The 115343-nt window shown below is 40.3% G+C and carries 107 protein-coding genes, 1 tRNA gene and 2 riboswitches; of the genes, 22 read left to right on the top strand and 86 right to left on the bottom strand.

Annotated features, from left to right (window positions below; genetic code table 11):
• Positions 1-173 precede the first annotated feature (173 nt).
• The 13 genes from argF to HMPREF3108_RS01195 all read right to left on the bottom strand — a co-directional run bounded on the left by argF (position 174) and on the right by HMPREF3108_RS01195 (position 12513).
• The gene (argF, locus tag HMPREF3108_RS01255) at positions 174-1190 is read right to left on the bottom strand and encodes an ornithine carbamoyltransferase (protein ID WP_012130656.1); all 1017 of its coding nucleotides are present in this window, start codon (positions 1188-1190) and stop codon (positions 174-176) included.
• A 50-nt stretch (positions 1191-1240) separates the two neighbouring features.
• Complete coding sequence (arcA, locus tag HMPREF3108_RS01250) at positions 1241-2470, bottom strand: arginine deiminase (protein WP_070492933.1); 1230 nt, start codon at positions 2468-2470, stop codon at positions 1241-1243.
• Between the two features lie 258 nt (positions 2471-2728).
• On the bottom strand, positions 2729-3415 hold the full coding sequence (locus HMPREF3108_RS01245) for a Crp/Fnr family transcriptional regulator (RefSeq protein WP_008809520.1): 687 nt from the start codon (positions 3413-3415) through the stop codon (positions 2729-2731).
• A gap of 76 nt (positions 3416-3491) precedes the next feature.
• Complete coding sequence (locus HMPREF3108_RS01240; RefSeq protein WP_045635087.1) at positions 3492-3989, bottom strand: DUF1648 domain-containing protein; 498 nt, start codon at positions 3987-3989, stop codon at positions 3492-3494.
• Entirely contained in the window at positions 3976-4257 is a 282-nt protein-coding gene (locus HMPREF3108_RS01235) for an autorepressor SdpR family transcription factor (protein WP_012130660.1), read from the bottom strand. Before HMPREF3108_RS01235 ends, HMPREF3108_RS01240 begins: the two co-directional genes overlap by 14 nt.
• The gene (locus tag HMPREF3108_RS01230; RefSeq protein ID WP_045635086.1) at positions 4235-5023 is read right to left on the bottom strand and encodes a YhfC family intramembrane metalloprotease; all 789 of its coding nucleotides are present in this window, start codon (positions 5021-5023) and stop codon (positions 4235-4237) included. The genes HMPREF3108_RS01235 and HMPREF3108_RS01230 overlap by 23 nt, the downstream gene beginning before the upstream one ends.
• A gap of 205 nt (positions 5024-5228) precedes the next feature.
• Positions 5229-6302: a serine hydrolase gene (locus HMPREF3108_RS01225; protein ID WP_138115456.1), complete on the bottom strand. Its 1074-nt coding sequence runs from the start codon at positions 6300-6302 to the stop codon at positions 5229-5231.
• A 111-nt stretch (positions 6303-6413) separates the two neighbouring features.
• Entirely contained in the window at positions 6414-7019 is a 606-nt protein-coding gene (sodA, locus tag HMPREF3108_RS01220; RefSeq protein ID WP_045635085.1) for a superoxide dismutase SodA, read from the bottom strand.
• 73 nt (positions 7020-7092) lie between these two features.
• Entirely contained in the window at positions 7093-8130 is a 1038-nt protein-coding gene (gene holA, locus HMPREF3108_RS01215) for a DNA polymerase III subunit delta (RefSeq protein WP_070492931.1), read from the bottom strand.
• A gap of 90 nt (positions 8131-8220) precedes the next feature.
• A complete protein-coding gene (locus HMPREF3108_RS01210; RefSeq protein ID WP_070492929.1) occupies positions 8221-10461 on the bottom strand; it encodes a DNA internalization-related competence protein ComEC/Rec2 in 2241 nt (746 codons plus the stop codon).
• Entirely contained in the window at positions 10445-11110 is a 666-nt protein-coding gene (locus HMPREF3108_RS01205) for a helix-hairpin-helix domain-containing protein (RefSeq protein WP_060554135.1), read from the bottom strand. The genes HMPREF3108_RS01210 and HMPREF3108_RS01205 overlap by 17 nt, the downstream gene beginning before the upstream one ends.
• Positions 11111-11206: 96 nt before the next feature.
• Positions 11207-11734: an HXXEE domain-containing protein gene (locus HMPREF3108_RS01200; protein WP_060554134.1), complete on the bottom strand. Its 528-nt coding sequence runs from the start codon at positions 11732-11734 to the stop codon at positions 11207-11209.
• A 38-nt stretch (positions 11735-11772) separates the two neighbouring features.
• A complete protein-coding gene (locus HMPREF3108_RS01195) occupies positions 11773-12513 on the bottom strand; it encodes a lysophospholipid acyltransferase family protein (protein WP_060554133.1) in 741 nt (246 codons plus the stop codon).
• 129 nt (positions 12514-12642) lie between these two features.
• Between HMPREF3108_RS01195 and HMPREF3108_RS01190 the strand changes: the two genes are divergently transcribed.
• The 3 genes from HMPREF3108_RS01190 (at position 12643) to HMPREF3108_RS01180 (ending at position 16119) form a co-directional block, all read left to right on the top strand.
• Positions 12643-15012, top strand: a complete 2370-nt coding sequence (locus HMPREF3108_RS01190; protein ID WP_060554132.1) for a cation-translocating P-type ATPase — start codon at positions 12643-12645, stop codon at positions 15010-15012.
• A gap of 104 nt (positions 15013-15116) precedes the next feature.
• A complete protein-coding gene (locus tag HMPREF3108_RS01185; RefSeq protein ID WP_041789750.1) occupies positions 15117-15863 on the top strand; it encodes a tRNA1(Val) (adenine(37)-N6)-methyltransferase in 747 nt (248 codons plus the stop codon).
• On the top strand, positions 15853-16119 hold the full coding sequence (locus tag HMPREF3108_RS01180) for a GIY-YIG nuclease family protein (protein ID WP_012130671.1): 267 nt from the start codon (positions 15853-15855) through the stop codon (positions 16117-16119). Before HMPREF3108_RS01185 ends, HMPREF3108_RS01180 begins: the two co-directional genes overlap by 11 nt.
• Positions 16120-16136: 17 nt before the next feature.
• Here HMPREF3108_RS01180 and HMPREF3108_RS01175 read toward each other — a convergent pair whose 3' ends face one another.
• Positions 16137-16883 carry a DeoR/GlpR family DNA-binding transcription regulator gene (locus HMPREF3108_RS01175; RefSeq protein ID WP_061410449.1) on the bottom strand — a complete coding sequence of 249 codons (747 nt, stop codon included), beginning with the start codon at positions 16881-16883 and terminating at the stop codon, positions 16137-16139.
• 306 nt (positions 16884-17189) lie between these two features.
• Positions 17190-18761: a degradosome RNA helicase CshA gene (locus HMPREF3108_RS01170; protein ID WP_070492927.1), complete on the bottom strand. Its 1572-nt coding sequence runs from the start codon at positions 18759-18761 to the stop codon at positions 17190-17192.
• A gap of 357 nt (positions 18762-19118) precedes the next feature.
• On the opposite strand from HMPREF3108_RS01170, the gene HMPREF3108_RS01165 reads away from it, so the two are divergent.
• Entirely contained in the window at positions 19119-19517 is a 399-nt protein-coding gene (locus tag HMPREF3108_RS01165; protein WP_008809536.1) for an Asp23/Gls24 family envelope stress response protein, read from the top strand.
• Positions 19518-19545: 28 nt separating this feature from the next.
• Here HMPREF3108_RS01165 and icd read toward each other — a convergent pair whose 3' ends face one another.
• The 9 genes from icd to HMPREF3108_RS01115 form a co-directional block, all read right to left on the bottom strand.
• On the bottom strand, positions 19546-20757 hold the full coding sequence (gene icd, locus HMPREF3108_RS01160; RefSeq protein WP_037622204.1) for an NADP-dependent isocitrate dehydrogenase: 1212 nt from the start codon (positions 20755-20757) through the stop codon (positions 19546-19548).
• Entirely contained in the window at positions 20744-21862 is a 1119-nt protein-coding gene (locus HMPREF3108_RS01155; protein ID WP_008809538.1) for a citrate synthase, read from the bottom strand. Before HMPREF3108_RS01155 ends, icd begins: the two co-directional genes overlap by 14 nt.
• 2 nt (positions 21863-21864) lie before the next feature.
• Positions 21865-24528: an aconitate hydratase AcnA gene (gene acnA, locus HMPREF3108_RS01150; RefSeq protein WP_061598437.1), complete on the bottom strand. Its 2664-nt coding sequence runs from the start codon at positions 24526-24528 to the stop codon at positions 21865-21867.
• A gap of 215 nt (positions 24529-24743) precedes the next feature.
• Positions 24744-25652, bottom strand: a complete 909-nt coding sequence (locus HMPREF3108_RS01145; protein ID WP_008809540.1) for a magnesium transporter CorA family protein — start codon at positions 25650-25652, stop codon at positions 24744-24746.
• Between the two features lie 228 nt (positions 25653-25880).
• Positions 25881-26627 (bottom strand): CPBP family intramembrane glutamic endopeptidase, encoded by a 747-nt coding sequence (locus tag HMPREF3108_RS01140; RefSeq protein ID WP_008809541.1) that lies wholly within the window; start codon positions 26625-26627, stop codon positions 25881-25883.
• Positions 26628-26658: 31 nt separating this feature from the next.
• The gene (locus HMPREF3108_RS01135; protein WP_083277163.1) at positions 26659-26907 is read right to left on the bottom strand and encodes a methyltransferase; all 249 of its coding nucleotides are present in this window, start codon (positions 26905-26907) and stop codon (positions 26659-26661) included.
• A 314-nt stretch (positions 26908-27221) separates the two neighbouring features.
• Positions 27222-28766, bottom strand: coding sequence for a peptide chain release factor 3 (locus HMPREF3108_RS01130; RefSeq protein WP_061603122.1), 1545 nt, complete (start codon positions 28764-28766; stop codon positions 27222-27224).
• A 536-nt stretch (positions 28767-29302) separates the two neighbouring features.
• Complete coding sequence (locus tag HMPREF3108_RS01120; RefSeq protein WP_070492925.1) at positions 29303-31999, bottom strand: cation-translocating P-type ATPase; 2697 nt, start codon at positions 31997-31999, stop codon at positions 29303-29305.
• Positions 32000-32219: 220 nt separating this feature from the next.
• Positions 32220-32606: a YwiB family protein gene (locus HMPREF3108_RS01115; protein ID WP_048777528.1), complete on the bottom strand. Its 387-nt coding sequence runs from the start codon at positions 32604-32606 to the stop codon at positions 32220-32222.
• Positions 32607-32710: 104 nt separating this feature from the next.
• Between HMPREF3108_RS01115 and HMPREF3108_RS01110 the strand changes: the two genes are divergently transcribed.
• From HMPREF3108_RS01110 to HMPREF3108_RS01095, 4 genes are read left to right on the top strand one after another with little or no spacing between them, the layout of a single operon-like run.
• Positions 32711-34012 carry an HD domain-containing protein gene (locus tag HMPREF3108_RS01110; RefSeq protein WP_045503982.1) on the top strand — a complete coding sequence of 434 codons (1302 nt, stop codon included), beginning with the start codon at positions 32711-32713 and terminating at the stop codon, positions 34010-34012.
• Position 34013: 1 nt separating this feature from the next.
• Positions 34014-34823 (top strand): sugar-phosphatase, encoded by an 810-nt coding sequence (gene yidA, locus HMPREF3108_RS01105; RefSeq protein ID WP_070492922.1) that lies wholly within the window; start codon positions 34014-34016, stop codon positions 34821-34823.
• Positions 34823-36037, top strand: a complete 1215-nt coding sequence (locus tag HMPREF3108_RS01100; RefSeq protein WP_070492920.1) for an aminoacyltransferase — start codon at positions 34823-34825, stop codon at positions 36035-36037. Before yidA ends, HMPREF3108_RS01100 begins: the two co-directional genes overlap by 1 nt.
• Positions 36038-36051: 14 nt before the next feature.
• Positions 36052-37287 carry an aminoacyltransferase gene (locus HMPREF3108_RS01095; protein WP_048777532.1) on the top strand — a complete coding sequence of 412 codons (1236 nt, stop codon included), beginning with the start codon at positions 36052-36054 and terminating at the stop codon, positions 37285-37287.
• Positions 37288-37349: 62 nt separating this feature from the next.
• On the opposite strand, the gene HMPREF3108_RS01090 is transcribed toward HMPREF3108_RS01095, so the two are convergent.
• The 13 genes from HMPREF3108_RS01090 to HMPREF3108_RS01030 form a co-directional block, all read right to left on the bottom strand.
• Positions 37350-38006, bottom strand: coding sequence for a CBS domain-containing protein (locus HMPREF3108_RS01090; protein ID WP_008809552.1), 657 nt, complete (start codon positions 38004-38006; stop codon positions 37350-37352).
• Positions 38007-38580: 574 nt separating this feature from the next.
• Positions 38581-39291 (bottom strand): ABC transporter ATP-binding protein, encoded by a 711-nt coding sequence (locus tag HMPREF3108_RS01085; RefSeq protein ID WP_008809553.1) that lies wholly within the window; start codon positions 39289-39291, stop codon positions 38581-38583.
• The gene (locus HMPREF3108_RS01080; protein ID WP_008809554.1) at positions 39291-40055 is read right to left on the bottom strand and encodes an ABC transporter ATP-binding protein; all 765 of its coding nucleotides are present in this window, start codon (positions 40053-40055) and stop codon (positions 39291-39293) included. The genes HMPREF3108_RS01085 and HMPREF3108_RS01080 overlap by 1 nt, the downstream gene beginning before the upstream one ends.
• Positions 40055-41008 (bottom strand): branched-chain amino acid ABC transporter permease, encoded by a 954-nt coding sequence (locus HMPREF3108_RS01075; RefSeq protein ID WP_045503996.1) that lies wholly within the window; start codon positions 41006-41008, stop codon positions 40055-40057. Before HMPREF3108_RS01075 ends, HMPREF3108_RS01080 begins: the two co-directional genes overlap by 1 nt.
• Before the next feature lie 3 nt (positions 41009-41011).
• Complete coding sequence (locus tag HMPREF3108_RS01070) at positions 41012-41881, bottom strand: branched-chain amino acid ABC transporter permease (protein ID WP_008809556.1); 870 nt, start codon at positions 41879-41881, stop codon at positions 41012-41014.
• A 158-nt stretch (positions 41882-42039) separates the two neighbouring features.
• Positions 42040-43206, bottom strand: a complete 1167-nt coding sequence (locus HMPREF3108_RS01065; protein ID WP_060554125.1) for an ABC transporter substrate-binding protein — start codon at positions 43204-43206, stop codon at positions 42040-42042.
• 89 nt (positions 43207-43295) lie between these two features.
• Complete coding sequence (locus HMPREF3108_RS01060) at positions 43296-43565, bottom strand: YlbG family protein (RefSeq protein ID WP_070492918.1); 270 nt, start codon at positions 43563-43565, stop codon at positions 43296-43298.
• A gap of 77 nt (positions 43566-43642) precedes the next feature.
• Entirely contained in the window at positions 43643-44260 is a 618-nt protein-coding gene (locus tag HMPREF3108_RS01055) for an ATP-dependent Clp protease proteolytic subunit (protein WP_256262209.1), read from the bottom strand.
• A 172-nt stretch (positions 44261-44432) separates the two neighbouring features.
• Positions 44433-45062, bottom strand: coding sequence for a uracil phosphoribosyltransferase (gene upp, locus HMPREF3108_RS01050; protein ID WP_002903228.1), 630 nt, complete (start codon positions 45060-45062; stop codon positions 44433-44435).
• Positions 45063-45159: 97 nt separating this feature from the next.
• Positions 45160-47820, bottom strand: a complete 2661-nt coding sequence (gene mgtA / locus HMPREF3108_RS01045; protein ID WP_070492916.1) for a magnesium-translocating P-type ATPase — start codon at positions 47818-47820, stop codon at positions 45160-45162.
• Between the two features lie 269 nt (positions 47821-48089).
• Positions 48090-48246: riboswitch (M-box (ykoK) riboswitch) on the bottom strand.
• 83 nt (positions 48247-48329) lie between these two features.
• Positions 48330-49496 (bottom strand): MalY/PatB family protein, encoded by a 1167-nt coding sequence (locus HMPREF3108_RS01040; protein ID WP_070492914.1) that lies wholly within the window; start codon positions 49494-49496, stop codon positions 48330-48332.
• Between the two features lies 1 nt (position 49497).
• A complete protein-coding gene (locus HMPREF3108_RS01035) occupies positions 49498-50592 on the bottom strand; it encodes a cystathionine gamma-synthase (protein WP_070492912.1) in 1095 nt (364 codons plus the stop codon).
• A 151-nt stretch (positions 50593-50743) separates the two neighbouring features.
• Positions 50744-52375, bottom strand: a complete 1632-nt coding sequence (locus tag HMPREF3108_RS01030) for a putative polysaccharide biosynthesis protein (protein ID WP_048777541.1) — start codon at positions 52373-52375, stop codon at positions 50744-50746.
• A 97-nt stretch (positions 52376-52472) separates the two neighbouring features.
• On the opposite strand from HMPREF3108_RS01030, the gene HMPREF3108_RS01025 reads away from it, so the two are divergent.
• Positions 52473-53918, top strand: a complete 1446-nt coding sequence (locus HMPREF3108_RS01025) for a UDP-N-acetylmuramoyl-L-alanyl-D-glutamate--L-lysine ligase (RefSeq protein WP_070492909.1) — start codon at positions 52473-52475, stop codon at positions 53916-53918.
• A 250-nt stretch (positions 53919-54168) separates the two neighbouring features.
• Here the strand turns inward: HMPREF3108_RS01025 and HMPREF3108_RS01020 are convergent, their stop codons facing one another.
• From HMPREF3108_RS01020 to treP, 8 genes are all read right to left on the bottom strand, one after another.
• Positions 54169-54822 (bottom strand): DUF1803 domain-containing protein, encoded by a 654-nt coding sequence (locus HMPREF3108_RS01020; RefSeq protein ID WP_070492907.1) that lies wholly within the window; start codon positions 54820-54822, stop codon positions 54169-54171.
• Complete coding sequence (locus tag HMPREF3108_RS01015; protein ID WP_060554118.1) at positions 54815-55327, bottom strand: YiiX/YebB-like N1pC/P60 family cysteine hydrolase; 513 nt, start codon at positions 55325-55327, stop codon at positions 54815-54817. The genes HMPREF3108_RS01020 and HMPREF3108_RS01015 overlap by 8 nt, the downstream gene beginning before the upstream one ends.
• A 91-nt stretch (positions 55328-55418) precedes the next feature.
• Complete coding sequence (locus tag HMPREF3108_RS01010) at positions 55419-56354, bottom strand: manganese-dependent inorganic pyrophosphatase (protein ID WP_002899779.1); 936 nt, start codon at positions 56352-56354, stop codon at positions 55419-55421.
• 135 nt (positions 56355-56489) lie between these two features.
• Positions 56490-57299, bottom strand: a complete 810-nt coding sequence (pflA, locus tag HMPREF3108_RS01005; protein WP_045504030.1) for a pyruvate formate-lyase-activating protein — start codon at positions 57297-57299, stop codon at positions 56490-56492.
• Positions 57300-57594: 295 nt separating this feature from the next.
• A complete protein-coding gene (locus tag HMPREF3108_RS01000; protein WP_060554117.1) occupies positions 57595-59679 on the bottom strand; it encodes a Spy0128 family protein in 2085 nt (694 codons plus the stop codon).
• A gap of 371 nt (positions 59680-60050) precedes the next feature.
• Entirely contained in the window at positions 60051-62390 is a 2340-nt protein-coding gene (locus tag HMPREF3108_RS00995) for an endonuclease/exonuclease/phosphatase family protein (protein WP_070492905.1), read from the bottom strand.
• Between the two features lie 201 nt (positions 62391-62591).
• Positions 62592-64217, bottom strand: a complete 1626-nt coding sequence (treC, locus tag HMPREF3108_RS00990; RefSeq protein ID WP_070492903.1) for an alpha,alpha-phosphotrehalase — start codon at positions 64215-64217, stop codon at positions 62592-62594.
• A 135-nt stretch (positions 64218-64352) separates the two neighbouring features.
• Positions 64353-66362, bottom strand: a complete 2010-nt coding sequence (gene treP, locus HMPREF3108_RS00985) for a PTS system trehalose-specific EIIBC component (protein WP_070492901.1) — start codon at positions 66360-66362, stop codon at positions 64353-64355.
• 179 nt (positions 66363-66541) lie between these two features.
• On the opposite strand from treP, the gene treR reads away from it, so the two are divergent.
• Positions 66542-67252, top strand: a complete 711-nt coding sequence (treR, locus tag HMPREF3108_RS00980) for a trehalose operon repressor (protein WP_061602195.1) — start codon at positions 66542-66544, stop codon at positions 67250-67252.
• Between the two features lie 289 nt (positions 67253-67541).
• On the opposite strand, the gene HMPREF3108_RS00975 is transcribed toward treR, so the two are convergent.
• From HMPREF3108_RS00975 to HMPREF3108_RS00960, 4 genes are all read right to left on the bottom strand, one after another.
• Positions 67542-68072: a hypothetical protein gene (locus tag HMPREF3108_RS00975; protein ID WP_256262207.1), complete on the bottom strand. Its 531-nt coding sequence runs from the start codon at positions 68070-68072 to the stop codon at positions 67542-67544.
• A gap of 231 nt (positions 68073-68303) precedes the next feature.
• Positions 68304-69644 (bottom strand): hemolysin family protein, encoded by a 1341-nt coding sequence (locus HMPREF3108_RS00970; RefSeq protein ID WP_061596336.1) that lies wholly within the window; start codon positions 69642-69644, stop codon positions 68304-68306.
• A gap of 91 nt (positions 69645-69735) precedes the next feature.
• Positions 69736-71382: a phosphoenolpyruvate carboxykinase (ATP) gene (locus tag HMPREF3108_RS00965; RefSeq protein WP_045635051.1), complete on the bottom strand. Its 1647-nt coding sequence runs from the start codon at positions 71380-71382 to the stop codon at positions 69736-69738.
• A 99-nt stretch (positions 71383-71481) separates the two neighbouring features.
• Complete coding sequence (locus HMPREF3108_RS00960) at positions 71482-72606, bottom strand: AI-2E family transporter (protein ID WP_045504054.1); 1125 nt, start codon at positions 72604-72606, stop codon at positions 71482-71484.
• 74 nt (positions 72607-72680) lie between these two features.
• On the opposite strand from HMPREF3108_RS00960, the gene HMPREF3108_RS00955 reads away from it, so the two are divergent.
• The 4 genes from HMPREF3108_RS00955 to HMPREF3108_RS00940 all read left to right on the top strand — a co-directional run bounded on the left by HMPREF3108_RS00955 (position 72681) and on the right by HMPREF3108_RS00940 (position 76404).
• Entirely contained in the window at positions 72681-73475 is a 795-nt protein-coding gene (locus HMPREF3108_RS00955) for an ABC transporter ATP-binding protein (protein ID WP_070493003.1), read from the top strand.
• A complete protein-coding gene (locus tag HMPREF3108_RS00950) occupies positions 73472-75034 on the top strand; it encodes a beta-carotene 15,15'-monooxygenase (protein ID WP_070492899.1) in 1563 nt (520 codons plus the stop codon). The genes HMPREF3108_RS00955 and HMPREF3108_RS00950 overlap by 4 nt, the downstream gene beginning before the upstream one ends.
• 111 nt (positions 75035-75145) lie before the next feature.
• Positions 75146-75520, top strand: coding sequence for a hypothetical protein (locus tag HMPREF3108_RS00945; protein WP_048777579.1), 375 nt, complete (start codon positions 75146-75148; stop codon positions 75518-75520).
• A gap of 119 nt (positions 75521-75639) precedes the next feature.
• Positions 75640-76404, top strand: a complete 765-nt coding sequence (locus HMPREF3108_RS00940) for a class I SAM-dependent methyltransferase (RefSeq protein WP_046165233.1) — start codon at positions 75640-75642, stop codon at positions 76402-76404.
• A 539-nt stretch (positions 76405-76943) separates the two neighbouring features.
• Here HMPREF3108_RS00940 and HMPREF3108_RS00935 read toward each other — a convergent pair.
• The 9 genes from HMPREF3108_RS00935 to HMPREF3108_RS00895 all read right to left on the bottom strand — a co-directional run bounded on the left by HMPREF3108_RS00935 (position 76944) and on the right by HMPREF3108_RS00895 (position 83490).
• Complete coding sequence (locus HMPREF3108_RS00935) at positions 76944-77720, bottom strand: ABC transporter permease (RefSeq protein ID WP_070492897.1); 777 nt, start codon at positions 77718-77720, stop codon at positions 76944-76946.
• Positions 77707-78660 carry an ABC transporter ATP-binding protein gene (locus HMPREF3108_RS00930; RefSeq protein WP_070492895.1) on the bottom strand — a complete coding sequence of 318 codons (954 nt, stop codon included), beginning with the start codon at positions 78658-78660 and terminating at the stop codon, positions 77707-77709. Before HMPREF3108_RS00930 ends, HMPREF3108_RS00935 begins: the two co-directional genes overlap by 14 nt.
• Positions 78660-79256 (bottom strand): TetR/AcrR family transcriptional regulator, encoded by a 597-nt coding sequence (locus HMPREF3108_RS00925; protein ID WP_070492893.1) that lies wholly within the window; start codon positions 79254-79256, stop codon positions 78660-78662. Before HMPREF3108_RS00925 ends, HMPREF3108_RS00930 begins: the two co-directional genes overlap by 1 nt.
• A gap of 237 nt (positions 79257-79493) precedes the next feature.
• Positions 79494-80045 (bottom strand): tRNA 5-(aminomethyl)-2-thiouridylate-methyltransferase MnmM, encoded by a 552-nt coding sequence (locus HMPREF3108_RS00920; RefSeq protein WP_070492891.1) that lies wholly within the window; start codon positions 80043-80045, stop codon positions 79494-79496.
• Positions 80039-80986, bottom strand: coding sequence for a tRNA modification radical SAM protein MnmL/YtqA (locus tag HMPREF3108_RS00915; protein WP_048777585.1), 948 nt, complete (start codon positions 80984-80986; stop codon positions 80039-80041). Before HMPREF3108_RS00915 ends, HMPREF3108_RS00920 begins: the two co-directional genes overlap by 7 nt.
• A 59-nt stretch (positions 80987-81045) precedes the next feature.
• On the bottom strand, positions 81046-81354 hold the full coding sequence (locus HMPREF3108_RS00910; protein ID WP_048777587.1) for an MGMT family protein: 309 nt from the start codon (positions 81352-81354) through the stop codon (positions 81046-81048).
• A 95-nt stretch (positions 81355-81449) separates the two neighbouring features.
• The gene (locus HMPREF3108_RS00905) at positions 81450-82100 is read right to left on the bottom strand and encodes a phosphatase PAP2 family protein (RefSeq protein WP_048777589.1); all 651 of its coding nucleotides are present in this window, start codon (positions 82098-82100) and stop codon (positions 81450-81452) included.
• Entirely contained in the window at positions 82090-82647 is a 558-nt protein-coding gene (locus tag HMPREF3108_RS00900) for an ECF transporter S component (protein WP_048777591.1), read from the bottom strand. The genes HMPREF3108_RS00905 and HMPREF3108_RS00900 overlap by 11 nt, the downstream gene beginning before the upstream one ends.
• A gap of 131 nt (positions 82648-82778) precedes the next feature.
• Positions 82779-82928: riboswitch (FMN riboswitch) on the bottom strand.
• A gap of 55 nt (positions 82929-82983) precedes the next feature.
• The gene (locus HMPREF3108_RS00895) at positions 82984-83490 is read right to left on the bottom strand and encodes a tRNA (cytidine(34)-2'-O)-methyltransferase (protein ID WP_008809586.1); all 507 of its coding nucleotides are present in this window, start codon (positions 83488-83490) and stop codon (positions 82984-82986) included.
• 360 nt (positions 83491-83850) lie between these two features.
• Between HMPREF3108_RS00895 and trkA the strand changes: the two genes are divergently transcribed.
• Positions 83851-85200: a Trk system potassium transporter TrkA gene (gene trkA / locus HMPREF3108_RS00890; protein WP_045504082.1), complete on the top strand. Its 1350-nt coding sequence runs from the start codon at positions 83851-83853 to the stop codon at positions 85198-85200.
• 4 nt (positions 85201-85204) lie between these two features.
• Positions 85205-86647 (top strand): TrkH family potassium uptake protein, encoded by a 1443-nt coding sequence (locus tag HMPREF3108_RS00885; protein ID WP_060554105.1) that lies wholly within the window; start codon positions 85205-85207, stop codon positions 86645-86647.
• 368 nt (positions 86648-87015) lie between these two features.
• Here the strand turns inward: HMPREF3108_RS00885 and yidD are convergent, their stop codons facing one another.
• The 11 genes from yidD to HMPREF3108_RS00830 all read right to left on the bottom strand — a co-directional run bounded on the left by yidD (position 87016) and on the right by HMPREF3108_RS00830 (position 94375).
• Entirely contained in the window at positions 87016-87270 is a 255-nt protein-coding gene (gene yidD / locus HMPREF3108_RS00880) for a membrane protein insertion efficiency factor YidD (RefSeq protein ID WP_008809589.1), read from the bottom strand.
• Complete coding sequence (locus HMPREF3108_RS00875) at positions 87267-87995, bottom strand: pseudouridine synthase (protein ID WP_045504091.1); 729 nt, start codon at positions 87993-87995, stop codon at positions 87267-87269. The genes yidD and HMPREF3108_RS00875 overlap by 4 nt, the downstream gene beginning before the upstream one ends.
• 36 nt (positions 87996-88031) lie before the next feature.
• Positions 88032-88598, bottom strand: coding sequence for an SMC-Scp complex subunit ScpB (gene scpB, locus HMPREF3108_RS00870; protein ID WP_070492890.1), 567 nt, complete (start codon positions 88596-88598; stop codon positions 88032-88034).
• 2 nt (positions 88599-88600) lie between these two features.
• Positions 88601-89302: a segregation/condensation protein A gene (locus HMPREF3108_RS00865; RefSeq protein WP_045504097.1), complete on the bottom strand. Its 702-nt coding sequence runs from the start codon at positions 89300-89302 to the stop codon at positions 88601-88603.
• Positions 89302-90030, bottom strand: coding sequence for a site-specific tyrosine recombinase XerD (gene xerD / locus HMPREF3108_RS00860; RefSeq protein ID WP_070492888.1), 729 nt, complete (start codon positions 90028-90030; stop codon positions 89302-89304). The genes HMPREF3108_RS00865 and xerD overlap by 1 nt, the downstream gene beginning before the upstream one ends.
• Complete coding sequence (cbpB, locus tag HMPREF3108_RS00855) at positions 90027-90488, bottom strand: cyclic-di-AMP-binding protein CbpB (RefSeq protein ID WP_070492886.1); 462 nt, start codon at positions 90486-90488, stop codon at positions 90027-90029. Before cbpB ends, xerD begins: the two co-directional genes overlap by 4 nt.
• Positions 90485-91006, bottom strand: coding sequence for a metallophosphoesterase (locus HMPREF3108_RS00850; protein ID WP_070492884.1), 522 nt, complete (start codon positions 91004-91006; stop codon positions 90485-90487). Before HMPREF3108_RS00850 ends, cbpB begins: the two co-directional genes overlap by 4 nt.
• Positions 90982-91959 (bottom strand): nucleoside-triphosphate diphosphatase, encoded by a 978-nt coding sequence (locus HMPREF3108_RS00845; RefSeq protein ID WP_070492882.1) that lies wholly within the window; start codon positions 91957-91959, stop codon positions 90982-90984. The genes HMPREF3108_RS00850 and HMPREF3108_RS00845 overlap by 25 nt, the downstream gene beginning before the upstream one ends.
• Complete coding sequence (racE, locus tag HMPREF3108_RS00840) at positions 91956-92750, bottom strand: glutamate racemase (RefSeq protein WP_061593589.1); 795 nt, start codon at positions 92748-92750, stop codon at positions 91956-91958. The genes HMPREF3108_RS00845 and racE overlap by 4 nt, the downstream gene beginning before the upstream one ends.
• A gap of 71 nt (positions 92751-92821) precedes the next feature.
• Positions 92822-93070, bottom strand: a complete 249-nt coding sequence (locus HMPREF3108_RS00835) for a YneF family protein (RefSeq protein WP_008809598.1) — start codon at positions 93068-93070, stop codon at positions 92822-92824.
• A gap of 54 nt (positions 93071-93124) precedes the next feature.
• Entirely contained in the window at positions 93125-94375 is a 1251-nt protein-coding gene (locus HMPREF3108_RS00830; protein WP_048777609.1) for a diaminopimelate decarboxylase, read from the bottom strand.
• Between the two features lie 340 nt (positions 94376-94715).
• Here HMPREF3108_RS00830 and HMPREF3108_RS00825 point away from each other — a divergent pair, with 340 nt between their 5' ends.
• The 5 genes from HMPREF3108_RS00825 to serS all read left to right on the top strand — a co-directional run bounded on the left by HMPREF3108_RS00825 (position 94716) and on the right by serS (position 99491).
• Complete coding sequence (locus HMPREF3108_RS00825) at positions 94716-95705, top strand: PTS sugar transporter subunit IIB (protein ID WP_012130735.1); 990 nt, start codon at positions 94716-94718, stop codon at positions 95703-95705.
• 118 nt (positions 95706-95823) lie between these two features.
• Positions 95824-96627 (top strand): PTS mannose/fructose/sorbose transporter subunit IIC, encoded by an 804-nt coding sequence (locus HMPREF3108_RS00820; protein WP_045504115.1) that lies wholly within the window; start codon positions 95824-95826, stop codon positions 96625-96627.
• Between the two features lie 17 nt (positions 96628-96644).
• Positions 96645-97556, top strand: a complete 912-nt coding sequence (locus HMPREF3108_RS00815; RefSeq protein WP_012130737.1) for a PTS system mannose/fructose/sorbose family transporter subunit IID — start codon at positions 96645-96647, stop codon at positions 97554-97556.
• Between the two features lie 70 nt (positions 97557-97626).
• Positions 97627-98001 (top strand): DUF956 family protein, encoded by a 375-nt coding sequence (locus tag HMPREF3108_RS00810; RefSeq protein WP_048777611.1) that lies wholly within the window; start codon positions 97627-97629, stop codon positions 97999-98001.
• A gap of 212 nt (positions 98002-98213) precedes the next feature.
• Positions 98214-99491: a serine--tRNA ligase gene (serS, locus tag HMPREF3108_RS00805; protein ID WP_048777613.1), complete on the top strand. Its 1278-nt coding sequence runs from the start codon at positions 98214-98216 to the stop codon at positions 99489-99491.
• A gap of 497 nt (positions 99492-99988) precedes the next feature.
• Here serS and HMPREF3108_RS00800 read toward each other — a convergent pair whose 3' ends face one another.
• From HMPREF3108_RS00800 to HMPREF3108_RS00725, 16 genes are all read right to left on the bottom strand, one after another.
• A complete protein-coding gene (locus HMPREF3108_RS00800; RefSeq protein WP_045635037.1) occupies positions 99989-101053 on the bottom strand; it encodes an acyl-CoA dehydrogenase family protein in 1065 nt (354 codons plus the stop codon).
• An 18-nt stretch (positions 101054-101071) separates the two neighbouring features.
• The gene (locus HMPREF3108_RS00795; RefSeq protein ID WP_009659051.1) at positions 101072-101620 is read right to left on the bottom strand and encodes a carboxymuconolactone decarboxylase family protein; all 549 of its coding nucleotides are present in this window, start codon (positions 101618-101620) and stop codon (positions 101072-101074) included.
• A gap of 246 nt (positions 101621-101866) precedes the next feature.
• A complete protein-coding gene (locus HMPREF3108_RS00790) occupies positions 101867-102583 on the bottom strand; it encodes a hypothetical protein (RefSeq protein WP_256262206.1) in 717 nt (238 codons plus the stop codon).
• 118 nt (positions 102584-102701) lie between these two features.
• Complete coding sequence (locus HMPREF3108_RS00785; RefSeq protein WP_045504127.1) at positions 102702-103472, bottom strand: acetyl-CoA carboxylase carboxyl transferase subunit alpha; 771 nt, start codon at positions 103470-103472, stop codon at positions 102702-102704.
• Entirely contained in the window at positions 103469-104332 is an 864-nt protein-coding gene (gene accD, locus HMPREF3108_RS00780) for an acetyl-CoA carboxylase, carboxyltransferase subunit beta (RefSeq protein ID WP_037622195.1), read from the bottom strand. The genes HMPREF3108_RS00785 and accD overlap by 4 nt, the downstream gene beginning before the upstream one ends.
• A gap of 67 nt (positions 104333-104399) precedes the next feature.
• Positions 104400-105779, bottom strand: a complete 1380-nt coding sequence (locus HMPREF3108_RS00775; protein ID WP_008809610.1) for an acetyl-CoA carboxylase biotin carboxylase subunit — start codon at positions 105777-105779, stop codon at positions 104400-104402.
• A 17-nt stretch (positions 105780-105796) separates the two neighbouring features.
• On the bottom strand, positions 105797-106219 hold the full coding sequence (gene fabZ, locus HMPREF3108_RS00770; RefSeq protein WP_008809611.1) for a 3-hydroxyacyl-ACP dehydratase FabZ: 423 nt from the start codon (positions 106217-106219) through the stop codon (positions 105797-105799).
• The gene (gene accB, locus HMPREF3108_RS00765) at positions 106216-106704 is read right to left on the bottom strand and encodes an acetyl-CoA carboxylase biotin carboxyl carrier protein (protein ID WP_045504132.1); all 489 of its coding nucleotides are present in this window, start codon (positions 106702-106704) and stop codon (positions 106216-106218) included. Before accB ends, fabZ begins: the two co-directional genes overlap by 4 nt.
• Positions 106705-106710: 6 nt before the next feature.
• Positions 106711-107943 carry a beta-ketoacyl-ACP synthase II gene (fabF, locus tag HMPREF3108_RS00760; protein WP_045504135.1) on the bottom strand — a complete coding sequence of 411 codons (1233 nt, stop codon included), beginning with the start codon at positions 107941-107943 and terminating at the stop codon, positions 106711-106713.
• An 89-nt stretch (positions 107944-108032) separates the two neighbouring features.
• Positions 108033-108767, bottom strand: coding sequence for a 3-oxoacyl-[acyl-carrier-protein] reductase (gene fabG, locus HMPREF3108_RS00755; protein ID WP_012130746.1), 735 nt, complete (start codon positions 108765-108767; stop codon positions 108033-108035).
• 9 nt (positions 108768-108776) lie between these two features.
• A complete protein-coding gene (fabD, locus tag HMPREF3108_RS00750) occupies positions 108777-109697 on the bottom strand; it encodes an ACP S-malonyltransferase (protein ID WP_045635034.1) in 921 nt (306 codons plus the stop codon).
• Positions 109690-110664 (bottom strand): enoyl-[acyl-carrier-protein] reductase FabK, encoded by a 975-nt coding sequence (fabK, locus tag HMPREF3108_RS00745; protein ID WP_008809616.1) that lies wholly within the window; start codon positions 110662-110664, stop codon positions 109690-109692. Before fabK ends, fabD begins: the two co-directional genes overlap by 8 nt.
• Positions 110665-110952: 288 nt before the next feature.
• Positions 110953-111177 (bottom strand): acyl carrier protein, encoded by a 225-nt coding sequence (locus tag HMPREF3108_RS00740; RefSeq protein ID WP_012130750.1) that lies wholly within the window; start codon positions 111175-111177, stop codon positions 110953-110955.
• 54 nt (positions 111178-111231) lie between these two features.
• On the bottom strand, positions 111232-112206 hold the full coding sequence (locus HMPREF3108_RS00735) for a beta-ketoacyl-ACP synthase III (RefSeq protein WP_070492880.1): 975 nt from the start codon (positions 112204-112206) through the stop codon (positions 111232-111234).
• Positions 112206-112640: a fatty acid biosynthesis transcriptional regulator FabT gene (locus HMPREF3108_RS00730; RefSeq protein ID WP_008809618.1), complete on the bottom strand. Its 435-nt coding sequence runs from the start codon at positions 112638-112640 to the stop codon at positions 112206-112208. The genes HMPREF3108_RS00735 and HMPREF3108_RS00730 overlap by 1 nt, the downstream gene beginning before the upstream one ends.
• Before the next feature lie 138 nt (positions 112641-112778).
• Positions 112779-113570 (bottom strand): enoyl-CoA hydratase, encoded by a 792-nt coding sequence (locus tag HMPREF3108_RS00725; RefSeq protein WP_061596381.1) that lies wholly within the window; start codon positions 113568-113570, stop codon positions 112779-112781.
• Between the two features lie 251 nt (positions 113571-113821).
• Here HMPREF3108_RS00725 and HMPREF3108_RS00720 point away from each other — a divergent pair, with 251 nt between their 5' ends.
• Positions 113822-115192: an aspartate kinase gene (locus tag HMPREF3108_RS00720; RefSeq protein ID WP_045635031.1), complete on the top strand. Its 1371-nt coding sequence runs from the start codon at positions 113822-113824 to the stop codon at positions 115190-115192.
• 73 nt (positions 115193-115265) lie between these two features.
• On the opposite strand, the gene HMPREF3108_RS00715 is transcribed toward HMPREF3108_RS00720, so the two are convergent.
• Positions 115266-115339: transfer RNA gene (locus HMPREF3108_RS00715), tRNA-Asn, on the bottom strand.
• Positions 115340-115343 lie beyond the last annotated feature (4 nt).

Here is a 115343-nt window from a genome sequence, read left to right as displayed (position 1 = left end):
AATTCTCCTTCAACGCAAGGTAAATGCGTTTTAATTTTGATTACAATAATGTCCTCCAGTTTATTTTTCAATTTAGAAAGACAAACTGTTTGACTATTAAAAATGAGGGCGGACTAAAGCTATTAGTCGCAGCCCTCATAGCTGTTGGTATTACAGTTTAATTGTTTCTAAGGTTATACTTTTGGAATGTAAAGATTACCTAAGGTTGCAGCCATAACTGCTTTAATTGTATGCATACGGTTTTCTGCTTGGTCGAAATGACGAGCATATTTACTGCGGAATACTTCGTCAGTCACTTCCATTTCTTCTACGCCAAATTTTTCAGCAACATCCTTACCATAAACAGTATTTGTGTCGTGGAAAGCAGGCAAGCAGTGCAAGAAGATCAAGTCTTCGTTATCGGCTTTCTTAACCAAATCCATGTTTACTTGGTATGGTTTCAAAAGAGCAACACGTTCTGCAAATTTGTCTTCTTCACCCATTGATACCCAAACGTCAGTGTAAAGTACATCAGCACCTTTCACAGCTTCGTCTGCATCTTCAGTGATTAAGATGTGAGCGCCACTTTCTTTCGCAAATCCTTCTGCCAATTCAACAATTTCTTGTTCTGGGAAGAGTTCTTTTGGAGAGAAGATATGAACATTAACACCAAGAATGGCACCAGTCACTAGTAAGCTATTAGCAACGTTGTTACGTCCGTCACCACAGTATACCAATGTCAAGCCTTCTAGGCGACCAAAGTTTTCTTGAACTGTCAAGTAGTCAGCCAACATTTGAGTTGGGTGCCATTCGTCAGTCAGACCATTCCAAACTGGAACACCTGAGAATTCTGCCAATTCTTCTACCATACGTTGGCTGAAACCGCGGAATTCAATACCATCAAACATCCGGCCCAAAACTTTAGCTGTATCTTCAGTTGATTCTTTTTTACCAAGCTGAATATCATTAGCACCAAGATATTCTGGGTGTGCGCCAAGGTCGATAGCTGCTGTAGTAAAGGCTGCACGCGTACGAGTAGATGTTTTTTCAAACAAGAGAGCAATATTTTTACCAGCAAGGTAACGGTGCTCAATGTTACGTTTTTTCAAATCTTTCAAGTGAGCTGAAAGACCAATAAGGTATTCTAACTCTGCACGGGTAAAGTCTTTTTCTGCAAGGAAGCTACGTCCTTGGAATACTGAATTTGTCATTCTTTTATTTCCTCTTTCTATCTATTAGAATTTCTTAAGATATTGAACGTTTAGATTTCTTCACGTTCGAATGGCATTGACATACAACGAGGTCCACCACGACCGCGAACCAATTCACTTCCGCGGATCTTAATCAAACGTAAGCCGTATTCTTCTAATTTCTTATTAGTAACTGTATTGCGGTCATACACAACAACAACACCTGGAGCGATTGTAAGAGTGTTTGAACCATCGTTCCATTGTTCGCGTGCTGCAGCAACAGCGTTGCCATCTCCACATGGAATCAATGTTACTTTTTCAACACCAAGGTTTTCAGCAAGAAGTTCTGCCAAATCTCCTTTTTCTTCAACGATCTTCAATTGTTCGTTTTCATAAGTTACTGTGAAGACGCGAAGATTGCCTTGGATTTCTGGGTGAATAGTAAATTTATCGTAGTCTACCATTGTGAAGACTGTATCCAAGTGCATGAATTTACGGTTGTTAGCAAATTCGAAAGCCAATACTTTCTTGAAGCCAACGTTTTTCTTGAAGATGTTTACCAACAATTTTTCAATTGATGCAGCATCAGTACGTTGTGAGATACCAACTGCCAATACATCTTTAGAAAGAACCAACTCATCTCCACCTTCGATACGAGTATCTTCTTCACGATTGTATACAAGCTCAACATTTCCACCATAAACTGGGTGGTATTTGAAGATATATTTACCATACAAAGTTTCGCGGTTACGTGTATCTGCGTACATGTGGTTGAGTGATACTGCATTACCGATTGTAGCAAATGGGTCACGTGTGAAGTAAAGGTTTGGCATTGGATCGATAGCGAATGGATAATCTGATTCCACCAAGTCAGTCAAGCCTTTTGCTTCTTCTGGAATTTCTGGCAATTCAGCTTTTTGAACACCAGCCATTGTTTTTTCAACCAATTCTTGGTTATCTTTAATGCCTTGAAGCAACTCACGAATAGCCACTTTAGTTTGGCGTCCGCGGATATTTGCTTCATCAAGATATTCTTCGATGAATTGGTCGCGAATTTCTGGTGAAGTCAAAGACTCAGCAGCTAGTTTTTCTAGATATAGCACTTCAATACCTTCATTGCGAAGTGCTTGAGCAAAGTTGTCGTGTTCTTTTTGTGCATCTTCCAAAAATGGAATATCATCAAAGAGAAGACGTTCGAGATAGTCTGGCATCAAGTTTTCCAACTCTTTACCAGGTCTATGTAACATAACTTTTTTCAGTTTTCCGATTTCTGAGAAAACATGAATTGGATGTGTAGACATCTACTTTCCTCCTTATTCTTTGCGGTTTAGGTTTTCCTAAGCCCGTTTACATATATTATTCTAGCATTTTTTGAAAACACTTACACAAAAAAACTGACACTCTAAATGCCAAATTTTTATCACTTTTAGGATTTTTTTAAATATTTTTATGTTTTGAAGCGTTTTCTTTGCATATTTTGTATCTTTTATGATTTTTGCGAATATTTATTTTTTTATAAAATCTTTGTTTATACAAAAAAAGAAAGTCGGTCCAGTAGACTAACTTTCTTTGAAATATTTCATAAAATATTCTCTATCAGTAAAAACCAACTGTTTGTGCTCATAGCTGATACGTCCTTCTTCTCTCAACCTTTTGAGAACCTGGTTAACTGTTTCACGGGTTGTAGCTCCTAGTTTAGCCAACTCCTTCATACTAATTGGAAATGGCAAAACATCCCCTGTTTTGCATAAATCCATACATAAGATCGAAAGAGACTGAACAACTCTGTCTGTTGCACTGACCGCAACAACATTTCGCAAGCGTAATTCTTGAAACTCCAAGATTCTGGATAGTTTTTGCGTGATAAACAACAGCTGATTCACATTTTTCTTAGAGAAATCTTCAAACAATTTCATAGGAATACTAAAGTATTCCACCTGAGTCACAGCACTTGCAGTATAATGATAGCGCTCATCAAAGAAGATGCCACCATAAGGGAAAACATTTCCCTTTTTTATATAATCAGTATAAGAAAAAGTATCGGTAGCATCATACTGTTCTATTCGAGCATATCCTTGATAGAGAAGGAAAAGGCGATCTCGCCGATCTCCAGAAAAAAAGATAATTTGACCTTTAGAAACCTTATGAAATTGAATTTCAATGGCTAATTTATCAAAAGACTCTACTGGAAAATTCTCAAAAGCAGGATGCTGGCGGATAAACTGATAATGTTCCTTATTAATCATAATAACCCTTTTATATTTGATAATGACAGTATATCATAAATACGCTTACAAATAAAGATATATCTATGTATTCAGCTTACAAACAGAAAATAGCAATTACAAACAATAAAAATCCGATTCCTACAAAAAGATAAGCCAGTTTTCTATTCAGGGGTTGTCTGTTTTCTTGTACTTTTTTGGGCAAGTAATTACCTACAATTATGAATACCAAAGCAACCACCATGGCTGCTATTTTACGGATGTCAAATTCCTCATTTAACCCCCGATAAATGGTAGCTAGATATAGCGAAACAAAGGAAAAAGGGATTATCCAGCGAATAAGGTGCTTAAAGGTTCTATTCAAGATATCTTTGGCAATGGTTGTCCAGTAAATCATAACTTCTAGCAGCATCATGACAATTGGAAAAGCCGAAACTACTAAAAACTTAGGTAAAAAAGCATTTCCTTTTCCAGATAAGTCAAAATGAATAGCCAGGTTTTCTGGTAATGTTTGATAGATCCATACGGCATATAAAACTGGCAAGAGCATGACGCCAAGTGCCCAACCTAATTCTTGTAAACTATTTTTTTTCATTTCCATTTCCTCCTCCGAGAGATTGGAACCAAACTAAAATTTCCTCAAAAACTGTGATATCTAAACTATAATAAATAAAGTTTTTCTTTTTTTCTTCTAATAATAAGCCTGCCTTTTTCAGCTGCGATAAATGGTAGGACACTGTGGCGGGAGTTAGCTCAAAAGCTTGAGCTATTTCTCCCGCCGACTTAGGGCCCTGTTTTAGCATTTCTAAAATATTTCTCCGAACTGGATCTGCTAAAGCTTTAAGTGTTTGATTGATTCCCATGATAAGAACCTTCTTTCAGATAACTCTTCATTATTTTCTTGGTCAGATAAGCTAGACCAACTACTTCAATAAAGAATATGGCCTCAACAACCAGGGGTGAAAGCAACTGAATCTGTCCCAGTGCAGGAGCTAGATCAATCAAAGCATGGAATCCTAGAGCAGCTAGAAAATAAATCGGGGCCTTTTCTTTGACTGACTTCCAAGCCCAAAAGCTTAGTAAGACTTGACAGATCACTGCCACGATGCGTTCAAAAACCAAAAGATAGATGCTTCCAGCACTCAGAGACTTAATATAGTCAATCGTTGCTTGAGGAACTTTAGTCACTAACTGCGCATTTCCCTGAGTCACTGCTTGAGTTATAATCCAAAAGTTTAAGAGACTCACAATTCCAACAAACAGAGCCTCAATACCGCCATGCCCCAAGCCATAAGCCAAACCATCGCTAACTGTCATTGGGCGCTTCTTTTGTAACAAGTAAAAGACGATCCATCGGGCTGTTTCTTCAAAAATAGCTGCCACAGCAACACCATAAAGGACATATAGCCAAGGATTTTCCGTCTGCAAAGCTATGCTTCCATCAGCCTGAGGCTGTAAAACAATCCAGTGCAAGATTTTTTCAAGAATTTGGCTTGATAAATAAAAACCAACTCCTCCTAAAAAAAAGACTACTAGAGAAATGTGCTTGCTCTTTTTGAAATAAATAACAGGAACTAAGACTGCCGCTAAAATAAGCAACATGGAAATGATAATATGTGTTGTAATCATAGTCATCCTCCCAAAGTATTTCGATTATTTTCTAAATAGAATTATACTCCTCTATCTTTTAAGCGTCAAGGATATTTCGATATTTTTCTAAATAGGTTCCTTTATCAGTTTTACTTATACTATTTAAAGTATCATTCATTATAAGAAAAAATATGCTCAGATCTGTATCTAAGCATACTTTTAAAATTTTATAATTCATTGTCAATCAATTCTTATTAACCCGATGCCATTCATTGATAACATAGGCTAGTTGTCCCACCTGCTCAATTCCAAGTCCGCTGATTTCATCACTAGATTCAGTACTGCCCCCTAAGTAAGCCGTATAGAGAGCTACAATATAGGGCTTCTCCTCCATAACTAGAGCATCAACATTTAGCGCTTCACGAACATATCCTGGCTTTTGATAAATAGTAATATCGCGTAGATAGCGCTTATAATATTCACCAGGGAAAGATTCGCCAATATAGTAAAGAATATCCTTATATTTCTCTTGATTTTTAGAAAGATATTCTAGTACTTGGATATAATAATCCGTTGTGGTCTTATTATTTTCACGACTAATGGTTTTTAGATCACCCTTGGACTGACCATAACGACTGAACATCTCATAAGCCTTGTCCATCCCACCTAGACGCTCGGCTAAAGCGTAGGCTGGTGTATTTTCAGAATAAACCAAGGAATACTCTTGCATATCGGGAATCGACATGGCACCATTAAAAGCTGCAACATAATTATCATGTTCTCCTTGATACTCAAAGTGAGTTTGGGTAATATCAAAGCGCTCTTCCATTGATAATTTCCCCTCTGCCACCTCATCTACTACCAACATATTGAGTGGTAGTTTGTAAGTTGAGCCGGCTGTCATAGGCTGAGTATCATTCATGGCAAATGTTTGACCTGTCGTCAGGTCCTTATAAGAAAAGGCAATCTGCGATTGTTCAATTCCCGCTTCAGCTAAATAAGCCTGAACTACCTGAGTCAAATCCAAATTGGCATAGTCATAACGTAAACCTAAAGCATCCATAGTCGGCCCATCCGCCTCCATGACTTTTTGCTTTTCTTCAGGACTTTTTTGAACAGGCTTGGTTTCTTCTGGTTTTTCTATAGCCGCTTCTTTTTCTTTTTGACCCTGATGACTAGCAGAGCTTGTAGATTCAGCATTAATCCGACTTTGTTTCTCATAGGCCATCTTCCACTCAATAGCAAAGAAGATAAATAAACCGATCAGGCAGAGGCTGGAAATGACAGCAACAGCAATTGTTATATATTTTTTAGTCAAATTTTTTCTCCTAATTTTTAGTATTATAAAAAAATATGAGAAAAATAACAAGTCTAAAGGGCAAAATAGTAACTAAAAAAGCGAATCTACACGATTCGCTCCTAATTTATATTATTTAGCTGCTGCATAAAGTTCGTTAACTTTATTCCAGTTGATCACTGAGAAGAATGCCTTGATGTAATCAGGACGAACATTACGGTATTTTACATAATAAGCATGTTCCCAAACATCCAAGCCCAAGATTGGAGTTTTACCTTCTGAGATTGGAGTATCTTGGTTTGCAGTTGAAACCACTTCTAATTTGCCTTCTTTATTGACAACCAACCAAGCCCAGCCTGATCCAAAACGAGTTGTTGCTGCAGTTGTGAAAGCTGCTTTGAAATCTTCAAAGGAACCAAAAGTAGCATCAATGTCAGCCGCTAATTCTGCAGAAGGTGCTGTCTCTTCTGCTGTCATCAATTCCCAGAAAAGAGCGTGGTTAAGGTGTCCACCACCATTGTTGATAACTGCTTGACGGATATCAGCTGGAATAGACTCGACATCAGCCAATAATTTTTCTAAATCTTCGCCAATTTCAGGGTGTTTTGCAAGTGCTGCATTGACATTTGTTACATAAGTATTATGGTGTTTGTCATGGTGCAAGTGCATAGTTTCTTCATCAATATATGGCTCCAATGCATCATAAGCGTAAGGAAGATCAGGTAAAATAATTGCCATTTGCAAAACCTCTTTTTCTTTATTTATTATGAAAATGATAACACAATCATGTTTTTTTTTTCAACTATTTTGCTTACAGATTTCCAGTTGCAATCCTAAGCAATGCAAGATCAAATAGATAATCCTTTTCGTAAAGTCCAGATTTAATCTGATAATCTGTTTCAATTAAACAAGCCATAGTCTTTTTTAAAAAAGACAAACTCAAAGAACGTGCATCCTTAAAAGCAAACTTAACTTGATAAGGGTTAACCTTTCGTCCCAGATAATCAGATAAGTCCGATACAATCTGGCTTTCTACCCTGCCATTTCCCGACAAAATCTTGACCTGAGTAAAAATACGGAACTGCCCCAACATGATAGCAATCAGTTTGATTTCATCCTCTCCTTGTAGCCTTAGATCACTAACAAGACTTCGAGCTTCATCAACCCTTTGCTTTAGGATTAACTGAGTCAAGTCAAAAATATTGTCCTGCAGGGTCTTTGGAATAGCTTCTGTAACATCTTCAAGCTCAATCTGACCATCTGGCTTATATCCCTTTAAAAAAGATAAATTCTTACTAATTTCGCTAAATTGAAATCCCGATTTAATCAAAAGTTGATCAAACACAGTCGGAGTAAACTGAAGATTCTCTGCTTGAGCTACTTTACTAAAATAAGACCTTAAATCCTGTTCTTTCGGCTCTGATGCCTCAAAAATCTCTGCATCTCGTTTTAAAAGCTTAACAATTCTACGTTTGCTGTCTAACTTTCCTTCTGCAAAGATAATTAGCTTGGTTGTCTCCACTGGATGTTCCAAATACGTCTCAAAAGACTTCAATTCATCATCTGATAAATTTCGCTTTTTGGCAGTTGTGATATCTATAAAATGATCTAGAATAATAATTTTTTCATCTGAGAAAAAGGGAAGACTCACCAAGTCTAATTCCACTTGCTGATAATCTACTTCCTTCATATCAAATAGCGCATAATTCAAGTCAGCTGCATTAAATTCAATTTGCTTCAACAACTGTTCTTTCAGCAATTCGAACTGTCCCAAATCATCTCCTGTTAACACAGTAAGGGGAGGTAGATTGGATAGATTTATTTTTTTGATGGCTTCAATTGCTAACAAGAAATCCTTCTCCTTGTTTGTCTTATTTTGGTTCTCTATATTATACCACACAGCTTAAGATAATGCCTGTCCAATCTCATTCCTAAGTGGCTAGCGAACTGTTTCTATCTTCCAAGAACTCCATCCTTTAAATCGAATAGCACCCTGCTCATCTGTCCGTAAAATCTTGGTCTGGATTTTTTCAAATCTTTCTAAAGTTTCCTGATGCGGATGCTGGTAGCGATTGTTTTTACCAGCTGAAATCAAGGCCAACTTAGGCTTAATATGCTCTAGAAATTCTGGACTAGAAGATCCTTTAGAACCATGATGCCCAGCTTTGAGCACATCTACTCTTAAATCTGGATAGGCTGTCACCATCTGACCTTCACCTGGAGCTTCTAAATCTCCTGTGAAAAGAAACTTGGTCCGGAAAAATTCACCATACAAGACAATTGAATCATCATTACCTCCATCTCCTTGAGTAAGCGGGTAGAGCACTTCAAGAGCCGAATCAAAAATAGGAAGCCGATCTCCCACCTCGACTACATGAACTTTAGCTTTCATCTTCTTTAACTTGCCTACAAAATCAGACTGAGTCATACTTCCTTTGGAAACATAAATTTCTCGGATAGAAAAATGCTTGGCTAAGTCCAACATATCTCCCATATGGTCTGTATCTGTGTGAGTCAGGACTAATTGATCCAAGTGATCCACTCCTCGACTTTTTAAATAAGGGATTAAGGTCGTTTCCGCATTGCTTTTTCTCACGCGCTCTTGCCAAGCCTCTTTTTTACCAATCTCCACCCGTCCTCCTGTATCAATTACAATGGTTCGGCCTCTGATATCTCTCAGAAATATACTATCTCCTTGTCCAATATCAACCACTGTGATTTCATTTTGCAAGGGATATTTACTTAGGAAAAATAGCAAGATTGCTAACAGACTCAGACCAGCCTTAATCTTTTTTTGTTTTCTAAAATCATAGAGTAAGGCTAAAGCTAGTAGAAGAAGAATAAGCAAAGTCAGATTGGGCTGACCTAAAACTATTGGCCTTGTTGACAGACCAGCTACCCAACGTATAACTATTTCCAGCCATTGGAAAAAGATATTAACTTGAGTGATGGCAAACAAAGGCGAAAGGACAAAAATTAGACTCAAGAGAGGCAACATAAATACATCAAAAACGATTGAAAAAAGGAAGGTCAAGAGGATAGACCAAGGCTGGAATTCTGCAAAATAATAGATAAGAATTGGTAAAATACCTAGCGAGATGCTTAAACTCTCTAGCACTGCTTTGTGAAAACCACTAGAATCTTTAAAGTCCAACATCGTGATGATAAAGGCATAAGCGCAAGATAGGACTCCGCCTGTTGTCAGGAGAAAGCTTGGCATAAGAAGCATTAAGACCAGCATGGTCATCGCAAAATTATCCAAGCGCCTCACTCCAAATTGAGACAACAATTTTTGCACTAAACTCCTCACTACTGACACAGAAAATCCGGTCAAACCAGCATAAATAAAGGACAAAGGGAATTGCAACCAATCTACTGTTTCCATTCTTAAGCCAATGCGTAGAAGAATTTTTCGAAAGACATCCATAAAAAAGCCAACTTGCATTCCTGATAAAGCAAAAAGATGGATAATTCCTAAACTTGAGTACAAGTCATTCATCTCTGCAAAATCAATATCTAAATCACCAAACAAGAGTCCTGTCATGTAGTGACTCATCGGGCTTGGAAAAGTAGACTTAATGAAAACCAAGGCCTTCCTACGCCAAACAGACAGCCAATCAAATGGATTAGCAGACTGACTAGAACGACTAGAGATAATCCCACTGACCTTAACCGTCCGATAGATTCCCTGACTTTTTAAATAAGCCTGATAGTCAAAGCCAGAGAAATTGCGCTGTCCTTCTGCTAGATTGAACTCCGCTTCTATCTCTAAAGTGACCAAGTCAGTTAGTTTTTGAAAAGTTTTTTTCTCTCTTGGACTTGCTAATTTGTAGTAGAGCTGATAGAGTCTGCCAGCTATTCTACCACGGAATGACAGGGAATCTCCATTTACTTTAATTGTATCTGGTAAAACTAAGACTTGTCTTGCTGGAGCTGGTTGAGACTGAAAGGTTCGCTCCGTCAACTCGCGTCTAGCATAAAAAAAGATAGCAAAACAGGCTAGGATAGCCAAAGTTGGCAACCATTTCTTTCTTGGATAATGCCAGATTAGGCGAGCTATAAGCAGAAAAACTCCCAGATAAGCGAGCTTTTCCCCACTATAAATAGCGAAGTAAAGCCAAACCAAAAGAAAGCACAAATAGATTGGTGAAAGGGGAAGTTTTTTAATCCACTGTGACATATTCTTTTAATTTTTCCAGAGTTTTGGCCCCAATACCTGATACATTTTTTAGATCATCTACAGACTTAAATCTACCATTGGCTTCTCGGTAAGCAATAATATCCTGAGCTCGTTTTTGTCCGATGCCTGAAATAGTTTGAAAGTCTGCTTCTGTTGCTGTATTTAGATTGACCAGCGCGGATTTCGCCTGGCCCGTTCCTGATGTTGCACTTGCAGGGGCACTCGTCGTAACATCTACAGCATTTTCTCCGACCTTGGCTACATATACTACCGCCTCGTCGCTCAGTTTCTGAGCCTGATTGACGGATTTTAAGTCAGCTTCGTCAGTTAAACCACCTGCCTTTTCTAAAGCATCATGAACCCGACTATTAGACTGCAACTGATAGACACCAGGCTTTTTTACCGCACCCTTGACATCAACTGTAACCAACTGATCTTCTGTCTCGGCTTGACTGATCTCATTACTCTTGTTACTTTTTTCATTCATATATGAACTAGAGGAAGAAGTTTGCTCTGTCAATTGCTGAACATCTGTCCCCCCTTGGTCTCTTCCCTGTAGTAAAATAAAGCCTGCTGCAATCACCCCCAATAGACCAAGACCTAGAGCAATTTTATATTGCTTTGCTTTTTCTATCAAATCTTCTATCATCATTTCTCCTTTAGTAAAATTAAGTATTACCTATTTATTCGTAAAAGAAGAAAAAAAGCCAAGTAAACTTGACTTTTGATAATTTTAGGATATTTCTTAATTTCTTTTACTGATTCTATAAATCCAAGCATGAATGGTTGGAGCCTGTTTATGTAGAAAAAGCAGATTACCTAAGAGAGCTAGCATGACTAGAATGCTGAGCAGAATCAGTAAAACCCAAGAAACTGAATTCTGAGATAAATAGACCGCTAAAATCACTAACAAGATTGGAAAGGTTAGAACTGCAGTCAGTCCACCTGGAAGCAAAGAGCGAAATTTTATAACCTGACTAATGTGGCCCAATAAATGCAAGGTATGACAGATAGTAATTGCTAAGGCTAACTCAGAAAATCGGCAGAGAATTGCTACTAAGAGCAGGAGGAAAGCTAAAATAAATTCCTCAGCAATCATCAAGGCTAAGCTCTCGGCCGAAGGATAACTTGACTTTCCTGCAATGAACATTTCCTTCTGATAAGCAGGGTGGTCTTGATTCTGTTTGATCCAAGGTTTGACAAGTATAATTTCATCAAACTCATGAATCATAAAAAGCGATAGGACGATAAAAGACAATAAGGCTAGTGACATAGCTTCTCCTTTCTCCTAAAAGAAAATGACAACTAATCCTATTTTTTATGTTTATCCGGATCCCAGACGAAGCTAGCTAGGAAGCTAAAAAGAATAGTTAAGAGACCAATGATAGCTGCTGGAACAAAGGCCAACAAGCGCAATACACGCCATAAGATGTTTGGCGCTTTAGCTTTTTGATAAGGAGCAACCTCTGCATCTAGTCGATCAAACTCTGCTTGAATCCGTCTTGCCACTTCTTCAATCCCTGCGTCATCCATCCGCTTAATATCAGAAATATCAATTGGATTACCAAAATTCATATCCACCCGTTGACCAGAAGCTAATCCCTTAAGAGACATAGGACCAGCGTAAATGGCTGGCATAATCCGAACCTTGGCCATCTTGGCAATAACAGCAACACCACCCTTAACATCCGTTGAATGACGACTGCCACTTGGAAACATGATCAAGGAACGATTGCTCTTTTTCAGCATGTTGACAGGGTATTTGATAGCTGAAGGTCCTGGATTTTCACGATCAATAGGGAAGGCACCACACATCCGAATCCACCAGCCGAAAATACGATTTTTAAACAACTCTTTTTTAGCCATAAAGATAAATTGCTTAGGCTTGGTAGCAAAAGCCATATAAACAGGATCCCACCAGGTCCTGTGTGGTGCGACTAAAATATAATTTTCATCCTTAGAAGGAATTTTATCCAAATTGTGATAATGGGCATTTCCATTTAAAGCCCATAGAATAAACATTACTAATCCTCTTAAATAGGTATAAAACATAATCACAAACCTTTCTATGCATTCACTTTTCCATTATACCTCAACCTTCTATCAACTGCAATGTTTTTCATTTTTGCTTGGAGGCAGATTCCATTAGAAATTTTCCCTAAAAAATGATATGATAGCGACATGGAAAATATGAAAAACGTTACTGGTTTAACATCTGACCAGGTGTCTGAAAAAATCCAACAAGGCCTAACTAACGATTTTACGGCTAAGACCAGCTCCAGCACTTGGGATATTATTAAACGCAATGTGTTTACACTATTTAACGCTCTAAACTTTGTTATTGCTCTTGCGCTGGCTTTTGTTCAAGCCTGGAGCAATATGGTATTCTTTGCAGTCATATCATTCAATGCCTTAACTGGTATTATGACTGAACTTCGGGCAAAACGAATGATTGACAAGCTGAATCTTATGACTAGAGAAAAGATTAGCGTGATTCGAAATGGCCAGCAAGAAAAGATAGATCCTGAAGAAATCGTTTTAGAGGACGTGATTCAGTTGTCAGCTGGAGAACAGGTTCCCAGTGATGCTATTGTACTAGATGGCTTTGCAGAAGCTAATGAAGCCATGCTTACTGGTGAAAGTGATCTCGTACTCAAAGAAATTGGCGATCAATTGCTGTCTGGTAGTTTTTTAGCCAGCGGACAGGTCTTAGCCCAAGTATCTCAAGTAGGGGCTAATAACTACGCTGCTAAACTGATGCTAGAAGCCAAAACTCTTAAGCCACTTAACTCTCGCATCTTGGATTCATTGAATAAAATCGCTGCTTTTACTGGAAAAATCATCATTCCCTGTGGTTTAGCGCTCTTCTTTGAAGCCTTACTTATCAAACAGCTTCCTGTCAAAGACTCTGTTATCAATTCATCAACAGCCCTGTTGGGTATGCTTCCAAAAGGAATTGCCCTGTTGACTATCACTTCGCTCTTAACAGCTGTTATTAAACTGGGGATGCGCAAGGTCCTGGTCCAAGAAATGTACTCTGTCGAAACTCTAGCGCACGTAGATACTTTATGCTTGGATAAAACAGGAACTATTACTGAAGGTAAGATGAAGGTTGAGCAAGTTTATCCCTTGTCAGAATCTATTTCAGCAGAGACCATCTCAGATATTTTAGCAAGCTATATGGCCAACAGCGAGGATAAAAATCCTACTGCGCAAGCTATTCGTAAACGATTCCCTTCAGCCCTAACAAAATACCAAACATCAAATATCATCCCCTTCTCCAGTGATCGAAAATGGGGAGCCATGGAAATGGAACCCTTTGGGACTATCTTCCTGGGGGCGCCAGAAATCTTGCTTCATCAGCAAAACCTAAAACCAGTTCAAGAAGCCCAAGAACGTGGTTCTCGTGTTCTGGCTCTGGCTTCTAGTACTGATAAACTTAACCACCAGCACATGACGCTTCCCCAACAGATTGAAGTTCTGGCTGTCTTAGAAATTACAGATCCTATCCGGCAAGGGGCTGCTGATACACTCGAATACTTGCGATCCCAAGACGTTAATCTGAAAATCATCTCTGGTGATAATCCAATTACTGTTTCAAATATTGCCGCCAAGGCAGGCTTTGAGAACTATCAAAACTATCTTGACTGTTCGACTGTCTCAGATACTGACTTGATTGCTACAGCTGAAGAAACGGCTATCTTTGGCCGTGTGTCTCCTCACCAGAAAAAACTCATTATTCAGACTTTGAAAAAAGCAGGCCATACAACAGCCATGACTGGTGACGGGGTAAACGACATTCTAGCCCTGCGCGAAGCAGACTGCTCAATTGTTATGGCTGAAGGAGATCCTGCGACACGGCAGATTGCTAATCTCGTTCTTCTCAACTCAGACTTTAATGATGTCCCCGAAATTCTCTTTGAAGGTCGGCGCGTGGTAAATAACATTGCCCGTATCGCTCCTATTTTCTTGGTGAAGACCATCTACTCCTTTATCTTGACCATGATTTGTATCGCCAGCATTTTGTTAGGAAATAAAGAATGGCTTCTAGTCTTTCCTTTCATTCCAGTGCAAATCACCCTCTTTGACCAATTTGTTGAAGGATTTCCTCCTTTCGTACTTACCTTTGAGCGCAATATCCGTCCGGTAGAGCCTAAGTTTCTAAAAAAGGCAATTTTCAAAGCCCTACCAAGCGGACTCATGGTTGTCTTCAGTGTACTCTTTGTCCGAATTTTTGGTACTTATAATGGCTGGAGTTCTCTTGATATGTCTACAGTATCTTACTACTTACTAGGAACCATTGGTTTTCTTTCTGTTGCTCGTGCCTGCATTCCACTCAATCTTTGGAGAATTCTTCTCATCATCTGGTCTATTGGAGGATTTTTCGGAACAGCCTACCTCCTTCGTTCCTTTATCGAAATTGGAACCTTGACCAGTCAAACTACCCCTATCTTCCTTATCCTGGCCTTGGTCTTCAGCCTTATTTTTATCTTGGTCAATTACCTCCAAGAAAAAAATGAACGGCCTTCTAATGGCCAATTCAGCAATTGAAGATAGAATTACAAAATATTCATTAAAGTTCTAACATTTTTCTAGTTAGAACTTTTTTCTATTCAAGATTGAATTCGTCCTTTGACTCGTGCTATAATAACACTATGGAAAAAGCAGTATTAAAAGAAGGAGAACGGCTGGATCAGCTCTTTTCTACTGACGTTAAAATCATTCAAAACCGAGAGGTCTTCAGCTATTCTGTTGATAGTGTTCTGCTCTCTCGCTTTCCAAAATTACCCAAGAGTGGCTTGATTGTAGACCTCTGTGCCGGCAATGGTGCTGTCGGCTTATTTGCCAGTGCCCACACTCAGGCTAAGATTATTGCAGTTGAGATTCAGGAACGGCTGGCAGATATGGCGCAACGCTCCATCCAGCTCAATCAACTTGACCAGCAAATGCAAGTCATTCACGATGATTTAAAAAATCTCCCTCACTATATTCCTTGTAGTAAGGTGGATATGATCTTTTGTAACCCCCCCTATTTCAAGGTTGACAAACATTCCAATCTCAATGAAAGCGAGCACTATCTTCTGGCCCGACATGAGATTTCAACTAATCTTGAAGAAATCTGTACTGTCGCCCAGCGTGTCCTCAAATCAAACGGTCGCCTTGCTATGGTTCATAGACCCGACCGCTTCTTAGATATTTTGGATACTATGAAAGCTCATAACCTGGCACCAAAAAGAATCCAATTTGTCTATCCCAAGATGGGTAAAGGAGCCAATATGCTTTTGATTGAGGCTATTAAAGATGGCTCAAGGGACGGCTTAAAGATACTACCACCTCTGATTCTTCACGAGGAAGACGGTAGCTATACTCCAGAAATATATGAGATCTACCATGGAAACTAAAGCCTATATGTATGTCTTAGAGTGCACTGATGGTACTCTCTACACCGGTTATAGCACGGACGTGCAAAAGCGTTTGGCTGTCCACAATGCAGGAAAAGGTGCAAAGTATACTCGTGCCAGACTTCCTGTTAAACTGCTTTATCAGGAAGAATACCCTGACAAATCTTCTGCCATGTCAGCAGAAGCTCTCTTCAAACAGAAAACTCGCCAAGAAAAATTGGCTTATATTGAAGCACAAAAAAATGCCCAACACTAGTTTGGCATTTTTGTTTTTTATAAAACTTTTGTATAAGATTGATACTTATCTTTCATTCTCTGCGAAATATTGTCATCCGTTACAATAGCATTCACGTCATCTAAGCGATAAAAAGTGTAGAAAGAATAACTATCAAATTTACTATTATCAGCAACAATGTATTTTTCAATCGCATTGTTAAGGATAATAGCATCCGCATTTCCCTCTTCTTCATTAGCTGTTGTAACATTGTGACCATCAATTCCATTAGCCCCAATAAAAGCCTTAGAAACCTTGATTTCTTTGAGTAAATTAACGGCAAATTGTCCTACAAAAGTTTGCGTTTTAACCCGATAACGACCACCAATCAAAAGGATATCATAGTGAGGATTATCCTTTAGTTTTTCAAAAATTGGCAAGGAATTGGTAACAATATTAACAGTCTTATCATCAAGGAAATCTCCAATCAAAGCTGTTGTAGTACCTGAACCGATAAAAATTGTATCTCCTGAAGAAATGAGATCTGCACATTTTTTAGCAATCACTTCTTTTTCTTCCGTGTTGATCATGATTTTTTCAGTATGAGGAACTTCCACTAAGCCATCTCTAACTTTTTTATGTGCCCCTCCATGAACCCGAACTAAAAAGCCTTGCTTCTCAAGATCAATTAAATCGCGACGAATGGTCATATCCGTTACATCCAAAAGATCCTTTAATTTCCTAACTGATACCAAACCCGCCCGGTCAAGCTCCTGCAGAATAATTCTATGTCTACCTTCCTTCATTTACCTGCTCCTTTTGTTTATTGTTAAAATGAGATGGCAGCGCCTAATCTTCAACATTATTGGTTAACCCGTATTCAATGTAATGCCTATCTTAATATGAGTAGGTCTTCTACTCCTATTATACTACACCTTTTGAAAAAGATACACATAAAAATATGAAATTTAGTTATTTTTGTTAAAAAATGTTTTACTTTGTTAAACTTGAGCTTGTCTTTTACTACAAAAAACAAAAACTCTTTACAAGGGTATCTCACAATTCTAGAACAGAAAAAGACCACTAGTTTTAACTAGCAGTCTTTCAATTGTTTATTTATCACCCTTATTACGGATAACAAAGCCTGTTTTCTTTTCACTAGAAGTATTGCGTGGCTTCTTGTGGTCCTTGCGGTAGCGATTTTCTTTGTCAAAACCCTCTTCTTTACGACCTTTCTTAAATTGGTCGTGACGGCCACCTCGGTCACGGCGATTGTCATTGTTGCGACGGTTGCCTTTTCCGCCACGACTTCCTTTGCCCTTTCCGCCAAAGCCACCGCCAGACGGTTTAAATGGCAATGGTTTTTCACGTGCAATTTCTACTTCAGGAAGGGTATCTGGATCCTGCACCGTCAAGCTGAGGATATACATAGCTAGCTCTTCTGGGCTGAATTCTGCTGCTAGCTTGCGAGCATCTTTACCAAATTTCTCAAAGTTAGAACGGATGCTTTCGTCAGCAAAATCGCGTTCAATCTTCTTAAGAGCAACTTTTTTCTTAGCTTGGAAAGCTTCCTCTGCAGTCGCTGGCTTGAGGCCTTTCATGCGCTTCTTGGTCAGATTTTCGATAATCTGCAAATAGCCCATTTCATTTGGCGCAACAAAAGTGATAGACTGACCTGACTTACCAGCACGACCAGTCCGACCAATCCGGTGAACATAGCTTTCTGGATCCTGAGGAATATCGTAGTTGTAGACATGGGTCACACCAGAAATGTCCAATCCACGCGCTGCCACATCTGTCGCCACCAAGACATCCAAATTGCCGTTTTTAAAGTCGCGCAGGACGCGAAGGCGCTTGCCTTGGTCCAAATCACCATGGATACCCTCTGCTCGGAAACCACGGATTTTCAGACCGCGAGTCAGCTCATCCACCCGGCGCTTGGTCCGACCAAAGACGATTGACAGCTCAGGCTGCTCCACATCCATCAGGCGAGTCATGGTATCAAATTTTTCATTTTCTTTGACACGGATATAATACTGATCCACCAGCTCCGTTGTCAGCTCTTTAGCAGCAATCTTAACATGCTCAGGCTCTTTCATAAACTTGACACCGATACGCTTGATAGCATCCGGCATGGTCGCTGAAAAGAGCAAGGTCTGACGTTCTTCTGGCACACGGGAAATGATCGACTCAATATCTTCCAAAAAGCCCATGTTAAGCATTTCATCCGCTTCGTCCAAGATCAAAGTTTCAATCTGGTTCAACTTAAGCGCCTTGCGTTTGATCAAGTCCAAGAGACGGCCAGGTGTTCCTACGACGATATGAGCACCAGATTTGAGGGCCTTGATTTGCTTTTCGATGCTGGAGCCACCGTAGACAGAACGCACCTTGACGCCCTTGCTGCGGCCAAAACGGAAAAGCTCTTCCTGACTCTGCACGGCCAATTCGCGGGTTGGAGCGATAACCAAGGCCTGCACTGCAGGATTATCTGTATCAATCTTCTCCAGAGTTGGGAAGCCAAAGGCCGCTGTCTTTCCTGTCCCTGTCTGGGCCTGACCAATAACATCCTTACCTGCCATAGCAAGTGGAATCGTCTGCTCTTGAATAGGGCTCGCTTCTACAAAGCCAGCTTTTTCAATCTCTGCTAATAATTCAGCAGATAAATGTAATTCATTAAATTTCAATGTTCTTCTTCTTTCTAAAGGCGGTGCGAAGCCACCTTATAAGGCTTTTGATACTCATCTATCGAAACATGACAAGTGCTTTCGCTTGATAAATCTCGATTCTCTGAGAGTATTCGCTCTTCTCTTCATAAATATGGTCTCTCAAGTCCAGGCACTAAAAAAGCGCCGACTCGGTCGCTAGTTCCCACTGAATAGAAAAACTGTAAGTTTTGCAACCTATCTAGTATACCATAAATAAGGTTAAAAAGATAGGACTTGACTGTAAAATATTTTATTAGAGATTTCTTTTGTAAAAAATGAAAACTTGAAAATCATTTTCAAAAGCATTATAATCTACAAAGAAGAAAGGAGACAGGTATGAACAAATTTTTACGAGTGATTTTCATTTTACTTATCTTAGCTATGCTGGGCGCGGCTATGATCCAGATATTCCAGCCCCAGCTCTTGGGCAATGAGTCCATCTATGGTCTAGCTCCCTACTGGCAGCGGGAAATTGGTTTCTGGAATCTGGCTATTCTGCCTTTAGCCATTGCCGCCAACATAAAGTATGATTGGTTCTATCTGCGTATGACCTTGCTAGCACTGATTCTGGGCGGGCTGGGCTTTGGTACCAACCATCTGCTAGGCTATCTGGCAAAGGCGAATCAAGCGAATCTACTGGGCTGGATTGAAAATTATCTGCTAGTCTTTTGCTGGATCATCGGCTGGGGACTGGAATATCGAAAAAGACAAAAAAGTGATGAAGAGACTGTCTAGATAGGCAGATTCTTCATCATTTTTTTCATTATGGACACTTTTCTATATTAGCTACCAGCTCCTCAGCAAATTGACTAGTGGTCAAGTGTGCTACTCCTTCCAGCTGACTGGCAAAATCGCCTGTCACTTTTTGCTCAAAGAGAGCCTTCTCAATAGCCTTAGTCAGGAGCTGAGAGACCTCTGACCAACCAATGTAATCAAAGAGCATGGCCCCCGATAAGAGAAGAGAAGAAGGATTAGCCTTGTTTTGACCCGCTATATCTGGCGCCGTCCCATGAGTAGCTTCAAAAATAGCATAACCAGTCTCGAAATTAATATTGGCTCCTGGCGCAATACCAATCCCGCCCACCTGAGCAGCCAAGGCATCGCTGGCATAGTCACCATTTAAATTGGTCAAGGCAACAACATCAAATTTCTCGGGATAGAGCAAAATCTGCTGCAAAAAATTATCTGCAATGACATCCTGAATAACTAGTTTTCCAGAAGCCAACTCATCCGAATACTCTCTTTGAGCTAGTTCATAGCCCCATTTCCGAAAACCACCCTCTGTAAATTTCTGGATATTGCCCTTGTGAACCAGAGTGACACGCCTTAGGCCTTTTGCTAACGCGTAGTCAATGGCTGCCCGTATCAGCCGCTCGCTTCCCTGCTTAGAAATAGGCTTGATCCCAATAGCAGAGCTTTCTGGGAAACGAATCTTGTCAACCTGCATATCCTTCTGCAGGAAATCGATAACTTTTTGTACTGCAGTCGTTCCACTCTCCCACTCAATCCCTGCATAGATGTCTTCTGTATTTTCCCGAAAAATCGTGATATCTGTCTTCTCTGGGTGCTTGAGCGGACTGGGAACTCCCTTGAAATAACGAACTGGCCGCAGGCAGGCGTAAAGGTCCAATTCCTGTCTCAAGGCCACATTCAAGGAACGAAGTCCTTCTCCGATTGGGGTTTCTAGCGGCCCCTTAACAGCCACCAGACAATCCTTAATCGTTGCCAACGTTTCGTCCGGTAGCCAGTCACCTGTCTGGTCTGCTGCTTTTTTCCCAGCCAAAACTTCCTTCCAAACAACCTTTTTCTGGCCACCATAAGCCTTTTCTAAAGCCTTATCAAAGACCAGCTGGGCATTTTTCCAGATATCAACCCCAATCCCATCACCCTGGATGTATGGAATAATAGGAGAAGCTGGTACCTGCAACCGCCTTTTCTCAAACAAAATCTTATCTGCCATTTTATCTCCTTCCAATGGGAAGATACTCCAAACCTTGAGCACCAATATAGTTAGAACGTGGACGAATCAGTTTATTGTTCTTGCGCTGTTCCTGAATATGAGCAATCCAGCCAGCCACCCGGCTCATGGCAAAAATCAGGGTGTAGATACTGCTGTCAATGCCCAACACATGGTAAACCGTAGCCGAATAAAAATCGACATTCGGTATCAGGTGCTTGGTATGCTTCATATAGGCTTCAATTTCCACTGAAAGCTGATACCAAACCTCATCCTTGGTCCCCTGTGTCAAGTCCTTAGCCATTTGACGCAGGTATTTTTCACGCGGATCCTGAGTCTTATAAACTCGATGACCAAAACCCATAATCTTCTCATGAGAGGCCAGTTTGCGGTCTAGATAGGCCTGGCAATTCCCTTCCTCTCTGATCTCTTTCAGCATATCAAAGACACATTCATTAGCACCGCCATGAAGCGAGCCCTTGAGCGCTCCAACAGCTGCTGTCACGCAGGAATAAATATCGGTCAAGGTTGAGGCGCAGACACGAGCCGCAAAGGTTGATGCATTGAGTTCATGATCAGCATGGAGCACCAAGGCACAGTTAAAGGCTTTGACTTCAAGCTCACTAGCCTCTTGTCCTTTGAGCATATAGAGGAAATTAGCCGCAAAGCCCAAATCCTCCCGCGGCTCTACCGGAGTCTGACCTGACCTCAGTCTGGCAAAAGCCGCAATAATAGTCGGCATCTTTGCCATAAGCTGGATGCTCTGCTCATAGGTCGCTTCTAGAGAAGTTTCCTCAGCATGGACATTATAAACACCCAAAAGACTGACCGTTGAGCGCAAGACGCTCATGGGATGAAGGTGCTTACGTGACTGGATAAGGATGCACTGCTCCACCGCATCGCTAATGGCATAATTATCTCGCAGATCTTCTTCAAAATGCTTGAGCTCAATCTGAGTTGGCAAATGCAAATGCCACAGCAGATAAATCACCTCTTCAAAGCTTGCATGGTGCTCTACCAATTCAGAGATATTGTAGCCTGCATAAGACAAAGAATCATCCACAATCTGGCTAATCCTGGTATCACAGGCAATGGTATCTTTCAAACCGTCCGTCTGACTCATGCTCACACCTCCTCTAATTTCTTTCTAACGACCATGGGCAAAATTCCTCCGTTTTCGTAGTAACGGATATCCGCCTCTGCATCAAAACGCAGCCGAGCTTGAAAAGCTATTTCTTCAGCACCTTTTCGAGCTACCACATCAACCAGCTGGCCAACTTGCGGGTTCTGTGGCAGATTAATGTCGAAAGTCTCCTTGCCTGTTAAGCCTAGACTAGCCGCATTTTCACCCTCTAGATACTGCAGAGGAAGAATCCCCATCATGACCAGATTGGACCGGTGGATACGCTCAAAACTCTCTGCCAGCACCACCTTGACACCCAAAAGATTAGCTCCCTTAGCTGCCCAATCACGACTGGACCCCATACCATAGTCTTTACCAGCTAGGACAATGGTGTCAATTTGCTCTTCCTTGTAGCGCATGGCCGCCTCATAAATGGATAACAACTCTCCTTTATAATCTGTGTAACCACCAATCTTTCCATCTGCCAGTTCATTTTTAATCCGAATATTGGCAAAAGTCCCCCGCATCATGACCTCGTGATTACCCCGACGGCTACCATAGGAATTAAACTCTTGGTAATCCACTCCGTGTTCTAGCAAATAGGAAGCTGCTGGGCTGTTTCTGGCAATATTTCCTGCTGGGGAGATATGGTCTGTCGTGACCGTATCCCCAAATTTTGCCAGCACTGCAAGATTTTTCAGTGGCTGAATAGCTAAATCATCCGCTAAACCATCAAAGTAAGGTGGATTTTGAATATAGGTAGAAGCCTGATTCCACTGATAATTTTGAGAAGAGGCTGTCGGAATCTGATTCCATTTTTCATTGTCATCAAACACATGGGCATATTCTTTTTCAAAAAGCTGGCGTGTCACATATTTTTGAACATAGTCTGCAACCAAGTCGTGCTCTGGCATCAAATCCATCAAATAAACAGGCTGCCCTTTTTGATCATAACCTAGTGGCTCGCTGGTCAGATCGACATTGGTATTTCCAGCCAGAGCATAGGCAACTACCAAGGGCGGACTAGCTAGGAAATTGGCCTTGACCAGTGGATTGATCCGTCCTTCAAAATTCCGATTCCCTGAAAGAACAGCACTAGCCAGCAAGTCAGTATCCGTAATCGCTTGAGCCACTTCCGGTCGAAGATTTCCTGAATTTCCAATACAAGTAGTGCAGCCATAGCCGACCACATTGAAACCAAGCTGATCCAGATAGGTCTGAAGACCACTCTTCTTGAGATAGCCTGTGACCACCTTGCTGCCCGGAGCTAATGAAGTCTTGACAGTCTTTGAAACGCGTAAGCCTTTTTCTACTGCTTTCTTGGCTAAAAGCCCTGCCGCCATCAGGACATAGGGATTAGATGTATTGGTACAGCTAGTAATGGCAGCGATAGCCACATGGCCCGTCTTAATCTTCTCCTCATGATCAGAAAATTGAACCACTGCTGACTTTTCTAGCTCGCTCTCATCTAGACCAAAGCCTCGGACCCCCGCTTCTCTGACTAGACTAGCTTGAAACTCCTCTTTAGCAGCTGTTAATTCAATCAAATCTTGGGGCCGCTTGGGCCCTGAGATGCTCGGCACAATGCTGGACAAATCAATTTCGACTACCTTGGTATAAATTGGCTCAACCTTTTCATCATAGAAAAGGTAATTTTTTTGAGCATAGAGACGGGTCAGCTCAATATGATCTTCTGACCGATTGGTCAGACGCATGTAATTGAGCGTTTCCTCATCTATCGGAAAATAACCACAGGTAGCTCCGTATTCTGGCGCCATATTGGCCACTGTAGCCCGGTCAGCCAGACTTAGATTAGACAAGCCAGGCCCAAAGAACTCGACAAATTTACCAACAACATTTTCCTGCCGCAAAATTTGCGTGACCTTTAAAGCCAAATCTGTCGCTGTCGCAATCTTAGGCAGCTTTCCCAAGAGACGAACACCAATCACCTCAGGAACTGGGAAATAAGAAGCCTCACCTAACATGGCAGCCTCAGCCTCAATCCCACCAACACCCCAGCCCAGAACACCAATACCATTGATCATAGTCGTATGACTGTCCGTCCCAAACATACTATCTGGATAGAGTTGCCCATCCTTTTCAATGATGACATCACTGAGAAATTCGATATTGACCTGATGGATTATCCCAGTAGCAGGGGGAACTGCTCGATAATTATCAAACGATTTTTCTGCCCACTTGAGAAATTCGTAACGCTCATTATTGCGGAGAAACTCTTGGTTCATATTGGCCTCCAGAGCTGTGTCACAGCCATAAAAGTCCACCTGAACACTGTGGTCAATGACTAAATCAACCGGAATCTCTGGATTAATTTGATCGGCCTGACCTCCCTGGCCAACAATAGCATCACGCATACTGGCCAAATCCACCACGACAGGGACACCTGTAAAATCCTGGAGAATGACTCGACTAGGCTTAAAAGGAACTTCTCCGCTTGGTGATTTAGCTTGATAATGCACCAAAGAATTAATGTTATCTTTTTTAACGTCTATACCATCTTCCTTACGAAGGACACTTTCGAATAATATGCGTATAGAATAAGGAAGTTTTTTTATATCTCCTCCTAGCAAAGCCGAGGCTTTCTTCAAATCTATATATCGGTATACATTACCTTTGTAATTTAAATCGCTTAGGTATTCTGCCATATTTCTACCCCTCACTTATTTTAAATTGTTTTATATTATACTTTATTATGTAATTTTATGCAATAAGATTTCTTGACAATACGTTATATTTTCTAACATAGAAATACAGTTTTTTAAACAAAGACAAACTGTACTAATTATTTTCTTTAGCAATCAAGAAAAAAACAAGCACCATCCCGGTGCTTGTTATAGAAAAATAATTTGATTTCAGAAATTTACTTCTTATTAGCCAACCATTTTAGCAGCTTGGTCAAAAGTCCCCAAATGACTAGACTAATGATAACAATATAAATCCAGGCATTCTTATCATTAGACAATGGCAAAGGAACATTCATACCAAAGAAACCAGTGATAACTGCAAGTACTGCCAAAAGAACTGAAATAATAGTCAGGACAGTCAAATTGTCATTCAGATTGTTGTTCAGGATATTATTGTAGGAGCCAGAGAGCTGACTGAGAACTTGAGCAATCAGATCAGTCATCGAAACGAGCTGACGAGCCTCAATCATTGCATCCTCAAACTGTTCAGTTTCTAAATCGTCAAAACGGCGGTAAATACCATGGCTTTTGATATGCTCTAGAAGCATGCGGTTCTGCTTAGCCGCAGCAACTAAATAGACCATTGAGGTTTCCAAGTCTGACAGGGCAAACAAATGCTTTTTAGTAGTTGTCTGGCGCAGAAGAGTATTAATTTCATCCTTACGCTTGTCCATCCGCTCAACGACTGGATAGTAAGAATTGGAGATCAACTCCAGACTCGCAAAGAGAAATTTATAGACCGATACTGGCTCATGGCGCTCAGTATAGGCCTTCATCATATCAACAACATAGGCATTGTCCTGATTACTGATAGTAATGAGCCTCCCCTCCTGAGCCACAAAGGTCATCGGAATCGTCTCATAATGTTCCTTATCTGTCGCTAGATTAAGGACATTGTAGATAAAGACAACTGTACCATTCTCGCGATTATAGTCCATGTGAGCCCGTTCATTTTTATCCAGAGCATACTCAATGGTTTCTTTGTCAATTTCATAATCTTGATAGATCTGCGCAGTCTGCTTAACATCATCAGAATCAATATTAATCCAGACATCCTGACCTTTTAGTTTTCTTTCCAGAAACATGAAACTCCTTTCTTAACATCTAGAATGATTTTTAAGAACAAGTGCCTAACTCCCTAAACTGTTCTTGCATTCAAATATGCTATGTCAAAACAACTTCCTTGCTCAGTACGATTGATAAAGTGGCTAGTTTGCCTATCTTATCTATTACGATATAAATTGTTATGAATTAAAATTACCCTAAAAAGTTGATTAGTGAAGCGGCTAGTCAGAGCCCAGTAGAATTTAGTGCTAGTCATTTTTATTTTGCTCTCTAATCGAAAGAACAGTTGCCATTACTATAATAATTATTCTACAAGCATAAGATATATTTTGATTACCACCTACCGCTAATTGTGAGAAAACATTTATTACCGAATGTGTCATCACACATATCCACAAACTGTTTGTCTTTATAAATAATGCGGATAAAATAAAGCAATTAGTCAACAATCCAAGCAAAAATCCCAATGCCTGTACCTGCGGCAATGTGCCTTCAATGTAGAAATAAGAAAAATGCCATATTCCCCATGGAACAAAAGTAAATATAGTTGAACTAATATAACTATGGCGTTCCATCATAATTGGTTGAAAAACATATCTCCACCCTACTTCTTCAATTCCACCAAAAAGGATTGCTTTAAGAAATAAGATAATAGGAATATACCACGTATTAAACGCTAATTCCCCATCAAATGCAACATAGCAAAAATCCAAAAACAAGAACACAATAGCAAATAAATAACTGCCCCTGTTTTGCTTTATAGCGAAAAAATCCTTTAATATTTTCTTCGTACTGTACTTTTTGTATCTAACTGCAATAATAGTTCCCCATAGAGCAGTGGAAAGGCCACCTATGCCAATAGCAAGCATTCCCATTGGCGTCCTATAATCTACAACCATTCCCAAATGACGCAATACAAAAACTATAATAGATATAAGCCATATTTGACCTAGGGTCCCTAATAAATAAAGGAAGATCGCTTTTTTTCGACTCATAAATTTCCCCTAAATTTTAATTTACCCATTTCTATCTTTTAACTGATTTAATTGCAATATAGGTTTTAATATTCAGTTCATGAAGCCTACCAGAGCCATTCGTATCTTCATATATATCAAGTAAAGTGAACCCTGCCTTCAACTGTCCACCTATCTGCTCTGTTATATTGTAAGATAATTGCATTTCTGCATTTTCTTTAATCATATATTCTTTAGCTGCCTTGTCTTTTAATGGATTAAAAGGCATTTTCCATATAATTTCTTTTCCCTCATTATCCACAATATAGTTGACTTTATTAATTATATTCCTTCTATTAATTACAACATGAAATCAAACAAATAGAGTCAAATTACTCGACAAAATTAGTAAGATAGCTAGACAATCACCATAGCGATTGCCATCAACTGACTAGCAACTTTTGATTCAGATTCAGTCAATGAATCAGTCTAAATCAGGCAAACAATGCGTTACGACACGGAGTTTGGCAAATCGATTTTATTTGCCAAACGCAGTTAGTAAGGTACTTAGCCATGGTCCCATAGGACATGGCGTAGATTGCTTAGATTACTATATAGCCAAGCAATCTTAGTACGCTACATCTTCTCTTCCAATTTGACATCCGGATACTTGTCCGCAAACCAGCGCAGGGCAAAGTCGTTTTCAAAGAGGAAGACTGGCTGGTCAAAGCGGTCTTTGGCTAGGATGTTTCGACTAGATGACATACGCTCGTCCAGGTCATCTGGAGAAATCCAGCGAACAGTCTTTTTGCCCATTGGTGTCATGACAACCTCAGCATTGTACTCGCCTTCCATCCGGTGCTTAAAGACTTCAAACTGGAGTTGACCAACAGCACCCAGCATGTACTCGCCCGTCTGGTAATTGGTATAAAGCTGAATTGCTCCTTCTTGCACCAATTGCTCAATCCCCTTGTGGAAGGATTTTTGCTTCATGACGTTCTTAGCAGAAACTTTCATAAAAATCTCTGGTGTAAAGGTTGGCAGTGGTTCAAATTCAAACTTGTTTTTTCCAACCGTCAAGGTGTCTCCAACCTGATAAGTACCGGTATCGTAAACCCCGATAATATCACCTGCCACGGCATTAGTGACATTTTCACGGCTTTCAGCCATAAACTGGGTGACATTTGAAAGTTTGGCTCCCTTACCAGTGCGAGGCAGATTGACACTCATACCGCGCTCAAATTCACCCGATACGATCCGAACAAAGGCGATACGGTCACGGTGGCGGGGGTCCATGTTGGCTTGGATTTTAAAGACAAAACCTGAGAAATCCTTGTCATAAGGATCGACAATTTCGCCATCTGTTTTCTTGTGACCATGTGGTTCTGGAGCAAACTTAAGGAAAGTCTCAAGGAAGGTTTGCACCCCAAAGTTGGTCAAAGCTGAGCCGAAGAAGACCGGTGTCAGCTCACCTGAAAGGATAGCTTCCTCAGAAAACTCATTACCTGCTTCATTTAGAAGTTCAATATCCTCTTTCACTTGCTCGTAGAAAGGATTGCTACCAAAAAGCTCATCCCCATCTTCTAGACTAGCAAAACGCTCATCACCTTTATAAAGTTCCAAGCGTTGGTTATAGAGGTCATACAAGCCTTCAAAGGCTTTCCCCATCCCGATTGGCCAGTTCATAGGGTAGCTCGCAATGCCCAAGACTTCTTCCAGTTCTTGCAAGAGGTCCAGTGGCTCACGTCCATCACGATCCAGCTTGTTCATAAAGGTAAAGACTGGAATGCCACGGTGTTTAACAACCTCGAACAATTTCTTGGTTTGGGCCTCGATACCCTTGGCAGAGTCCACGACCATGACCGCAGCATCCACCGCCATCAAGGTACGATAGGTATCTTCTGAGAAGTCCTCGTGCCCTGGTGTATCTAGGATGTTGACGCGTTTTCCGTCGTAGTCAAACTGCATAACAGATGAAGTAACCGAAATCCCACGTTGTTTCTCGATATCCATCCAGTCAGACTTGGCAAAAGTCCCTGTTTTCTTCCCTTTTACAGTACCAGCCTCACGAATCTCTCCCCCAAAATAGAGCAACTGCTCAGTGATGGTTGTCTTACCTGCGTCCGGGTGGGAGATGATGGCAAAGGTACGGCGTTTCTTGATTTCTTCTTGTAAATTCATTTTCTTCTCTTTCTCTCATTTTAGGATAATGGTGAATGTTCATTTTTCTTCTATTTTACATCGGAATGGCCCAATCCTTTCAACCTACCTATTATAGCGGATTTAAGCCTTTTTTTCAATTATCTAGAAAAGATAAAAAATCGCCCTTTCGAGCGATTCTATCCATTTTGTCAATAAAATTTCCTTTAAAACCTGACAATGAAACTACTAAAGAGGAAAATTGCAAAGAGTAAGATTAAACCCAGTAAATAGAGCAGGCGTTTTTTCTGGTTTCCAGTTCTTCTTTTTCTTCGATTGTCATGATAAAACAGCTTTGTTCCGTTTTAAGAGATAGAGGATAAAATCTTCTATCTTCATTTCACTCTTTTCCTGCCTAAAATCTATTTTTTTGACATTGACTTACATCATGGACAAATCATGTAAAAAAATTTTCTCATTCCGTGATTTTATCTCAAAGTATATTACAACCAAATACAATGTAAAGAGAGGGAACCTTTCCGATTCCCCCTCAATGATATTTATTATTAAAGCAAGTTTTAAATCGCGTTTTTATCTAATCCCATTTTACGTTGAACAAACTTAACAATTTCTACAATGATAATCATAGAGAAGCTACCCAAGAGAACAAACGCCCATTGTGATAAGTCAAGCTTGGTTACATGGAAGATGCTTTCTAATGGATCGATAACAATCGTTGCTGCTAGTAAAATGAAGGATACCAAGATTGACCAGTTAAAGGTTTTAGATTTGAATGGACCAACTGTCAAAATAGACTGGTAAACAGATTTCACATTATAAGCATGGAAGAGCTGAATCAATCCAAGAGTTGCAAAGGCCATTGTAAGCGCATCTGCGTGAATAGCTGTATGATCTCCCGCATGAACTGGATTCGCAATGGCATAACCATAAACAGACAGAACCAATGCTCCTTGTAAGACACCTTGATAAATGATAGAACTCAAGACACCACCTGAGAAGAAACTTGACTTACGTCCACGCGGTTTATGGGTCATAACACCTGGTTCAGCTGGCTCAACACCAAGAGCGATAGCTGGGAAGGTATCTGTTACCAAGTTAATCCAAAGCAAGTGAACTGGCTGCAAGACATCCCATCCAAAGAGGGTTGCCAAGAAAATTGTCAGGACTTCAGCTGTATTGGCAGAAAGAAGGTATTGAATAGTCTTTTGAATATTAGAGAAGACCTTACGTCCTTCCTCTACGGCAACGATAATAGTAGCAAAGTTATCGTCAGCTAGGATCATGTCAGAAGCACCCTTAGATACCTCTGTACCGGTAATCCCCATACCGATACCAATATCCGCTGTCTTCAGAGCAGGAGCGTCGTTGACACCATCACCTGTCATAGCAACAACCTTACCTTGATTTTGCCAAGCTTTGACGATACGAACCTTGTGTTCTGGAGATACACGCGCATAAACAGAGTATTGGCCAACTACTTTTTCGAATTCTTCATCTGAAAGTTCGTTGAGCTCAGCACCTGTCAATACATGGTCTTCCGAGTCATTTTCATCAATGATTCCCAAACGTTTGGCAATCGCTTCAGCTGTATCTTGGTGGTCACCAGTGATCATAATTGGGCGAATACCAGCTTCCTTGGCTACTCGAACAGCTTCTGCTGCCTCTGGACGCTCAGGGTCAATCATCCCAATCAAACCAGTAAAGATCAAGTTGTTTTCAAGCTCTTCAGAAGTGAGGTTTTCTGGAATGCTATCAATAATCTTGTAGGCACCTGCAAGGACACGCAGGGCTTGGTGAGCCATTTCTGAGTTATTTGATTTAATCAGATGCGATGTAGCATCATCAATTTCTGCAATATCTCCAGACTTATCACGAGAAACACAACGTTTCAAGAGTTGATCAGGAGCTCCCTTAACTGCCACGAGGAATTTGCCATCTGGCAATGGATGGACAGTAGACATGAGCTTACGATCAGAGTCAAATGGCAACTCAGCCACACGAGGATATTTCTCTAAGAAGGCCTTCACATCATAGCCCTTGTCCAGAGCATATTGGATAAAAGCTGTTTCTGTTGGGTCACCAATTAGCTTCCCTTCCTGGTCAATCTTGGTATCATTGGCCAAAACAACTGAACGAAGAAGAGGCATATCCAAGCCCAGTTCAATCTCATCAGCTGAGTCATGTAGAACTGCATCGTAGAAGACTTTTTCAACCGTCATCTTATTCATAGTAAGAGTACCAGTCTTATCAGAAGCAATAATTTCTGTTGAACCAAGTGTTTCTACTGCTGGTAGCTTACGTACAATCGAATTTCGCTTAGCTAGAACTTGAGTACCGAGGGCAAGAACGATGGTTACGATAGCAGGAAGCCCTTCAGGAATGGCTGCAACAGCAAGCGCAACAGACGTCATCAATTCACCCAGTGGATTTTTCCCTTGAATGAAGACACCGACTACAAAAGTCACCGCAGCGATCACCAAGATAGCGTAGGTCAAAACTTTAGAAAGATTATTTAGATTTTGTTTGAGTGGAGTATCAGTCTCATCGGCGTTTTGTAGCATACCTGCGATATGACCGACTTCAGTATACATACCAGTGTTTACGACCACACCAATCCCGCGTCCATAAGTGACATTAGAGTTTTGGAAGGCCATATTGACACGATCACCGATACCAGCATCTTCAGCAAGCTCTACAGACAAGTCTTTTTCAACAGGAACAGATTCACCTGTCAGAGCAGCTTCCTCGATTTTAAGAGAGTTGGCTTCAAAGAGTCGTAAATCCGCAGGAACAACATCTCCAGCTTCTAAAATGACAATATCTCCAGGAACCAGTTCTTTTGAATCCACTTCAGCTACATGTCCATCACGCAGAACACGCGCTGCCGGACTAGACATTGACTTGAGAGCCTCAATAGCTTCCTCAGCCTTACCTTCTTGGTAGACACCAAAGGCAGCGTTGATGATAACAACGGCTAAGATAATGATGGCATCTGCAATATCTTCTCCACCAGATGTAACAACTGAAAGGACAGCCGCTACTAGCAAGATAATAATCATTAAATCCTTGAACTGCTCAATAAATTTTACGAGGAGAGATTTCTTTTCACCCTCATCCAATTCATTGCGACCATATTCAGATAAGCGTTTTGCAGCCTCACTGCTGGTCAATCCCTCTTTTGAAGTTTCCATCTCTTGCAAGACTAAGTCTTGGTCCTGAGTATAGAAAGCTTGACGTTTCTGTTCTTTAGACAAATTGTCTCCTCCTTTTTATGGGGTCTCTTTAAAATAGAAAAAGAGACCTGTTTATTAAACAAGTCTCGCTATTTCATACAAGGCCGGAAATTGCTTTCGTATTGACGACCATGTAACGGTTATTCCGTTAGCTACTCCCTTGAGTTGTTTATCATTGTATCAAAATTTATCTTTTTTCGCAAGAAAATTTTCTAGCTTCTTTGAAAAAATTTCACATTTTTTACAACCAAGAAATTTCCATCTGGTACTCAGCAAATAATCGTTCTCCATCAGGTGTTTTAAGCTGGTAATCCAGAAAAATGATTTGCTTATCTAAATCCAGATGATATCGTTGGGTATCCGTCATCAAGGTCTGCATCCCCATAGGAGTAGGCACCCCAACCAAGGCTCTGTCATCTTTGATGAACCGCATCAGAGTTTTAGGATTAGAAAAGCGGGTCATGGTCAATTCCGTATCATGAAATTTAAGGACTACTTTCTCGTCTTCCTCATTTTTAAATAGTAAGTAATGATGGTTACCTTTTTGACTCCATTTAGCATCGTAAATTTGATCAATTAATTCTGTCTGACCATCTAATTGAATCTGGTTTTTCATCCGAATCTTCATAAGTTTTATCTCTCAATCTAGTCTTTTTCCTCTCTATTTTAACAAATTTTATCGGTTTTTTCTTCTTCTACTCTCTACAAAGCCATTTGTGTTATAATAGAAGCATGATTGAAAAAGTATTTCGTGATCCAGTTCACACCTATATCCATGTGGACCACCAAGTTATCTACGACCTAATTAATACTAAAGAATTTCAACGACTACGCCGCATCAAGCAACTGGGAACATCTGGTTACACTTTCCATGGTGGTGAGCATAGCCGTTTTTCGCATTGTCTGGGGGCCTATGAAATCGCCCGACGGATTACCAAAATCTTCGATGAGAAATATCTTCAAACCTGGGACAATCATGAGTCCCTTTTGGTAATGGTCACTGCTCTTCTACACGATGTAGGACACGGAGCCTACTCTCATAGCTTTGAGCGTTTATTTGATACCGATCATGAAGAAATCACACGCCAGATTATCACAAGTCCTGAAACCGAAATTAATCGTGTATTGACTCAGGTTTCACCAGATTTTCCTGAAAAAGTGGCCAGTGTCATCAACCATACCTATCCTAACAAGCAAGTGGTTCAGCTGATTTCCAGTCAGATTGATGTGGACCGGATGGACTATCTCTTACGAGACTCCTTTTATACTGGTGCTTCCTATGGTCAATTTGACTTGACCAGAATTCTACGGGTCATACGACCAGTTGAAAACGGGATTGCCTTTCAACGTAATGGTATGCATGCCGTAGAGGATTATGTAGTCAGTCGTTATCAGATGTACATGCAGGTTTATTTCCATCCAGCTAGTCGAGCCATGGAAGTTTTGTTGCAAAATCTATTAAAAAGAGCTAAATTCCTTTACGAAGATCAGAAGGATTTCTTCAAATTGACTTCGCCAAATTTACTACCTTTCTTTGAAAAAAGATTTAGTTTGCAAGACTATTTAGCTTTGGACGATGGAGTCATGAACACCTACTTCCAAAGCTGGATGACCAGTCCTGACACCATCTTATCTGACCTTGCTCAGCGATATGTCAACCGAAAAGTTTTCAAGTCTATGATTTTCTCTGAGGAAAATGAAAAACATTTGGATGTCCTACGCCAGCTTGTCAAACAAGTTGGTTTTGAACCAGATTACTACACTGCTATTCACCGTAATTTTGACCTTCCATATGATTTTTATCGTCCAGACGTTGAAAAGCCACGTACTCAGATTGAAATCATTCAAAAAGACGGTAGTTTAGCTGAACTGTCTAGCCTTTCCCCAATTGTCCAGTCTCTTACGGGTACACGTCAAGGGGACAACCGTTTCTATTTTCCTAAAGAAATGTTGACAGATGCTGGTTTGTTCAATGAAAATAGCCAAGCTTTTCTAAGCTATATGAAAAACGATACTTTTATTTACGGAGAATAAGATGTCCATTAAACTAGTCGCCATCGATATTGATGGCACCTTGTTAAACAGCAAAAAAGAAATCACACCAGAAGTCTTTTCTGCTATCCAGGATGCCAAAGCTGCTGGAGTCAAAATTGTCATTGCAACCGGTCGTCCTATTGCTGGCGTTCAAAAACTCCTCGAGGAACTAGAGCTTAATCAGCCAGATAACTATGTCGTTACCTTCAACGGCGGACTGGTGCAGGATACTGTTACAGGTCAAGAATTAATCAAAGAAACACTGACCTATGACGACTATCTGGATATCGAACTGCTTGGACGAAAATTAGGTGTCCACATGCATGCCATCACCAAGGACGGCATTTATACAGCCAATCGCAACATCGGCAAGTACACTGTTTACGAGTCCAATCTGGTCAGCATGCCTATCTTCTACCGTACACCTGAAGAAATGGCCAATAAAGAAATCGTTAAGTGCATGTATATTGATGAACCGGAAATTCTAGATGCGGCCATTGCCAAGTTGCCACCGGAATTAGCCAAAAAATATACACTGGTTAAATCAGCTCCTTTCTATCTGGAAATTGTCAAAAAGACTGTCAATAAAGGGGCTGCTGTTCTCCATCTGGCTGAAAAACTTGGCTTAAGCAAGGAGCAGACTATGGCTATCGGTGATGAAGAAAACGACCGCGCCATGCTAGAAGCGGTTGGCTCTCCTGTTGTCATGGAAAACGGCAAGGAAGAACTCAAGAAAATCGCCAAATATATCACCAAATCAAACGACGAATCCGGCGTAGCATACGCCATTAGAGAGTGGGTTTTAAAATAATGTTTAGTTACAAAATTGGAATTTCAGCTCAGGAACACGACGATTTTGTCACGGCTCATCCCCAGGCCAATCTCCTGCAGAGTTCAGCCTGGGCTCAGATCAAGGATAACTGGGCAAATGCACGCTTGGGCTTCTATAAAGACGACCACTTGGTTGCTGCAGCCAGTGTCCTGATTAAACCACTGCCCTTGGGGATGACCATGCTTTATATCCCGCGCGGCCCCATCATGGACTATGGTGACAAGGAGCTGCTGACCTTTGTTTTGGCGTCGCTCAAGAAATTTGCCAAGGAGAAAAAAGCGCTCTTTGTCAAGTTTGACCCCAGTCTCTTTCTGGCAGAAAGCAAGATGGGCGGCGAATTGCAAGACAAAGCCGAGACAGTTAAGCGGATTCAAGAGCTTCAACAAGCTGGAGCTGTCTGGGTCGGACGGACTGAGTCTCTGGACGAAACCATCCAGCCTCGCTTGCAGGCCAATATCCATAAAGAAGATTTCAGCGAGGAGCTGCTTTCTAAAAGTACTCGCCAGGCTATTCGTACAGCCCGAAACAAAGGCATCCAAATCCAATTTGGTGGAGCTGAATTACTGGATGACTTTTCAGGCCTGATGAAGAAAACGGAAAATAGAAAAAATATCCACCTGCGTGGCAAAGACTATTATCAAAAACTCTTGGATACTTATCCTGACAACTCCTACATCACCTTGTCCAGTATTGATCTAAAGGCACGATTGGAAGACTTGCAGGCTCAGCTAACCAAGATACTTAAAGAAGCAGAGAAATTTACCGAGAAAACCAAGCCTGGCAAGTTTGAGAATAACCAGCAAGAACAGAAACGCCTCCAAGAAGAGATTGACTTTCTGCAGGGCAAAATCAGCCAAGGTGCTACTGTCGTTCCCCTGTCTGGCACCCTGGTCTTGGAATACGGTAAAACATCTGAAAATATCTATGCTGGAATGGACGAGGAATACCGTCGTTACCAGCCAGCCATCATCACTTGGTATGAAACAGCCAAACATGCTTTTGAGCGTGGAGCTGATTGGCAAAATATGGGCGGCATCGAAAACGACCTCAAGGGCGGTCTCTACAGCTTTAAATCCAAGTTCAATCCGACCATTGAGGAATTCGCTGGTGAGTTCAACCTGCCAACTAATCCTCTTTACCACCTCTCCAATCTGGCCTACACTATCAGAAAGAAACTGCGCAGCAAGCATTAACAGAAAGGAAGCCTATGACCTTTAAACTTCTCAGCCAAGAAGAATTCATCCAGCATACCTCAGCTAGCTCCCAACGCTCTTTTATGCAGACCGTGGAAATGGCAGAGCTGCTGAGCAAGCGGGGCTTCAGTACCCAATATGTCGGCTACACTAACCCGCAGGGACAGGTCGTGGTGTCAGCTGTCCTCTACAGTATGCCGATGACTGGCGGCCTTCATATGGAAATCAACTGCGGTCCTGTCTCTACCAACGCTCAATACCTGACCCCCTTCTATCAAGCTTTGCAAGCCTATGCTAAAAAAGAAGGTGCCCTAGAGCTCATCATCAAACCCTATGAGACTTACCAGACTTTTGACAGCAATGGCCAACCCACATCTGAAGAAAAAGCCGAGCTTATCCAGCAACTGACTGACTTAGGCTTTGCCTTTGATGGCTTACAGACAGGCTATCCAGGCGGGGAGCCTGATTGGCATTATGTCAAAGACCTAGCTGGTCTGACGGAGAAAGACTTGCTCAAGTCCTTCAGTAAAAACGGCAAGGCGACCGTCAAAAAGGCTAACACCTTTGGTATCAAGCTAACAAGGCTGGAACGTGGCCAACTCAGCATTTTTAAAGACATCACATCTGCTACTTCTGACCGACGGGAATATGATGACAAGCCACTAGACTACTATCAAGATTTTTATGATAGCTTTGGTCAGCAGGCGGACTTTATGGTAGCCAGCCTTAACTTCAAGGACTATCTTCAGAACTTACAAAAAGATCAAGAGAAACTGGGCCAGAAAATCCAGAAATTACAGGCTGATTTGGAAAAAAATCCTCAATCTGAAAAGAAGCAAAACCAGCTACGAGAGCTTTCCAGCCAGTTTGATAGCTTTGAAACCCGCAAAGCAGAGGCTCAAGATCTGATTGATAAGTACGGCGACCAAGGCCAAGTTCTGGCTGCAAGCCTCTTTATCTATACTCCTCAGGAAGCAACCTATCTCTTCAGCGGCTCCTATCCTGAGTTTAACAAATTCTACGCCCCTGCCCTGCTGCAGGAATACGTTATGACTGAGAGCATCAAGAGAGGCATTCCATTTTATAATTTCCTCGGCATTATGGGAATTTTCGATGGTTCTGACGGTGTTCTGCGCTTCAAACAAAACTTCAACGGCTTCATAGTTCGAAAAATGGGAACTTTCCGTTATTATCCTAACCCTCTTAAATTTAAAATCATTCAGCTCATAAAGAAAATTTTAAGACGTTAAGATGCGTAAATCTAAAATATACAAAAGGACCGGGAACATGATTCCCAGTCCTTTTGTATATTTTATAAGGCTTTCGCTTCTGTATGAACGATGCTATCCACATGAATCTGATTGTCTTCAAATTTTTTCTTGAGCGCTTCTAAATCCACCTTGCCATCAATTTGAACTTCAATGACAACTTTACCATCTTTTCTCGGTATATTAACTGTATTTGAAATGTTCAGGTTTTCTTCCACCAATAAGCGAACAATATGTTCCAAAACACCGACTTCATCTTCAGTAACAAAGCGCGCTCGAACTCCTTCTTCTCCGTAACCAGATACTTCTAAAAAGGCTTTAAAGATATCTCGATCCGTTATCACACCATAAACTTGCTCATTGTCCACGACTGGAAGAATGCCGACTTTATTTTTCAACATCAGGTAAATCGCATCTTCTAGACTGGCATATTGGGATACCGTGATGACCTTTCGAATCATGACATCCTTAATCTTTGTTTTGTTGAGGAGGTAGTTCATCTCATAAATGGATAGACTAGTTGCTTTAGATGGGCTAGCTTCAGCAATTGTCCCTTCTGTCACAAGACCAACCAATTTATCATTTTCAATAACTGGCAATCTGTGCAAACCTTGCTCTCGCATAATATCTGCTGCGTGAGCAACCGTCGTATCAGGACTAATATAAACGACTTTGCGTGTCATAAAATCTTTTACTGCCATAAGAGTCTCTCCTCTATTTTTTCTTTCTTTTATTATACTGTTTTTTTTTCGCAATTTCAAACGCTTTCATCATTTTTCTTACTTTTTCAAAATTAAGAAAAATCCAGCTATTGGCAAAATTGGAAGAACCTCAATGAAAAACTACTGGAGAATTACTCAAGTTTCTAAAAATTATCTGGCTTAAGCTTAAGACTCATTCTATTCAAAATCACATTTTTAAATATAAATAATCTTATAATCAATCTATCCGCCCTAATATATAAGAGTATTCTTCAAAACTTTGTGATTTCTCCTGCTTATTCAAATTAAATTAATAAAAAGCAGAATAGGAAAGATCTACTGTCATTTCTATCCTAACAACCAAAATCTTCAACCTGAAACAATTCGCCGAATAATCTGACGAAAACTTGGTTTTCTTTATCTGCAACTTAAAAAGGTCCAATGGACCTTTTTAAAATGTTAAGTTACTTCCGTAACTTTCTAGCAACAACCTAAAAATGTCTCCCAGACTGTTTGAAGAAAACTCGCTGTTGCGAGTTCCCATCTGCAACCTAAAAATGTCTCCCAGACATTTTTAGCCACCTAGATATGCTTTGCGGACTTCGTCTGAAGCGAGGAGTTCTTGTCCTGTTCCGGAAAGAACAATTTTACCAGTCTCAAGAACGTAGCCACGATTTGCAATCGAAAGTGCTTTATTGGCATTTTGCTCAATAAGGAGAACCGTTGTCCCTTGTTTTTGGATATCTTGAATGATGTCAAAAATTTCTTGAATGAAAATAGGTGCCAATCCCATAGAAGGCTCATCCAAAAGAAGTAGTTTAGGAGTAGACATCAAGGCTCGTCCCATCGCTAACATCTGCTGCTCACCACCCGAAAGGGTTGCAGCATCTTGGTTTTTACGCTCTTCTAAGCGCGGGAAACGAGAAAAGACCTTCTTCAAGTTGGCTTGATTTTCTTCTCGGTTTGTTTTTAGGAAGGCTCCCATTTCTAGATTCTCCATAACTGTCAAACCTGGAAAGACATGACGGCCTTCTGGAACCTGAGAAAGACCAGCTGCTACGATTTTCTGAGCTGGGACTTTCTGGATTTCGTTTCCTAAAAATTCAATTTTACCAGCACTTGGACGAACCAAACCAGAAATCGTCCGAAGGATAGTCGTTTTACCAGCACCATTAGCACCAATCAAAGAAACAACTTCTCCTTCATTGACCTCAAAGCTGACATCACGGACAGCCTGAATCATGCCATAGTGGACTGATAAATTCTCAACTTTTAACATAGTCATCAGGCTTCACCTCCTAGATATGCTTCAATAACTCGTTCGTTGCTCTTGATTTCATCAGGTGTACCATGAGCAATCAAACGACCATATTCCAATACATAGATTCGTTCAGTAACTTCCATAACCAAGCTCATATCATGCTCAATCAACATAATGGTAATGTTGAATTCATTTTTTATACGACGGATCAACTCAGTCAATTCTGCTGTTTCTTGTGGGTTCATACCAGCAGCCGGCTCATCCAAAAAGAGAATCTTTGGCTCCGTTGCCAAAGCCCGAACGATTTCCAAGCGACGTTGTTGACCATAAGCTAAGTTCTTGGCCAAAGTCTCAGCTTCCTTATCCAAGTCAAAAATCTTCAGCAAATCCAAAGCCTTATTTTTCAAGTCTTCTTCATTTTTATAGAAAGCTGGTAGGCGGAAGAAGGATGCAAAAGTATGCGGCTTGTGGTGATTCCCAAAAGCAATCAAGACATTATCTAAAACAGTTAAATCTTTAAAGAGACGGATGTTTTGGAATGTACGTCCAAGTCCGAGCGATGCAATTTTATATGGAGCTTTACCGTTTAGCAAGTGACCATCTAAGGTTACTGTTCCTTCACTTGGCTCGTATACCCCCGTCAATAAATTAAAGAGGGTTGTTTTACCAGCACCATTCGGACCGATAAGTCCAACTAATTCACCTTCATTAAGCTCTAAAGTCACATCACCAACAGCTGTCAGACCACCAAAATGTTTCGTTAAATTTTTTACATCAAGAAGTGCCATTATTCTTTGACCTCCTTATCTTTTTTTAAAAAGCGCGACAATTGCAGCTCCCAAGTACCTAGAAGTCCACCTGGACGGAAGATCATAACTAAGATAAGAGCGAGTGAATAGATAATCATTCGAATGCTTGAGAACTCTTGCAAGAGCATGTTCAAGACACCTAACACAATTGCTGCGATAATTGTTCCAGTCATAGATCCTAAACCACCAAATACTACAATGATTAGGACATTAATTGTATTGGTAAAAGAGTAATCCTTAGGCACAACTGCTCCAATAAAACCAGCCTTCAAAGCACCTGCAATTGATGCTGTTACCGCCCCAAAGACAAAGGCAACAACTTTGGCCTTAGTTGTGTTAACACCCACAGACTCTGCCGCAATCTCATCTTCACGGACAGACAAGGTTTTACGACCTAGAGGACTCCGTAAGAAGTTCAATGTGAACAAAGTCGTAATAACAGCAAAGAAATAAACCATCTGCCAGCTAGTAAAGCCAGGAATACTTAGAATACCAGCAGCACCATTAGTAACTTCTCCACCATTCACAATCAAGATACGAATAATTTCAGATACCCCAAGAGTTGCAATGGCCAAGTAATCTCCTTTTAGTCGAAGCGTAGGAATCCCAACTCCCAAGGCAACAAGACCTGCAATGAATGCCCCTAGTATCATAGCAGCAAAAAAGGCAGGATAGGTTGGAGATTTTGTTCCAATGATTGCAACCGCATAGGCACCAATAGCCATGAAACCAGCATGACCTAGAGAAAATTGCCCTGAGAATCCAACAATTAGGTTGAGACCAACAGCTAGAATAATGTTAATACCGATTTCTTCTAAGATTTGCAAATGGAAGGCGTTCAGTATTCCTCCACCAGCTAAAACCGTAATTAAGAGGTAGCCAGCAAGAATCAAAGCAAGCCAGAGAACATTTACTTTTAGATTTTGCTTCATATCTTACACCTTCTCTTTCACGTTTTTCCCAAGGATTCCCGCAGGACGAATTAACAAAATAATAATCAAAATACCATAGACAATCGCATCACGGAAATCTGACATACCAAAGGCTGTTGCAAAGGTTTCTAAAAGACCAATAACAAAACCACCCAAGGCAGCCCCTGGAATAATTCCGATACCACCCAAAACAGCAGCAACAAAGGACTTAATACCTGGAGTCATCCCCATTAAAGGTTCTAATGAGTTATAGTAAAGAGCGATAAGGACACCTGCTGCTCCTGCTAGTGCAGAACCCAATGCAAAGGTGAAACTAATGGTCCTGTTGACATTAATCCCCATTAATTGAGCAGCATCACTATCTACCGAAACTGCCCTCATGGCTTTCCCCATCTTGGTCTTTTGTACAATAAATTGCAAAGCCAACATCAAGAAAATAGAAATCCCTAAAATCATCAACTGAATATTTGAGACTGTAATAGGTCCTAAGTTAAAACGAACAGTTGGAATTACCTGAGGGAATGGTAAGGTACTTGCACCAACAAAATAAACCATGAGATATTCCAAAAGGAAGGAAACCCCAATTGCTGTAATTAAGGCAGCAATACGAGTCGAATTTCGTAATGGGCGATAAGCCAGAAATTCAATGACAACCCCTAAAATAGCTGTTCCAATCATAGCCACAATTAGAGCTAAAAAGAAATTTAATTTCAATGAATTGATGAGGAAATACCCCATAAAAGCACCCATCATATAAATATCACCATGGGCAAAATTGATGAGCTTAATAATACCATAGACCATGGTGTAACCTAAGGCTAGCAGTGCATAGACACTTCCTAGAATTAAACCATTGACAAGCTGTTGGAGCATAAGACACCACACTTTCTAATATAATAAAATCGGGCAAGAGACAAACTCAATCCTAGAAATTGAATTCATCACCTCACCCGCAGAAAGGAACTGTATTCTGATTTAAATACAATTCCTTTTCCTTCTTTTGTAAGATTCTAGAAATTCAGTTGAATTGCTTAGTTTGGTTTTACTGTTTCCACAGTATCAACTTTACCATCTTTCAAGCCAATCATCAAGGCTGACTTAACTGGGTTATGATTTTTATCCATCGTGATAGAACCAGTCACCCCTTCGAAGTCTTTCAACTTAGCAAGGTTTTCTTTGATATCAACTGAGTTTTTCGCACCCTTAGAAGCTTCTGCTACCATATAAACAGAGTCATAAGCAAGAGCAGAGAACATTGATGGTTCTTCATTATACTTCGCTTTATATGCTTCCAAGAATTTCTTGGCTTTAGCTGTCATATCTCCGCTAGTTGAGTAGCCAGATACGTAGTAAACATTAGTTGCAGCTGCTGGAGTTGCTTGTGAGATAAATTCTTCACTGTTAAATCCATCTCCACCAACAATTGGTTTGTCAATTCCGATACCACGAGCTTGGTTTACGATTTTACCAGCTTCAGTGTAGTAACCTGGAACAACTAGGGCATCAAAGTCTTTACCTTTGAATTTAGTTAAAGCTGCTTGGAAGTCAGTATCTTTTGACGCAAATGTTTCAGTTGCAACGATTTCTCCCTTGTACTCTTCTTGGAAAGCCTTGGCAATTCCTTTTGCATAGTCACTTGAGTTATCGTAGTAAAGAACAACTTTTTTAGCTTTCAAATTGTCTGTGACATATTTGCTAAGAATTTTTCCTTGGAAACTATCGATGAAAGTTGCACGGAACAAGTAGTCTTGACCTTTTGTCAAATCATCCTGAGTACCACTTGGAGTAACCAAAGGAACAGAAGCTTTGGCAGCATTTGTAATCGCTGCACCAGTACCACCTGAAGTCGCAGGGCCAATGATGGCATTTACCTTAGCCTGGGTCACCAAGTTTGTAGAAACTGTAGAAGCTTCACTCAACTCAGATTTATTATCCTTATCTGTAACTTCAATTTGTTTGCCGTCTACTCCACCAGCTTTATTGATTTCATCAACAGCTAACTTAGCAGCTTTTTGTTCAGCAGTTCCATAGGAAGCAACGTCACCAGTTTCTTCGAAGTTGAAACCAATTTTAAGTGTCTTGCCAATCTCAGTTCCTGAAGCAGAGCCAGAATTTCCTGTTGTAGAAACCTCTCCACAGGCTGCTAGCAATGCAACACTTGCAAGACTAACCAAAGTTAATGCAAATTTTTTCTTCATCAAAATGTTCTCCTTTATGAGTATTCAAAACTATATAGTAAGAATATACCGAATTATCAGAAAATTGTCAATATAAAAACAAACGCTTTTTAAATGATAACGTTTTCCTCTTGACGATATAGACTACCAACGAAGTTTTTGTCCAATTCCTGAATATGACAGGCACAAACTTTTTTTACAAATTTTTCCTGTCCCAGCTTCTTCTGCAAGTCTTCCGCCTGCGTTTTTGGTACATAAAGCTGAAGATACCGACGTTTTTTAGAATGGTAAACTATATCTCCAAAAGCAGCAACTTTTTTTACGTCACGATTATAATAAAGATAAACAATTATTCCAACTCGTTCTTCTTTTTGATACATAAACGATCCTTCCCAAACTAGAACTACTTACTGATTATATCAAAAAAGCCCCTTAGGGGCAATTTGATTTTATAGGATTAACTCAAATTATTGTTAGCCATGATCTCATCAATGAATCCATATGCAAGAGTTTCTTCAGCACTCATCCAATAATCACGTTCTGCATCAGCATGAATTTGCTCAACTGTTTTACCGGAATTATCAGCAAGAATTTGCTCTAAAGTTTTCCGAGTCTTCAGCAAATGTTCTGCAGCAATAGCCATATCCGTTTGCTGAGTACCACCACCAGTACCTCCCATTGGCTGGTGAATCATGTATTCAGCATTTGGAAGCATAAAACGTTTGCCTTTGGCACCGCTTGATGCGATGATTGTTCCCATGCTCGCCGCCATACCCATAACGATTGTTTGGACATCAGATTTAATAAAGTTCATGGTGTCAACAATCGCTAAACCAGCTGAGACTGAACCACCTGGTGTATTAACATAAAGGTAGATATCCTTGGTGCTATCTTGTGCATCCAAGAAAAGAAGCTGAGCAATGACTGAATTAGCCATGTTGTCCTCGACCGGTCCAGTCAACATAATAATACGATCTTTTAATAGACGTGAGTAAATATCATAAGAACGTTCCCCACGGCTTGTTTGTTCAATAACTACAGGAATCATAGTTTTCTCACTTTCTGTTAGTTGGATTTTCTATCAAATAGGAAATAGAATATTCAAAGGATGAATCCATTATAACTCTTTGGTCAATAAAGGTCAAATTTTTGAATCGATTAGGAAGTATATTGACCTTGAGAATCCTATTCTTCAAAACAACTCTACTTTCCTATTCTTAGATTTCGGATCCGCCTTCAGCAAAACCTTATTTGGTTCCGAACAAGCGGTCTCCAGCATCTCCCAATCCTGGTACGATATAACCATGGTCATTTAGATGGTCATCCAAGGCAGCCGTGAAAATATCGACATCTGGGTGTGCTTCCTGCAAGGCTTTCACTCCTTCTGGTGCAGAAACTAAACATACAAATGTAATGTGGCTAGCACCACGTTTTTTGAGAGAATCCACAGCCAAGATCGCAGAACCACCTGTAGCTAGCATTGGATCGACAACGAAAATCTGGCGTTGGTCGATATCTTCTGGTAGCTTAACTAAGTATTCAACTGGTTTCAAAGTCTCTTCATCACGGTACATTCCAATGTGGCCGACCTTCGCTGCTGGAACCAAGCTTAGAAGTCCATCGACCATGCCAATACCCGCACGAAGAATAGGAACAATTGCTAATTTTTTCCCTGCAATCTGCTTTTGAATGGTTTTCGTAATCGGTGTTTCAATTTCTACATCTTCAAGTGGTAAATCGCGCAAGACCTCATATCCCATGAGCATTGCGATTTCATCAACTAATTCACGAAAAGCCTTAGTAGACGTATCAGTACGACGCAAGATAGACAATTTATGCTGAATTAGTGGATGAGCGATAACTTCAAGTTTTCCCATGATTGGATTTCCTTCTTTCAATTTATTCTTCTTATTATATCAAAAAAAGATTGAAAAGGCTTGCCATAAGCAAACCTTTTCAGAGATTTTCTTGGTCCTAAAGCCATTCCTTATAACGCTTGATATACAAGTGTTTAACAAGGGTTACACTAACCATGTAAAGCACAATAATCAATAGGAGGAAAAGGAAATATGCTCCATTGAGCGGAGCTGTTTTGAGAACAGACGCAAAAAGGCTGTATGGCAAGGAAGTAACAAAGAGAACAGCCGCCATGGTGGTAACAATGACAGACAAAGCTGGACGACTTTGCACAAAAGGCAGCTTAGGGGAGCGTAACATATAAATAACCATAGTCTGGGTCCACATAGACTCAATAAACCACCCAGTTTGAAAAAGAGTGATAAAGGTCGCCGCCTGTTCAGTGCCAGCTTGATAACTGCTTCCTGTTATCATAGGAACAATGATAAAGTAGAGGGCTAAGTATGTCAAAACATCAAAAATGGATGAGATAGGCCCAATCCAAGCCATAAAGCGGGTAATAGAGTTAGCAGACCAAATCCGTGGTTTCTTGAGAAATTCACTGTCAACGTTATCGAAAGGCAAAGCTATACAGGACAGATCATAAACCAGATTAAGAACAATCAGATGAACTGGTGCCATAGGCAGAAAAGGTAAAAAGATGCTGGCAAAGAGGAGAGAAAAGATATTCCCAAAATTGGAACTGACCGTCATCTTAATGTACTTAGTCATGTTGGCATAGACCTTGCGCCCCTCTACCAACCCTTTCTCCAGAACCATGAGGTCCTTATCCAGCAGAATGACATCTGCCGTTTCCTTGGCTATATCGACAGCTGTATCAACAGAAATCCCAACATCTGCTACTTTCATTGAAGGAGCATCATTGATGCCATCACCCATGTAGCCAACCTTATGTCCATTGGCTTTGAGTTGAAGGATGATCCGGGCTTTTTGGTCAGGAGAGAGCTTGGCAAAGACCGTTGTATTCTCCACCGCTTTGCTCAATTCCTCATCTGATAAAGCATCTACCTCTACGCCTAGCAAGATATTTTCTACATCAAGGCCAACCTTTTCACAGACTGCCTGAGTAACCTTTTCATTATCGCCGGTCAAAATCTTAGTAGCAACACCGTACTCAGCCAAGGTTTCAATAGCTGGAGCCGCAGATGACTTAGGCGGATCTAGAAAGGCCAGGTAGCCCGTCAAAATCATATCAGACTCATCTTTCACTTCGTAGTCGTAATCTTCTTCTAAGTCTGACTTATAGCTAACACCAAGCACGCGCAATCCTTGCTCATTGAGTTGAGCCACTTCCGCAAGGATTTCCTGACGAATTTCCTCAGTCAGTTCCGTAATGCGATTCTTGTATTCTACATGGCTAGAGATCGCCAACATTTCCTCCAAGGCGCCCTTGGTCACCATGCTAATAACATCTTCATCATCCTTGACAATGACACTCATACGACGGCGTTCAAAGTCAAAGGGGAGTTCATCAATTTTCTTAAAGGTTTGGTCTAAGTCACGAACAAGCTCATGCTTTTCTGCTTCTTTCTCTGTCCGATTGATAATGGCCCGATCCATGAGATTTTTAAGGCCAGTTTGGTAATAGGAATTGAGAAAAGCGCGACGAAGCACTGCCAAATCTAAATCACCATGAATATCCAGAGGGTATTCCAAGACAATCTCGTCTTGGGTCAATGTGCCCGTCTTATCCGTACAAAGGATATCAATAGCTCCTAGATCCTGAATAGCATTCAGTTTTTTGATCACGACCTTTTCCTGAGCCATGATAATAGAACCTTTGGCCAGGCTGGCTGTGATAATCATAGGTAGCATTTCTGGAGTCAAGCCAACCCCAACGCTGAGGGCAAAGACTCCTGCTTCCAACCAGTCTCCATCTGTCAGTCCATTGATGAAGAAAACAACAGGTACCATAACGAGCATCAGACGAATCAAGAGCCAAGAAATGCTATTCATATCACGCTCAAAAGAAGTCGGCTCATCGTAGGTATTCAGCGTCTGCTCAATGGCCCCCATCATGGTATCGTCACCAACCACCAGTACCAGAGCTGTTGCTCTACCGGAAATAACGTTGGTTCCCATAAAGGCCAGTGACTCTGTTTCTAAAAGGCTATCAAGATTTTGCCCATCCGCCTTAGACAAACATATCTTTTCTACTGCATCGCTCTCCCCTGTTAGGCCAGACTGCTGAACGAAGAAATCACGTGATTCTAATAGCAAGACATCTGCAGGTATCATGTCTCCGGCGCTAAGCTTGATGATATCTCCTACAACCAGCTCATCAATGGGAAGTTCTTGTTCTACTCCTTCTCTGATGACTGTAGCCGTGTTGACAATCAGCCGAGACAGATTGCTAGCAGCTCGGTCACTACGCAATTCCTGAATAAAACGAATGCCTCCAGAAATCAAAACTAGAACAACAATAATGATGGAAGTTGTCGGATCTTCCTCTCCGGGCTTAGCCAGCCAGACATTGGTCACTAAAGACACCAGAGCAATTACTAGTAATATAACCGTAAAGGGGTTGATAATAGATTCGTAAATTTTTTTTAGAATAGAGTCTTCCTGACCCTTTGTGATGATATTTTCCCCATAGAGGTCACGATTTTCTTCGACCTGCTCTTCTGTCAGGCCACGAAAGGCGGTCTTGTAGAAGGCCAAGGTTTCTTTCATAGGAAGCTGCAAAGCAGCAACTAATCTTTCTTTTACTGTTTTCATTGGTTTCTCCTTTATGTATGAATAATCAAGTTCATACACAGAGACCAATCACTTTATAAGGACCGAACGACACAAATCAGCGATTGGCTGTGTATGTGCGGTTCCGGATGATCGTCAATTTGCATCGCGTGTCTCCTTTCTTTTGCTTAAAAGACAGGTAATCAACTATTTGCCTACTTGAAATATTTTCAACAAAAAAGAATACCCTGCCAATTTCTCGGCAGGGTTGTTTGCATGTCAGGTCTTTCACTTTATTTTACAACAGATAAAGTAAACATCTACCGTTCAAGCTTTAACTCCATAAGGCGATGAAATGAGCTTAGTCTTGACCTTGGCGATCAGGACTGTTAACCAACGAGTAGTGTCTCCACTGCTTTGCGGTAGTCATCCGTATCCTTATGGTAGCCTCACCTACCGATTTTCCATTATTACTATACTCCTCTTTGCAAGGATTGTCAATAAAGAAATTACTAATTTAAAAATTTTTTGCAAACCTGTGCTAAAACCGACTACTTAGGCAAAACAGCTCCAATACGTTTACAAATTTCTACAACCATATCCTTTGGTGCAGCCACATTTAGTCGAGCATGGTACTTGCCTTCTTGACCAAAGTCGCTTCCTCGATTCAGGACGACCTTTGCCTCTTCCCTCAGTAACTGGAAGAGTTGGTCATCTGTCAGATCATAATCTGAAAAGTCCAGCCAAATTAGATAGGTTCCTTGGGGCTTCATAACCTTCAGGCGTGGGGCTTCTTTGGCAAAATAATCAACCACAAAATCGATATTCTCCTCTAAGACTGTCTTAAGTTCTGTCAACCATGATTTCCCATAACGATAAGCAGCTTCAGTCGCTACAAAACCAAGTCCTGAAATTTCATGCTGGTTGTTAGCCAGCTGACGCTTTTTAAACTGATGGCGAAGGCTGGGATTCTCAATCACAGCATAGGAATTTTTAGTTCCAGCAATATTAAAGGTCTTAGTTGCACTGGATAAAATCAGGCTAAAGTCCTTAAAGTCAGGAGAAACAGTATTGAAAGACTGATGTTCATGGCCAAACAGCGTCAAGTCTTGGTGGATTTCATCTGATACCACAAGGACGCCGTACTTTTGACAGAGGCGACCAATTTTCTCTAACACTTCCCGTTCCCAAACTCGACCTCCGGGATTGTGAGGATTGCAGAGAACATAAATCTTGACTTCATTGTCTACAATATCTCGCTCTAGCTGCTCAAAGTCAATCTGAAAGAGACTATCTTGCTCTATCAGAGAATTGGCAATAAGTCGTCGATTATTGAGCTTGACAGAGCGAGCAAAAGGCGGGTAAACAGGAGTGTTAATGAGAACGGCATCACCTTCATTGGTAAAGGCCTGGATTGCTGTTGAAATAGCAGGGACAACCCCCTCAATAAAGACCAAGGCTTCCCTATCAAAAGTATAGTCATGCTCATCCCGCTCCCAATCCAGCACGGCATTGATTAGCTCTTCACTGGCATAGGTATAGCCATAGACTAAATAATCCGCATAATCATGAACGGCCTGCTGAATTTCAGGAAGGACCTCAAAATCCATGTCCGCGATCCAGGCAGGAAGAACATCCCTATCCTCTTCAGCTTCTTTCCATTTATAAGTATGATGGCCAAAACGATTAGGAGCTGTTTTAAAATTATATTTTCCCATACTAGTCCTCCAAGGCAGCTCGTAAATCAGCCACTAAATCTCGGCTGTCCTCAATCCCAATTGACAGGCGTAGCAAATCATCTGTCAATCCATAGGAATGACGTACTTCAGCTGGAATGTCAGCGTGAGTTTGGGTAGTCGGGTAAGTAATCAAACTCTCCACTCCTCCCAAACTTTCTGCAAAAGTGAAGACTTTCAGGCTATTTAGTAGATGAGGGATCTTTTCTTCATCTACAATCTTAAAGGAAATCATACCACCCTTGCCTGGATAGAGAACCTCTTTTACTGCAGGAGATTGCTTCAGAAAAGCAACCACTTCCTGGGCATTCTGAGTAGAGCGCTCCATACGGAGAGCCAGTGTCTTAAGACCGCGTAAAAGTAAATAACTGTCGAATGGAGAAAGAACCGCTCCAGTTGTATTCAAATTATAGAAAAGCTTATCATAGATATCCGTGTTATTAGTCATAACGGCTCCAGCCAAGACATCATTATGCCCGCCTAGATACTTGGTCGCAGAGTGCAGGACAATATCAGCACCATCCTCCAGCGGTCTTTGGTAAATGGGACTGTAAAAAGTATTGTCTACTATTACCCTTGCACCACTCTCATGAGCCACTTGGGAAATACGTGCAATATCAAACTCTACCATAAGAGGATTGGTTGGTGTCTCGATATAGACAATATCTATATCTTCTGTCAACTTGTTCAGAAGTTCTTCTTCTGTATTAGCATAGGTGAAGGCGAATCGTCCTTCTGCTTCAACCTGAGCAAACCAGCGGAAAGAACCACCATAGAGATCCCGAACAGCCAAAACTTTACTTCCGACTGGAAAAGCACTAAAGGCCAGCACAATAGCCGACATACCAGAACTAGTTGCAAGAGCATAATCTGCACTTTCGATAGCAGCCAGAGTCTCCTCCAGGCTAACACGTGTTGGATTCTTGGTACGAGTGTAGTCATAACCTGTTGACTGGCCAAACTCAGGGTGCTGGTAGGTCGTTGAAAAATGCAAGGGTGTTGTTAAGGCGCCAGTTACTTCGTCTGTTTTTACCCCTGCTTGGGCCAGTATGGTATTCAAGTTTAATGCTTGACTCATTTCTTATTCCTCACAATCTCGTAAATCTTATTCTATTGTAACATCTTGTGAAAGTTCTGCGCTTTGTTCTTTTCAAGAGCTAGATATAGTCTGAAACTATATAAAAACCCCAGCCTTCAAGTGGCCGAGGTAAATAGCTATGAATTAATCTTTAAGAAATATGGAATTTCCTTCTCAAACTGCTTGCTTTTGCCTCTCCTACGAAGCGATCAAGCAAACGAACACGCAAGGCTAGGCCACCATAAACTGCAATACCAACTCCACCAATTAGAATCAAATAAACCATACTTGAGACACGTCCAGCTGGATGGAAAAAGAAACCGAGTAACAAATCAGCTAATGCAATGACAACTATCATTAAGAGCGTTAAAATACAAGTCAGCAAACTACGTTTGATCAGGTTTTGAGGATTGAGTCCTGTGATATCGCGAATTTCACGATACATAAAGACGATTGGAACAATCAGACCAATTGTCGTGGAGAGCAGAGGCCCGTAAGCTCTGAACAGCCAAATCAGAGGAATTTGTAGAAGCAACTTCACCACAACACCGTATAAGAAATAAACAATGGCCTTACGGTTTTGGAAGAGGGCTTGGATCATGGGAGCTAGCACTGTATAAAAGCTCAAAATAATTGTCTGTATAAGGGCAAATACAAAAAGTCCCAAAGCAAGTTTATCTGGCTGACCGTAAAAGACCGTATAGAGAGGCCGAGCAACCAGAACGGCACCAATCGTTGCAGGTAAGATAAACAAGAGCAACATGGTTAGGTTGTCCTGAATCAAACGAGCAGCAGCCTTAAAATCTCCCTTGACATAATTCTCTGTCAGAAGCGGAATCCCAACCCCCCCAATAGAAGTCGCTACAGCAATCAAAATCATAGTTATTTTATTGGGATTAGCTGAGAAGTAACTAAACATGACTAAAAGCTGGGTATTAGTGTAATCCGTAAACCAACTCATTACATGGATGAAGGTCATCTGGTCGATAATCTGGAAGAGCTGGATAGCCGATCCAGTGATAATAAAAGGAATGGCTTCACGAATTGTATCCCAAAGCAATGCTCTGGTATCAATACTGCTTCCGCTTGGTGATTTTTTGAAGATTGCTTGGAGCATATTTTCCTTAGAAAGGAAATACGCCAAAACTCCTACACTGGCAATCATCCCAATAAAAGCTGCAAAGGTTGACTGGGTGACAGCAGAAACATAATTTTTTGATCCGAAATTCATGATAAAGAAGGTCGCAAGAAGCATCCAAATAATCCGAATCAACTGCTCTGCCACTTGACTGATCGCATAAGGTTTTAAATTGTTAAAGCCTTGGAAAAATCCTCGGATAACACTCATAGAAGGGAAAATCAGCACCGCCCAAGAGAGGCTTTGCATGATTGGAATCAAATCTTTCCCCCCGCCGGATAAACTAGCAAAGAGAGGAGATAGAAGATACATGATTACTCCAAAAACAGCACCAAGCAACAACATGAACTTGAGGAATTCTCTGATTAGGGTAAAACTATGTTCCCTTTGATCAATCGTATTGTATTTAGCCACCTGCTTGGCTACAGCCACCGGAATTCCAGCTGTTGAAATCAGCAAAAACCAAGCATAAATGTTGTAGCCCATGGTGAAAAGACCATTAGCCTCCGCACCATGCTTACCCATCCAAATATACCAAGGAATAATATAAATAGCCCCCAAAAGACGGCTAATAAAGTTTCCAGCAGTCAGCCAGGCAGTTCCTCGCAGCATCTGCTGCTGCTGACTTGTCGTTTCTTGACTCATACGATCAAACCTCATCTTATCATTTAATAGCTTTTATCTTATTATAAACTTTTCCTTTCCTCTTGTAAAACCCAGCCATTAAGTTTACAATAAGATTATGATAAAAATTGAAACAATAATAGATATTTTAAAAAAAGATCATAATTTTCGTGAAATCATCAAAGACGGCCACTACTTCTTTCATGATAGTGGACTGACTTTTGACAAAATCAGCTATGATAGCCGTAATGTGACAAATACGACCCTCTTCTTTGTTAAGGGTGAAAACTTCAAAAAAGAATTCCTAGAAGGTGCCGTAGAGTCTGGTCTGAAATTTTATATCAGTGAGAGCGATTTTGAAGTAGGAATCCCTGTACTTGTTGTTAATGATATCAAGCAGGCTATGAGCTTGATTGCCATGGAGTTTTATGGTAATCCGCAAGACAAGCTTAAAATTTTAGCCTTTACAGGAACCAAGGGAAAAACAACGTCTGCTTACTTTGCCTACCAAATCCTATCGCAAAGTCACCAACCAGCCCTCCTATCCACCATGAATACCACCTTAGATGGCAAGAACTTCTTCAAGTCCAGCCTAACAACGCCAGAGAGCTTAGATTTATTTGAAATGATGGCCCAGGCTGTAGCTAATGACCGCACTCATCTGATTATGGAAGTTTCCAGTCAAGCCTATCTAAAAAAACGTGTTTATGGTTTAACTTTCGATGCCAGTGTTTTTCTCAATATCAGTCCTGATCATATCGGGCCAATTGAACATCCCACTTTTGAAGACTACTTCTACAACAAACGGCTCTTGATGGAAAATAGCAGAGCAGTGGTTGTCAACAGTGGCATGGATCATTTCCAAATCGTGAAAGAGCAAGTCTCTTCAATAGAACATGATTTCTATGGAGAAAATTCTAGCAACACCATCATAGATTCTCAAGCCTTTAGCTTTGAAACAAGTGGCAAGCTAGCCGGAAAATACAACATTCAGCTTATCGGGCGTTTCAATCAAGAAAATGCTCTAGCTGCGGGCCTCGCCTGTCTTAGACTAGGTGCTAGCTTAACAGACATTCAAAAGGGAATTGCTCTTACTCGAGTTCCGGGGCGAATGGAAGTACTGACCCAAAAAAATGGTGCTAAAGTCTTTGTTGATTACGCTCATAATGGAGACAGTTTAACCAAACTGCTCAGTGTAGTCCAGGAACATCAAAAAGGCCAGACCGTTCTTGTTCTAGGAGCAACTGGAAACAAAGGAGAAAGTAGACGAAAGGATTTTGGAATCTTACTCAATAAACACCCAGAGATTCAAGTCATCCTGACTGCTGACGACCCTAATCGCGAAGATCCTGTAGCCATTGCCAAAGAAATCGCTAGTTATATATCCCACGATGTCACCATTATCGCTGATCGTGCAGAAGCAATAAAGGCAGCAATGAGTCTTACTAGGCAAGAAGGAGATGCTGTTATTTTAGCTGGTAAAGGAGCCGATGCTTACCAGATTGTCCATGATCAAAAAGTAGCCTATCCAGGTGACTATCAAATCGCAGAAAAATATCTATAAAAATAAAAAGAGAGTTGAATATCAACTCTCTTTTTGACTACAATTATTTATTCAAGCTGGTTTTAATACCTTAAACTGCGTCTTCAACAGCACCTTTGGTAGCTCCTGCAACTTCTTTTGTTTTGGCAACTGTCTTTTCTAAAAGACTGTCAGCTTCTATCTAGTTTTTCTAAAACTTTTCCTTGCTTTGCTTTTTAAGCTGAAAAATCTCTCAGTTTCAAAGCTCAAAGGTTCTGATTCTTCTAAAATATCAGTTCAGCCGGAAAATTAATCTCTCCTTGTCAAAGCTAGCCTCTAGCTCGTATTTGCCAGTTTCGTTTTGCCGAATATAGCCCAAAATCACTAGGCTATCGACAAAAATGTCCCGCCTCTTCTGCATGAGTTCATCCTTGCGGACATACTTGAGAAGAAAGGTCGTCATATACTTGAGTGCATACTCTGGATTGACATCGCCCAAGACAGCATAGAGGGGCTTTTGTGCTTCAGAAAGAGGATATTGATGCTGCATTTTATAAAAATAATTAGCCAAGGTCAGCTTATCCCGCTGAAAATCTGTCTCTTCCAGCAAAACCGCAGCATTGGTCTGATTGGAAAGCTGGGTCTCAAAGCGTAGCTCCAACAGTTCTTGATAGAGGGGACTGTCATCACGGATAAAGACTTCCTGATCCAAACACAAGTCCTCCAAACTTTCCACAAGAGGCAACGACAGGTCATATCGCTTGTTCTCCCGCCGGATGTAGCCAGCTTTGATATAGTCCTCTATTGAGCGGTCAATATTAGCCACGCCCTCAAACGCTCGCTTAATCTCCCGCAGAATCACTGCCTCATGCCGATCCAAATAATCAATCAGTTTCTGAAAAAAAGGCTGGCGCGTCAAACGGCTGGGATTGATGATTTTAATCATGGAGTTCTCCTTTATAGATAAGTTTTCTTGACTGAGCCAACTGGCTAGGGTTCGTCCCAGGCTGATCTACAGGAACCGCCAAGCCCAAATCCCGATAATATTCCTTCCAAAAATCAGAAATCAGATTTTCCTCATCGCCAAACTGCATGGGAATCGTATCAAAAATCGGCAAAATCTCTGCAATATACTCCGAACAGTAAAAACCATCAGCCTGAGGATAAAAGCCGAAATTGTAAGGCTTTCCTAGATGTAATTTGGCCCTTTTAAAGACAGCTTCTACTTCAATAGCTGGATAGCAATACACGTCATAAATATCCTTATCCTGCAAAAAATCAGACAAGTCTTGATTGACAACACCCTTCTCATGGGTTGCATGATAAATCTCACCATTAAAAAAGATGGCCACGTGGCTATATGAACCAGTTGCTGCTCGAATGGCTTCAGCAATTTCTGAAGATCCGACTGTAAAAATCAAATCTCCATTTTGTAAATCTTGAATCTTCATTTCTCTCGCCTATCAAAAAAGGAGTCAAAACTCCTTTTAGGTATGAGGGGAATAGCCCCCATTTAGTAATTTATTTCGTCATTTGAGCTCTTTAAGCATTAAAACTTTCTGTCAGCTGAGGTACCACTTGTTTCTTACGAGAAACAGCGCCTGCAAGGAAAGCATGGTTGTTTTCAAGAACAAAGTTGAAGGCTGCTTCGACCTTGTCCATATTGCTTCCGATAGCCAAAATTTCTGAGTTTGAGTTGATGATGTCTGTAATCATCAAGACGAAGTCAGAGTAGCCATTGTCAGCGATTGCTTTTTCAATAGCCGCTTCGATTTCTGCTTGACGCTCCAAAACTTCTGCAATGTCAACAGTATTGACCTGTGCTACACGGACATTGTTTCCATTCAACTCAAATGTTTTCGCATCGATGTCGATCAATTCTTCTGCAGACTTGCTAGCCAAGTTTGTACCTGCCTTAAGCATAGCCAAACCGTACTCTTCCAAGTTGACACCAGCCAGCTCAGCCAATTCTGGTGCAATGACCTTGTCAGTCGGATGAGTCGTTGGCGACTTGAGCAAGAGAGTATCAGAAATCAAACCAGACAGCATCAATCCTGCAATTTCTTTTGGAACTGCTACGCCATGTTCTTTGAACATACGATAAACAATAGATGAAGCAGAACCAACTGGCTCCAAACGCATGTAAAGTGGACTAGCTGTTTCAAAGTTAGCAACACGGTGGTGGTCCACCACGCCATAAACTTCAACTTCAGCGATATCAGCCACAGACTGCTGGAATTCATTGTGGTCTGTCAAGATTACTTGCTCAGCTCCCTCTGCTTTAGCAGAAGTAATCACGCGCGGTGCCGCCACGCCAAAGTAATCCAAAACAAAGGCAGTTTCTTCATTAGGCTCTCCCAATGCAACAGCTTCTGTATCCAAGCCATAAGCTTCGCGAGCCAAGTAAGCAAATGCGTAAGATGAACCGATAGCATCTGAATCAGGATTTTGGTGACCGAAAACTAAAATTTTAGACATGATAAACCTCTTTTTTATATAAACTTTATTGCATTTATTTTACCACAATTACAAGCATTTCACAAAAACAGAAGAAGATTTTTTGAAAAAAGGACTGGTCAACTCACCAGTCCTTTTATTGATACTCAAAACAGATCAGCTATTATGTACCCGGTTCATATACTCTGTATAGGACTCTGTCTGCATGAGCTCCTTGGCATTCTTGACCCGATCAGCTGTCGGAGGCTTAACCCCTTCCAGCTTGTAAGGAATGCCCAGCTCCCGCCATTTGAATTCTCCCATGGTATGATAAGGTAGAATTTCAAACTTATCAACGTTCTTCAGTGTCTTAACAAACTTACCTAGCTCAATCAGGTCATCATCACGGTCGGTCAATCCTGGTACCAAGACATGACGGATCCAGACTGGTTTTCCAATATCAGACAAATACTTGGCACAGGCCAAAATATTTTTGTTGGTCTGGCTGGTCACGATTCTGTGCTGTTCTTCATTAATTTCCTTGATATCCAAAAGGACAAGGTCGGTGACCGCCATAAGTTTGTCAAATTTTTTCAGATAGCGTGGTGTATTTCTGAAGGGAAGGGCACATGTATCCAAGGTACAGTGGATACCCAGCTCCTTAGCCTTGGTAAAGAAGGCAATCAAAAAATCAATCTGCAACAAAGCCTCTCCACCACTGACAGTGATGCCACCTTTGTTACCCCAGAAGCCCTTATAACGGAGAGCTTCTTGCAAGACATCATCCACTGTCCGCAGCTGAGATTTGTTGGTCTCCATTTCCCATGTATCCGGATTATGGCAATACTGACAGCGCATATGACAACCTTGTAAAAAGACAATGAAACGAATGCCAGGTCCATCTACAGCACCAAAACTCTCGGTAGAGTGGACCATGCCCGTCACCTTTCCATAATCAATAGTTTCTTCATTTTTCTCTTCAACCATAACACAACCTCTTCACTCTGAAAACGTTTTATAACTATTTTTATTATAACACGATTAATGATAAAAATGACTTCATTTGCCTATTTTTTAGAAAACAAACTGTTTTTCAGTTTCATTTTCATTGTCTTACAACAGATAAGCTTCAACTTTTTTTCTCATCTCTGATACAAGAAATTAATCTTTTCAGGCTCTAGACTTAATTTTTTTATTTCAAATAGCAAACTCACTTTCAACCCTCCTTCTCCCCCTCTCTATTCCAATAAAAAAGAGGGTTTCCCCTCTTTATATTTTCTTCTTAACTATGTTTTTTCTTCCAAACCAAACCAAGGAGAACAATCGTTGCAAGTCCTGCTACAAAGATAAATTTGCTGTCTGACGAACCTGTATTTGGAAGTTCTTTCTTGCTGTCCTTGCTTGATGGAGTTTTTGATTTAGGATTTTTCGGTGGTTGGTAACTGTTGGTAAAGCTATCTTTTCCTCCTTCATAAGAAACTGTTGAAAGAAGATTGCCATTCTCATTCGTTACAGTAATCGTTACTTTAATTTCACTGTTGTCATAAGCAACGCCTTGTGCATCACCCTTTACTTCGCGAATTGTATACGTGTATGTTCCAGTTTTAGTAAAGGCAAGAGTCTTGAAATCTACACTTCCATCTGCCTTATTTTTAACTGTTTCAATTACCTTACCTTTAGCATCTCTTAGTTCAAATGAGAACTCGCCATCTTTCAAGTCACGACCTGTTAAGAATTTCTTAACTTTTAATTGAGCTGTTGTTGAACCTGGGACATAAGTATTGGTAAACTGTTTTTTGTTATCGTCATAGCTAACTTTTGCCACCAACTTGCCTTGATTATCCGCTTTTACTTTAATTTTAGCAGTTATTACAGATGAGTCATATACGACCCCACTGATATTGCCAGATTTTTCTCTGATTGTGTAAGTATAAGTTCCAGCTTTTGTAAAAGTTAAAGGTGAGAATTTAATGGAGCCATCAGCCGCATTATTAACAGTCTCAATTTCAGCTCCATTCTTATCATACAAGGTGAAAAAGAACTCGCCACCATTTAGATCACGACCAATCATGACTTTTTGAACCATCAGCTGAGCAGATGCAGAAGATTGTTTTCTATCAACAATTGTTTTTGAAGCCATTTTAAGAGTGCTATCAAAGTCGTCCGGACTTACTTTAACATCATCCGCCAACTCATATCCAGCAGGGGCTTCCGTCTCTCTAATTGTATAGTCATCTTTCAAGAGATTGCTGACTTCTGCAATACCTTGGTCGTTTGTCACTACTTGAGCAACTACTTGACCAGAACGATCACGAATAATATCAAATTTAGCACCTGGCAAAGCTGAACCATCATCTGATACTTTTTTAATTTGAATTTTATAAGTGTATCCTTCTGCCTCGCCATGACCTAGGTAATAAGTATAAGTTGAATTACGACTGTCTTCAACTCCGTTTGTCGTTGTCAAAGTAGCTGCATTTAAAAAGTTTTCGCCATCTGAAGGTGCATATGGCAGTTGAACCGAGTAATTAATCCGAATTCCTTCATTAGCCGAAAGATCTGGTAATTGAACAGAAAAATTATCATCAGTAAAGTTTACAGTAGTTTGGCCTGTAATGTCTACAGCGTTATCTAAAACCCAATCGCCATCGCGGAAGGCCCAAACTCCCTTATAAACTCGGAAAGTATCTTGTTTATAAGTAGCACCTGGGATTTTTAAAACGTCTGCTATTTTTACACCAGACATAGCTTTTCCGCTTCTGTTGACTGAAATCGAATAGCGTCCAATTGTTGGCTCAGCTACATCCTGCCAACCAACTTTGTTTAAGTCTTCTTTTTTAGCTTGACCAATTCCGGTGAAGTTAATCTTACCTGCTGGGAAGAGTTTTCCTCCGACGGTAATATCAATTGGTACTTCTTTTTCTTTCTTAATCACATTATGATCTGCACGAACATAAAAATAAAAGGTTCCTTTTACATCCGAATGTGTTTCAACATAAGGTTCATAAGTAATCGTTACTACCTTTGTTTGCTGATCTACAACTGCCTTGGCAACAACATTTCCATCTTGGTCTTTTATGTCAAAGCTACCAGTACTTGCTAAAGTAACAACATCCGGTAGTTGAACATCCGTTGTGTCTCCTGCCTTTATTTCATTATTGTGTAATTTAAACTCCACATTAATACGAAATTCTTGCCACTGATCAACATTAGAAGAAGTGAGCTCGTTTCCCTTGCTATCCGTCAGATACATCCGAGTAATGACATCTCCATGTTCTGTAGCAAAGACCTTGTTTCCTTGAGTAACAAATAGACTGAATAGTAGAGTTAGGGGAAGAAAAATCATCATCAAGATTTTTTTATTCATTTTATCATCTCCTTTTCCAAAAAAATATACAACAACAGGATCGTTTTATAACAAAACTATCACTTCATTATAAAATAATTTCCTTGGATTTTCAAGCATTTTCTAAATTGCTTTCACAAAGAGCTCTTTTGCTAGGCACCTATCTTCAAACAAACTCAAAATAAAAAGCTATATCAATCTTATGGCAAACTGGATCATTTTATTGATCCACTGATTACCATAAGAAGATATAGCGAGTCTATCTTAAGCATCCGATACTTCAGCTCAAGAGGCAGATCATAGTTGATATGATGAACTACTACTGTCACTTTATTTTCAACCCAAAATACTTATTCTGCTAAGAATAGATGAGGGTCGAAGATGTTTAGAGCTTACTCTAGGTTAGATGACTTTTTTGATTTTCTAGATAATGGATAAGCAAAGATTAAGACTAAGAAACCAAAGGCTACCCAATGCCCTCTTTGTTCACCTGTAGCAGGCAAACTCTTTTTGTTTTCACCTGAATGCTTATCTGTTGTTTTTTTGTCTTTTTGATTTGTTTCTTCTTGGTCAGCTTGCTTGGCTTGACTTGTCTCAGATGAAGAAGCTTGGCTTGAACTTTCTCCCTTATCTCGACTAGATGAATCTGTTTGGCTGTCGCTAGTGCTTGGAGCAGTATGATTCGAGCCCTGGTTGGACGAGCTAGATGAAGAAGATGTATCTGGCTGGTTAGTCTGATTTGAAAAGTCTAACTGCACCACTACTGGATCATGGTCTGAAGCTCTGCCATGCTCTTCCATGAAAGAAGCATTGATATGGACAGGGGCAAAAATCGCTTTGCCAGCCAGGTTCTTAGATATGAAAATATTATCTAAGCTTTGGTTGCTTCCGCGGTAGAAGTAAGAGTAGCGGTCAGCCGCATCATGTTCCTGCATGAGGTTAATGAGTTCATTTCCTGCAATAGCTTTAGCGGTTTCAGAGAATTCAAAGTCATTGAAATCCCCAGTCAGAACAAACTTAAGATTTGGATTCTGTCTTAACCCTTCTTGAACAAAATTATTTAAGATTTTAGCCTCTTCGATCCGAGCAGCTTGAGTATGTTGGACAGCCGGCTGGCTTGAGCCATATACAGCATCATCCCCTAGCTTGGATTTTAAGTGGTTGGCAATAACGACAACATGTTGTCCCTTAAATTCAAATTCAGCTGCTAAAGATTTACGAACCTTAGTAAAAGCAGGATTAGTTGGATCAATTCGGGCTGGATTCTTAAGCAAGTGGCCACCTGAGAAGCTAGCTGCTTCGTCACTCTTACCAGCTTCTTTTTCAACTAATTTTACACGATCTGGGTTATAAAGGAAGGCTACACGGATATTAGAACCAGGTTTACCACCATCTTGGCCATCAAGAGGTGCAACTTCAGTATATTTGTAGTTTTTACCTCCCAATTCCTTGATTCGAGCTGCTAATTTTTCACCACTCTTCACACCGCTGGTCGTTCCATCATTGACGCTACCGTTATCATCTTGAACCTCGATGAGCGTGATGATATCTGGACTATGGATTTCATTGATAAAGGAATTAGCGATTTTGGTCACCTTTTCGTCAGGTGTTTCACCTTTTTGTGTATTCGCAGAGAAATTTTCAATATTATAAGATGCTATTGTTAGCTTATCTTCACTAGGATAGAGAGGAGAAATCTGTCTTTGCAGACCACCGTCTACCAAATCAGGCAATTGTGTCGGATCTAGTTTATAAATTTTACCACGATAGGTAACCACTCCAACTACGTCACCATTGAAATAGTCCTTGGCCTTGGCAATAAATTTATTTCCAACGTAGACAGGGATAGTCGCTGTATTTTGGGCGTTCGGACGTAGATTGACACCACCGATATTATTTAAAGGAAGAGCCTGGTAACCCTCAGGTAAAACATAAATATCTCCTCGATACTGTGGCCCTAAGACATGTGGTTTTTTGATTGTCGTCAACATGCCTTCTAAACTTTCCCAATAGTCCAAAGCTTCATTTTCCGGCTGATAGTTATTCACATCATTATCTACTGTATCCTGAGGCATCTTATCTACAATATCAACAGGAGTCGGTAGGTCAGCCTTACCATCCTTAGTAACTGTTGAAGCCTCCAGCATCGTGACGGTCAAACTGCCACTTGGCTTGTTAAAAGTTTGTCCTTGGCGAATGCTGAGCTCTTCCATGTAGCCTTCTTTTACTCGGCCTTCAAGAGTTAATTTATCTCCAACGTCGACTTGTTCTTTGGAAACAACATAAATCGCATCTGAAGTCTTGCTATTCCCATCAGGCGTCACATCTTGAACATAAAATCCATAACGGTCTGTCTTTGTAACAACAACATTTGAAACTCGGACATCTTTATCCTGATAAGGAGATACTTGCGATTCACCTTGAATCGTTCCTAGATTGGCAACAATCTCTGCAGTGCTTGATACGGCTTGTGCAGCAACTGTCTCTTCTTTTTTATCTGCTTCTTCAGCAGATGTAGTTCTTGAATCTCCTGAAGAATTTGTATTTTCTGCAGAACTACTAGCTGTTGACTCACTGACTGCTGAACTTTCTGCAACAGTTGCTGGAGCTGAACTCGAAGAAGTTTCAGTCTCTTCAGCTCCGACAGGAACAGCCAAGGAAAGCAAAGGCAGAAAAGCACTTAATACTGCTACTGAGTATAAAAGACGCTTTTGATAAGCTTGTTTCTTCATAAATTTCTCCATTTCTTTTTGAAACTTAATGACTATACAATTTACATTATAAAGAAAAAAAAATATTTTCGCAAACGCTTTCCTTAATTCTTACTTTCTTTCGTTCCTACCTATCAGTTTTTGTTAAATCAGTTAATATTTAAAAACAGCGAAGAAAACTGATATCTGGAATTCAGCTTTCCTCACTACAAAATAGTATTTTTAATTAACAAGAATAGCTAGCGTTTCATACGGTTGTAGAGTCAGAATATGGTCAATCTGAGTCCTGCCGTAATTGGATAAAAGGACCTGGCCAGTTTGATAATCTGGTAAGATATCCACTGTAATTGGATCCATATAAAAATTATTCAAAACCAAAAGCTTTTGTCCTTGCCACTCCCGCTCAAAGGCATAGACCTGGGGACTGTCCTCATAGGCTGGCTGATAGCCACCTTCTGCTATGATGGGCAGTTCCTTACGCAAGGCAATCAATTTCTGATAAAAGCTAAAGATCGGTCCCTTGATTTCGTTTTCCACATTGATAAGAGGATAGGATTTACCAGCCTTAAGCCATGGGGTTCCTGTTGTAAAACCTGCATTGACTGAATCATCCCACTGCATAGGCGTCCGAGAATTATCACGAGATTTAGCCTTGATAATCCTGAAGGCTTCCTCTGGCGATTGCCCTTCAGCAAGCAGACTCTGGTAAGCATTGAGAGACTCGACATCCACATAATCTTCCATGGAGTCGTAGTCAGGGTCCACCATACCAATCTCCTCCCCCATGTAGATATAAGGCGTCCCGCGCGACAGATGAATACTGGCTGCCAACATGGTTGCCCCTTCATTTCGGAAATTTTCTACATCGACAAAGCGGTTGAGAGCTCGCGGCTGATCATGATTGTTCCAAAAGAGAGCTGACCAGCCTTCATGATTGCTCATTTCCTTCCCCCAAGTATGGAAGAGGCGTTTTAACTCTTCAAAGTCAAAAGCCTTAAGCGTCCACTTCTGTCCATCCTCATAGTCCACCTTGAGATGATGGAAATTAAAGGCCATAGATAGCTCCTGCCGGTCTGGTGCAGTGTAAAGAATACAATTTTCAATCGTCGTTGCACTCATCTCACCAACCGTCATAAAGGAATTGTCTTTCCCAAAGGTCGCTTCGTTCATCATGTGCAGATAGTCATGGACGATTGGCTTGTCCGTGTATGCTGGCTTGCCGTCATTTCCTGGGCAGTCCTCCAATACCTCGTCCTTACCAATCAAGTTGATCACATCAAAGCGGAAGCCTTTGACGCCCTTGTCCCGCCAGAAATTTACCACCTTAAAAAGCTCTTGACGAACATTGGGATTGCGCCAATTGAGATCTGCTTGGGTGACATCAAAAAGGTGCAGATAGTATTTGCCCGTATCGCCAAATGGCGCCCAGGCGCTGCCACCAAACTTGGACAGCCAGTCCGTTGGCTCATCCCGCAGGATAAAGAAGTCCTGATAGTAGGAATCCCCAGCCAGCGCCTTTTGAAACCACTCATGTTCAATCGAGCAATGGTTAAGAACCATGTCCAGCATAAAGTCAATACCATGCTGCTGGCCAACCTTGACCATCTCTTCAAAATCCGCCATATTTCCAAAGATAGGATCAACAGCCGTATAATCTGAGATATCGTAGCCATTGTCCCGCTGCGGACTTGGATAGAAAGGATTGAGCCAGATCATGTCCACTCCTAGCTCCCTCAGATAGGGAAGTTTTTCAATAATCCCGCGAAAATCTCCTACTCCGTTCCCCGTCGTGTCTTTAAAAGATTTTGGATAAATTTGGTAGACTACCTTTGTTTTATCTAATGCCATGTTTTTCCTTCTTTTGAATATAAAAGAGGTGGGATGAATATTTCATTCCTTGAAAGGAATAGAATTTCTCATCCCACCCTCAAGAGTCTGGAAGTCCTGTCTCACAAGAGAAGCCCAACTTCCATCATGTCATTCTTAAATTTTTGTTGCTATCATTAGGGCGTCCCCTACTGCTATCTGGCGTGGCAAACTGCCCAATGCATCCGCTTGGTATTGATCCTGATTGGTAATGATGACCGGAGTTTCTGTCACATAACCTGCATCTTTAATGAGATCAATATCAAAACTGATTAATTTATCGCCAGCTTTTACCCGATCTCCTTGACTAACATGAGCTGTAAAACCTTTGCCTTCAAGATTCACCGTATCCATACCGACGTGCATAAGCATTTCTACACCTTGATCAGACACGATACCTACAGCGTGTTTGGTTGGAAATAGAACCGACACAACGCCGTCTACTGGAGCAAGTAAGTCTCCTTGGCTCGGTTCAATCAAGACACCTTGTCCCATAACTCCTTGAGCAAAGACAGGATCTGTTGCTTGACTAAGTTCTTTCACTTGGCCAGATAAAGGACTTGAAATTTCAACTAAGTCAGCTAAAGGCGCAGATTTTTTTGCCTCTGTCAGGGCTTCAGCCTGTGGTGTTTTGACTGCTTCATCTTCTACTTTAGTAAAGAGACCCAAGCGACGGAAGAGCATGGTCAGTACAAATGGGACAGCGATTGCAACGAGCATAATCGCAGCAAAGGCTAACATATATTTTGGTTGGATTGACAAGATACCTGGAAGTCCACCGACTCCGATAGCATTTGCCTTCACATTAAAGCTTACAGACAAAAGACCTGCAATGGAGGAACCCATCATTCCTGCTACAAAAGGATAGATATATTTCACGTTTACCCCAAATAGAGCTGGCTCAGTTACGCCAAGATAAGCAGAAATCGTAGCTGGAAGAGCAATTTGCGCTTCCTTTTCATTATGACGATTCATCCAATAATAAGCAAAAACAGCAGATCCTTGTGCAATATTTGACAGAGCAATCATTGGCCAAAGTCCAGTACCACCTGCATCTGCCACTAACTGCGAATCAATCGCATTGGTCATGTGATGCAAACCTGTAATAACAAAAGGCGCATAGAGAGCTCCAAAGACAGCCCCAAAGAGCCATTTAACAGGACCAGTTAGACCTGCAAGAACGATCGTAGATAGCCATTGACCTAAAGTCCAACCAATTGGCCCCAAAACTGTGTGAGCCAAGATAATCGCCGGCAAGAGAGATAGGAAAGGCACGAAAATCATGGAAACAACTTCTGGAATCCGTTTTCTCCAAAAGATTTCCAAATAAGACAAGGAAAGCCCTGCTAGTAAAGCTGGAATAACCTGAGCTTGGTAGCCTATCCGTTGTACTGTAAAGAATCCAAAATCCCAAACCCAATTTTTAGCAATTTCTGATTGGGGTGTTCCTGCTACTAAATAAGCGTTCAAAAGCTGAGGAGACACCAAACAGATTCCTAAAACAATCCCAAGAATCTGGCTAGTCCCCATCTTACGACTTACGGACCAAACAATTCCAACTGGTAGGAATTGGAAAATCGCCTCACCTGGCAACCAAAGGAAGTGGTTTACTCCAGCCCAGAACTTTGATACATCCACAATCGTTTTATAAATCGGCTCTCCATCTTTAGTAAACTGAAGTACACCATCAACGACTTTTTGACCAAAAGCTTGAATTTGCACACCTTCTAGGATATTACGGAAGCCAAGAATCAAACCACCAACGATAATCGCTGGAATAATTGGAGTAAAAATCTCAGCTAGCATGGTCATGACGCGCTGAACCGCATTTTGATTGATCTTAGCTGCAGCCTTAGCTGCTTCTTTTGAAACACCTTCAATTCCAGAGACAGCTGTAAAATCATTATAGAATATTGGCACATCATTTCCAATAATAACCTGGAATTGCCCTGCATTCGTAAAGGTCCCTTTGACAGCTCCAATTTCTTCAATAGCTTTTACATCAGCTTTTTTCTCATCAATAAGTACAAAACGCATCCGAGTGGCACAGTGGGTTACTGCAGACACATTTTCCTTACCACCAATGGCGTCCAATAAGACTTTCGCCTCTTTTTCAAATTTGCCCATTTGATTATTGGCTGGAAAACCAGCACTCTCCTTATATTTATTTGTTAGTTTCCTAACTGCTTTCTAATACCAATTGTAAACGATACCAAACATGTATGCAAGATGTCCGTTGATTTTCCCCTTATTATTTGCTAAAATTTCAGTAGTTGTATGATAAAAGCAAAACAAGTAGGTCAATCATGAAAAAATACCAACAATTATTCAAACTAATTGAGCAAGATATTTTGAGCGAGAAATACTCCGTTGGCGAATTTTTACCTAGTGAGAATGAATTAACTCAGATTTATAAAGTCAGCCGTGATACTGTCCGAAAGGCTCTAGAGCAACTTCAAAAAGAAGGATTAATCCAAAAATTTAAGGGACAAGGATCCAAAATCGTCAAGCAGGAACACATCAATTTTCCAATCTCCAATCTGACTAGCTACCAGGAACTCGTCCTACAAAATAAACTAGACTCTAAAACCAATGTCATCAGCCTAGAAAAGATAACCGTAGATAAAAAACTTGCTAAGCTAACTGGTTTTCCGGAATATCGCTTGGTTTGGAGAATTGTTCGACAAAGAGTTGTTGATCAAGTTGCTTCTGTCCTTGATATTGATTATTTAGATAAAGAGCTTGTTCCTACGATGACGAGAGAAATTGCAGAGCATTCCATCTATCATTTCATTGAAAATGATCTTGGACTTAGCATCGACTATGCTAAAAAGGAAATCACCATTGATCATGCGACCAGTCGAGATAAAATTTTGCTCGATATTGAGAGAGAAAACCATGTCGTTTCCGTCAAATCTCAGGTTTATTTAGCGAACGGGCAGCAATTTCAGTTCACAGACAGCAGACACAAACTTGATAAATTTCGCTTTGTTGATTTTGCCAAAAGGCACAACTAAGAAAAAGAGCTGAAAGTTGTAAACTTCCAGCTCTTTCAGATTTATTTATTTAATTTAGGAGATTTAAATGAAAAAATTTTTTTAAAATGTTTTATTGCTACTTTTGCTTTTGCTTTTTACTGCTTATGTTTCTTGAGTGGGGAAAAGTGAAAAGGTTGGGGAGCTATGATTATTTATTGTCATTGGACTGTCCTCTTTTCTTTTAAGATGAATATAGTATAACCAGCAAAGCTTAAGGAAGACTTATAGATTTCTTGAAAAAAGCTTAAATGGTTAATGTCCTGATGCATTACTTCCATTTACCTATCTCCCGTACATCTACTCGTCGAATTTCTAGATTATAAACAATCTCAGCCTTAGGGCTACCTTGACTATTTTTTTTGACTCCTTTTAAATGCCCTCCATTGATAAATCCAATCATCACTTTATCCGTAAATTCCTCTTTTTGTAATTTTAACTGTTCTGGAAGGTGTTGATATATTTCTGAGCTAACAGACTCACGTTCATTATTTCGCAGATAGATAATCTCTGACCCGTCATTGACATTAAAGCTTAAGTCAAGGCCAGCAAGGGTTCCATAATCTGGCACTGCCATATCTAGCACTCCATCATTTCGTAGATAGACTTTATTTCCATAAGTATCATAAACTACTGGAATGATACGAGCATAGACAAAACCTTCTCCTCCACCACTTTTAAAAATCAGAGAAAATTCGATTTTACTGATACCGCTGTAATGCTCTTTTAGGTAGGTTGCGATTTGTTCCTCAAAAAGCTGGTAGCCATGCCGGTAGAGATTGTCCACTTTCATTCTGTCCATGAAAAACTTAGCTCCGATTGCTAGCACAAAAAGTCAAAGCAGAGATAAAAACATTATTTTTACTCGTTTCATCATAGAAAATACTATGTCTTTCTATATGCAGTGTATCATAAAAGTTGACTAAACAAAAACTTGAGAATGTTTACGCAAGTGTACTTGTTTGTTATTCTATTTTGATAATCAAAAACAGACCTTCTTTATCGAAAGTCTGTTTGATTTACACATAGGCAACTATTTAGTAACTTCTTCATCTGCTTCTACTTGTTCAGAAATTTCTACTTTAACCTTGGTGACACGGCCATTTTTAACCTTGTCATTGGTTAAAATCAGTTTCTTATTCTGACTTTCCACCTCAAAGCTGATGCGTTCTTTTGGATCTGGAATAGTTCCTACACCAGTCAAGTAGTAACCCGCGATCGTATCCACATCGTCACTTTCAATTTCAACTTCAAAGTATTCATTAAAGTCATTGAGGGTCATAGTACCTAAGACAATGTATGTATTCTCACCGATTTCATGGACTTCAATTTCGGCCTTATCGGTCTCATCATCGATCTCACCAACAATCTCCTCCAAGAGATCCTCAAGTGTAACCAGACCGGCCATACCGCCATACTCATCCAAGAGAATCGCCATTTGATTTTGCGTGTTACGCAACTCCTTGAGCAAATCATCGACAAACATAGTCTCCGGTACAAAGAGCGGCTCCTGCAGGATCTTGCGCAGAACGATATTGTCAAAACCATTGATGAATCCTTCATTAAGCAGTCGCTTGGTATGAATCAGGCCAATGACATTGTCCTTATCACCATCATAGACAGGAATCCGCGAGAAACTCTGCTTGAGAATGCTTTCGATGATTTCTTTGGTATCGTCCTGAATATCGACCATAAAGGCATCCGTCCGGGGCACCATCAGTTCACGAGCCATCAGCTCATCCAGCGAGAAAATCCCCTGTAGCATCTCAATCTCATCCGCATCCAAGGTCTCCTCACTATTGGTCAGCATATACTCTATCTCATCCCGGGTCATCTTTTCGTCCGCATCATCAAACTTCATCGGCGTAATGCGACTTAACAGATTAGTTGAAGCCGACAAGAGCCATACAAAGGGACTGACGAGCTTGCCCAAAAAGATAATAAAAGGAGCTGCTCGAACAGCCAAATCATCTTTCAGATTGAGTGCAATCCGCTTAGGATAAAGCTCACCAAATACAATAGAAACATAGGTCAAAAGCGCCAAGGCTAGAAAAGATGCTATGGCATGTGCTGTTTTAGAATTGCCCATCAAACTTGAAAATACACGACCGAGAGTATCAGCAAAGCTGGCCCCTGATAGGATATTGATGAGGGTAATACCTACCTGAATAGTAGATAAAAAGTTATTGGGATTTTCTAAAACCTGTAAGAGGCGAATGTACTTTTTATCACCTTCCTCTGCCTTCTGCTCAACACGCGCTCGATTGAGTGACACCATGGCCATCTCTGCCGCGGAAAAGAAAGCATTTAAAAAGGTTAAAACGACTAATAATAAAAACTGTAACAAAAGGGTCTGACTGCTGGGGTCTTCCATGAGTTTCCTCTCCTAAAAAGTATAATCAACCCTGATTATAACATATTTTTGAGTTTCGTGCACACGTATTTTATGGAAGCTTGTGTTCTGATTAGGATTCTAGATCTTGTAAAACCTCTTCCAGTCTTGAAATAGCTCCAACTGGTAGGGCAGTCTGAGGATACTTTTGGTTAAAGGCCAGCAAGAAGTTTAGCCGAATCTGCATTCTTTCTCGAATCAATTTCTTGTAAGCATTATCAAAATTAGGAAGGGGATATCCCTCGTATTCGAGATAATCAAAACCTACTATAGGGCCAAAGGGTTTGAAATCTGCTGTCCCATCCACTACCTGCTCAATGACATCTAAAGATACTTCCTTTGAGACAGTCTTCCCCATGTAAGATCCAGTATTGATAATATAACAGGACACTCCCGACTCAAATAAGCGACAGAATTTTCGGTAGTCTTCTACCAAAGGATAGACACGAAAAGGATTTGCATAAGGTTCAATCACCAACTCATCATGTAAACCTAGAACATTTTCTGCATTGGAGCGTTTGGTCATCAAGGTACAACCCATCGTGGAGGCCATCAAAGGATCGTGAATTCTGACTAGAGGTGGTAGAGAGTCATCTTTCATAATCCAAAAAATAGCATTGATAGCTTCGTCAATTCGATCCACTCGATTTGGAGTCGAAAAGCGAGACTTGACCGTTCGACCATTTCCATTACGGATATCTTCAGTAACTAACACCTTTCTCCCATTTTCGTCTAGGGTCACTCCGCAGTTTTGCACAGTGACAAAGAAATCTTGTTCCCTATGTCCAGTTGGATAGTCACTCGTCTTATCAAAATAAGATGGCTCTAAGGCAATGGAGGATCCGTCCTTGACAGAGATAATAAAGGCATCATCATGGAGAACCTTGATGTCATATTTTTGACCATGTTTGGCGTGCGTAAGAGTGGATTTTCCAGAACCAGATAGACCAAAAAATGAAGCAACAAAATCTTTTTTATCATTATTTTGCTTAAAAATTTTCAGACCACCGTGACAAGCTACGTAGCCATTTCTAGCAGCAGTTGCCCAGGCCAAAGTCAGAGTGGCTTTTTTCAATTCTCCAAAATAATTTAAACCTAAAATAACTGCACAGTTGTGATTAGTATCAAAGTAGACAAGACCATCTGGATATTCTGGATGCTTCCACTTGGGATCAAAAAAGACAAAGATATCATTTTCCTCATATTTTTTTGAAATTCTCAGACGGTTCTTAAATTCTTCATCTAAAATTTGGAAATTTAGTAGCCATGAATAGAGATTATTTATTTCTTCTTTAGGAACCATGAGGTGGGCACAGACCATAAAGTCTTCATCCAGCCCAACAACAGCATCCGCTTTGTAAAAATCTCTATGATGAGCTTGGTAAATAGCACTACGAACTAGAAAAAGTAAAGTTTCATCTTCTTGACTATCTCTACCATAAATCCTTCTAGCCTTTGCCGTTCGTCCAACGACCGCTCCGGAATTCGTCAGTAAAACCCGTGCATAAGAAGGAAGACCCAACTCCTTTGTATGAATCACAGGCATATCTAAGACCACTGTTCCAGCTGCTGCTGAAGCTAACTGGTAGGCTTCTTCTACCGTTTTGATAGACTGAACCTGGTTCTCATAAAAGGCTGTTTCCACGATAGTCTTCAGAGGGGAAAAGTAAGAAGAATTTTTCCTTATTTCTTGTGGGGAAAATTTACGACGTGTTACCATGACCATACCTCCTTTATCCTATTACTACCATTTTAGCATAAATATACTGTTTCGTGTTATAAAAATTCAAATAAAAAATAGGAGAAAGATTCCTTTCTCCTATTTTTTTATAATTCCAAATTCTTCATTCTTCTTAATCTCCTGAGCTTCTTTATGATTGTCATAAAGGTTAGCTAGGAATTTTACAATTTCTTTGATGATGGAATAGGTCGGAATAGCTACAATCATTCCGATAATACCATAGATGTTACTAGACAAGAGCAAGAGAACCATGATAGTAATCGGATGGACTTTCATAACCCCTCCTACAATCCGAGGGTAGAGGATATTCCCATCGATCTGCTGAACAATCAGCATATAAATAACTGCTATCAACATTCTCTTTGGATCTGTAAAGGCATGACTGATGATCATCGGGATCAAACCAATACTTGGTCCAACATAAGGAATCAAGTTAGCCAAGCTAGAGAAGATAGCAAATACTAAAGCATATTTAATGCCGATAGTGCTATAACCAATGTAGGCCAGGCAACCAATAATCACTGCATCAATAGAAATTCCGCTGATATATCGTGAAACTGTTGCATTTAGATTCTTCAGCAAGGAAGAAATGTTGAGCTTGTCTCGCTTTAGAATACTGCGTTCCAGCATTGGCAGGAGCTTATGACCATCCAGTAAGAAATAGACAAGGAAAATTGGAGTCATAATGATGATAAAGATGGTATTGATTACAGCTGATACCACACTGCCCAGGCTGTTAGTTACCCCGTTTAGAATATTTCGCAGAATATCAATATAAGATAGATTCAGCTGTTGCAGGGTAGATTGGATATTGAGATTTTTGAATACAGGATTTTGAGCTAAGTCATTGACCCAGCTATAGACATAGCTATAAAGATTTTGGCTCGAATTAATCAAGCTAGTCAGCTGAGTGACTAAGATAGGTAGGAGGTAGATAACTGCTAAAACAATAGACCCAAATAAAATCGTCAATGTCAGCAGGACACCTAAGACACGGTTTAATTTCAGGTATTTTTCCAAAAAGACCACTAAAGGGTTAGCAATATAATATAAAAAACCTGCTATTAAAAAAGGGATTAAGATGGTATTTACAACACTGATCACTGGAGTAATCAAGTCTCCCATCATTCTCCACAGGAAAAAGACAAGCGTTGCTAGTAAAACTTCCACTGTCCAAAAAAATAACTTACTCTTATAAAACATTCTTTTCCTCCTATCAGCTATTTTACCATAAATTTTGTTATAATAGAGGGGATTTAATGAAAGAAAGAATAAAAATGGAAAAGATTATCAAGCTGGAAAATGTAAGCTTGGCAAAACAAGGCCAAACCATCTTAAAAAATCTCAACTGGCTGGTAAATAAGGGTGAACATTGGGCCATACTCGGTCTTAACGGATCAGGAAAGTCAACTCTCTTACGCCTACTCATGGCCGAGCATTGGAAGACCCAAGGAAAGGTGACAGTCCTAGGGACGGAATTTGGTGCTGGTGATATCCCTCAGCTACGAACTAAGATTGGAGTAGTCGGCTCCTTCATTGCAGAGCGCCTGCCCAGTCATCTCATTGCCGAAGAAATCGTTTTAACAGGTAAGTATAAAAGTAGCATTCTCTATGCTGCTTATGGACAAACCGAACTAAACCAGGCTAGAGAAATGCTGACCTCCATTGGCGGACAAGACTTAATTGGCCGGAGCTACGCCAGTCTGTCTCAAGGTGAAAAGCAACTCTTGCTGATTGCCCGCAGTCTCATGGAAGAGCCAGAACTACTTATCTTAGATGAAGCAACCAGTGGACTAGATCTCTTTGCTCGCGAGCGCCTGCTAAATCAGATCAAAAAGATTACACAGATGAATCAAGCCCCAACTATCCTCTATGTAACTCACCATGTAGAGGAAATTACATCTGCTATAGACCATGTCCTACTCCTGAAAGAAGGTGAAATTATAGCCCAAGGCCCTAAAGATGATATTCTCCAAAAAGAGGTCATGGACCGCTTTTATCCACAGCCAGTCGAGTTGATTGAATTGGGAGAAGGTCGTTATTTCATCAAAGCAGAAGGCAACTCCTTATGAGGCAACTTTTTAACATTATTTTCAATCTGGGCTATTTCCTGATTCTGACCATGACTGCGATTGCCTTGCTTTTCCTGTCTGGGCAGATTCTGCTGTCCCACACATACATCCCTTTGAGAATTGCTGAAGGAGTCCAATTCGTCAGTAATCCTTGGTATTTCTACCCTATCCTCCTGCTCTTTCTCTTCTGTCTCTTTTTAATCCGCCCCCTGCTAGAAAAGGTTCAGACCAAGCATCTTTTTTGGATCCTATCCCTCATCTTTATAGCAACTGCGATTTTTCTGATAACGGCCTACGATGGCCGCATCCGAGCTGACGCTAAGCACGTTTTCAATGCAGCGCTAGCCTTTAATCGAGGGGATTACAGCTCACTGACAACCGTCGGAAGCTACATGTACCGCAATCCCCATCAGCTAGGGCTGATGACTCTGGAGCGACTTTATGCTTTTATTTCTCCGACTACTCAGTTTGCCTTTAGCATGAATGTCGTCTGGACTTTACTCAGTCATTTCTTGATTTACAAGATCTCTGCCCTCCTCAATGCCAGAGAAATAATCCAGAAATACACGATTCTGCTGACATTTCTCTTTCTACCACAGCTCTTTTTCGTTCTCTTTGTCTACGGCACCATTCCTGGGCTCTTCTTTTGTCTGCTCAGTCTCTATGCTTTTATCAAGCTGGATCAGAAAGGAAACCTACTCTATGCTTTGCTGGGAGCTACCAGCATCAGTCTGGCCTGCCTCCTGCGCAACAACTACATCATCTTTGCTATCATGCTGATTGGAGTCTACTTCCTGTCCATCTTTTATAAATGGTCTTGGAAAAAACCGCTAGCTATCGTCCTGATTTTAGCTGGCATCTTCCTTTCAAACAAGGGTCTGACGGCCTACTATGAACAGCTGATTGGCGGAAAGATCGGTGTCGGCACCCCAAAAATCGCCTACATCACTATGGGCCTGCGGGATGATCCTAATCGGCAGAGTCTGGGAGGTTGGTACGATGCCTACAATACCAAGATTCTTAAGCGCAATAAGTACAATGAAAATTTGGCTACAGAAATGGCCACTCGGGATTTGAAAAATATTTTGATTCACTTCAGCAAGCATCCTGCTTATGCGCTGAAATTTTTCTACGAGAAAGTCAAGTCTACCTGGACTGAACCAACGTTTCAGTCTATTTGGACTGGGCCTCAGATTGAGCGCCAGCAATATATGAAACCAACTGTCCTGCGCAGCATTTATGAGGAAAGAAGCGGTTATCAGATTGTTAATTTCCTGCTCTTGACCCTGCTAGCCAGTATCTATCTGCTGTCTTGTTTCTTTGTCTTGCGTAATTTTTTCGTCGCCGAGAAAAAGCTGACTCCTTTTGACCTCTATCCTTTCATCTTTCTCTTGGGGGGTGGTCTCTTCCACTTCTTCTGGGAAACCAAGAGCCAGTATGTCTATATCTATGTCCTGCTTCTCATCCCTTCCGCCGCTCAATCCTTAGTCGATCTGAGTGATTGGTGGAAGAACAAAGGAAAAGAGAAATTAATAGACCAGCTTGAGAAAAACCTATAAAACTTGAACACTTGACAAGAATTCCTTATAATTTTATAGGATTGTTAAGTGACACAAAGTTGAATTTGTAATTAAAATTTTTTGTATTTTGCGAAGGGAGAATAGTGATTTATGTTTTCAATATTAGGTGCAGTATTATTTGGAATTATAGCAATTATGACAGTTTTTGTTGCTTGCGGTCTGCCTTTGGGCGAATTTACAATGGGTGGACAACATAAAATCTTACCTAAGAAATTTAGACTTGCGTCAGTCGTTTCTGTGGCTATCCAAATTTTTGCCATAATCATTATTTTGCAAGCCGGAGGTTTTATTCCCCTGTGGCTGTCTTTCAAGGTTACTAAATATATTTGTTTCTTCTTTGCCGCTTACCTATCCTTGAATACGATTATGAACATGATTTCAAAAAGTAAGAAAGAAAAATATGTTATGACTCCGATTTCACTTATAGCCGGAATATGTTTTTGGATAACAGCATTACAGATGTAGTATGTGAAATGAGGATCATCTACAGTGCGTCAAATTGGAATTTGTAGATGTGAGAAAAATGTAATGGCAACATATTCAACTTAAATCGAAATCATATAAAATTACGAGGAAGTTGTAAGATGAATAATTATATAAAATTAAATGAAGATAGATGGAATAATGTAAAAAATGACTACACTGAGCCATTGACACATGAAGAATTAGAAGAAGTTAGAAAACATCCAATTTCTGTTGCATTAACTGTTGGGAAAAAAGTTCCAACAGAATGGTTTGAAAAAGCCAACGGGAAAAAGATATTGGGTTTAGCTTGTGGTGGTGGACAGCAGGGACCCGTTTTTGCTGCAAAAGGTTATGATGTGACCATAATGGATTTTTCTAAATCACAATTACAAAGAGATGATATGGTTGCTAAAAGAGAAGGCTTAAAAATCAATACGGTTCAAAGCGATATGACAAAACCATTTCCATTTGAAAATGAAACTTTTGATATTATTTTTAATCCGGTTTCAAATGTATATATAGAAGATTTAGAAAACATGTATAAAGAAGCCTCTCGAGTATTGAAAAAGGGTGGATTGTTAATGGTCGGATTTATGAATCCTTGGATATACATGTATGATGCTGACACTGTATGGGACAAACCCGATGAGGAATTACTTTTAAAGTTTTCAATACCTTTTAATTCAAAAGAGCTTGAAGAGGAAGGCAAGATAACCATAAATCCAGAATATGGATATGAATTTAGCCATACCTTAGAAACTCAGATTAGAGGACAACTTAAAAATGGTCTCGCTATGATAGATTTTTATGAATCATGTGATAAAAGAAATAGATTATCACGTTATGGAAATGACTATATCGCTACACTTTGCATTAAACTATAATGTTATAGAACATACTTCAGTATAATAGCCCGTTTTATTTTCCGTAAGGGTTAAAATCTAAAAATCCCAGTTTGTATAATTGAATATAACGATTTGAGAAACAGTAAATCACGAAGATTTACTGTTTTTTTGCTCATTTTGAGAAGTCATAACCACCCGTGAAAACTGGTGACTTGTACACCGGCTATAAGCCATTTCACTCCAGCGACGTCTAAAGACGTTCACTGAACTTCGTTCAGGTTAATGCTATGGTTACTTGACTAATGCCTATAACAACGGGACTTCACCTTGTTCTAAAACCGCCATCTGAGAACGATTTGACACTTAACTTAAAAGACAAGGTCATTTTTTCCCAATCACGTATATTAGAAACTATCTTTTCATTTAGGCCAACGATATTCACATAGTCCCCTCTCCCCCAAAACTTTCGATTGTCATAATATAACCCCTCTTGTTTTTCAATCTGAACAGGAGGGGTTGTTTTGAATGGAAATGAATAAGACTTAGTTTTGTGTTATTAGCATTTTCATCACTTCATTTTAATCGTAATCAGCATACCTCCACCAAGCTATTGTTGCGATAAGACCTAGAATACTTACCCCAAATAAACTGACAATGCTCCCAAAATTCAATAGTGCTTTTCCTGCAATACCACTTGCGAGTGCAGGAATCGCCCATGGAATGTATTTCCCAAAGTTAAGAGCAGAACCAAGCTGAGAAAAAATAATAGTAAAAATGATAAATGCCAATGGAGACAAATATCCCCGGCCTAAACAAGCAAAAAAAGCCACTGGAGCAGAGAGTACGATCGTAAGAGTAGTACAAAAAACAAAAGTAAGTATACCTTTGAAAATCACCATTAAGCTCCCACCCTCAAGTCCAATCAGATTGCCAGCTAATAATCCCAATAAAAGTGCAAAAATTGATAGAATATAACTCCACAAAGCGATAACGATAAACTTGGATAATACGATTGTATCTCTTTTTATCGGAAGCGCTAATAGGTCTATCATCGTTTTATCAGAATATTCTCTACCAAAAATCCAAGATGCTGTAAATCCAAAAATGAGCAATCCCCCAACAGAAATGACTTGTGATACGGTCATTAAGTACGACGACCAGTCTGTTATCCTCATCATTTCCATTTTTGCAGAAATCAATCCAAGATTTTTAAAATTCTCTGGATATTTCATCATACTTGCAAACAAGCCAACAATAAAAGGAACTAAACAGATCGAACAAGCAGTTACGATGGAAAGTTTTGATTTTATTAACTTTTTCCATTCAATTAAAATACAGGAACTAAGCTTTTTCATTCGAAATACCTCCACTATAGTCATTCAGTATTCTTAAAAAATAATGCTCCAAATCTTCTTTTTCAACAGCCAGCGATTTGGGTGGATACCCTGCATGGACTAGCAATGTGGCAATATCTTCCGGGCATTCCACAGATTTTCTATCAATTAATTCTAAGAAATGGATACTATTTTCTGTGTCTAATCGAATATTTACCTGATAGCCATGATTAGATAATACTTCTTTCATGGCCTTATTATTAGAGCCATTTACTAGTAACTTCTTTTCTAAGTACTGTTCTAATTCATTGCTTTCAACTTCTCTTATAAGTCTGCCCTCATGTACAATAACTATCCTAGTAGCAATTTTAGATATTTCTTCCAGATTATGACTTGAAATAAGAACAGTTGTTCCTAGATTATTCGCCAATTCCTTTAATAGTTCTCTAACTTCAATAACTCCAAAAGGGTCTAACCCATTTGTTGGCTCATCAAGAATAAGGATTTTAGGTTTATGGATAATCGCTTTTGCAATTCCTAAACGTGCAACATTTCCTAAAGAAAGATGCTTCTCCTGTTTATGTTCATATTGCTTTAGTTTTAATTTCTCAATTACCCAGTCAATATTATCTTTATTAACCCCTCTTAATTTACTAACGATTTCTAAATTTTCTCTCACCGTTAAATTCGGATAAGAATAAGGCGTCTCAATAATATAACCTATTTCGTTTCGAAGTTCTAAATTATTCAGATCTAACTTTTTTCCTTGAATATAACACTCTCCTGATGTAGATTTTATCAATCCTAGCATCATTCTCATCGTTGTTGTTTTCCCTGCACCATTCAGTCCTAAAAAACCTACTATTTCACCAGGTTTTATTGAAAGATTCAAGTTGTCGACAACATTTTTTGTTCCATATCTTTTAGAAAGCTTTGCGGTTCTAATTGCTTCTTTCACCATTACCTATCCTCCTTAGTAATTTGTTCCACAACTCCTTGTATGACTAACCTCAATGTGGTATCAAATTGTTCTTCACCGATTTCCTCGATGTGTAATATAGTCATAGCAATCGTTCTAAATAAAGCAGAGACGATTTCTACAGATACATTTTCTCTAATGTTGATTCGGGATACAATTTTTTTAACCATCCTATCGTCTATCAGATGATGATTTGTTATCACCTCTTTCGGCAATTTTCTTACGAGTAGTTCCATTTCATGATTTTTAAATATGGTATACATAAATGAATAGCGAAAATCTTGATAAAAATCATAAAGTAACTGTACCAGACGATTTGTATCTATCTTGGCTTCCATACCTAATTGTTCTGTCAGGCGATTCATAACATCTATTTGATATTCTTCTAAGACTGTAAAAAATAACATTTCTTTTGAAGAATAAAAATTATAAAAAGAACCTTTAGAAATATCTGCCATTGCTGCCATCTGGTCTACAGTGGTTTTCTTAACCCCATATCTTTGAAGGCATTCCTTTGCAACTTTATGTAATTTCTTTCTAATTACTTCTTTTTCTTCAGTAGTAAAAGCAGTAGCCATAACTTCCTCCTAAAACTCTGTGACGTTTTTTGATTTCACAGTCACAGATTATCATATAAATTGAAAAATGTCAAAAGTCTTATATTTTCTTTGTAGGAAAATATAAGACTTTAAATTTACACACATCATACCCCTCTTCTTTTAGGCCTAATTATTTTATTTCACGATTAAAAAAATAAGGATACAGTACTGAAAGCTCCTATTATCTGGCTTTTCTCTCTGTATCCTTATTGTATATCAAGTTTCTTCTCTCAATTTCTCAATCATGACCAAGAAAGGCGGATTGTTGATCTGATTGATGGTCTTGTAGAGGGCAACGGTGAAGTCCTGCTGAGGCAGTTGACTGACAAAGTCTAGCACGGCATCTTTCTCAGCTTTGCCACCTTCATGCCCGTAGTAAATCATGATAGCTGCGCGACCGCCTTTTTCTAAGCCCCGGCAGACCTTTTCCAAAGCTTCCCGTGTCGTATCGGGTCGGGTAATGACAGACTTGTCCGCCGAAGGCAGGTAACCAAGATTAAAAATGGCAGCCTTGAAATGGTCTGTGTATTGGTCCAGAGTCTCATGGCCAGCCAAGATTAGCTGAGCATTGTCCAAATCCGCTTCTGCCAAGCGCTGGCGAGTCTTTTCCACAGCCTGCTCCTGAATGTCAAAAGCATAGACCTTCTTGGCCAATTGAGCCAGAAAGAGGGTGTCATGTCCGTTGCCCATAGTAGCATCCACCACGATATCTTCCTTGGTCACGACTTCTGCCAAAAAGGCATGGGCCATCTGTAAGGGTCTTAACATACGAATCTCTGCTCCTTTGCTTTACAGCCTTGCTTGCTGCCACGACGACGCATTTCTGCCTCAATGGCATTGAGAACTTCCCATTTATTAAGGCTCCACATGGGGCCAATCAACATATCTCGTGGGGCGTCTCCTGTGATACGGTGGATGACGATATGCTCGGGGATAATCTCCAGTTGGTCGCAGATGATGGAAACATATTCCTCCTGACTGAGTAGCTGCAATCGTCCCTCATGATAATCCCGCTGCATGCGGGTATTGGTCATCAAGTGAAGCAAGTGAAGCTTGATTCCCTGAATGTCATTGTCTGTCACACAGCGGCGGACATTTTCCAACATCATCTCATGAGTCTCACCCGGCAGGCCATTGATCAAGTGAGAAACAATCTCCGCCTTGGGAGCCAGCTTTCGAACTCGCTGGACCGTCTCCACATAGAGCTCATAAGAATGGGCACGATTAATGAGGTCCGAGGTCTCCTCATAGGTGGTCTGAAGCCCCAGCTCTACAGTCACATGCATTCGCTCAGACAGATCAGCCAAGTAGGCAATAGTCTCGTCAGGCAAGCAGTCAGGCCGAGTCCCGATATTAAGTCCAACGACACCTGGCCCGTTTATGGCTTGCTCATACCGCTCACGGATCACTTCAAGCTTCTCATGTGTATTAGTGAAGTTCTGGAAATAGACCAGATACTTACGAACATCTGGCCACTTGCGGTGCATAAAGTCAATTTCCTTGTAAAACTGCTTGCGGATGGGCGCATCTGGTGCCACAATAGCATCACCAGAGCCCGAAACGGTACAAAAAGTACAGCCTCCATGCGCTACCGTACCATCCCGATTGGGACAGTCAAAGCCCGCATCGATGGGCACCTTAAAAGTCTTCTCACCAAAAAGTTTTCGATAATAATCATTCAAAGAATTGTAAGATTTCATACCTTTCATTCTACCACAAAAAAGAGTATAGAAACAAAAATTCCCTCTTTCACAAGGAAAGAAGGAAATCACCGTTCCCACAAATAAACTTTTAAATCCACACAGCCATTGGCCTTCAAGTCCACTCCCTCCGCCCAGAGCAAGTGTCTCTGGTCTTCCCAGCCAGGTGTGAGGCGCCCTGTCGCATTGACTACCCGATGACAAGGGTGCTTGCTGCCATAAAGCTCCGACTGGCTGAGGATCTTTCCTACCAAGCGAGCGTTTTTAGGCCTCCCAATCAAACGGGCAATCTGACCATAGGTCGCCACGCGCCCAGAGGGAATACTATCTACTAATGCCAAAACAGCATCGATGAGTTCTTGATTTAAATTGGACAAGCTAACCTCCTAATCTTGTTTGCTCCTATCTTAAAGAAAGAGACTTTCTTTGTCAAGACAAAAAGGCTGGCAAAGCCAACCTTCCTCATCTCTATTTATTTCTGCTTCCCTTTGAAACGCCACTGAAAGCGTAGCTTGTCATAAAAGGGAAATTCAATATTAAGAATGGCAAATCCCATCAAAGCTCCTCCCATTACATCTGTCGGATAGTGCACGCCCAGATAGACTCTGGAGGCCATAACAGTGAAAATATAGAGTAGGAGCAAAGCTTGTACCAAGCGCTTAATATGCTGGTTCTGAACCCGTTGCTGAACAATGATAATCAAGGTCCCAAGTACAATGGCTGTCGCCATGGCATGCCCGCTCGGGAAAGAATAACCTCCTTCTTCAACCAGATGTGTGATAGAGGGCCGACTTCTTTGGTAAACAAATTTGATCAACTTGATTAAAATCCCATGTAAGACCAGATTTCCTGCTAGTAAAGCAGCTTCTAATTTCCATTTTTTATACAGGAAAAATAAGGCAAATGCAAAAACCCAGATGATAATCCCCAATGGATCAATCACACTGGTTACAAGCTTAAAAAAAGTTGTCAAAGCTACAGGTAAATCTCCACGCAACCAGGTCTGAATCGGGGTATCAAAATGAGTCAGCTGGTCAGGATAAAACTTGACCATATAACCGAGTATAACGAAAAGTAAAAGGGCAAAAGTGCCCTTTGTTAGATAAGATTGTTTATTTTTCATAGCGTTTTAGAACAGGCTGTAAAAGTGTGTAAATTAGCCAAAAGACAACAGCCCAGATCACTCCTTCTAATAGATTAAAAGGGACAATCATAGTCAGCAGATACTTGGACATACCATATGTTTTATTAATATCAAAATTAGCAAATCTCGCAAAGAGTGGAACTGCATAAATGACATTTAAAACGATCATAGTGACGGTTAGACCAAGCGTTGCCACCAGAGAGGCCTTCACATAGTCAGACAAGCTCTTCCTCTTTTTCCATAAGAGTGCAAAAGCAGAAACAAAAACAGTTACCGCCAATATATTCATGGGAAGACCGATAAGAGTGCCTATACCATGATTATTCAAAGCTAGCTTTAAGGCCGAGCGAATCAAGAGTACTGCCATTGAGCTTTTGAAATCCAAGACCACCAAAGCCAGTAAAATCGGAATAATTGAAAAATCCAACTTTAAGAATTCTGTTATCAAAGGAATCTCATAAAGCATGAGTAGAAATGAAAGTGCAGATAAAACTGCTACAATCGCCAATTTACGAGTATTTGTCATCACAGGTTCCTCCAATTTATAAAAATTAGAGAAGCTGGAAAGGCTACCGAAAAAAGCTTGTCAGCTAATGATTATTTAGTATAAGGCTCAGCCCTTAAATAAAGATTAAATGGCAAAATAAATTCAATGCCCTTCGTCTTCTCCCATCCAGACTATACTGTCGGTTGTGGAATCTCACCACATCAGCTTACGCTCGCGGACTTGATTTGGCATTGAGAAAAAACATTTCCAATCCAAAAATTACCGCCGGTCGGGAATTTCACCCTGCCCTGAAGACTCTTTTATGATACCAAAAAGAACCTGCAATAGCAAGTTCCTTGTTTGATGTAATACAAATTATTTCAGCTTATCCGCTTCATACTCATGTACCAGTTCAAGGCCAACAAAATTCTGCTGACGCAGGGCTTCATAAACAATCATACAGACTGTATTTGAAACATTAAGGCTTCTGACATGCTGATCATTCATGGGAATACGTAGAGCTTTTTCTGGGTGCTGACGCATGAATTCTTCTGGCAGGCCTTTGTCTTCACGGCCAAACATAAAATAATGTTTGCCCTCCTTGGAAAAATCCTCTTCAGAATAGACCTTTTCAGCAAACTTTGAAACCAAGTAGAGCTGGCCATCCATTTTTTCCATAAAGTCTTCCAGACTCTCATAATAACTAATATCCAGCTTATCCCAGTAATCCAGACCAGCTCGCTTCATCTTACGGTCATCAATAGGGAAGCCCATAGGCTTAATAATATGCAAGGGAGCATTTGTTGCTGCACAAGTCCGAGCTATATTTCCAGTATTTTGTGGGATTTGAGGTTCAAATAGTACAATGTGATTTTCTAGCATCTTTCTCTTTTCCTAGTCGTCATTTGTATAAAAAAATAGCCACACTGCCCGGAGTCAAGCTCAGCAAACAGCGTGGTTAAAGCTTCATTAACTTACATCACAACAGGTTTGAGGTAAATCAATGATAGCACTTTTCTAGTATATCATTTTCCTTTGACATGTCAACTTAAAGAGCTTGAAAATGAACGATTTTTTTATTTTTTCCAAATTATATAAAAAGAGAGCTTTAATTTCTCGAACAAATGGAGGAAGAACTAGAAAAAATCCTCTCTTATTCCAGGCAAAACCACTACATTGAAGCAAAGAGATGAAATTTTTTACAAAATAGAGTATGATAGATACATATCTCGGAGGTATAAGATGAAGATTATTCTTGTTGGTGGTGGTAAAGTTGGAAGCGCCCTTTGCCGCTCGCTTGTTGCTGAGAATCATGATGTGGTCCTTATCGAGCAGGATGAGGCTGTTCTCAACCACTTGACCAAACGTTACGATATTATTGGTATTCTAGGAAATGGAGCCAACTTTAAAGTTTTAGAGCAAGCAAATATTGAATCTTGCGATATTTTTATCTCTATGACTGAACACGACGAAGTCAATATGGTTTCCGCAGTTTTAGCAAAGAAAATGGGAGCTAAAGAAACTGTTGTCCGCGTCCGCAATCCTGAATATTCCAATCCTTTCTTTAAGGAAAAAAATATTCTTGGCTTCTCTTTAGTTGTCAATCCTGAACAATTGGCTGCACGCTCGATTGCCAATATTATTGACTTCCCTAATGCCCTATCTTTTGAGCATTTTGCCAATGGACGGGTTGCTCTGATGGAATTCAAGGTAAAGGAAAATAGTCCCTTGTGTCAGACAACTATTTCTGACTTCCGGAAACAATATGGAAATGTCATTATCTGTGCTATTGAACGGAATAATGAACTGACTATTCCTGATGGAGATGTCAGCATCCAGGCAAACGATAAGATATTCATGACCGGAAATCGCTCAGAAATTATGGCTTTCCACCATTACATCCGCCCTCGCGTTATCAAGAGCCTGCTGATTATCGGGGCAGGTAAGATCGCCTACTATCTTTTAAACATTCTGAAAGATAGTAAAATTGATCTTAAAGTCTTAGAAATTAATCGTCAAAGAGCTGAATGGTTCAGTCAGGAATTTCCTGATATTTACGTTGTTCATGGTGACGGTACTGCCAAAGATATTCTTTTAGAAGAAAGTGCGCCAAATTATGATGCTGTTGCTACTCTTACAGGTGTCGATGAAGAAAATATTATTGCGTCTATGTTCCTAAACAGCATCGGTGTTCAAAAAAATATTACAAAAATCAATCGAACGAGTCTACTAGAAATTATTGATAGTCAAGATTTTGCTAGTATTGTTACACCAAAAGGAATTGCTGTAGATACCATTATGCACTTTATCCGCGGTCGCTACAATGCGCAATTCTCTAGTTTAGAAGCCTTGCACCATGTTGCAAACGGCCGCATTGAAACTCTGCAATTCCAGATTAAAGAAGAGAATAAGATGACAAATCGACCTTTGTCTCAGCTAAAACTAAAAAAAGGTGTTCTTTTGGCTGCTATTATCCGTCAAGGAAAAGCCATCTTCCCAACTGGTGACGATCAAATTAAGGCTGGAGACAAAATTCTTGTCACAACCTTATTGCAAAATATCACCAAAATTTATGACTTGTTAGAGGAGTAATCAGATGAATAAATCCATGATTCGTTATCTCCTCTCTAAGTTGTTACTGATTGAAGCCTGCCTGCTTTTAGTGCCAGTTGTCATCGCTATTATCTATCAGGAGCCAGCTAAAGTATTTCTATCTTTAGGCTGTACAATCGGTATTTTATTAATTTTAGGTGGAGTTGGTATTTTCTTTAAACCCAAAGACGCTCACATCTACGCTAAGGAAGGCGTCTTGATTGTTGCTCTCTGTTGGATTCTTTGGTCCTTCTTCGGGGCCCTACCTTTTGTCTTTTCTGGACAAATTCCAAATATTATTGATGCTTTCTTTGAAGTCAGCTCAGGATTTACTACAACTGGTGCCACTATTCTCAACGATGTTGGTGTCCTCTCCCACTCTCTACTTTTCTGGCGTAGTTTTACCCACTTAATTGGTGGTATGGGAGTGTTAGTCTTTGCCTTAGCTATTATGGATAATGCCAAGAACGGCCACTTGGAAGTCATGAAGGCTGAAGTGCCAGGTCCTGTCTTTGGCAAGGTCGTCTCCAAACTTAAAGACACTGCCCAAATTCTCTACATCATCTACTTGGCCCTCTTTGCCATCTTTACTCTTCTTTATTTCCTAGCAGGAATGCCATTATTTGACAGCTTCATTATTGGTATGGGAACAGCTGGTACAGGTGGTTTTACCGTTTATAATGACGGAATTGCCCACTACAATAGTCCACTGATTACCTATCTGGTTAGCTTTGGAGTCTTGACTTTTGGGGTCAACTTTAACCTTTACTATTTCTTCCTGATCAGAAAATTCAAGGCTTTCTTTGCGGATGAAGAGCTAAAAGGGTATTTGACAATCGTCGGGGTTTCTACTCTCCTCATTACCTTCAATATTCTCCATATTTTCCACGGAAATATTGCTGACAGCTTGGAAATGTCATTCTTCCAAGTTTCCAATACCATCACTACAACAGGTTTTGGTTTTGGAAACACTGTTGATTGGCCTCTCTTTTCACAGTTTATCATCTTACTTTTAATGTGTATCGGAGGCTCAGCAGGTTCTACTGCCGGAGGATTTAAAGTCATTCGTTGTATGATTTTGGCAAGGATTGCAAAAAATCAGATTCTATCAACACTTTCTCCAAATCGAGTATTGACTTTGCATGTCAACGGAAATGTACTAGATAAAGACACCCAGCATAAGGTCTTAAAGTACATGGTTGTCTATATGATGATTATTGCGGCACTCATTTTTATTGTGAGCTTTGATAATAATAACTTTATGACCGTTGTCAGTGGAGTACTAAGCTGTTTTAATAACATTGGACCGATGATCGGAACAACTGAGAGTTTTTCTATTTTCAGTCCCCTTTCTAAATTCCTCTTATCCTTGGCTATGATTGCTGGACGCCTGGAAATCTATCCAATGCTCCTGCTCTTCCTACCCAAAACTTGGTCTAGAAGATAGGACACATTCAGGGAATACCTGTCTATCAAAAAAGTCTTACTAAATAATGTTAGCTCTCTCATTTCTGTAGTGGTTCAACAACTATAAGCATGAGAGAGCTTTTTAATTACAAAGAATAGGCCTGGTAAAACTATAATAAAAACAAATTCTCCATCATCAAAAAGTTACCTAGAGGACCTAGACGAAGCTCTTACTCAAGAAAGATTTCCCAACTTCGTCTATAAAAAACAGAGAGACTAGAGCCCTATGCCCAGCCTCTCTGTTTGACTTGTTTTTTTGCATAATGAAGGCTCACTATTTTCTCTAGTGTTTAAAAGCACTAGAGAAAATAGTGAGCCTTTCGATTAGAGATAAAGAACTATACGTATCTAGTGAGACTGTTTTCTTGTATCGTTTCTTTTCAGGCTAAAATGGTCCGGTACGGGATCTTCTCCCGGCTGAGACCAAGGATGGCAACGAAAAATCCGCGCCAAACCCATCAGGACACCTTTGGCTCCATGCTTCTGGATAGCCTCAATCATATAATTAGAGCAGGTGGGCCGAAAACGACAGGAAGGTGGAAATGCAGGTGAAATAAAACGTTGGTAAAAGCGAACTGGAGCGATTAAAAGCTTTTTAATCATTTTCCAGCCTTTGTAATAGCCAAATTATGAAGCTGGCTTATTTCTTTCTTATTGAGGCGTCTTGATTCACCTGGTCGAAGTCCTGTCAAATCCAAATGTCCGAAGCGAGTCCGAGACAGCTTGTCTACCTCTAAGCCGACCGCTTGGAACATCTTCTTCACTTGATGATTCCGTCCCTCATGGATAGTCAACTGAACGACAGATCGATTTTTGACAGGATCGACTTTTATGATTTCATAAACTGCCGGTTTGGTCCTTTTACCATCAATTTCTACACCACGAGTCAATGGGCGAAGATTTTCTTTGTTGGCGATTCCTTTTACACGAGCAACATAAACCTTGTCAATTTCATTACGCGGGTGAATCATCTCGTCTGTAAAATCGCCATCATTCGTCAGGATAAGAAGTCCAGAAGTATCCCAGTCTAAACGACCAACTGGATAAATCCGTTCTTTGACTTGAGGCAACAAGTCTACCACAGTTTTACGTCCCTTGTCATCTGTCACACTAGAAATGACGCCACGAGGCTTATTCAAAAGGTAATAGACCTTTTCCTCATTATAGATAGGCTGCCCTTCTACTTCGACTTTGTCACCTGTTTTAACCAAGGTCGCCAGTTCTCGAACCACCTGACCATTAATCGTCACAAGGCCTTGCTTAATCAGCTCTTCTGCTTTCCGGCGACTAGCCACGCCTGCATGGGCAATATATTTATTAATTCTCATCTTTCATCCTTTCACAAGATACACAGTTCAGCCATTTTATTCTAACTCTGATTCGGTCGCTTGACCAAATAATTGGCTTTCTTCTGCTACCAATTCAGTATCTGTCACGACTGGTAATTCTTCCAAATGGTTGATCCCCATGTAATCTAAGAAATATTCTGTTGTCACATAAAGATTAGGTCGACCAAGAACCTCCTTTTTACCATCTTCTCGAACCAGCTCAAATGCTAATAACTTGGCAAGTGCCCCGCTAGAATTAACCCCACGGATATCATCAATCTCTACCCGAGTGATTGGTTGTTTATAAGCAATAATTGACAGAGTTTCTAAAGCAGCACGCGAAAGGCTCTGATTAATCGGCGATTTAGAATAAGCACGCAGGAGTTCTGCAAAAGCTTGTTTGGTAACTAATTTATAAGTATTCGACGTTTCAAGTAAAGCCAGGCTACAGTCAGCATCGGCTTCGTACTTAGCTGCCAATTTTTCTAAACTTTGGTTAACTCCCGTAGGAGGAATGGACAAAATTTCAGCAATCTGCCGAACTTTCAAGCCGTCTTCTCCTGCCACAAAAAGAAGCGCTTCTATTTCTGATAACTTACTCATGTTTACTTCCTAATTAGATAGATACTTCCAAAATTTTCTTCTTGGAGCAATTGAATCTCCTGTACTTTCACTAATTCCAAGGTTGCCAAAAAGAGTGTGATAACCTCATTCATGTCTTTGGTCTCAGTAAATAACTCCTGTAAGGCCAACTTTTTATGACTCTTACAACGTTCCAAGACCACATCCATCATATCTTCAATCTTGTATTCGTCTTTGACAATGGTAGTATGACTATGACGAAATTCTTCTCTTTTTTTAGCTAATAAGCCAGAAAAGGCCAAAAACAAATCAATGGCTGAGCGGTCATGCACCAACTCAGCATCTTCATAGACTAATTCAATCTTAGGCTTAGAATAATATAGAGCCCGCTCTTCGTGCTGCTCCGCCATTTTCTCACCAAGAAGTTTAAATTTACGATACTCCTCGATTTGACTCAACAGGTCATGTTCTAAATCTTCCTCTAAGTCAATATCATCCGCTACTTTAGGTAGAAGTTTGCGACTTTTAATAAGCATAAGCTGACTGGCCATGACCATATATTCCCCAGCCACCTCCAGACGCATGGCCTGCAAGGTCGCAACATAGGCTAGATATTGTTCAATAACCTCTGTAATTGGGACATCATAAATATCCATCTGATACTTGGAAACCAAATGGAGTAACAAGTCCAGGGGTCCCTCAAAATCTTTAATTTTTATATCCATTATCTATATTTTTCTAATGTAGTAATACTTTTCAAACCTAGGTCACGAGCGATATCATGTAGGCTTCGCTTATCTTTCAACTGACGCAAAATATATTGTTCTCTCAAACTCTGAGCAGACAAACCTGCCTGCCCTTTTTCTGATAAAAAAGCCTCCAGCTGACGAAAAGCCCACTGTCTCGAATAAGGTTTTCCTTTCTTTTCAAATAAATAGGTGCCTGAAACCATCCTACTTAATTCTTCTGTCAGTTTGGAAGAAAGTTGGACAATCCTCTTTTGCCCTGCTTTCTCGACACTTAAAATCTGAAAATCAAACTGGATATCCGTGATTTTTATAGACAAAATTTCACTCGGCAAAAGACCATTTTCTAAAATTAGAAGGGCAATTAAACGCCCCTGAGGAACTTGACTCTCCTGCCAAAAAGCTGATAAATCAAGAAGCGAACCTTGTGAAGAGCTTTCTTTCTGATCCTTGGGAATACTTAATTTGTAGTAATGTTCTATATATTTCTGATTATAGAGAAAATACAAAAATTGGTTAACTGCTGATAATTTCCGTTTTTGAACAGAAAGCTTTAAAGACTGCAAAGAAGATTGATAGAGTCGCAGACTGGTATCATTTATTGTTCCAACTTGCTCAAGAAACTGTTCTAAATCGTAGGTATAAGCAAGCCTGGAATTTTTAGATAACTGTTTTGGCTGTATAAACTGTTCGATTGCTTCTTTCATTTAGCTTTCATCTCATATCGGCTTGAAAAATCATGCAAAAGGGCATTAACTGCTTTGAGAATCGACTTTCTCGTAATAATTCCATGAAAATGCTGATCATCTCCTACTAAAGGCAAGAAGGACTCATCTATCAATTTATGCAAAACTTCAGAAATTGTGTAATTCACTCCTACAGTTAAACCATCTTTCCTAGTCATGTGAACGATATCCATCGCCATAAATTCTTCTTCTGGAAGATCATGCTGCATCCGATAAGCCATGATATCCGTCAGAGAAATGGTTCCGACAAATTTCTTTTCAGCCGTCACAACCGGAATCCGCGAATAGGTCATCTGACTCAACAACAAAATAGCGTGATCGACATTGTGACTGTCTACCAATACTGCTAAATTTTCAGCAGGTGTCAGAAAAGCACCTTCTTGTTTCACAAGATAATCTTCAAATGCCTGGGCTATCATCTAGCAAACTCCTTTGACAAACTTGGGTATAGTTGATGCTGACGAGTGAAATAATCCACTCTGAAATGATCTTCTTCAATTTCAACCTTAGCATAAAGACGCTCCGTAATCAAACCACGGGGTTGACTGATAGACCCTGGATTTAAAAAGAGAGTCTTCCCTTCCATCCAAGCATCCGGAATATGTAGGTGCCCATAGAGACAAATATCCGCATTTTCTTCTTGGGCCCACAAATCTAGCTTTTGAAAAGAAAAGTTGATTTGGAATAAATGACCGTGAGCCTGAGCTATACGAGTCCCATTCAAGTCCGTCACTAGTCGATCCGGATAGCCATCATAAAAGTCCATATTGCCAGCAACAACGTGAATCCCCTCCCAAACAGGATCATCGCTTGGCAATTCAGAGTCACCATTGTGGAAAATGCCGTCTACCTTACCTAAGTAATAATTTTTTATCTCCTCGACAATTGAGCGATCACCATGAGAGTCACTCATTACAATGATTGTTTGCTTTGCCATGCTGGAAATACCTCCATTAACTTTTTCACCGCCTGAGCGCGATGAGATTGCTCATTCTTCTCTTCTACTGTTAGCTCAGCTGAAGTTTTACCAGTTTCACCGACCAAAAAGAGAGGATCATAACCAAAGCCATTTTCTCCTTTTGGTTCAAAATTGATATAACCAGGCCAGTCAGCCTCGACTACTAAACTTTCTTTTTCAGGACTGGCCACGACCAGTGTTGTATGAAAATGAGCTGCACGATCCTTTAACTCAAAGACCATAGCCAACTCATGCAAAAGCTTGATATTATTCTCCGCATCAGTTGCACCTACTCCAGCAAAGCGAGCGGACCAGACTCCAGGAAGTCCCCCAAGAATATCAACTTGTAAACCCGAATCATCAGCTAAAACCATTTTACCGGTTAGCTGGCTGATGGTTTCCGCCTTAAGCCGAGCATTCTCTTCAAAGGTCATTCCTGTTTCAGCCACTTCTGGCAAGTCGGGGTAGTCATTGAGATTCTCAACCTTGTAGCCCAATTTCCCAAATAACTTTCGAAACTCTTTCGTTTTGCCTTCATTTCGAGTAGCAATTAAAAGAGTATCCTTGACTTCTTTAGCTCCCAAAAAATCAGTCAATGAAACTCCACCTTGAGGTATATAGACATACAAAAGTTGACCTGACTCCACTACAAGTAAAGCCCCCTGACGCTGGATCAGTTCTAACTTTCTTTTAGCCTCTTCATTGATAAGGTTTACTAAAAAGACCAATAAGCGATATGCGGAATGGTAACGTAAAATCGCCACCTCAATTGGGAAAGTGCGTCCATCCTTATTCAGAGCCACTTGCAAATCTTCTAAAATTTTGCCAGCCTCAGCTGATACCTGCGAAAAATTGCTAAAAGATTCCGTTTCGCTCCACTTAGTGATATACCAGTCTTGGTCATCCTTATATTCGTATATTTTTTCACTCATAAATCTATATGCTCCACGCTTACCTTATGTCCTAGCCAATGTTCAGCAATCTCAGCAAAACTCTTAGCACTAGCTGTTGTATAAAAACGATGCTGCAAAGTCTGTTCTTCTCGACTACGATTAATTTCAAAGTAGTTTAAAAGAACAGAGATATCCCTTACACACTCTGCCCCACTGTCAATCAGTTTAACATCCGGTCCCATCACATTTTGAATAATAGATCTCAGGAGAGGATAATGTGTACATCCCAGAACAAGCGTGTCAACCTTTCCTGCTAACGGAAGCAAGGTCTCATAGACAACTTTTTTTGTAACACTGGATGTTAGCTCATTTGACTCAACTAGAGGAACAAACTTCGGACAAGCCAAGCTACTAACCTCCATCTCAGGTGACAAAGCTTCAATTTTCTTGCGATAGATATCTGAAGTGACTGTCATTGGTGTCCCAATCACTCCAATCTTTCCTGAATGAGTTGACTTAATCGCTGCAGAAGCCCCAGGTAAAATCACTCCTAAAACTGGGATATCCAGTTTTTCTTTAATTTCTTCCCAGACAACAGCTGTCGCAGTATTGCAAGCAATAACAATCATTTTTACATCTTTAGTCAAAAGAAAATTGACCAGTTGCCAGGTATAGTCTCTGATTTGCTCAGCCGGCCTAGGTCCATAAGGAGCACGAGCAGAATCCCCGATATAAATGACTTCTTCGTGGGGAAGCTGTCGCATCAATTCACGTACAACCGTCAAACCGCCCACTCCGGAATCTAGAAAACCAATCGGTCGATTATCCATAAAATCTTCTTTCTAAATAAGGGATTGGGCCTACAGCCCAAATCCCCTTTTGATATTTAATAATCAAATGATTATTTTTTCTTTTTGCTGTTAGCTAAAGCTGATTTTTGTTGGTTGATAATTTGGCGATAAACTTGTTGGACTTTTGCCTCACTTGGACGCTGTCCACTTGCTCCAAGCAAAGTACGAACTGCTTCCACATTCAAACGCGGATTTTCAGCAAATTCTTTTTCGACTTGCTTACGAAGGATATACATTCCTGCAAATACACCACCTGCAAAAGCAAGAATAATCAGCAAAATTGCTAAAAATAAACTCATAAAATAAATCTCCTATTTCCTTTTTTGCGTTGCTTTCATTATACCAAATCTTCTTTATTTTTCAAAGTCAAATCCATAGAGAGTCGCAAAATAATCTTCTGGTCTTTCAGCTCGACGAATCATACGAACATTTCCGTCTTCTTCCAAGAGAATTTCGCTGGAACGAAGTTTGGCGTTGTACTGATACCCCATTGAAAAGCCATGGGCACCTGTATCGTGAATTACGAGTGTATCACCGATTTGGCTGATAGGCAGCGGACGATTAATGGCAAATTTATCATTATTCTCGCAGAGACTACCGACAACATCCACAATCTCCGTCTCACCCTCAGGTTGATCCATATTGGTAATGTGGTGATAAGAACCGTACATAGCTGGACGCAACAGATTAACCGCTGAGGCATCCACACCCAGATAGGTTCGATAGGTCTGCTTCTTATGGGTAACCTTGGTAACAAGTAGGCCAAAAGGTGCCAGCATAAAGCGACCCAGCTCTGTATAAATCTTGACCTGTCCTAGACCAGCAGGTGTCAGAATAGCTTCATAGGCCTGACGAACTCCTTGACCAATGACCGCAATGTCGTTTTCCTCACCCTCAGGCTGGTAATTGATACCGACACCACCAGAGAGATTGATAAAGTCCAGCTCAACTCCTGTTTCAGCAACTACTTCTACAGCCAACTCAAAAAGCTGACGGGCCAGTTCAGGATAGTAGTCATTGCTGACAGTATTTGAGGCCAAGAGGGCATGGATCCCAAACTTCTCAGCTCCCAGCTCCTTGAGCTCTTTGAAAGCCTGAATCAACTGGTCCTTAGTCGTGCCAAACTTAGCTTCTTCTGGATTATCCATGATGCTCGTTCCTAACTCAAAGACACCGCCAGGGTTGTAACGGCAAGAAATAACCTTTGGAATACCCGCGGCTTCCTTTAGAAAAGCCACATCTTCATAGGCATCCAGATTGATAGTAGCTCCTAAGTCACGCGCAAACTGAAATTCCTCAGCTGGTGTGTTATTGGACGAAAACATGATATCCTGCCCAGTAAAGCCCAGCTTTTGGCTCATGAGTAGCTCAACATAGCTGGCACAGTCCACCCCGCATCCTTCTTCTTTGAGGATTTTTAAAATAGCAGGATTTGGGGTAGCTTTGACAGCAAAATACTCTTTAAAACCTGGATTCCAAGAAAAGGCCTCATGCAGGGCACGCGCTCTTTCTCGAATCCCCTTCTCGTCATATAGATGGAAAGGTGTTGGAAACTGTTCCGTAATCTCGGCTAGCTTTTCACGACTGATAAAAGGAGTTTTCATAATATGCCACACTTTCATTGTAATTCACTCTATTATACCATAAGTATCTCATAAGCTTTCCACCCCAGTACATCTCCTTCGTATCTATCATTTTCTACCACCTTCATTCATATATTAACCAATCTTTTTCAAACTGGTCTTTTATTTTTATATTTTTCTACTATTTAAATATTAAAAAATGCACTTGTAGCAATATTTTAGAATACTTTTATTCCTTGAATGAATTTGATTCATTTTGGCGCCTCCCCCTTGTTTTTTTTCTGAAAACGTTTTATAATAAGATTGTCTTAAACTTTTCTTAAAGTTTGGTCAAACATTTTAATAAGGGGGAATGTCAATAATGAGTATTGGAATCATTATTGCAAGCCATGGTGAATTTGCTGCTGGCATTCATCAATCAGGTTCTATGATTTTTGGCGAACAAGAAAAAGTACAAGTTGTTACTTTTATGCCAAATGAAGGCCCTGATGATTTGTATGCTAAATTCAATAACGCTGTGGCACAGTTTGATGCGGACGATGAAGTCTTAGTCTTGGCTGACCTTTGGAGCGGTTCTCCATTCAACCAAGCTAGCCGTGTAATGGGTGAAAATCCAGAGCGCAAGTTCGCTATTATTACAGGTTTGAATCTGCCAATGTTGATTCAAGCATATACAGAAAGAATGATGGATGCTAATGCTGGTGTTGATGCAGTCGTAGCTAATATCATCAAAGAAGCTAAAGAAGGTGTAAAAGCTCTGCCTGAAGAATTGAATCCAGCAGAAGAAGTTGCAAGCGCTCCTGTTGCAGCAACTGCTCAAGCTGCTATTCCAGAAGGTACTGTTATCGGTGATGGTAAGCTCAAAATCAATCTAGCGCGTATCGATACACGTTTGCTTCATGGACAAGTCGCAACTGCTTGGACACCAGATTCAAAAGCAGACCGTATTATCGTAGCTTCTGACTCAGTAGCTAAGGATGAACTCCGCAAAGAGTTAATCAAACAAGCTGCACCAGGTAATGTGAAAGCAAACGTTGTGCCTATCGACAAACTGATTGCTGTTTCAAAAGACCCACGTTTTGGTAATACTCATGCTTTGATCCTGTTTGAAACTCCTCAAGATGCTCTTCGTGCTATTGAAGGCGGTGTGCCAATCAAGACTCTCAATGTAGGTTCTATGGCTCACTCAACAGGTAAAACAATGGTTAACAACGTACTATCAATGGACAAGGACGATGTCGCTACTTACGAAAAGCTTCGTGACCTTGGCGTTGAATTTGACGTTCGTAAAGTACCAAATGACTCTAAGAAAGACTTGTTTGACTTAATTACAAAAGCAAACGTTCAATAATACATTAATTGAATAAAATTTGGACAGATAGTTTAGCAAAACTGTACCTCTCAGTTCTTTCTAGGTTTTGCCTGACTATTTTACGTCCTCATATCTCATGAAAGGATAATTATAAATCATGTCTATTATTTCTATGGTTTTAGTGGTCTTTGTTGCCTTCCTTGCTGGTCTTGAAGGTATCTTGGACCAATTCCAATTCCACCAACCAATTGTTGCATGTACTTTGATTGGTTTGGTAACAGGTAACTTAACTGCCGGTGTTATTCTGGGTGGTTCACTTCAGCTAATCGCTCTTGGTTGGGCGAATATCGGTGCTGCCGTAGCTCCAGATGCTGCTCTTGCATCAGTAGCTGCTGCTATCATCATGGTTCTTGGTGGAGATTTTTCAAAAACTGGAATCGGTGTAGCACAAACTGTTGCTATTCCTCTTGCTGTTGCTGGTCTTTTCCTCACTATGATCGTTCGTACACTTTCAGTTGGTTTGGTCCATGCTGCTGATGCTGCCGCTAAAAAAGGTGACATCAAAGGAGTTGAACGCGCTCACTTTATCGCCCTTCTTATGCAAGGTCTTCGTATCGCCATCCCAGCCGCTCTTCTTTTGATGGTTCCTACCCAATCTGTTCAAGCAGCTCTTAACGCTATGCCTGACTGGTTGAAAGACGGTATGTCTATCGGTGGTGGTATGGTTGTTGCCGTTGGTTACGCAATGGTTATCAACATGATGGCAACCCGCGAAGTATGGCCATTCTTTGCGATTGGTTTTGTCTTAGCAGCTGTTTCAGATATCACTTTGATTGGTTTTGGTGCAATTGGTGTTGCTTTGGCTCTTATCTACTTGAACCTATCTAAAAAAGGTGGAAACGGTGGCGGTGCTGTCGCTTCATCTAACGATCCAATCGGCGATATTTTAGAGGACTACTAAGAAAGGAGAAACGAATCATGACTGAAAAACTGCAATTAACAAAATCAGATCGTCAAAAAGTTTGGTGGCGTTCTACTTTCTTACAAGGTTCTTGGAACTATGAACGGATGCAAAACTTGGGTTGGGCTTATTCACTAATCCCAGCAATTAAAAGATTGTATACTAAAAAAGAAGACCAGGCTGCAGCCCTTGAGCGCCACTTGGAATTCTTCAACACTCACCCATATGTAGCTGCTCCAATCATGGGGGTTACTCTTGCTCTTGAAGAAGAACGCGCTAACGGTGTTGAAATCGATGATGCTGCTATCCAAGGGGTTAAAATCGGTATGATGGGACCTCTCGCTGGTATCGGAGATCCAGTCTTCTGGTTCACTGTTCGTCCTATCCTTGGAGCTCTTGGTGCTTCTCTTGCCTTGACAGGGAATATCCTTGGCCCGCTTCTTTTCTTCGTTCTTTGGAATGCAATTCGTATGGCCTTCTTGTGGTACACTCAAGAATTGGGTTACAAGGCAGGTTCTGAGATTACAAAAGACATGTCAGGTGGTATCCTTCAAGACATTACCAAAGGAGCTTCAATCCTTGGTATGTTCATCCTTGCTGTCTTAGTGCAACGTTGGGTAAACATTAAATTTGCTTTTGATGTTTCTAAAGTTCAACTAGATGAAAAAGCTTATATCCACTGGGATAAATTGTCTGACGGCTACAAAGGTATTCAAGAAGCTTTTGCTCAAGTAGGTCAAGGCTTATCTCAAACACCTGAAAAGGTTACAAGTTTCCAACAAAACTTGGATATGCTGATTCCTGGACTTTCTGGATTGTTGCTTACACTCCTTTGCATGTACTTATTGAAGAAGAAAGTGTCTCCAATCGTCATCATCCTTGCACTCTTTGCAGTCGGTATTGTTGCTCACTACTTCAAGATTATGTAATCAAAAAGAAGGTTTCGGCCTTCTTTTTCTTGTGGTATAATAGAAAGAGATTTACTTTAAAGGAGCAATTATGGCGCAATCACAAAACAAAACAATCGATTATCAAACAACAGGGGTGTCCTACCTTGGTGCATTTGGTGGTAAAGTAGGGAAATTTCTTATCGGTGATCAGGCGCTAGAGTTCTATGCTGATGCTAACGTAGAGGACTACATTCAGCTTCCTTGGGCCAATATCACAGCTATTGGCGCTAATGTCTCAGGCAAGAGCATCAGTCGACATTTTGAAGTCTTTACAGATCAAGGAAAATTCCTCTTTGCTTCCAAAGACTCTGGTAAAATTCTCAAAATCGCAAGAGAGTATGTTGGAGATGATAAGGTCGTTAGACTTCCTACTTTGATACAAACAATTGGCAAATTTTTTAAAAACCTATTTGCAAAAAAATAGATTTTCTAGTATAATCTAGGAAACGGATAAGTACTATTGGACACTTTTCAGAAAGTCTGCGGCGGCTGTGAGCAGATAAGGAGAAAATAGGAAATTCTACCGTTAGTTTAAAAATAAATAATTAAGCAAGTGCACTTTTGTGAAGTTGGATGGAACCGCGGCCCTGCCGCTCCAACAGTCTCATAAAGTGCTTTTATTTTTTGGAGGTACCTATGTTAGATTTAAAACGTATCCGCACTGACTTTGATACTGTCGCTGAAAAATTAGCTACGCGAGGTGTTGACGCTGCTACCCTTAACCAAATGAAAACCATTGACAAAGAACGCCGGGATTTATTGGTAAAGGTCGAAGAACTCAAAGCAGAGCGCAATACTGTTTCTGCTGAAATTGCTCAAGCTAAACGCAACAAAGAAAATGCAGATGACAAGATTGCTGCCATGCAAAAACTTTCTGCTGAGGTCAAGAACTTAGACGCAACCTTGGCAGAGCTAGACGCTAAGTTGACTGAGTTCACTACCACTCTGCCTAACATCCCGCATGAAAGTGTTCCTGTCGGAGCAGATGAGGACGAAAACGTCGAAGTCCGTCGCTGGGGTACACCCCGCCAATTTGACTTTGAAGCTAAAGCTCACTGGGATTTGGGTGAAGATTTGGACATCCTGGACTGGGAACGTGGTGCAAAAGTTACTGGTGCTCGCTTCCTCTTCTATAAGGGCTTAGGAGCTCGATTAGAGCGTGCTATCTACAACTTCATGCTGGATGAGCATGGCAAAGAAGGCTACACAGAAGTCATCACTCCTTATATGGTCAACCACGATTCTATGTTTGGCACTGGACAATATCCTAAGTTTAAAGAGGATACGTTTGAACTAAGCGATACCAACTTCGTTCTGATTCCGACTGCTGAAGTTCCACTGACTAACTATTATCGAGACGAGATCCTTGACGGCAAAGAATTGCCAATCTACTTCACAGCTATGAGCCCATCATTCCGCTCTGAAGCCGGCTCTGCTGGTCGTGACACGCGCGGTCTGATTCGTCTGCACCAATTCCACAAGGTTGAAATGGTGAAATTTGCCAAGCCAGAAGAATCTTATGAAGAGCTAGAAAAGATGACTGCCAACGCTGAAAACATCCTGCAAAAGCTGAATTTACCTTACCGAGTTGTAGCACTCTGTACTGGAGATATGGGCTTCTCAGCTGCTAAAACCTACGACTTGGAAGTTTGGATTCCTGCTCAGAACACCTACCGTGAAATCTCTAGTTGCTCTAACACAGAAGATTTCCAAGCCCGTCGAGCTCAAATTCGCTACCGTGACGAAGCAGATGGCAAGGTCAAACTCCTTCATACTCTCAACGGTTCTGGACTAGCTGTCGGACGTACGGTGGCAGCTATCTTGGAAAATTACCAAAATGAAGATGGTTCTGTGACTATCCCAGAGGTTCTGCGTCCGTATATGGGTGGATTAGAAGTCATCGCACCAAAATAAAAAGCAGATTCTCCTGATACTTTGCCTATATCACTAGGTCTAAGAATAGACTTAATTTACTAAAATAAAAAAATCCGAGAATAACTCAGAGAAAATCAAAACAGATTTTCAAAGAATATCATCTTGGATTTTTTCTTATCTTTCTGACCAGCAATGAGACTGTATCGTAAAAACAGACATAGACGACATCTCAAAAGTCAGAAAGGATATATAGCAACTTAACTACTTTCACAAAATATATCTAGCTCACATAGGAAATAAATAAAAGGTAGCCTACTAGACTTGAAATATGGAGCAAGAGTCACTAAAAATGTTAGCTTATGTCGATCCTTGCAATTGTTTTGAGATGACAAGGCTACGTTAGTGTCAGAAATAAGCAAATCATCAAGACTATTCAAGAAACCAGAGCAGCTTTAATTGCTTACAAAGTGACTCTTTTGCATCATCGTCTTAATGTCCATTCTACCAATAAATCAGCCACTGATTTGCCATCATTTCTATGAAGCTTCTAAAATATGCCGTAGCTGGACTGCACTCGGTGAGACAATGGGAAGAAAAGCTCCTTCGTTCCAACGTCGGATAAACCCAGAAGTCGAATTACTCAAGTATCCTCTGCCTCCACTAGCCTGCAGCTCCAAGAGCAGACTTTGAGCCACTACATCAACTATATCAATTCGCAGCTGGAAGAGCTCCTTAGGGCGCTCAACAAAATAACCAGGCTGGAGAAGACCTCTATAGAGCTGATCCTGGATTTCAGTCAGAGCAGCTACTTGTTCCTCCCACTCCTCTCTCAAAATGGAGCGGACTGACAGATTGGCTTCAACCTCTGCCAGCGACTTCTCCGCTAGACCAAGAGCCAGACCAAATTGATAACCTAGAAAAGCTGGGCGATTTTCTGCCAAAAAGGCCTTGGCATCTTGAGCGAGAATCCATTCTTCTTGCAAAGGCACATGATTGAAGGCCAGAGCAGCTGTATTTCCCCCTTGCAAAGATACAAACTCTAAATCCGCTGAACGGGAGAAATTCTCTGCGTCAGATGGCACAGCCAGAACCAGCGGCTGGCGGCTGCCGTCTTCGAAACCGGCAACAAATATGCTGAGGAAACGATCCGCGCGAGCATTGGTTACCCAAGGCAGACGTCCCTTGAGATAAAGCTGTCCGTCTTCCTCCACAATAGACACATTTAACTCTTCTAGGTCCGACAAGAATTTAACGGCATTGGACAGGGCTGTAGCACCTGCATATTCCCCTGACAGGAGACCTTCCAAATAGTGGTCTCTAAAGTAGGGATTAGCAGATTTTAAGACGTTATCAATAAAGGTCCTTTGTCCCCAAGAGATAAAGGAAGCGGTCAAAGAATGGTGAGCCAGCTCCTTGAGCACTTCAATCACATCCGTATCATTGCCACCTCGGCCTCCCAGCTCTTCTGGAACGCCAACCCGAAAGGCTCCTTCAGCAGCGATACGCTCAATCAGTTGGTTACCCGCTGCACAGGATTCTTTGTCAATCTGATCAGCGTGGTCATCCAACCAGTTGATAAACTCTTCTGAAAAAAATGTCATTTGCCACCTCCTCAAAGACTAGGCATAAGGCTGCAATTCCGGATTAATTGGCGTGTTGGCCAGATTATTGGCATAATTGCAGAGGGTCGCAAGGCTAACACCCAGAACTACATCCAGAGCATTCTCATGCGTATAACCCGCTTCTAGGAAGTCTGCCAAAGCCTCATCTCCGACCCGTCCCTTGGTATTGATGACAGCAATGGTAAATTTAGCAAGGGTATCTAGCTTCGGATCTGTATCAATCGGAGTACGATTACGTAGAGCCTCCAAAAGATCATCATTCATTTGAATCTGCTTGATTGAAAAAGCTGTATGACCCGCTACACAGAAAGCACAGCCATTGGTAACTGCAGCCGTAATCTGCACTACTTCACGCTCAGTCGGTGTCAGGCTGTTACGGCGATTGATGGCTCCAACCGTCCGATATGTTTCCAAAGCCGTTGGCGCATTGGCCAAAAGACCGATAAGATTGGGAATGTAGCCACCGTTATCTTTTTGAACAGTTTCCAGGACTTCTTTTACCTCGGCTGGTGCGGACTCAATCGTGTGGATAGTAAATTCTGACATATGAAACCTCATTTCTTTTAATTAGAAACTATCTTAACATAGGACCAATAGCTTGTATAATATATATTTTATATAAGTCCTATAAAGAGAATATAATGCAGTAATTCAAACTAAAATTTTTTACCTAGATTTACCTTGATCAAACACAATTTTAAACCAAAAAAAGAAGCCTTCTGGCTTCTTTTTTTATTTTTTCACCTTTATGGTTACTAAAAGACTTTTTCATTAGCAATTTCTTATAGAAGATTATTCTTTATCGCTCTCAACTGCTTCGTCAGAAACAACAGCATCTAAGCTTTCCTCTTCCACCGTTGGTTCAGACTGAACCTGTTTTTCAACTGTTTCTTCTGTTACTAGCTTTGTGGGCTCTTCTTTATTTTCATCTACTTCTACTTTTTTAGATTCTTCAGCTGAAGCAGGTGTTTCTATATCTTTTGGCTGATCGGTTTCTTTTTTGATTTCATTTACAGCCGTTTTCACTGTTGCAGAAGTTACACGGCCAACAGTTTGAGCAAATTCCTTACTTACATTGGCTGCATCTGTCAAGGTTTCTTTTGAAATCTTTCCTCCTGAGAAAGCCATCAATCCTAAAACAAATGTTGCAATTGAAGCAATTGCAGTCAAGTATAAACCTATACCGACTGAAATACCATAACCACCATAACCAAAATTAGCACTCATATCGCCTAAGCGAAACAGGGCATAAATAGAAATAGCTGTCTCAATAACTCCCAAAGCCATAACTCCCAGAGCAAAGTTTTTAATCAAAGGCTGAGTGCGATCTTTAAGAATAGCTAAGACAATAGCTCCGATGGCTAAAATTATAATAATTTTCCCATCACCTTCAATTCCTGAAACACTTAAACCACCAAATCCACCTAGGTTTACAGTCCCCCAAGGCAAAACACTTCCAATTATTACTGCTACTGACGCAATGATAATGTACAAACGATTTTTTTCCATTTGACTTCTCCTTCTCTAATCACAAGCCATCTGATTTTAGGTAAAAAAGATAGATTGTAGACTAACTATTTGTAAAAAGAGACCAAGACAAGAATATCCTGGCCTTCAAATAAACTTCTTAATATTTTCTAAAACGCTGATAACGTTGGTCGACCAATTCTTCCACGCTCCATGAAGAAAGTTGTTCTAATTCAACTAAAAGTTCTTGTTTGATAGAAGTAATCAAATCCTGATTGCTTAAACCCGTTTCCTCAATTACCTTATCAACAATCTCCATTTGCAAGAGTTCGTGGGATGTTATTTTCATTAACTCAGCAGCTTCCATGGCTCTACTGCCATCCTTCCACAAGATAGAAGCAAAGCCTTCCGGACTCAAGACTGCATAAATTGAATTCTCTAACATCCAAACTCGATTCGCCACTCCCAGAGCCAAGGCCCCTCCAGAACCACCTTCACCAATAATAATGGCAATAATCGGTACTTTCAGATCACTCATCTCCATCAGGTTTCGAGCAATAGCTTCACCTTGGCCACGCTCCTCTGCTCCAACACCCGGATAAGCTCCAGCGGTATTGATAAAAGTAACGATTGGACGACCAAATTTTTCTGCCTGCTTCATTAGGCGCAAAGCCTTGCGATAGCCTTCAGGATGAGGCTGACCGAAATTCCGTTTTAGATTATCTTGAAGATTCTTCCCTTTTTGAATTCCAATAACAGTCACTGGACGGCCGTCTAGGCTACCGATGCCTCCAATCACAGCTCCATCATCTCGAAAAGAGCGATCTCCATGCAATTGAATGAAATCATCAAAAATTGCCTTGGCATAATCAAGAGCCGTCAGCCTAGTCTGATCTCTCGCTTCTCTTACAATCCGAGTAATCTTTGTCATTGCTGCCCTCCATGAAATTCCAACAATTTAGCAATCTTATCTCTTAATTTTGCTCGTTTAACAATAGCATCTACAAAACCATGTTCCAAGAGAAATTCTGCCTTTTGAAAACCGTCTGGCAAATTTTCACGAACAGTGGATTCAATAACTCGACGACCAGCGAATCCAACAAGACTTTGAGGTTCCGCTAAAATAATGTCACCTTCCATTGCAAATGACGCTGTTACCCCACCAGTAGTAGGGTCTGTCAAAATCGTCAGATAAAACAAACCTGCTTTAGAATGTCTTTGTACCGCCGCTGAAATTTTGGCCATCTGCATGAGACTGATAATCCCTTCCTGCATACGTGCCCCTCCAGAAGCTGTAAACAAGACTACTGGTAAGCGAAGTTCCGTTGCATATTCAAACAAGCGTGTGATTTTCTCTCCAACTACACTTCCCATGGAAGCCATGATAAAGTTTGAGTCCATTATTCCCAAAGCAGTTTTCTGTCCCTTAATGGAAGCAGTTCCTGTTAACACAGCTTCATCCAAGCCAGTTTTTTCACGCATTTGGGCCAACTTGTCCTTATAATTAGGAAAATTCAATGGATCTTTTGTTTCAATGCCTGTAAATAATTCTTCAAAGGTATCTTCATCTACAGTTAAAGCAAGTCGCTCAAGTGCTGTAATACGGAAGGTATAACCACAATTAGGACAAACACGATCGCTCCCTAAATCTTTTTGGTAAATGGTATGCTTACAACCAGGACATTTCGAAAAGAGCTCATCCGGTACCTCTGGTTTTTGTTGAGGCAGTTCCCTATATGAACGATTAGGATTAATCCGGATATATTTATCCTTTTTGGAGAATAAAGCCATCATTTACTCCTTTATTACTACAGTTTCCCTTTACAAAAGCTTAGCTTCCTTCGCTTTATGAAAGGTTTTATTTATCTTCTTTTAATCTTTCTTGGTAAGCAGGGAGAAATTTCTCCATTAAAAAGGCTGTATCATAATCCCCTGCAATAACCTGAGAGTCTGAAATCAAGTCTAACTGAAACTCACTGTTGGTTAATACACCATCGATTTCTAATTCATAGAGAGCCCGTTGCATCTTCATCAAAGCATCAAAACGATTCTCCCCATGAACAATGATTTTAGCAATCATACTGTCATAGTATGGAGGAATGGTGTAACCTGGATAAACAGCTGAGTCCACACGAAGGCCGACTCCACCACTAGGCAAATAGAGGTTTGAAATCTTACCCGGACTTGGGGCAAAATTAAAGGCTGGATTTTCAGCATTGATCCGGCATTCGATGGCATGACCACGAATTTCAATATCATCTTGTGTGAAAGAAAGTTCTTGACCATCAGCAATGCGAATCTGTTCCTTAACAATATCTACGCCAGTCACAAATTCTGTTACAGGATGTTCTACTTGAACACGAGTGTTCATTTCCATAAAGTAGAACTCACCCTTATTTTCATCATAGAGAAACTCAATTGTTCCAGCATTTTCATATCCCACTGATTGAGCTGCTCGTACAGCCGCATCTCCAATCTTTTGACGGAGAGTCTTCCCGATAGCCACTGATGGAGCTTCTTCTAAGACCTTTTGGTTATTACGCTGGAGCGAGCAATCACGTTCGCCCAGATGGACAACATGTCCATGCTGATCTGCCAAAATCTGCACTTCAATATGACGAGCAGGATAAATCACGCGCTCCATATACATAGCGCCATTCCCAAAGGCAGCCTTAGCCTCGCTAGAAGCAGACTCAAAAGCTGCTACCAAATCTTCAGCCTTTTCAACCTTACGGATTCCCTTTCCGCCACCTCCAGCAGAAGCCTTTAGCATAACAGGGTAGCCAATTTTTTCAGCAACTTCCAAAGCCTCTTCTGCAGTAAAAACTTCTCCGTCAGATCCAGGAATAACTGGAACATTAGCCTTAATCATTTGAGCACGAGCATTAATCTTATCGCCCATCATATCCATGATTGCCCCAGAAGGACCGATGAATTTCACACCAACTTCCTCACACATGGTTGCGAACTTAGAATTTTCACTCAAAAATCCAAAACCAGGATGAATAGCTTCAGCTTCTGTCAGAACAGCCGCTGAAAGCACAGCATTCATATTGAGATAAGAATCAGTTGACTTAGCAGGGCCAATACAAATAGCTTCATCTGCCAATAAGGTATGAAGGGCTTCTTTATCAGCTGTTGAATAAACTGCCACTGTCGCAATCCCTAATTCACGAGCCGCACGAATAATTCTGACCGCAATTTCCCCACGGTTAGCAATCAATATTTTACGAAACATGGTGAAATCTCCCTTTTCTATTGGCCAATAGCAAATGTCAAGGTGCCACTAGCTGCGAGTTTGCCATCTACTTCTGCTTTAGCTTCAACAACCGCAATGGTACCACGACGTTTCACAAATTTAGCAGTCATGATAAGCTGATCACCTGGAACAACTTGTTTTTTGAATTTGACCTTATCCATACCAGCATAAAAAACAAGCTTACCTTTGTTTTCTTCTTTAGACAATTCCAGTACACCCGCAGTCTGAGCCAAAGCTTCCATAATCAAAACACCCGGCATGACTGGATATTGAGGAAAATGACCGTTAAAGAATGGTTCATTAATTGTCACATTTTTCAAAGCAACAATCTCATCTTCGCTAACTTCTAATACACGATCCACCAACAACATTGGATAACGATGAGGAAGTGCCTCTTTTATTGCATTGATATCGATCATTTAATGCGTACCAGACCTTTCCCAAATTCAACCATTTCTTCATTTTGAACTAAAATTTCAGTGACAACACCATCTTTAGGAGCAGGCACTTCATTCATCACTTTCATGGCCTCAATAATCATCAAGGTTTGTCCTTTTTTCACTTGGTCACCTACGTTCACAAAAGCAGGTTTATCTGGTCCGGCTGCTAAATAGGCTACTCCAACCAAAGGACTTTCCACAACATCACCTTCAGCCGCGATTGGTGCCGGTGCTGCTTCAGCAGGCACTTCTTGCTGTTCAACAACTACTTCAACCTGAGGAGCTGGAGCAATTGGAGCTACTGGTGTGGCTGTAGGAAGAGGACTTGCGTTAACCTCTTGAGTTGCAATTTTTCCTTCGTTCTTACTGAATGTCAGTTCATCTTGTTGATTTTTATACGAAAATTCCCGCAAACTTGATTGGTCAAACTGTGCCATCAAGTCTTTAATTTCATTGATATTCATAAGTTATTATGCCTCCCAACGTTTAAAGGCAAGAACAGCATTATGGCCACCAAAACCAAATGTATTGGAAATAGCATAAGGAATTTCCTGTTCTTTTCCTTGGCCAAAAATGACATTGGCTTCAATGTAATCAGACAATTCTTGAGTTCCTGCAGTCTTCGGTACAAAGCTATGACGCATTGCTTCGATAGTCGCAATAGCTTCCACTGCTCCTGCAGCACCTAACAAATGCCCTGTAAAGGACTTAGTTGAAGAAACGGCTACTTCTTTACCTAATACAGATACAATCGCACCACTCTCTCCTTTTTCATTGGCAGGAGTAGAAGTTCCATGAGCATTAACATATGCCACATCTTCAGGTTTAATTTCAGCTTCTTCTAATGCTAGTTTAATAGCTTTAATCGCACCAAGTCCTTCCGGATGAGGAGACGTCATATGGTGAGCATCACATGTGTTTCCATACCCTACTACTTCAGCAAGGATTGTTGCACCACGTTTTTCAGCATGTTCTAAGCTTTCCAGCACTAACATACCGGAACCTTCTCCCATAACAAAACCATTTCTGTCTTTATCAAATGGGATAGAGGCACGAGTTGGATCTTCCGTTGTGGACAAAGCTGTCAAAGCTTGGAAACCAGCAATCGCAAAAGGAGTGATGGATGCTTCAGAACCACCAACTAACATCACATCTTGGAAACCAAATTTAATGGAACGGAAAGCATCTCCAATTGCATCATTAGATGAGGCACAGGCTGTATTAATGGACTTACAAACACCATTGGCACCAAAGCGCATAGCAACATTCCCAGAAGCCATATTTGGCAAGGCTTTTGGAAGTGTCATTGGTTTCACTCGTTTCGGACCTTTTTCATGCAAGCGGATAACTTGATCTTCAATTTCCTTAATACCACCGATACCTGAAGCAACGATAACACCAAAACGATCTTTATCAATAGCTTCCACGTCAAGACCAGCATGATTTACAGCTTCCTCTGCAGCATAAAGAGCATACAGTGAATAATTATCAAAACGGTTAGTGTCTTTTTTAATGAAGTATTTATCAAAAGGAAAATCTTGAACCTCAGCAGCATTATGAACAGCAAATTCACTGTGGTCAAACTTAGTAATTGGCCCAATACCAATTTTTCCTTCCTTAAGGCTAGTCCAAAATTCTTCTGGTGTATTTCCAATTGGGGAAGTTAGGCCATAGCCAGTTACTACAACACGATTTAGTTTCATCTCAAAACTCCTTTTTACGGTAAGATTTAAACTTAGAAAATTGCAACTAAGATGCATTCTAAGTAGATTTTTTCTATACTTTTACTAAATTATTGCATTGTCAAGCCACCATCGATAGTGATTACCTGACCTGTTAAGTATTCCTGACTGGCAAGAAAGACTGCAACATCTGCAACTTCCTCAGTATTACCAAAACGCTTCATTGGTATTTGAGCCAGAGAAGCTTCTTTAATTTTTTCTGGCAAACCATCAGTCATATCAGATTCAATAAATCCTGGGGCAATCACATTGACGCGAATATTACGAGCCGCAACCTCACGAGCTACTGACTTAGAAAAACCAATCAAACCTGCTTTAGAGGCGGCATAGTTTGCTTGTCCAATATTTCCTGTCAAACCGACCACGCTAGACATATTGATAATAGCTCCCTGACGCGCCTTAGTCATTGGTTTTAAAACAGCTTGCGTCATGTTAAATGCACCAGTCAAATTAACCTTTAGCACTTGTTCAAAATCTTCCTCAGTCAATTTAAGCATGAGTTTATCTTTAGTAATTCCTGCATTATTAACCAAAACATCAACTGAACCCATAGCCAAAGTTGCTTCTTCTACCATACGCTTTGCATCAGCGCTATCTGAAACATCCCCAATAACCGCAAAAACCTTTACAGGATAGTCTTTAAACTCTGCCAAGACGTCCTCTGAGACTTCTCCACGTCCATTTAAAATAATATTAGCTCCAAGACTAGCAAATTTATGGGCAATAGCAAGACCAATTCCCCGAGTGGAGCCTGTAATCAATACGTTCTTATCTTTTAATTCCATATTGTTTCCTCATTTTTCCAGAAGTTGTGTCAAACTAGCTTGATCTTCAACTTGATAAATAGCAGCAGACTTATCAATCTTTTTTACAAATCCAGACAGAACTTTTCCTGGACCAATCTCGATAAACTCTGTTACACCAGCTTCTTGCATTCTGGCAATACTATCATAAAAGCGAACTGGCTCCATCACTTGACGTGTTAATAGCTCCTTGATTCGTTCCTTTTCCATGACACTAGCTTCTGTATTCCCTACTAGGGGAACTTGGAAGTCAGAAAAATTGACATTTTCTAAAGCTACAGCTAATAAATCACTAGCTGGCTTCAATAAAGCAGTATGGAAAGGTCCTGATACGTTGAGTGGAATCAATCTCTTTACCCCAGCTTCTTGCAAAAGCTCTACAGCTTTATCCACTGCTTCAGCTTCTCCACCAATTACAATCTGGCTAGGTGTATTATAGTTAGCTGGAGACACTACACCAAGCGCACTAGCCTTTTTACATGCATTCTCTATCAGATCTAAATCAGCATTAAGAACTGCTACCATTTTACCAGAACCCGCTGGAGCGGCTTCCTCCATGAAGGCTCCACGCTTAGCAACCAAAGCTAGAGCACTCTGAAAATCTAAGGCTCCAGAAGCCACCAAAGCAGAGTATTCTCCTAAAGAAAGACCAGCAACCACATCAGGATGGATTCCTTCTTGAATTAACAAACGGTAAATGGCCAGAGATGTAGTCAAAATTGCTGGCTGGGTATAGCGGGTCTGATTCAGTTTTTCTTCATCATTATCAATCAAATCACGCACATCATAGCCTAAAATTTGACTAGCTTCCTCAAAAGTTGATTTCACCACGTCATATTGATCATAGAGCTCACGTCCCATACCAAGGTACTGTGCCCCCTGACCAGCGAACAGAAAGGCTTTTTTAGTCATTTCTAGTTACTCCTGCCCAACGTTTAGCTTCTTGCTGAATTCTTTCAGCAGCACCATAGTAAACATCTTTCAAAATTTCTTCAACAGTTTCTTCCTTGCTGACCAAACCAGCAATTTGTCCTGACATGACCGAACCATTCTCAACATCTCCACGGACAACTGCATTTGCTAAGGCACCCGCACCAAGATTTTCGAATACTGTTAAATCTGGATTTTCTTGTTTGAAGGCTTCTTTTTCTGCTTTTTCAAAATCCCTTGTCAGCTTATTTTTCAAAGCACGGACTGCATGACCAAAATGCTGAGCTGAAATTGTTGTATCAATATCGCGTGCCTTCAAAATCATATCTTTATAATTTTGATGAGCGTTTGATTCCTTAGCAACTACAAAGCGAGTTCCTAACTGAACTGCTTCTGCTCCTAACATAAAGCCAGCAGCAGCACCTGAACCATCCGCGATACCTCCAGCTGCAATAACGGGAATGTTTACTGCTTCTACAACTTGACGAGTAAGTGCCATCGTTGTCAATTTACCAATATGACCTCCAGCTTCCATTCCCTCAGCAATGACAGCATCTGCGCCAATTTTTTCCATTCTTTTAGCGAGGGCCACACTTGGTACCACTGGAATGACTGTAATACCAGCTTCATGAAAACGAGCCATGTACCGACTTGGATTGCCTGCACCAGTTGTCACTACTTTTACGCCTTCTTCAATGACCAAGTCAACAATGTCATCCACGAAAGGTGATAAAAGCATGATATTCACTCCAAAAGGCTTATCAGTCAAAGACTTAATTTTATCAATATTTGCTTTAACAACTTCTTTAGGAGCGTTGCCTCCACCGATAATTCCTAAACCACCCGCTTTAGAAACAGCACCAGCTAAGTCTCCATCTGCTACCCAGGCCATTCCACCTTGGAAAATAGGATATTTAATATTTAGTAATTCTGTAATTCGTGTTTGCATAATACCTTCCTTTTATCATTGCTTAAGTAATAGCTTGATTCTCTTAAAAACAAGTGCTTTCTATACTTTGACAGTCAAACTATTACCTAAACAAGAGGGAGTGGATAAAAAATCATTTAAACAGACTTTTTCGTTCCACCCCGGCCATCTTGACTTCATCGAATCTTTACTCTATCTGTTGTTTTCTTTTAAACATTAGAAGAGATAAAAGACAGTCAAGACTGCCACCTCAAATTCGTCTTCTTTAAAAGAGGGCGAGAACGTATTCTCAGCCCCATTTACTTTTTCTTATTTAGTTTTTGATTCAACGTAAGCAACTAAGTCACCTACAGTATTCAAACCTTCCTCAGTTTCGATTTGGATGTCAAATGCATCTTCGATTTCTGAGATAACTTGGAACAAGTCAAGTGAATCTGCTTCAAGATCATCGAAAGTTGACTCAAGAGTAACTTCTGACGGTTCTTTACCAAGTTCTTCTACAATAATTTCTTGTACTTTTTCAAATACTGCCATGATAGACTCCTTTAAAATAAAATATTTTTTAATATGTGAAAACCACATGATTAACTAAATTGTAACAATAAGTGTTCCCCATGTCAAACCTCCACCGAAACCAGATAATAAAATTTTCTGACTTCCATCTAGCTTAACAAGGCCTTGCTCGACACACTCAGAAAGTAAAATAGGGATACTAGCTGCACTGGTATTTCCATATTCCATCATGTTAGCTGGAATTTTATCTCTTGAAACACCAAGCTTTTTCGCTATTTTATTCAAAATACGATCATTGGCCTGATGGAGCAAGAAATAATTTATTTCATCAACTTCCAGCGAACTAGCTTCAATCGTATCTTTAATGGACTGAGCAACATCTCGAATAGCAAAATCAAAAATTGCCCTACCATCCATTGTCAAATATTTTTCATCATCCTCAGTCTGCGCAAAAGGCGATTGCAAACCAATTTGGCAAGAGGTGAGACTTTCTCCACGAGAACCATCCGTTTTCTGGATTTCTGCAAGAAAATGTTGATCAGAAGTGCTTTCCAGCAAGACGCCTCCCGCACCATCACCAAACAAGACCGCAGTGCCTCGATCAGACCAATCTACAACCTTTGATAAGGTTTCGCTTCCAATAACCAACCCCTTCTGATAAGCACCTGAAGATATGAGTTTTTCAGCTGTCGAAAGAGCAAATACAAAGCCACTACAAGCGGCTACTAAATCATAAGCAAATGCTTTATTTGCCCCAATATTAGCCTGAACACGAGCAGCTGTTGATGGCATCAATGAATCTGGCGTAATAGTAGCAACAATAACAAAATCAAGATCTTGAGCAGAAATTCCTGACTTTTTCAGCAAATCTAAGGCAACTCTTGTAGCTAAATCGCTTGTCGATTCATGATGAGAAATATGACGCTTTTTGATTCCTGTCCGACTTGAAATCCATTCATCACTTGTATCCATGATTTGGGCTAAATCATCATTCGTAACGACTTGCTCAGGCGCATAATGAGCAACTTGACTGATTTTTGCAAATTTCATTATTTTAAGTCCTCAAGAAACTGATAAAGGTTTTTCAAGCCTTTTTGCATTACTTGAATCTCATCCCTGCTCATGCCAGCAATAATCTTGTCTAGCATTGAATGATGAAAACGTCGATGCAAACGATACAAAAGACGACCACTTTTCGTCAAACTCAAATGAACCACACGACGATCAATATCAGAACGAGTTCGTTCTACATAGCCTTTTCGCTCAAGATTATTTAAGCTCGTTGTCACAGTTCCTAGAGTCACCATAAGCTCTCTAGAAATGTCACTAGGAGTTGCATTGGGAGTTTCGCCAATAACATCAATCGTATGCATTTCTTTGATAGAGACGTCATTGAAGCGACTGCCCCGCAAACTGGACTCTTCAATCACCAATACATTATTAAAAATCGACGTCAAATAATCATTTACTAATTGGTAATTCAATCATCCATCCCCCTTTATAAATATTCAAGCATCAAAACATTTGACTATCAAATTATATCAAAGTCCAAATATTTTTGCAAGTTCTTTTTGAAAATGATTTACTTTTTTTCAATTTATATAATTTCAATTAAACGAATATTATTTTCCTTGAAATTTAGGACGACGCTTTTCTGAATAAGCACAGACCCCTTCTTTAAAATCTTCGGTGAAAGCTAACGACTTTTGTAAGTGCAATTCCAATTCAGCATATTCTTCCCAATCAGAAAATTGACTTTTCCAAATCATTTCTTTCATTGCTTTATACGAATTCCCTGAACCACGTTTTAGTTTTTTGATTAGTTGCTCTGTTGTTTTCTCCAACTTTTCAGATTCACAAAGTCGATAAAGAATCCCATATTCCAAAGCTTTTTCAGCTGTCAAAGCCTCACCAGTCATGACAAGGTGGGTTGCACGAGTTACACCAATAGCACGAGTTAGCAAATACAATCCTCCCGCATCTGGGGCTAATCCAACTCCAACGAAAGCCTGAATAAATCGAGCCTTTTCACTTGCAATACAAAAATCAGCAGCAACGACCATATTAGCAGCAGCACCTGCAACAGGTCCATCAACACTCATGATGACTGGCTTAGGTAATTTCTTCATCTCGAAAGAAATAACATTTACTAACTCCGCAATCTTCACCAAGGATTGGATATCATCCGCATCAACAGCACGCTGCATTTCTGCTAAATCTCCTCCAACTGAAAAAACCTTACCATTTGCCTTGATAAGCAAAATTTTTACACTATCATCTGACGCAGCCAATGAAATTGCTTCTAAAATTTCTTGGCACATTGGAATATTAAATCCGTTAGAAACCTCTGGTCGGTTAAAGGTAAGAACAGCTACTTCGTCCAGAACTTCGTAGAAAATATTTGTAAATGTCATATCACTTCTCCAAATTCTATCTTAGCAATTTGATTTGATATGCAAATATTTTGAATGTCAAATAATTGCTTTTAGAATATTCTAGCACAAAATTTTATTTTCTCAAAACAAAATCTGAAAGAATAAAACAATAGTTCGGCTTTTCTACTTTTTATTCCTAAAAAACTGACACTATGCTTGAGATTTGCTATAATGTAAAGAAGCAATATTACAAATTGTCTGAATAATAACAAAACCCTTTAGGAGAAAATATGAAAGTTGTCAAATTTGGTGGTAGTTCACTTGCCTCTGCAACTCAATTAGAAAAAGTTTTAAATATTGTAAAATCTGATTCTGAGCGAAAGTTTGTAGTTGTTTCTGCACCAGGAAAAAGAGATCAAGCGGATACCAAGGTAACAGATGCACTAATCAAATATTATCGAGCTTACGTTGAAGAAGGTGATGTCACCCCACACCAAGAATGGATCATTAATCGATATGCCCAAATGATCGAAGAATTAGAGCTCAAACCTGTTGTACTAGAAAAAATAACAAAGAGTATTTTAAATCTGGCTACCTTACCAATCGAAGATAATCTCTTTCTTTATGATAGCTTTTTAGCAGCTGGAGAGAACAATAACGCCAAGCTGGTTGCTGCATTTTTTAATAAAAACGGCCTTAATGCCCGTTATATTCATCCTAAAGATGCAGGAATATTTGTCAGTAGCGAGCCTGGAAACGCAAGAATTTTGCCCTCTAGCTACGATAAAATTGAAGAATTAACCAACTTTGAAGAAGTACTTGTAATACCTGGATTCTTTGGTGTAACTAAAGATAATCAAATCTGCACTTTCTCAAGAGGGGGCTCTGACATAACAGGCTCAATCATCGCAGCGGGAGTTAAAGCTGACCTATACGAAAACTTCACAGATGTAGATGGCATTTTTGCAGCCCATCCTGGTATTATTCACGAACCAGACTCTATTCCTGAGTTAACCTATCGTGAAATGCGAGAGTTAGCATATGCAGGTTTTAGCGTTCTTCACGATGAAGCTCTTATCCCAGCCTACCGTGGTAAAATTCCTCTAGTAATAAAAAATACAAATAACCCCAATCATCCAGGAACAAAGATTATTTTAAATCATACCGACAAAGCCATCCCTGTTGTAGGAATTGCTGGTGATTCAAACTTTGTTAGTATTAACATGTCCAAATATTTGATGAACCGTGAAGTCGGCTTTGGTCGGAAAGTTCTCCAAATTTTGGAAGAATTGAATATTCGTTGGGAACACATGCCTACTGGTATTGATGATTTATCAATCATTCTAAGAGAAAGCGAACTAACACCAATAAAAGAAGAAGAAATACTCCGGCAACTAAGACAAAAAATTGAAGTCGATCATGCAGAAATTGAACATGGCTTATCTATCATCATGATTGTAGGTGAGCAAATGAAAAGTCATATCGGTCTAACTGCAACTGCTACAAAGGCTCTATCAGACAACAAAATTAATATCCAGATGATTTCACAAGGATCTAGCGAAGTTTCTATCATGCTTGTAGTAAATTCTGAACAAGAAAAAGCTGCCATTAAAGCGCTTTATGAAGCATTTTTTAACAAACAGAAAAAGCTTGAAGTATAATCTTCAAGCTTTTTCAAATTATTATTTAGGAAATAAAAAAGACAAGAATCTCTTGTCTTACTTATAGATATAACTCCGGCAGTAGGACTCGAACCTACGACATCATGATTAACAGTCATGCGCTACTACCAACTGAGCTATGCCGGATAAT

It is taken from the genome of Streptococcus sp. HMSC10A01 (genome assembly GCF_001807785.1).
Taxonomy (GTDB): domain Bacteria; phylum Bacillota; class Bacilli; order Lactobacillales; family Streptococcaceae; genus Streptococcus; species Streptococcus gordonii.
The sequence above is the reverse complement of the archived record's forward strand: the minus strand, read 5'-3'. Positions and strand labels throughout refer to the sequence as shown.

Coding starts and splice junctions, on each gene's coding strand:
- argF (WP_012130656.1), bottom strand. CDS start 1,190: ATGACAAATTCAGTATTCCAAGGACGTAGCTTCCTTGCAGAAAAAGAC.
- arcA (WP_070492933.1), bottom strand. CDS start 2,470: ATGTCTACACATCCAATTCATGTTTTCTCAGAAATCGGAAAACTGAAA.
- HMPREF3108_RS01245 (WP_008809520.1), bottom strand. CDS start 3,415: ATGATTAATAAGGAACATTATCAGTTTATCCGCCAGCATCCTGCTTTT.
- HMPREF3108_RS01240 (WP_045635087.1), bottom strand. CDS start 3,989: ATGAAAAAAAATAGTTTACAAGAATTAGGTTGGGCACTTGGCGTCATG.
- HMPREF3108_RS01235 (WP_012130660.1), bottom strand. CDS start 4,257: ATGGGAATCAATCAAACACTTAAAGCTTTAGCAGATCCAGTTCGGAGA.
- HMPREF3108_RS01230 (WP_045635086.1), bottom strand. CDS start 5,023: ATGATTACAACACATATTATCATTTCCATGTTGCTTATTTTAGCGGCA.
- sodA (WP_045635085.1), bottom strand. CDS start 7,019: ATGGCAATTATTTTACCTGATCTTCCTTACGCTTATGATGCATTGGAG.
- HMPREF3108_RS01210 (WP_070492929.1), bottom strand. CDS start 10,461: ATGTCACAGTGGATTAAAAAACTTCCCCTTTCACCAATCTATTTGTGC.
- HMPREF3108_RS01205 (WP_060554135.1), bottom strand. CDS start 11,110: ATGATAGAAGATTTGATAGAAAAAGCAAAGCAATATAAAATTGCTCTA.
- HMPREF3108_RS01200 (WP_060554134.1), bottom strand. CDS start 11,734: ATGTCACTAGCCTTATTGTCTTTTATCGTCCTATCGCTTTTTATGATT.
- HMPREF3108_RS01195 (WP_060554133.1), bottom strand. CDS start 12,513: ATGTTTTATACCTATTTAAGAGGATTAGTAATGTTTATTCTATGGGCT.
- HMPREF3108_RS01190 (WP_060554132.1), top strand. CDS start 12,643: ATGGAAAATATGAAAAACGTTACTGGTTTAACATCTGACCAGGTGTCT.
- HMPREF3108_RS01185 (WP_041789750.1), top strand. CDS start 15,117: ATGGAAAAAGCAGTATTAAAAGAAGGAGAACGGCTGGATCAGCTCTTT.
- HMPREF3108_RS01180 (WP_012130671.1), top strand. CDS start 15,853: ATGGAAACTAAAGCCTATATGTATGTCTTAGAGTGCACTGATGGTACT.
- HMPREF3108_RS01175 (WP_061410449.1), bottom strand. CDS start 16,883: ATGAAGGAAGGTAGACATAGAATTATTCTGCAGGAGCTTGACCGGGCG.
- HMPREF3108_RS01165 (WP_008809536.1), top strand. CDS start 19,119: ATGAACAAATTTTTACGAGTGATTTTCATTTTACTTATCTTAGCTATG.
- HMPREF3108_RS01155 (WP_008809538.1), bottom strand. CDS start 21,862: ATGAGTCAGACGGACGGTTTGAAAGATACCATTGCCTGTGATACCAGG.
- acnA (WP_061598437.1), bottom strand. CDS start 24,528: ATGGCAGAATACCTAAGCGATTTAAATTACAAAGGTAATGTATACCGA.
- HMPREF3108_RS01145 (WP_008809540.1), bottom strand. CDS start 25,652: ATGTTTCTGGAAAGAAAACTAAAAGGTCAGGATGTCTGGATTAATATT.
- HMPREF3108_RS01140 (WP_008809541.1), bottom strand. CDS start 26,627: ATGAGTCGAAAAAAAGCGATCTTCCTTTATTTATTAGGGACCCTAGGT.
- HMPREF3108_RS01130 (WP_061603122.1), bottom strand. CDS start 28,766: ATGAATTTACAAGAAGAAATCAAGAAACGCCGTACCTTTGCCATCATC.
- HMPREF3108_RS01115 (WP_048777528.1), bottom strand. CDS start 32,606: ATGAAGATTCGGATGAAAAACCAGATTCAATTAGATGGTCAGACAGAA.
- HMPREF3108_RS01110 (WP_045503982.1), top strand. CDS start 32,711: ATGATTGAAAAAGTATTTCGTGATCCAGTTCACACCTATATCCATGTG.
- yidA (WP_070492922.1), top strand. CDS start 34,014: ATGTCCATTAAACTAGTCGCCATCGATATTGATGGCACCTTGTTAAAC.
- HMPREF3108_RS01100 (WP_070492920.1), top strand. CDS start 34,823: ATGTTTAGTTACAAAATTGGAATTTCAGCTCAGGAACACGACGATTTT.
- HMPREF3108_RS01095 (WP_048777532.1), top strand. CDS start 36,052: ATGACCTTTAAACTTCTCAGCCAAGAAGAATTCATCCAGCATACCTCA.
- HMPREF3108_RS01090 (WP_008809552.1), bottom strand. CDS start 38,006: ATGGCAGTAAAAGATTTTATGACACGCAAAGTCGTTTATATTAGTCCT.
- HMPREF3108_RS01085 (WP_008809553.1), bottom strand. CDS start 39,291: ATGACTATGTTAAAAGTTGAGAATTTATCAGTCCACTATGGCATGATT.
- HMPREF3108_RS01080 (WP_008809554.1), bottom strand. CDS start 40,055: ATGGCACTTCTTGATGTAAAAAATTTAACGAAACATTTTGGTGGTCTG.
- HMPREF3108_RS01075 (WP_045503996.1), bottom strand. CDS start 41,008: ATGAAGCAAAATCTAAAAGTAAATGTTCTCTGGCTTGCTTTGATTCTT.
- HMPREF3108_RS01070 (WP_008809556.1), bottom strand. CDS start 41,881: ATGCTCCAACAGCTTGTCAATGGTTTAATTCTAGGAAGTGTCTATGCA.
- HMPREF3108_RS01065 (WP_060554125.1), bottom strand. CDS start 43,206: ATGAAGAAAAAATTTGCATTAACTTTGGTTAGTCTTGCAAGTGTTGCA.
- HMPREF3108_RS01060 (WP_070492918.1), bottom strand. CDS start 43,565: ATGTATCAAAAAGAAGAACGAGTTGGAATAATTGTTTATCTTTATTAT.
- upp (WP_002903228.1), bottom strand. CDS start 45,062: ATGGGAAAACTTGAAGTTATCGCTCATCCACTAATTCAGCATAAATTG.
- mgtA (WP_070492916.1), bottom strand. CDS start 47,820: ATGAAAACAGTAAAAGAAAGATTAGTTGCTGCTTTGCAGCTTCCTATG.
- HMPREF3108_RS01040 (WP_070492914.1), bottom strand. CDS start 49,496: ATGGGAAAATATAATTTTAAAACAGCTCCTAATCGTTTTGGCCATCAT.
- HMPREF3108_RS01035 (WP_070492912.1), bottom strand. CDS start 50,592: ATGAGTCAAGCATTAAACTTGAATACCATACTGGCCCAAGCAGGGGTA.
- HMPREF3108_RS01030 (WP_048777541.1), bottom strand. CDS start 52,375: ATGAGTCAAGAAACGACAAGTCAGCAGCAGCAGATGCTGCGAGGAACT.
- HMPREF3108_RS01025 (WP_070492909.1), top strand. CDS start 52,473: ATGATAAAAATTGAAACAATAATAGATATTTTAAAAAAAGATCATAAT.
- HMPREF3108_RS01020 (WP_070492907.1), bottom strand. CDS start 54,822: ATGATTAAAATCATCAATCCCAGCCGTTTGACGCGCCAGCCTTTTTTT.
- HMPREF3108_RS01015 (WP_060554118.1), bottom strand. CDS start 55,327: ATGAAGATTCAAGATTTACAAAATGGAGATTTGATTTTTACAGTCGGA.
- HMPREF3108_RS01010 (WP_002899779.1), bottom strand. CDS start 56,354: ATGTCTAAAATTTTAGTTTTCGGTCACCAAAATCCTGATTCAGATGCT.
- pflA (WP_045504030.1), bottom strand. CDS start 57,299: ATGGTTGAAGAGAAAAATGAAGAAACTATTGATTATGGAAAGGTGACG.
- HMPREF3108_RS01000 (WP_060554117.1), bottom strand. CDS start 59,679: ATGAATAAAAAAATCTTGATGATGATTTTTCTTCCCCTAACTCTACTA.
- HMPREF3108_RS00995 (WP_070492905.1), bottom strand. CDS start 62,390: ATGAAGAAACAAGCTTATCAAAAGCGTCTTTTATACTCAGTAGCAGTA.
- treC (WP_070492903.1), bottom strand. CDS start 64,217: ATGGCATTAGATAAAACAAAGGTAGTCTACCAAATTTATCCAAAATCT.
- treP (WP_070492901.1), bottom strand. CDS start 66,362: ATGGGCAAATTTGAAAAAGAGGCGAAAGTCTTATTGGACGCCATTGGT.
- treR (WP_061602195.1), top strand. CDS start 66,542: ATGAAAAAATACCAACAATTATTCAAACTAATTGAGCAAGATATTTTG.
- HMPREF3108_RS00975 (WP_256262207.1), bottom strand. CDS start 68,072: ATGGACAGAATGAAAGTGGACAATCTCTACCGGCATGGCTACCAGCTT.
- HMPREF3108_RS00970 (WP_061596336.1), bottom strand. CDS start 69,644: ATGGAAGACCCCAGCAGTCAGACCCTTTTGTTACAGTTTTTATTATTA.
- HMPREF3108_RS00965 (WP_045635051.1), bottom strand. CDS start 71,382: ATGGTAACACGTCGTAAATTTTCCCCACAAGAAATAAGGAAAAATTCT.
- HMPREF3108_RS00960 (WP_045504054.1), bottom strand. CDS start 72,606: ATGTTTTATAAGAGTAAGTTATTTTTTTGGACAGTGGAAGTTTTACTA.
- HMPREF3108_RS00955 (WP_070493003.1), top strand. CDS start 72,681: ATGGAAAAGATTATCAAGCTGGAAAATGTAAGCTTGGCAAAACAAGGC.
- HMPREF3108_RS00950 (WP_070492899.1), top strand. CDS start 73,472: ATGAGGCAACTTTTTAACATTATTTTCAATCTGGGCTATTTCCTGATT.
- HMPREF3108_RS00945 (WP_048777579.1), top strand. CDS start 75,146: ATGTTTTCAATATTAGGTGCAGTATTATTTGGAATTATAGCAATTATG.
- HMPREF3108_RS00940 (WP_046165233.1), top strand. CDS start 75,640: ATGAATAATTATATAAAATTAAATGAAGATAGATGGAATAATGTAAAA.
- HMPREF3108_RS00935 (WP_070492897.1), bottom strand. CDS start 77,720: ATGAAAAAGCTTAGTTCCTGTATTTTAATTGAATGGAAAAAGTTAATA.
- HMPREF3108_RS00930 (WP_070492895.1), bottom strand. CDS start 78,660: ATGGTGAAAGAAGCAATTAGAACCGCAAAGCTTTCTAAAAGATATGGA.
- HMPREF3108_RS00925 (WP_070492893.1), bottom strand. CDS start 79,256: ATGGCTACTGCTTTTACTACTGAAGAAAAAGAAGTAATTAGAAAGAAA.
- HMPREF3108_RS00920 (WP_070492891.1), bottom strand. CDS start 80,045: ATGTTAAGACCCTTACAGATGGCCCATGCCTTTTTGGCAGAAGTCGTG.
- HMPREF3108_RS00915 (WP_048777585.1), bottom strand. CDS start 80,986: ATGAAAGGTATGAAATCTTACAATTCTTTGAATGATTATTATCGAAAA.
- HMPREF3108_RS00905 (WP_048777589.1), bottom strand. CDS start 82,100: ATGAAAAATAAACAATCTTATCTAACAAAGGGCACTTTTGCCCTTTTA.
- HMPREF3108_RS00900 (WP_048777591.1), bottom strand. CDS start 82,647: ATGACAAATACTCGTAAATTGGCGATTGTAGCAGTTTTATCTGCACTT.
- HMPREF3108_RS00895 (WP_008809586.1), bottom strand. CDS start 83,490: ATGCTAGAAAATCACATTGTACTATTTGAACCTCAAATCCCACAAAAT.
- trkA (WP_045504082.1), top strand. CDS start 83,851: ATGAAGATTATTCTTGTTGGTGGTGGTAAAGTTGGAAGCGCCCTTTGC.
- HMPREF3108_RS00885 (WP_060554105.1), top strand. CDS start 85,205: ATGAATAAATCCATGATTCGTTATCTCCTCTCTAAGTTGTTACTGATT.
- yidD (WP_008809589.1), bottom strand. CDS start 87,270: ATGATTAAAAAGCTTTTAATCGCTCCAGTTCGCTTTTACCAACGTTTT.
- HMPREF3108_RS00875 (WP_045504091.1), bottom strand. CDS start 87,995: ATGAGAATTAATAAATATATTGCCCATGCAGGCGTGGCTAGTCGCCGG.
- scpB (WP_070492890.1), bottom strand. CDS start 88,598: ATGAGTAAGTTATCAGAAATAGAAGCGCTTCTTTTTGTGGCAGGAGAA.
- HMPREF3108_RS00865 (WP_045504097.1), bottom strand. CDS start 89,302: ATGGATATAAAAATTAAAGATTTTGAGGGACCCCTGGACTTGTTACTC.
- xerD (WP_070492888.1), bottom strand. CDS start 90,030: ATGAAAGAAGCAATCGAACAGTTTATACAGCCAAAACAGTTATCTAAA.
- cbpB (WP_070492886.1), bottom strand. CDS start 90,488: ATGATAGCCCAGGCATTTGAAGATTATCTTGTGAAACAAGAAGGTGCT.
- HMPREF3108_RS00850 (WP_070492884.1), bottom strand. CDS start 91,006: ATGGCAAAGCAAACAATCATTGTAATGAGTGACTCTCATGGTGATCGC.
- HMPREF3108_RS00845 (WP_070492882.1), bottom strand. CDS start 91,959: ATGAGTGAAAAAATATACGAATATAAGGATGACCAAGACTGGTATATC.
- racE (WP_061593589.1), bottom strand. CDS start 92,750: ATGGATAATCGACCGATTGGTTTTCTAGATTCCGGAGTGGGCGGTTTG.
- HMPREF3108_RS00835 (WP_008809598.1), bottom strand. CDS start 93,070: ATGAGTTTATTTTTAGCAATTTTGCTGATTATTCTTGCTTTTGCAGGT.
- HMPREF3108_RS00830 (WP_048777609.1), bottom strand. CDS start 94,375: ATGAAAACTCCTTTTATCAGTCGTGAAAAGCTAGCCGAGATTACGGAA.
- HMPREF3108_RS00825 (WP_012130735.1), top strand. CDS start 94,716: ATGAGTATTGGAATCATTATTGCAAGCCATGGTGAATTTGCTGCTGGC.
- HMPREF3108_RS00820 (WP_045504115.1), top strand. CDS start 95,824: ATGTCTATTATTTCTATGGTTTTAGTGGTCTTTGTTGCCTTCCTTGCT.
- HMPREF3108_RS00815 (WP_012130737.1), top strand. CDS start 96,645: ATGACTGAAAAACTGCAATTAACAAAATCAGATCGTCAAAAAGTTTGG.
- HMPREF3108_RS00810 (WP_048777611.1), top strand. CDS start 97,627: ATGGCGCAATCACAAAACAAAACAATCGATTATCAAACAACAGGGGTG.
- serS (WP_048777613.1), top strand. CDS start 98,214: ATGTTAGATTTAAAACGTATCCGCACTGACTTTGATACTGTCGCTGAA.
- HMPREF3108_RS00800 (WP_045635037.1), bottom strand. CDS start 101,053: ATGACATTTTTTTCAGAAGAGTTTATCAACTGGTTGGATGACCACGCT.
- HMPREF3108_RS00795 (WP_009659051.1), bottom strand. CDS start 101,620: ATGTCAGAATTTACTATCCACACGATTGAGTCCGCACCAGCCGAGGTA.
- HMPREF3108_RS00790 (WP_256262206.1), bottom strand. CDS start 102,583: ATGGAAAAAAATCGTTTGTACATTATCATTGCGTCAGTAGCAGTAATA.
- HMPREF3108_RS00785 (WP_045504127.1), bottom strand. CDS start 103,472: ATGACAAAGATTACTCGGATTGTAAGAGAAGCGAGAGATCAGACTAGG.
- accD (WP_037622195.1), bottom strand. CDS start 104,332: ATGGCTTTATTCTCCAAAAAGGATAAATATATCCGGATTAATCCTAAT.
- HMPREF3108_RS00775 (WP_008809610.1), bottom strand. CDS start 105,779: ATGTTTCGTAAAATATTGATTGCTAACCGTGGGGAAATTGCGGTCAGA.
- fabZ (WP_008809611.1), bottom strand. CDS start 106,219: ATGATCGATATCAATGCAATAAAAGAGGCACTTCCTCATCGTTATCCA.
- accB (WP_045504132.1), bottom strand. CDS start 106,704: ATGAATATCAATGAAATTAAAGACTTGATGGCACAGTTTGACCAATCA.
- fabF (WP_045504135.1), bottom strand. CDS start 107,943: ATGAAACTAAATCGTGTTGTAGTAACTGGCTATGGCCTAACTTCCCCA.
- fabG (WP_012130746.1), bottom strand. CDS start 108,767: ATGGAATTAAAAGATAAGAACGTATTGATTACAGGCTCCACTCGGGGA.
- fabD (WP_045635034.1), bottom strand. CDS start 109,697: ATGACTAAAAAAGCCTTTCTGTTCGCTGGTCAGGGGGCACAGTACCTT.
- fabK (WP_008809616.1), bottom strand. CDS start 110,664: ATGCAAACACGAATTACAGAATTACTAAATATTAAATATCCTATTTTC.
- HMPREF3108_RS00740 (WP_012130750.1), bottom strand. CDS start 111,177: ATGGCAGTATTTGAAAAAGTACAAGAAATTATTGTAGAAGAACTTGGT.
- HMPREF3108_RS00735 (WP_070492880.1), bottom strand. CDS start 112,206: ATGAAATTTGCAAAAATCAGTCAAGTTGCTCATTATGCGCCTGAGCAA.
- HMPREF3108_RS00725 (WP_061596381.1), bottom strand. CDS start 113,570: ATGACATTTACAAATATTTTCTACGAAGTTCTGGACGAAGTAGCTGTT.
- HMPREF3108_RS00720 (WP_045635031.1), top strand. CDS start 113,822: ATGAAAGTTGTCAAATTTGGTGGTAGTTCACTTGCCTCTGCAACTCAA.